Genomic DNA, 84,340 nt, shown 5'->3' with positions numbered 1-84,340 from the left:
AATACCCCAATCCCCTCTCAAAAACACCACACACACGCACTCCCACTCCAAAAATCACTCTTCCCGTGCTTAATACCGATGATTCACCAAATCTCTGAATAGTGAGATATTCCTAATTTGACAAATCCCAGGCCCAATTGATTCTGTGCTCGGGATTCACGCTAGAGCATTCTGACTGGTTCCACTATCTGATGAGCGCTCCTGACAAAGGTCTTTCCAACTACGCAACGACTATCTGGTTGTTCGCCGTTGTCGCGCTATTAACTCTAAGCCTTTCCGGAAATAACGTCTCTGGTTTCAGAAAGGACAAGTATCTGGATGGCTGTAGCCTCAATCAGATAGCCGGCGAATCTGCCATACTTGGCAATCCGACAACTCCCCAGATTTTACTGACTCTTGATCCAGCCGATAGCGCCAGACTGATCGGACCGACTGCCATCCGATTGAAAGTTAGTCGGTATGGAAGCCATTTTCCTTCCCACTGCAGGAATGAACGAGCCCAAGGCCGAGCTCCACCTATCGAGATACTTTGATGAAATCGCCTCGTGTGGATCTAAAAGCGGCGACCCCGTTAGTCCATATAGAGCACTTAATTTCTCGTCGCTATATTTGCGATTCCTCTCTCTTAACCTCAAGAGAGTTTTGATCCATGCGGTCGTAGCTCACCCCTCCTGCATGGATTGGTAAATACTGGCAGGTATGAGCCTGCACAAACGCTCGGGAATACGAGCACAAACACCCATCAAATCTTATCTCTTTATATGATCACTTGGTCCTTACCAAAAATTCTCGGCGGAAAAAATGAACGCGAACTTAAGAAGATTCGCCCAATCGTCCGCAGAATCAACGAAATCGAAATTTCGCTTCAGGGCGAGACTGCCGAAAAACTCACTATGCTCACACGAAAGTGGCAGGAACATCTCGCTCGCTATCATCCTCTCTCAGCACCCACCAAATCGGAACTGGAATCCTATGACACTCCTGCTCTTGAGAAGATTGCTAAAACCTTGGAGTCGCGATTTTTGGCTTTAGCCGATGAATTCCCGGCCATTCCCCGCAATCTATCTGCGACAGTCGACTCGATAGAAAAGGCAAAAGCATTTTTTCAAGAGATCGAGAGTCACTTCCCTTCCGCTCGTGCAAAATATTTACAAAAGATCCTCCCCGAAGCCTACGCCGTCGTCAAAAATGCCGCGCGACGTCTCTCCGGGAGCAAGATCGTGGTCAACGGACATGCCGAGACATGGCAAATGGTTCATTTTGATGTCCAGCTCATTGGAGGAGTAGCACTTCATCGTGGATTGATTGCAGAAATGCAGACCGGGGAGGGAAAAACCTTGGTCGCCACCCTACCCGTGTATCTGAATGCTCTTACTGGACTGGGAGTGCATGTGGTCACGGTAAATGACTACCTTGCGAAGCGGGATTCCGAATGGATGGGCGCCCTCTTCGGGTTTTTGGGCCTAACTGTCGGTTGCCTGGAAAATCAAATGCCGCCGACCAAACGGCGCACCGCGTATGCTTGTGATATCACTTACGGAACAAACTCGGAGTTCGGATTCGACTACCTCCGGGATAACGGCATGGCGACAACCAAAGACGAGCAAGTCCAGCGCGGGCACTACATGGCAATCATTGATGAAGTGGATTCCGTGTTAATTGATGACGCCCGCACTCCGCTCATCATAACTGGCGCATCAGAGCAAGGTCCGCACCCTTTTGACATTCACAAACCAAAGATCGAAAAGTTGGTGCGACTACAAACTGAACTGTGCAACCAACTGGCAGCGGATGCGAAACAGGCTTTGGAGAAGGGCGATACCTCCGCCGCCGGCTTGCTCTTGCTGAAGCTGAAGCTTGGGCAACCAAGACACCGTCAGTTCCTCCGCTTCATGGAAAAGCCAGAACTACGCCGTTTACTGGAGAAAACCGAGCTCCGCTATCAACAGCAAGCATTCAGGAAAGATATCTTCAAACTGAAAGAACAACTCTACTTCGCCATCGATGAGAAAGGCCGGGATGCTGATCTGATGGAAAAGGGCAGAATTTTCCTCGCGCCTGACGATCCGGATTCCTTCACGATACCGGATATTGGCCCCAATTTTGCCGCGATCGATGCGGACGCCAGCCTTTCCCGTGAGGAAAAGAAAATTGCCAAGCAAAAGCTTCATGAGCAACGCAATGCACGTGCCGGCACTGTCCACAGCATTTCCCAACTACTCAAAGCCTATTGTCTTCATGAGCGCGATGTTCATTACGTGGTCCGCGATGGAAAGGTCACAATTATCGACGAAAGCACTGGCAGGGAAATGGAAGGGCGACGTTGGTCCGATGGCCTCCATCAAGCCGTGGAGGCAAAAGAAAACGTGGCGGTGGAGGATGAAAACCACACTTTTGCCACGATAACGATTCAGAATTACTTCAGGCTTTATGAAAAACTCGCCGGCATGACAGGGACTGGTGAGACCGAAGCCGCGGAATTTCATGATATCTATCAGCTCGACGTGCTTCCTATTCCGACAAATGCGCCAAGCCTGCGGATCGATGAGAATGACCAGATCTTCAGAACGCGTAGAGAAAAATTCCAGGCCGTCATTTCGGCCGTGGAGAAAGCTCACTCCAGCGGGCAGCCGGTTCTGATTGGCACAGCATCGGTGGAAGCCTCGGAGACTCTGTCCAGAATGCTACAGAGGGCAAAAATCAGCCACACCGTTCTCAATGCGAAATATCATGAGCAGGAAGCAGCCATTGTCGCATTAGCAGGCGAGGCAGGGGCCGTTACCGTATCAACGAATATGGCAGGACGTGGCACCGATATCAAACTAGGAAAGGGCGTTGCCGAATTGGGCGGACTCTTCGTCATCGGCACTGAACGGCATTCTTCACGTAGAGTCGATCGTCAGCTTCGCGGACGTTGCTCCCGCCAAGGTGATCCGGGCAGATCGCAGTTTTTCATATCTCTGGAAGACGATTTGATGCGCAATCATTCGGCTCCGGGTCAGATCGCCTCCACAATGGAGCAATCTATCTCCGCGGCCAGAAAGGACGGGAAAGTGATTTCATTGGGAAAACTCGTCGAAACCGCACAACGCCAAGTCGAGCAACAGGACTATAAAAACCGGAAGCGTGTGCTCGACTTTGATGATGTGATGAATCTCCAACGGGAAATTGTCTACGGACAGCGCAATGAGATTCTCAACACTGAAGACACCCGCAAACTAGCTCACGAAACGATCGCGGAATGCATCACGTGTCGTATGCAGGGATATTTTTCGGAGATGGAACAGTTCGACCCAGATTTCGAGCCCCTCATCCAATGGGCCGAGAGTTCGCTGGGTATTATCTTGGATCCGGGACACCTGAAAACGGCCGATCCCCGGCAGCTTCTCGCAGAAGTGGTGGACGAAATAGCGGAATCATACGATCAGAGGCTCAAAAAAGCACCCCGGGTCCTTGTCGAGCAGGAAGAACGACGAGCTATGCTGGTAGCCATCGACAGCCTTTGGCAGGAGCATCTTGCCGACATGGATGAATTACGTGAAGGAGTCTATTTGCGCTCCCAAGGCCAAAAGGATCCGCTGGTGGAATACAAGAACGAGGGATTCAAACTTTTCCAGAAACTCATGGTTTCTGTCCAGGAGCAGGCAACCGGTTATTTACTTCAGCTGGCATCGGGGCTGGAAAACTATTTTTCATCGGCGAAAGCCAGCTAGGCATCCCCATACAAAACAGCCGAAGCACATTGGAGCTTCGGCTGCTTTTTCCAGTCCAGTGTAAGGCGATTACTTGAGCTCAGTTTCGAGCTCGATATCGATGAAGCGAAACGATCCGCACGGTATTTCGATTTCCACGGATTTCGGATCATCAGCCCGGAAGGACTCCCCACTCATCAGTTCCGTCATTAACTTCGGGACCACCGAGCCGAATTGAACTTTGGCTTTGCGGTCACCCGGGTTGATATAGCCGCCGTCCACAAGAGTGAGGCGGAGATGTTTCGGAGCAGTTTGCGCTACGACCCATGCCACATTTTCGCCAGATACAGTGAGGGGCAACTTTTCGGCACCTTTTTCTATATCAGCCGCGATCACCCGATAATACTCTTCCGCAGCAAAGGTTTCCGTGCCATCAGCTGAGTAGTAATTCCTCCCATCGGTAATGTATTCCTTGGTGATTGATTTATAAAGCGGGTGCAAATGATCTGTCAGCTTGCCGCGGGGCGCTTTCGGATCCGAAAACACGCCTTCCTGAGGCGGCGTGATGAGAACAGTGCCGTGTGGATACGGAGGTAGATAATTCAGACGACGCTCGCCCACACCAGACGCATATCTTGAGAAATCCCATTCCGTGATTCTTGCTCCCTTCCAGCTGCCATTCATCCGGCTGAAAACCATTTTGTTCTCTTCCTCGGATTTGGCATCGAAGAAAACTGTCCAGTGGGCGTTTCCACCCTCATTGAGGAAATGCTCATCGGGCGATTTCATTGAGAGATGCACAGGATTGATACTGACCAGCTCTTCCCGCTTAGGCACATAAAGAGCACCTTTTGCAATCAGTTCCCATAGCAGGCTCATATAATCCTGATCCACGGGGAAGTTGTCCAGATATTGGGCTCCGCTGGAGACATTGTAGATCATGTGGCGGAGAAAATGATTTGGCAGCATTTGGTGAGAGTGTTCACGCGTTTTGTCCCAGCTGGCATTATCACGGGCGCATCTTGCCCCCCAGCTATCCACCGCTCCGCTAGCCCAGATTCCCATTCTGGCACCCACACTCACATCCATTGTTTTGCTGTGCGATTCCTCCATGGCGGGGACAAATACATGGGGAAACTCCCCGGCGATCAACCGTGACCAACCCGGCAAATAAACATCGCCATGCCAGAATGTGTTTTTCGAGCGAATATAGAGGTTCGTATTACGGCTTTCACCGTATTCCGCGAGCGGATAGATCAGATAGTTCATCAGCCATGGAAAACTATCGGTTTGATCCTGGATCTCGGGAAAAATAAGCACGGTCTTCTTCCCGTTCGCCGCATCAATGATTTTCTTGGTGGTAGAGACCTGATAGTAGTTTGGATCGTTCCCGTGTCCCCCCCAATAGGCGATACCTGGCACACCTTGATATTCCGGAATGATCGTATCCAATACCTCCTGCTGGGTCAGATCGTATCTTTTCCGTTTATCACGGCGCTCGCGGTAACGTTCACTCTCCATGGATGAACGGTCGAATGACTCGACCCTTCCCTGGTGCCTTCCACCAAGAAAGACCGGACTCTTGTAATTCGCTATAATATCAGAGGCGACCTTTTCCGAATGTTCCGTAGGAAAGCCATCGCTCATCAGCCAGACAGGGAGCGGGTCACGCTCGTGCGAGGGCTTTTTGAAGCCGGCCAATTCCTCGCGGACCCTCGCCGTGTTATCCAGGATTGACTGGATTTTTCCGGGCGGCGCCAAATTCTCGTAAGAATTTTTCCACTCCGGATTCGCAGGATCGATAATGTGCACGCAGCTGCCACCGCTCTGTGCGCTCGCCAGAATAATTTTTCCTGAAACAGGATCCTTACACATATCATTGAAGGAATAGCGGGATGTCAGGACCTCGGCCTTTTTCATATCGGCATCCGGGCCGGCAAGAACGATTCTGGATCCGTATAGCACGAAATATTCCCAGCTATTTCCCTTCGCGATCACCTCCGGCTGGGCTACCCGGTAGCCGAAACCTTCGATCTGTTTGCGCAGAGAGGATAGCATCGTTTGCTTCTGCTCACCGTTTGAAATATCGATACTGACAAACGATACGCCACTCAAAGAGTCCGCCGTGCCAAGAAGAACTTCCTCGGTCCCATCACCATCGGTATCCGTGGTTGTGAAAGAACCGATCGGCCGTCGGCTTTCAATTTTGGAGATTTTGAAAGGCTTCTCTTCGAGCGGTTGGAACAGATAGAGTGAACCCGTGGAAGTCTGGGCGATCTGACCAATTACCGCCAAAATTTCAGTGCCATCCTTCTGCTTGATCGGCCTGATGAAATTCGCCGTATGTTCTCTTTCCTTCGGGCTCACCAAATCAGCCCACTGCCAGGGCTTTTCCTGGGAATAGGTGATCGAAGCGATTGCTTTCACTTTTTTCCCGGAGGCATCGAGATAATATAAATTCTTATCAAATCCGCCGCATACCACATACGGGACTCCTGCTTTCGAAATCACACAGACAGAATACATCGGTGCGTCGTTCTCCTTGAAGGTCCATTGAATTTCGCCCTTACTATTCAAGCAGTAGATAGATCCATCACCGTTCGCAGCTAATATTTCATCGATTCCATCGCCATTGATGTCCGCGCAGAACACATCATGATTCACCAATCCCGAGAGCTCTTTTTCCCACGCGATCTCACCGCAGTCATTCATTGATAGGATGCCACCTTCATACGTGCTGGCTACGACGAGTGATTTTTCACCGGCGCGAGCCGTGCGGACTTTCGTAATCGTAGATCCTGTATCGACACTCAGCAGGGCTTTCCCCTCTGGTGCGGCGATCGCAAAATGGGTGGATGCCGTCAGGACCACGGCAAGAAAAGGAGATATTTTATTCATTCGATAATTGGATATGACGGATTTGGATGGTAATCGGCCGCTTCAGCACTGCCGCAGCGGACGCGACAAAATACGCATAGCATCATAAATCCTTACAGATATTTTATATATACATAATTACGCAAAATATATTCACTTTATTGTCACCACGATTGGAATTCCGAGAAAGACGCTTTGATCAGCTACCGTAAAATGATGTCCTCAAAGATCTCGCGGAACTGAGAGCGTCCGTAAAAAAATCCTGCATCCATGAAAAACAACACTTCTACGTTTTACCATCGTCTAGCCGCGGCAATCACGCTACTTGCCTCCCCATTGCTAGCGGAAGTCCAGCCGGCAATGGTTTTCACCGATGGTGCGGTGCTCCAGAGAGAGGAGCCGGTCCGCATATGGGGTAAAGCGGCCGTAGGAGAAATCGTGACAGTCGATTTCACAGGGCAGAAATGCTCCGCCACCGCTGATGAAGCTGGAGAATGGATGGTCACCCTGGAGCCTCTCGCCACCAACGCCGTGGGGGAAAAGCTTACTTTTACTGGCACAGAGACCCCGGAACCCATCGTGCTCGAAGATGTGCTTGTAGGGGAAGTATGGCTCGCAGGCGGGCAATCAAACATGGCTTCCACCATGACCACCTACCGCAAAGTCACCCAGCCGGATATCGACTCTGCGAACGATCCCCTGCTCCGCTGCTTCACAGTGCCGAGGCTGTTTTTCCCAGAACAGAAACCTATGGCAGGAATCACGTGGAAGCCCAGCAATCCGCAGACTGTGGGGAACTTTACCGCCACGGGTTATTATTTCGCTAAAAATTTGCGGGAGAAGCTCAATGTCCCGATCGGGATCATTTCATGCAGCGTGGGCGGCACACCGGCGGAAGCATGGATGAGCCGTGAGACTCTCGCCAGCAAGCCGGACTTGAAAAGGATCATCGATAGCTACGATCAGCACGTCGCCAACGCATATAAAGACGAAGCGGATTATCTAAACCAGCTTCAAGAATTTGAAAATGCCGTCAAAGCAGCAGCAAAGGAGGGGAAAAAGAAGCCCAAGCCGCAGGAGCTGATGGGTCCGCGGAACTTCAAGCGTCCGGCCGGACTGCATGAGGGGATGCTCACCAAAGTCATCCCATCGACGATCCGCGGCGTCATCTGGTATCAAGGGGAAAATAATGCTAGCTCCAGCACAGGCTTCCACTACCGGAGGGTGTTTTCCACACTCATTGAAGAATGGCGGAAAGAGTTCCGGAATCCTCAGCTTCCATTTTTGTTCGTTCAACTTGCCACTTTGGATTTCAAAGATGGTCCCGAGTGGCCGGAGCTCCGGGACTCCCAACTGTGGGTCGAGGAGAACGTGGCGAATACGGGAATGGTCGTAGCAGCAGATGGCGGCGAAAGAAAAGACATACATCCACATTCAAAAAAACTCGTTGGCTCGCGCCTTTCCTTGCTCGCGCGGAATATGGTCTATGGAGAGGAAGATCTTGTGGCCCGTGGTCCTTACCTGAAGAGACACAGAGTCGTAGGATCAGCTATCGAGCTGGACTTCAAGAATACCGGCAGTGGCCTGGTATTGAAAAAATCTCCGGAAAATCCTTTTGAGATAGCAGGTGCCGATGGCGAATTTTTCCCGGCGCAGGCGCAGCTGATCGACGATAAAATCCGGGTCTCGGCGGAATCCGTCAGCGAGCCAAAATTTGTCCGCTACGGCTGGCATAAATGGTTCATACCTACGATTTACAACACGGAGGACCTCCCGGCATCGCCCTTCCAGACAGGTAATCTGCCTGCCGCCACAGAAGGCAGATTCCTCCTGGATTCGCTCAATAAATAAAATCCATCCAAATAAACCCAGATCCCATCCATGAAGATCCTTCATCTCAAAATCAGCCTATTGCTGACTGCCATTCTGCCATGGCAGCTGCTTTCCGCCAATGAAACTACAGACCCCGTAGATAAACCGAATATTTTGGTGATCATCGCAGATGATCTCGGCTGGGCAGACATCGGCTACAATAATCCGGAAAAAGTTTACTCGCCGAATTCGGACCGATTGGCCAGTGAGGGAGCCACCTTTGAAAACCACTATGTCATGCCTCAATGCACGCCCACCCGCGTCGCACTCATGACCGGCCGCTACCCGGGGCGCTTTGGAAAAGCCGCACTGAAGGCTACAAACGAAAGATGCTTTCCGGTCGGCACCCCAACCATCGCCACCATGTTGAAGCAACGCGGATACGAAACATTTCTTTGTGGGAAATGGCATCTCGGGGCGGAACCGGAAGACGGGCCGAACCATCATGGCTTCGATTACAGCTATGGCTCGCTGGCCGGAGCCGTCGGCATGTATGATCACCGCTACCGCAAAGGGAAGTATTTCGAGACCTGGCATCGTAATATGGAGTTCATTCCGGGCTCGGAAAACGGCCGTCATGCGACAGATCTCATCCAGGAAGATGCCGTCAGAATCATTTCGCAAAAACACGAGAACCCATTTTTGCTCGCACTGACATTCCACGCACCGCACACACCTCTCGATGAGCGCGGCCGGTTTACCGATCAACCAACCCGTCTGGATCCTGATAATCCCGGGCGCTGGCTCAATGAAGACGAGATAGAATGGTTCAACGATCCAAAAGGCATCATCCAGAAGGAAAAAGACCCGGAGAAGCGGCTCTTTCTTGCCGCAGTCCATCATCTGGATCATGCGATCGGAATGATCGTCCAGTCACTAGATGAACGCGGCCTTCGTGAAAACACGCTCATTCTATTCTCCTCGGACAACGGCCCACAGCACAGCTGGCCCGGAAATGCGTATCCGGATGATTTGAAACTAACGGATTTCAATCAGCGCATCCCCATGAGGGGACACAAGGTCGACGTGTGGGAAGGCGGGATACGCGTGCCCGGATTTGCAAACTGGAAAGGCAAGATCAAGCCTGGAGCTGTCACGGATCAGGTTCACATCATTGATTGGTTCCCTACGCTTGCCAAAATTTCCGGGAACGATCCGGTAGATGCAGGCGACTTGGACGGCATCGATATCTCTCCGGCGCTCTTGTCCGGAAACACCTTGGAAAAACGGGATCTTTATTGGATCTGGAATCCAAAAATCAACCGTTGGGCGCTTCGCTTTGGCGCGTGGAAGATCGTCTCCTACGGCACCAAACAACCGGCCGTTCCAGGCGATTGGCAACTTTTCAATATATCCGAAGATCCTATGGAGAGCAGAAACATCGCAGAACAAAATCCTGAGATACTCTCCGATTTACATTCAAAATTCCTAAAGCAGCGCGCTAAGGACAACCAGCAAAAGTCCCTCAATTAGACTCATGTTCCACACCAAAAAACTCGTTCTCTTCTTCGCGGCTACCGCCTGCCTCTACCAATTCTCCACAGCAGCCAATGAACAGCCCAATGTAGTTTACATCCTCGCGGACGACCTCGGCTCGGGAGACCTCAGTTGCTACGGACAGGTCAAATTTCAGACGCCCAATATCGATAAGATCGCAAAAAACGGGATGCTCTTCACCCAGCATTACTCCGGAAGCGCGGTTTGCGCACCGGCACGATGCACGCTGATGACCGGGCTTCACACGGGGCACGCTCCTATACGCGGCAATGCCCAGGATCCGGATGCCATCGAAGGGCAAATGCCGATGCCTGCGGATACCTACACCGTGGCACACCATTTCAAAGCAGCTGGCTATACGACCGGAATTTTTGGAAAATGGGGACTGGGTTCTCCTGAAAGCACCAGTGAGCCGCTCAAAATGGGCTTCGATTCCTTTTACGGGTATAACTGCCAATCGATCGCCCACTGCTACTATCCCTCCTTCCTTTGGCATAATGACAAAAGGGAATTGCTGTGGGGAAATGTGGGGACAGACCGGACCGATTATGCGCCGGATCTGATTCACGAGCAGGCTTTGACCTTTATCCGGGATAACAAGGACAAACCTTTTTTCTGCTATTATGCAGCCATTCAGCCGCATGCCGATATGATCGCACCGGAGGAATACATGCAGAAGTATCGCGGAAAATTCCTTCCGGAAGCCACCTACAGCGAAGACTATTACATCGATCAAGCCGAATGCCATGCGGCTTTCGCGGCTATGGTCAACGTCCTGGACGACTACGTGGGAGAAATTCTCGGCGAACTGGAGAAACAAGGACTCACCCAGAATACCATCGTCATCTTCAGCTCCGACAATGGTGCCCACACCGCTGGAGGTCACGATCCCGACTACTTCCAATCCAGCAGGAATCTCCGGGGCTATAAGCGCGACCTATACGAAGGCGGGATCCGCGTTCCATTCGTCGCCCAATGGCCGGGCCATGTAGAGCCCGGTTCGCGAAATGACCATGTTTCCACCTTCTGGGATTTTCTTCCTACCGTCGCGGAGCTTACCGGCCTACCTCTGACAGCCCACACTGATGGCATCTCGTTTCTACCATCCCTGCTTGGCAAAACCGGGCAAAAGGAACATGACCATCTTTACTGGGAATTTCACGACAAGGCTGGCCGGCTTGCGGTCCGCAAAGGAAAATGGAAAGGCGTGCGCTACGATGTTCAAAAAGCTCCAAACAGCCCTCTCGAACTATACGATCTTTCCGAGGATCCCGGTGAGAAGAACAATATCGCCAGCCGGCATCCCGAGCTAGTGCAGGAGCTTGATGCGATTCTGAAAAAATCCCACCAGCCTTCGCCCAATCCGAAATACAACCTTGTGCAACCTAAGAAGACCCACCGGGAAAAGCATAACTAAAGCCTGCCGCTCTCGTTCTCAAAAGTTTTCTGCACAATCGGATTTTGAAAGAACATGCATGTGCTCCCCGTTTCCATTGCACTTGGTTCCATGGGGACACACACCGTTTTTTTCCCAATATTCCTCTAAAGAACCCAACACTATTTTATGAAAAGATATTTGAAACCCACCTCCCTGCTACTGCTCGGGATAACATTTTACCTGCCTGTTGCTTCCGCTGCCGAGAAACAGGAAAAGCCCAACATCCTTTGGATCACCATTGAGGACTGGAGCCCGGATCTGGGCTGCTACGGCACACCCGGTATCGAGACTCCGCATGTGGACAAACTGGCCTCAGAAGGTATTCGCTACGAAACGGCTTTTACCACTTCGCCCGTTTGCTCGACTTCCCGCTCGGCGATGATGACCGGCTTCCACCAAAATTACATTGGTGCAAACCAACACCGCGAGGACAATAAGAAGCCTCTGCCATACGGCATCCGGCCCATCCCGCATATCCTTGCGGACGCCGGTTATTACACCTGCCTGATGAGTTGGAAGGTCGATTGCAATTTCCTCCCGGACAAAAAAGAAGAACTCTTCATGGGGGAGGACTGGAGTGGCCGTAAAGAAGGACAACCATTCTTTGCACGGATCACTTTTGGAGGAACCCACCGCTCCTGGAACCGGGATCCTATCGACCCGATCGATACCAAAGATGTTGTTCTACCGCCGACCTATGCGGACACCGAATTCCTCCGCCGGGACTGGGCAAACGGACTTGAGCAGATGCAGATCGTGGACCGCGAGGTCGGAGAACTTTTGAAACGACTTGAGGACGAGGGACTTGCCGAGAACACCATCGTCTTTTTCATCGCCGATCACGGCCGCTGCCATTTCCGCGGAAAACAATTTCTTTATGATGAAGGAACCCGGATCCCGATGATCATGCGCTGGCCCGGCAAGGTGAAGCCTGGTCAAGTCAGTGAGGATCTTGTCATGGCCATCGATATCAATGCGACGATTCTTGAAGCCGCCGATGTCGAGCCTCCGGTGCCCCTGCACGGCAAAAGCCTTTTCAGCGACGAGGTCAAGAACCGCAAATACACCTTCGCTGCAAGGGATAAAATGGATGCCACACATGACTCCATGCGCTCGATCCGCTCGAAGGATCACAAGCTCATTCTCAACCTCATGCCAGAGAGAGCTTACATGCAGTTCAGCCATTACAAGGAAGGCGCCTATCCCGATCTAGCGGAAATGGCCGTGCTCTACCTCGAAGGAAAACTAACACAGGAACAAGCGGCTATCATGGCTCCGAAGAAACCGGAGATCGAGCTCTACGACCTGAAAAAAGATCCGCATGAAGTTCATAACCTGGCGGAGGACCCTGCCTACGCTGAGATTAAAAAAGAACTGCTCGCCGCCCTCGAAGACTGGAGGACCAATGTTATCAAGGATCAAGGTGTGAGCGAAGATTTCCGCGCCACGGATGTTTTCCCGGAAAAATGCCCGACACCGACCGTGGGCGAATGGGTTTACGAAAATGCGGACAAATACGACTTCAACAAAAACGGGTTGCCGGGATGGTATCCCACGCGCACTCTGGAAGAATGGAGAAAAGTCCGCGATATGTGGAAACCGTATGTCTTCCGCGCTCCTGATGAGGATATTGCCCGGCCTTTGATTCCCGGCACCACAAAGCCGCAGGACAAAAACAAAGTTAAGAAGAAGAAAAAGAAATAAGCTTCCAATTCCCAGGCCACCTCATTGCACATCCGGCCGGAATCAAGCCAACTGAAAAGCCATTGGAAAAACACCCAATGGCTTTTCTATTGCCCCCATCTTACAAAACCAGCCTTGCAATTCATCTGTGAAAAATGAATATTTCTTACCTGCAAATTTTAAATCTATGAAAAAAATCAAACTGCTTCTTCTCACACTTGGCGCTATTGCATTCAGCCCCGTAATCCATGCGAAAAATCAGGCGGATAAAGACGGCTTTGTTCCGCTTTTCGATGGAAAATCGCTTGAGGGTTGGAAAAACCCCTACGAGTGGGGTGAATTCAAAGTCGTCGATGGAGAGTTCCATCTCACCAGTCCGAAAAAGTTTTTCCTGATCACTGAAAAGAAATACTCTGACTTCATTTTTGAGGGCGAAGTGCTTCTACCAGAGGGCAAAGCCAATAGTGGCTTTCTTTTCCGCGCACAGACGAAACCCGGCCAGGTCTATGGCTATCAGGCAGAAGTAGATGGAGATCCGAAACGCGGCTGGTCCGGTGGACTCTATGACGAAGGCCGCCGGATGTGGTTTATCAGCCCGATCAAGGGCGATAAGGCCAGCGAAGCAGCATTTAAAAAACGCGCCGGAGATGCCTTCAAACGCAACGACTGGAATACCTACCGGATCACATGCAAGGGAGATCATCTGACCATCGAGGTCAATGGGGTAGTCACCACAGATATCCACGACGCGAAGGACTCGGAAGGTCATATTGCCATTCAGCATCATGGGGAGAAAGGCCAGACCTACAAGTTCCGTAACCTGCGTATCAAAGTTCTCGATTGAACGCCCTTACTTCCGAGGATAGGGCTATTCACAGCCCGTTATGAAAAAATCGCCCGTCCACCTCTCCACCGTATTATGGTTAGCTATCGCCTCAGGCTCCGCCCACGGAGCCTTCCAATCCTTTGAAGGTGATGGTTACGGAGATTGGGCGGTATCGGGCGAGGCCTTCGGGGCCTCGCCGGTCCACGGCACAATCGATGGCCTGGACGGAAGTTTCAGCACATTTTCCGGGGATTCCTTTGCTGCATCCGTTTATGGCGATGAGTCAGCCACCGGGACCCTGACCTCTCCTGAGTTTAAGATCTCCAAGGACTACATCTGGTTTCTCGTCGCGGGTGGAGATTCGGCGGGTAAGACCGCCATCCAGCTACTTATCGATGGCAAAGTCGAATACGAGACCACCGGGAAACGCTCCCTGCGTTTTGAGGGAGTCCGCTGGGATGTCCGCAGATTCATGGGGAAAAAGGCGGTTATCCGCTTGGTGGACGATGCAACCGGGCCCTGGGGCTTCATCGCCGCCGATGAAATCACCATGACCAATGGCATGCGGTTGGACTTTCCCCCGCCCACCAGAAACGGTGAAGTATTCGTCGAAGGGCTTGTGCCAACTCCGGAGCTCCCCGGGGCGACCATTCCCGAGGGCAGCACGCTTAAAATCGAAGCAACCTCCGAAGAGCACGGAATTGCCTCTCCGACAGCTATATCGGTAGATGAAAAAGGCGGGGTCTTTGTCGCGGAAACCCACCGTCTGCGCCACGGTGTAGGCGATGATCGGGATAGCCTTTACTGGTATCTGGAAGACCTCCGTGCACAGACCACGGACGATCGCCGCGAGATGTATAAAAGACACGAGGACAAGTTTTCACACGAATTCATGACCGAGAAATCCGAGATCCTGCGCCACATCTCCGATACCAACGGAGATGGGAAGATGGATTCCAGCAAAGTGTTTGCTGACGGTTTCAATGACGAGCTGGATGGGGTGGCCTCCGGAGTCTTTGCCTTTGATGGAGCGGTTTATTTCGCTTGTATCCCGAAGGTCTATAACCTCCTGGACAAGGACTCGGACGGGGTGGCAGACGAAAGAAAAATCATCGCGGACGGTATGGGCGTGCGCGTGTCTTTCTCGGGTCACGATATGAACGGCTTCGCGCTCGGCCCCGATGGTAGAGTCTATGGAACCATTGGTGACCGTGGCTTCTCATTCACCACCAAAGAAGGCGAAAAGCTCCACCATCCCAACGAAGGAGCGGCTTTCCGCTTTGATCTGGACGGTTCCAACTTCGAGCTATTCCACATCGGCCTACGTAATCCAAAGGAAATCGCTTTTGATCGTTTCGGGAATGCCTTCTCCGTGGATAACAACTCGGACCAGGGCGACTCCGCCAGAGTCGTCTATCTGGTCGAAGGCGGTAACTCCGGATGGCAGATGGAAAACCAGACCATGCACTCATTCCACCGTCAGATTGGACTGGAAAACCGCCCTCCAAACCGCTGGATGGATGAGAAAATGTGGGAGTTGGAAAACGATTCCCAGCCAGCCTACATCGTCCCGCCGGTAGCTCTCCTTACCTCCGGCCCCAGCGGCCTGACTTACCATCCCGGCACAGGCTTTCTTGAATCTGAAAAGGATCGTTTCCTCGTTTGCGATTACCGGGGCAGCTCCGCGAAATCCAGCATCTGGTCCTTCGGAATGGAACCAAAAGGAGCGGGAATGCAGATCGCCCAACCACGCCAGTTCGCCCGTGGTATCGCAGCGACTGACCTCGAGTATTCCTTCGATGGTCGCCTCTTTATCTCCGATTACGTCACCGGCTGGACCTCTCATGATGATGGTCGTTTGCTTTCACTCAACGCCGGGGAAAACCTCTACCTCCCGGAAGAAACCGCGGACACGGCGAAAACTATTTCAGGAAATTTCGACGAACGGACTTCGGAAGCCCTCGCCGCGCTCCTCTCCCACCCAGACTCCCGCATCAGGCTACGCGCACAAATCGCTCTCACCCGCAAAGCGGACGCGGTCGCCACATTCGAGAAGGCACTCGCGTCCGAGGATCAGATGACCCGGATCCACTCGGTTTGGGGGCTGGGGATCATTGCCCGCCGTGGATTTGCTCCTTCCGCCACAGATGATTTCTCCCCCATTCCTCCGAAGGGGTTACGCGAAGAAGCAGCGGGAAAGCTAATCCCCCTGCTTGAAGATCCGGATCCCGAAATTCGCTTCCAAACTGCCCGCGCCATCAGCGAAGCTCCAATTTCCGGCGATTCCCTCCCTCTGGGAAAATTGCTGAACGATCAATCATCACGCGTCCGCTCTGCCGCGGCTATTGCTATCGGACGGATGAAAGCAATCGGGCAATACTCCGCTATTCTGGACCTTCTCCGAAAAAACAACGGTCGGGACGTTTACCTCCGCCACGCCGGTATCTATGCACTTGAGCATATAGTCTCCTCACCCCGGCAGATCAGCCCGCTATATACAGACCCTTCGCCCGCCGTTCGCGTGGCGGCGGTTGTCGCGCTCCGGCGGATGAAAAGCGAGGAAGTCGCCCGCTTTGTGAATGACGAGGATCCCAAAGTGCAGAATGAAGCAATCCGCGCCATCTACGATAATGATCACAAACAAATGCTGGGAATGGTCGCCGCTCTTCTGGACGATCTGGATTCGCGCGAGTGGTCGCCTTTCATGCTCCGTCGCTTGGTTCACAGTGCATATCGCTCCGGCGGTGAAGAGAATGCCAAGCGGTTGATGAACGTTCTCGCAAACGACAAACTTCCCGAAGAAGTCAGGGCCGAGGCATTGCGGCTTCTCCAGGAATGGGAAAAACCTTTCCCGGCAGATCAACTCACCGGCCACTGGCGCCCATTGGAGCCACGCTCAGCGGAGACAATCAAACCGGTCCTGGCAGAAGCAATGCCTGTATTGCTCAAAAATGATGGGATGGTTCTCGAAGGTGCGCTGGGCCTGATCGAGCAATACCACATAGATGTGGCCGCACTGGACGGAAAAACCCTGAAAGCGCTTTTCGAAAACCCGGAACTGCCTCCCGCAACGCGCGCCGGGGCATTGACGCTCTATATCGAGCGGGACGAAGCGGATCTTACGTCTGTCCTGAAAGAGCTCGCCATTTCCAAGGATGATGCAATCGCTCTCACCGCACTGAAAAGTCTCGCTGAGCGGTCACCCCAGGCAGCGATTCCCGCACTCCGGGCAGCAGTCAGTTCGGACTCAGCCTCCAGAGTGCAGAAAGCCTGGCCCGTGATCAGCTCGATTCCCGGCGATGAAACTGCCGGAATCATCGCTTCCGGTCTCAAATCGCTCATTGAGCTGGAAGGAATTTCCCCGGGAGCGATTGAGCTCCTGGAAGCGGCGAAAACACGGAAGGAACCAATGGTCGCGAAAGCTCTCGCTGAATTTGAAAAAGCGGTTTCCGAAAGTCAGGATCCTCTCGCAAAATTCAATATCGCTCTCGAAGGAGGCAATCCGGAAAATGGGGCTTCTCTCTTCAATTCCCATCCTTCGGGGCAGTGCCTGCGCTGTCACAAGGCCGATGACAAAGTCCACTCTGCCGGTGGAGATGCCGGCCCGAACCTCGCCGGCATCGCGACCCGTCACGAGCGCAGATATTTTCTGGAGTCCATGATCCTGCCGGCTGCAGTGGTCGCCCCGGGCTACGGGATCACCTCTGTAACGTTCAAAAACGGAGCATCGCTTGCGGGTAACTTCATTGAAGAAACTCCGGAGGAAATCACCATCTCCACGCCGGAGAAAACCTATCGAATCAAGCGCAGCGATATCGAAAGCTTCAGCCCGCCGGTCTCTGCCATGCCGCCGATGGACCAGCTTCTCTCACCGACTGAAATCCGCGATCTGGTCGCTTGGCTGGGCTCTCTGGACAAAGCTAAAAAAGCTACGAAAGGCCCTCAAGCGGAGCTTCTCGATCCGGCGACATTGCCGGGAGCCAAACCTCAATCCAGCAACGAAGCAAAGGATCAGACCCTGATCCCGATATCGACTGCCGGACAGGAAAATGGAGGCGAACCGGTCGTTAAGAGCAAGGAGAGTGAGGCGAAGGCCATCGATGATGAAAAGGCTAACGCGGAGGCATCCAGCGAAGAAATGAAGTTAGGCAAACAGCAGTTTGCAATCTGTGCCGCTTGCCACGGGCAATCAGGTGAAGGAACTGCGGCCGGGCCACCGCTGGCGGGCTCCGAGTGGGTCAATGGACCCGCGGAAAATCTCATCCTCATTCAGCTTCGCGGCCTTGTCGGGCCAATCACAGTCAAAGGCCAGAACTATAGTTTTCCAGCAGGCATGACTCCCCTAGCTTATCAAAACGATCAGCAGATCGCCGCGGTGCTGACCTATATTCGCAGCAGCTTCGGCAATAACGCGCCTCCCGTCAGCCCCGAGGAAGTCGCAGCCTTACGAAAGGAAAACGAAGGAAAGCCCCAGCTGCAGGCAAGCGATCTTATCGAGCCGGAGCCCTATGGAACCGCTCCCGCTCCTGAAGATATTGGCAAAGAAGCCCCGAGCAAATATGACGATCTCAAAACATCAAGCGGTTTGCCGGGCTGGATACTTGTTGCACTCCCGCTGTTTGTTATCGGCTGCTTGGTTGCCGGCCTCCGAAGAAAATAAGTTTTGGAAAGTCATCCTCCAGAGCGACTCTGAGATTGGTTCGCGCGATCGGTTACGCTAGAAGCTAATACATGAATCGCACGGATCGTCTCGTAGCTCTTGTCATGCTGCTGCAATCCAGGCGTGTGATCACTGCTGCGGAGATGGCGGATCACTTCGAGATTACCGAACGCACGATATATCGGGACATAGCTGCATTGTGTGAAGCGGGGGTGCCAATCATCGGGGAAGCCGGGGTTGGATACAGTCTAACGCGGGGTTATCAGCTTCCCCCGGTAATGTTTTCCCCGGAGGAGGCATTCGCGCTCGTCACTGGCGGATTGCTTGCGGAAAGGATGACGGATGACTCCGTGCGGAAGCCCATCATCACAGCCCTGGGAAAGCTCACTGCGGTATTACCCAACGAGTTACAAAATCGCGTGCATCGCTTGAAAAAATCCATGCACGTCGGTCACTTTCAGCAACACACCGGGCCTGTTTCCCTAAGTCAGGTGCAAGCCGCAATGGCAGGAAAGCAGGTAATGCACTTGCAGTATCTGGGCGCGTCCCGCGGTCTCGCAACAGACCGGGTCATTGAGCCTCTTGGGCTGGTCTATTACCTGGATCACTGGCACCTTATCGCCTGGTGTAGATTGCGCGGCGAAGTCAGGGATTTCAGGGTGGATCGCATTATCAAATGTGAAATCTTGCCAGAGCCCTCTCCTCCTCGCGGGGATTTTGATCTATCTGCTTATCTTTCAAGCTGCACTCAGCCCGCCCTGAAGGAAACAGCGATCCTTCACTTTCATCCACGACTTATAGAAACCGTGCGTCGTCATTGGGGACCAATGCTTATCAGGGAACAAACCCATGAAGGCGCAATCCGCGTCCATCTCTCCTATGCCCATCCTGATCACCTCGCTCGCTGGCTTTTGAGTTTTGGAAAAATGGTGACGATTATCTCGCCGGATTCACTCCGCAACGAACTCATCATTGCTGCCGAGGATGCAATTTCGCATCACTCCCGCGTCGAAAAGAAACAGGCAGAGCCAATCCTTACGTAGGGCATTATCGCATGCGAAATTTCAATGGCGGCCCCTATCGAATGAGATCCTCTTCGTACATCAACCTGAAACCGCTGCGGTTTAGGACACTCGTCGCAAAATCGTAATCCTCCACATGCATCGCAAGCAATGCCATCTCTTCGGGACACGGCAACAATGCATAGGCAAAATCGACGTTTGTTTCCGCGGTCATCAGAATATCGAGACACTGTAGAAGCCCCGGACCAGCCTCTTTCAACCCTACAATCACCAGCTGACAGATGGTGTATGGAATCCCCTTCTCGCAGAAAATTGCTTCCGCGCTATCTGTATCCGAGACCACAAGACGTGCCACTGTTGCATCCCGCGCGTCCTGCATACTGAGACCGATCACCTCGATCGAAGAGCTTCTCAGGAGCTTCACCAGTGACGCCAACGCACCGGCTCTATTTGGAAGCATCACGGAAAACTGCCTCACCGGCGTGCCATTTTCGGCGACCAGGCCGCCATCATTCGAAGGGTCAAAATCATTCATCATAATGGAAAACTGGTTCTTGCTATCCTTTGGGCCCACGCAGAGGGAGCGTGCGGACCTCGCCACTGGCCACTTCTTCGATGACCAACTGACTCGGGCGGACATCGTTCACAAGAAACTCGCGTCCGTCTTCCGAATAAAAACGCTGCCCTGGCCTGGCAAGGTATCGCTGCCCGGTAGCCGCATCTTCCACCATCGCGACCGGATCGTGACCTGCGGCCGGACGCCCGGCGATCCATTCACGGCGCTGCCCGCTAAGACTATCCTCCACTTCTACGATTCCAACTTCCAAAGGCTCGTTATTATTCAGCTTCCCTTGCTCGGTGCGGCTGAAAACACGGATCACCACCAGATTTGAGTCCGGGATTTTCTCACCAGCCTTCACATTCACCGTTCTCGGCTGCGGACCGATCAGATGCAGGGAGGCAACTCCTCCGGAAACTTCACGAACCTCCACAGGAAGCTCGCGCTGCCTGTAATGACGCATCACCAAAGGCAATTCGCCCTGCTCTTCTTCCCGGGCGATGCCACGTTGCCTAGAATTTTCCCTTGCTCCCACCTCCTCTGGCGAGCGCTCAGCATTTCCCATTGCAGGCTCTACAGCCGCTGACCGTGGCTTCGTAACACCTTGGCTGATTCTTGCACCCTCCAATGATACCACGGGACGCCCCACAGCGGATCGGGATCTACTTCCTGCTGCCTCAGAGCCCGCCTGACCGCCCGCTTCTCGTTGTCTACCGGGAGCCTCGGTGACTGGGTTCCCGGAAAAATCTCTTCTGGAATTTTCATGATCCACCACCGGCGAGCCATCGAGAGCGGCAAGCCCTCCTGCTTCGGCACTTCCATCAGATCCTTGTGATCCGCCGTTGGCAGGATCGTCTTTCTGATCATTTCCCTCCAAAGTATCTGCATCCAAGGCCAGCAGGCCATCCTCATCAACTCCATCGATCCCGGCTTCCGGCTGCATCTCATCCAGATACTCGTCCATGGCTTCCGCGACTTCCTCATCGGACTCCAGCGCCAACTTATCGCCAACGAACCCTGTCTCTATCATTTTCGCGATATCCCCATGCCCCGCGGCAACGGCAAGGCTCAGAGCGCTGTCTCCATTGTCAGTGGTCGCAAAACGGCTGGCTCCGATATCGATCAGCAATGCCACGGCATCACGGTGCCCATTCTGCGCGGCAAGCATCAGTGGAGTGCGGCCGTCTTCCATCCGTGCATAGACGGACGCGCCATAATTCGTGAGCGCGTCAATCACTTCCGCTTTCCCTACCAGGGCTGCCAACAAAAGTGCCGAATCCAAATCCTCCCGATGATAGGTCGCCAGCTCTTCGACTTCCGCCTTTCTGCCATTCGTCACTGCCAGCATCAGCGCCATAAAACCATTTTTGTCCTTCAGTTTAGGATCGGCTCCCTGTCTCAAGAGCCATTTCACCATCTCCGTTTTATCTGCCAGCACGGCCAACATCAGAGGTGTCTGGCCGGCTTCATCCACTTCATCCACTGAAAAGCCACGGTTCAAGAGATATTCAGCCGCTTCCCTGCTCCCGGATTCCGCTGCAATGTGCAGTCCGTTGCGTCCCTGTTCATCTTTGATTTTCTCATCGAAGCCCCCTCCCACCATCTTTTTAAGCACCGACACGTCATTATTCAGCACCGCTTCAAACCAGCCCTCCGCAGTCATCGCATATCCTGCCTCACGGACTTCCTTTGCGACTGATTCCGATTTCTTACGACAACCTCCAAGCACTGCCACGAATGCGCAAATGAGAAAGATTCTGAAAATGTCCATAGCGCTATTTACTTCAGAAATATTAAGCATTCAATCTTCAAAATCCTGCTGGTGGAAATGAAGACAAATGTGAGCGAAGGTAACGCTACTCTAATACCTCCTAAGAACATGTCCGCAATCGAAGCTCAGACCCAGAGCTCCCCGGCCACGACCGCCTGGCGCGCGTGGCTGGAAGAGCACGCACCCAAACTATTCCTTTTTGCAAGAAACCAAACCAGATCCCATGAAGATGCCCAAGACGTCCTCCAGGATGCGATTGTCAAACTTGTCGAAAAAATTCGGGCGGGTGAATTCGTGGGCGGCCAGGAAGCCTGGCAACCCTATCTTTATACAACAATCCGCAGGCTTGCCATCGACCTGTCGCGAAAAGACGACAGACGTAAGAAACGCGAAGACAATGTCTCGGCAGAGATCGAAGCGGAGCAGTTGGAAGCCTTCCACCCTTGGTTTGATTCCGACGGCGGCGACGAAGAAACAAAAAACCAACTCGAGGACGCTATCAAATCACTGCCTGAAAAATTCTCTGAGGTGATCGTCATGAAAATTTGGGGAGAACAGACATTTGCACAGATCGGGGAAGCTTTAGGCATTTCCCAAAACACAGCGGCCTCGCGGTATCGCTACGGACTGGACGCACTGAAGCGCGAGCTCGGCACTGCCCGTATCCGCGGCGACCTATCCATTTGACCAGATCCTTTATTATCATCAATTCACCTAATATTGAAGAACCTCCCACTAATACTTCACTAGAGTTAGCCAACGTTTATATATATGTCAAAAATTCCAACATCCACCGAACAAGAACTTGGCAAGCTCGTTCCTTGCTGTCTTGACGAGGATTTCCTTTCCAGACTGACCGCTTGTGCGGAAGGCACGCTCACCGAGCTGACAGCCGAGGAACTGGAGATGGAAAAACAATTACGGGCCGTCAAACCGCGCGCTATTCCATCTTCGCTGCAGGAAAAGCTCAGCAGCACCATCAGCGACACGCCCTTCGCAGTGGACGATAAAATTGTTCTATTCCACAAATCCAATCCCCACAAAACCCGGCACGACCCAGCCAAGCGATCGAACCTTCTACGGTTCAATATTGCCGCAGCTGCAGCAGTTGCAATACTGGGCTCCATCGCTGCTCTCATGACGCCAGGCCGTGAAGATCATGCAGGGCAAATCGTCCGGCAGGAAACGATCGCCCCGGTAGCTCCGGATCTTATGGTGCAGGCTCCGCAAGCAAGCCCGGTCTCGAATTTTTCTCCGGCAAGCTTCAATAGAAATCTCAGCAACACGCAAGACGAGGGAGTCATCTGGCAGAACAACAATCAGCCGCACCGTGTTTTGAGATTCACCTACACAGATCAAGTCACCATGACGAACGAAAATGGAGAGCAGGTCCAAGTCGAGCAGCCTCGTGTGGAATATGTAATTATTCCGGAAAAAATCGACTAATACATTTTAGACAAAAGGGCAATAACAATACGCTATAAGTATAAAATGAATCATATGAAAATTAAATTCACCATCATTTCCGCAAGCGGTATCATTGGCGGATTAAGCATCTGCCCTTTCAATGTGGTGCAAGCTATCGAGCCAGCACCGGAAAGCACGCAACCACCAGCCATTCTTCGCGAGAAATTCGAGGCGAAGGCAGTCCGTCCCAACGAGCAGGTCCCGTTTATCGGTCTCGCCACAGCCACTCTGCCAAGCATGGTGGCGGATCATTTGAACTTGGAAAGCGATGCCGGCGTAATCATCCGCACGATCTGCCCGAATAGTCCGGCTCAGAAAGCAGGACTTTTCATCAACGATATCATTCTCAACATCGACGGAGCGGAGATCAATAGTCCTGAAACACTCAGCTCAATCGTCCGCGGGCATAAAACCGGGGATCGTCTTTCCATAGATCTCATCCATAAAGGAAAACCGGCAAAAGTCGAAGTGACGATTGGCAACCGCCCTGCGGATCATGTCGCCCAGCTGAATCAGGAGCCCTTGCTTGAAGGACTTCCCAAAGCCCATGCAGATCGTCTCCGCGGTCTTATCGAGCAAAATCTGGAGGCCTTTGGAGCCGGTAACGCAAGTGCTTTCAGTGATCCCCAACTCCAGAATACCTTCCGGATGATGCGTGAGCAGATGAATCACTCGCTGGAAGAGGCAGTGCCTCCAATTCTACAGGACAAGAAAGGAGGGATCAGCTTCCAGCAGAGCTCCACCGTCCGGATGATGGACAACAATGGCTCGATCGAAATCAAATCCAATGGTGACGTTTCCGAGGTCACCGTCCGGGATACTGACAACAAAATCGTATGGTCAGGGCCATGGAATACGGAAGAGGATAAGCTGGCGGCGCCGGAAGATATCCGGAGCCGCATCGACAAAGTCAAATCCGGAACAGGTGGCGGCCTCAACCTCCGCTTCCGGAAGCTGGACTCAAAGCCTGATGTGCTCGAAAACTAATTTATAAAATTCCAGGGAGGCAAAGATACACCCGCGTATGGTTTCATTACCATCGCGGGTGTATCGATTTTGCGGGAGCCGAACCAACGAAAAATTTGAACTCAGCGATGACCTAGCTGGGTTTTCACAGCATTGATGATGACCTCCAGGTCCGAGGTCTTACTCACGAAGGGTAATCCGCCCTTCATCTGCAGTTCGCCCGGGTTGGTCGGATCCTCCTCGACCAATGCAGTCAGCATCAGGACCGGTATGGCTGCCAGTGCGGAATCACCTTTCAAGGCGCTCACCACGTCTCCCCCGTCCATCCGCGGCATCACCAGATCAATGATACAGATGTCTGGCTTAAAGGTCCGGGCGGTTTCCAACGCCTTTGTCGGATCGTTGATCTGGCGCACGACGTAGCCGGACTCTTCAAGGTTCGCGGCAAGTAGCTCGGTGAAGTCCACCTCATCATCTATCAGCAGGATTTTTGTAGAAATATTCATATACTCCATCTTTGTCATTTATGTGAATTCATCAAGGAATTAAGAGGGCTAATTCGCGACTCTCAGCGATAATACCGCCATCGCTCCCTTGCCATCCGGACGGTTCATCAAAACCAGATCTCCGCCGTGAAGCTCTGCGATTTTGCGCGATACAGTCAGGCCTAGTCCGGTTCCCTTTCCGGTAGCTTTCGTAGTGAAAAACGGATCAAAAAGTTTTCCCAAAACCTCTTCGGGAATTCCCTTCCCGGAATCCTCCACAATGATCTTAACGAAGCGGTCGCCTTTTCGCATTCTTTCCCTCAATCTGGATCCTTCATCATGGATCACATTGTCCATACTGATGAGTTCTGTGGTGATTTTCAGGTCTCCACCTTCGTCCATGGAGTGCATCGCGTTGATAAAAAGATTTACTAGGACTTGTTCAACTTTCGTCTGATCACCCTCCACATCCGGCAACGTTTCATCCGCCTCAAATGAAACGCTGATTCCGCTCTTGGTAAGCTGGTATTCGATGAGCTCCAGGGCATCCGTGACGAGCAAGTTCGGGCTGATCGGGTGCATTTCCAAACGTCGGTCGGATGAGTAATCCACCAGCCCGCGCACAATTTTCTTTGCGCGGTCGATACCCCGTTTCATCCGCTCAATGGTTTCGCGCGCTTTCTCATCATCCTCGGGCATCCTCCTTGCCAGCAGCTCCAGGCCCATCCCGATCATGGCCAAAGGATTTTTCACCTCGTGCGCTACCCCGGCCGCCAGCCTGCCCACCGATTCCATTTTCTCTGCCTGAATTAGCTGCTCGTGTGCGCGGGTGAGATTTTCATGGGTCTGCATCAGCTCCTGATTGAGCTCCTGCAATGCCTGCTCTGCCTTTTTCCGCTCTGTGATATCTGTGGAAATGCCACCGACGGCATAGATCTGACCATCAAGATCCCGCATTGGAAATTTCACGGAGACGTAGGCACGCTCGCCATCGGCAAGTTTGAGAACTTCGTCAAACTGAACCGGTTCACCCCGCTCGAAGACTAGAGCGTCATTTTTTTGCAAGCGCCTTACGATATCCTCGTTCCCGAGTATTTCGATATCGGTTTTGCCCACGACTTCTTCCGCTTTCAGGTTGAAAAGTTCCTCGTAGCGGCGATTCACCATCAGATAGTGACCGGTTTCCGATTTCGCATACATCGGCGAAGGGCTGTTATCAACGATCTCCTGCATCCTATGCTCCGTCTGTTTCACCGCCTCCCGCGCACGCTCCTGTTCAGTCACATCCCGATTTATTCCAAGTATCCCCGATACGTTTCCTGCGCGATCCCTCACCGGCACTTTTGTCGTGGAGAGATGGCGCACCTCGCCTTGGAGGTTTTTCACCATCCGGATGGGATTGACCACCGTGACGCCTTCTTTCATGAGCTGTAGATCCTCTTCCAGAAACCCTCTCGCTTCTTCCTCAGGGAAAAAATCATACGGTGTCATACCGGCTACTTTCTGCGGATCCTCCACGCCCACCATATCGGCCAGCGCACGATTGACCACAAGGTAGCGCCCCTCCGCATCCCGGATATAGATACTGTCCGGAATGCTATCCAGAAGCGTGCGCAAAGTGTTGCGCTCCATCTCCAAGCTTTGCTGGGTGCGGATCAGTTCCGTCACATCGCTGGATATCCCGAAAGTTCCAAGAATACGCCCGTCCTTATCGCGGAAAGGCAGTTTCGAGCTCAAGACCCAGCCTTCATCTCCATTGGGGAAAGTCTCTTTTTCGATGTATTTTTCGATCCCCTCCCCCCGCTCGATAATCCTGATCTCATCCTCCCTCGCCGCACCGGCGTGCTCGGGCCCAAAGTAGTCGGAATCCGTTTTGCCGATCATATCTTTCGCCGATTCCGCCCCAAGAGCCTCCACCATCGAATGGTTTACCTGAAGGAAGCGCGATTCCCGGTCCTTGAAGTAAATATTCGAGGGAACGTAATCCATCAGCGCTGTGAAATACCGATCCAGATCGTCCCGCTGTCTCAGCGCACGTCTGAGCTTTTGCCGACATTCAAATAATTCCAACCTCGTGGATCCGGAGCCGCCCACCATCAGCATCAAGACAATCAGACCCAGGGCCATTGAGATCCATTTTAGCCATTGGGGGACATCCTGCGCAACGGCGAGAACGACCAGAATAATGGCGATGGTCGCTCCCATCAGGGCAAAGGTGCGTTCTTTTGCGATAAACATCCCTCCATTAAATCAAAAGAATGCACGCTGGCTAGATCTTTCCCGGATGAGGCGTCCGGCTCCACGATAAAATAATTGTCATCAAACCACAAAAATAACGGCAGGATGTATCGAGCTACGAAATAGGGATAAACCCGGCGGGAAAATTCACGAAGGCTCCCAGGCTTTCGCAAAAAACCGGATGCTCCCGCTACCTCGTTCTGATTCTTGGAAACTATCTATGAAATTCAACAATACACCGTTAACCCCCGGCCGCATGGCGCTTCTATTTGCCAGCCTGACGTTTGGCGCAGCCATCGCTGCGGAAAGGCCAAACATCATTATGCTCTTCGCCGATGATATCAGCGCCCGGGAAATCCCCGCCTACGGCTCCTCCACATGGTCAAATCCCGATAGCGAGGACAGCAACGACCTCCAATACCGGGCGGTCACGCCAGCTCTCGACCAGCTCGCGAAAGAGGGCTGCCTGATCAAAAACGCCTGGGGCGCGACGGTATGCTCTCCCAGCCGCGCGATGATGATGACCGGGCGCTACGCCCATATCCACAAGTGGTGGCACAACGGAGACATCGGAAAGACGAAGACAAAGAACGGGAAATTCACCCAGTGGACGCTCTATGATAGCAGTCCGCTACAGATCGGCCACATTGCGCAACAAGCTGGGTATGGCACCTATTGGGCGGGGAAAACCCAAATGCCCGGCGATCTTACCAAATACGGCTTTGACGAAGGTTGTTTCACACCAGGCAATCTGGAAGACACGGACAACCCTTTCACTGATTTCAAAATGTATGAGAAAAAAGTGGATGGGAAAAAGCTCCTCTTCAACTCGGATACCGATAAGCAGATCGATAGCTACAAACAACATGGATGGTATTGGGCGCCACACGTCCGCCTGATGAACCGCGAGGGGAAAGAAACCTTCAGCTGGTGGCCGGACGACGAGGAATCGAAGAAAAACTTCGGTCTCAATACCTACGGCCCGGATGTCGAGCTGGACTTCATTTTCGAATACATGGAGCGCCAGCGGAAGGAAGACAAACCCTTTTTCATCTACCACACCAGCCACCTCGGACACGATGCCTTCGACTGGTTTTTCCCGGAAATCAATACCAAATGGCCCGGCGCACCTATCGTGAAATGGGACGGTGAAAAATACACCCGCACCGAGCCAAACGTCACTGGTGACAATGGCGTCTATGACACCCACGATAGCATCACGGGACCCGGCATTCATAACCATGTCAATTATCTGGACTATCAGGTATGGCTCTACCGCAATAAGCTACGCGAGTTAGGAATCGAGGATAATACCGTATTCATCTTCTGTGCGGACAACGGCACCAGCGGCTACGGAAAAGCAAGTCCGGAGAAACAAAAGGGCACCCATATCCCGATGATCATTTATGCTCCCGGGATGGTGAAACACGGCCCACAGGACGTATTGGCCAACCTTTCGGACTTTCTCCCGACGATCGCAGACCTCGTGGGGGTAAAAATCCCGGACGACTACGAAATCAATGGTGAGAGCCTCGTCCCTTTCCTTTTCACCGACAAGCCGACTCACCGCGATTGGATCTACGCATATCGTGGCGATCAGCAGCTGATCCGCGGCACAAAGGTCATGAAAGACGGCTACGACAAATGGTTCGATGTATCCAAGGAGCCGGCGGATCTCATCAGTTTCCCCGAGATCAAGGATTGGAACAGCGTGGGCGAAACCCACAGGGCGGAACGTGAAATGTTGGAAAAAATCCTCCCGAAATTCGATGTTTATGAGGAAGCCCATGACGCTCCGGGAGTGATCGTCCCGCCAGAACTAAATCTCACAAAAGCCCAGAAAAACGCCAAAAACAAAAAGCCAAACCAAAAGAAGAATAAGAAAAATGACTAATTTCCGAAAATCCATTCTCGCCCTAGCGCTCGCTTGCACCTCCCTGCATGCGGAAACGATCGACTACAAGATTGAGCTCGGAAAAGCCCCGATGACCGCAAAATTCGTCAGCGACGAAATGAGCATCTGGGGAGGTTCCCTGACCAAAGGGGAAGATGGAAAATACCATCTATTCTACTCACGCTGGCCGAAAAATTTAGGCTGGTCCTGGGTTACCGATTCCGAGATAGCGCACGCGGTTGCAGACAGTCCCTATGGTCCGTTCAAATTTCAGGACGTGGCACTCCCTCGTCGCGGGAAAGAATTCTGGGATGGCTGGTGCACCCACAACCCGACGATTCACAAATTCAACGGGAAATATTACCTCTACTACATGGGCAATACCGGCGATGGCGTTGTCACCGGAACCCCCGGCAAGGAGAAGCTGAATTTTGTCCACCGCAACAACCAACGCATCGGCGTGGCCGTGGCGGACAGCCCGAATGGACCATGGAAGCGTTTTGACAAACCTTTGATCGATGTGGATCCGGACAAAACTGGCGATGATTCGCTCGTTACTTCCAATCCCTCCATCACCCAACGTCCCGATGGCGGTTTTCTCATGGTTTACAAAGGCGTTGGCCAGGAGGATCCTCTGCCGAGCGGTGGCCCGGTCGTCCACTGCATCGCAGCCTCTGATAGCCCGACAGGACCTTTCGTAAAACACGACGAGCCCACCTTTTTGGTTCCCGGAGAACGTTTCCCCGCGGAGGATCCCTACATCTGGTATGCGGATGGGAAATACCGCGCCATTGTCAAACGCATCGAAACCCCGGACACCGGCGGCCGCTTTTTCTCACTCGTTCACTACGATTCCGAGGACGGCTACGAGTGGACCAAAGGGAAACACTTCGAGGTATCCGGCCTGAAGATCAACTGGGAAAACGGAGAGACACAGGAAGTCGCCCATCTCGAGCGGCCCCAGGTCTACATTGAAGACGGCGTGCCAATCACTCTTCTCTGCGCCTCTGATACACGCGATGAAAACAATGTCCGCCACTCCTTCAACGTTCAAATCCCGCTCAAGATCACAAAAGAAACCAACGAGGACTGATCCCCGCACTTCCCAGTGGGAATCCTGAAAAACACCCCCGAAATCCTCAACGGGCGAATTCAATGAATTCGCCCGTTTTTTCCCTCAAACCTTCGAAATTCGTCATGAAAAAGATTATCACACTTCTCCTTGCGGCCCATTGCGCGACCGCCCACGCGAAGCCACCCGAAAAACCCAATATCATCCTCATTTACGCAGATGATATAAGCGCCCGCGAGTTGCCCGTTTATGGGTCGTCCGTTTGGACAGATCCCTCGGGACACGATACTTCGGATCCAAAATATCGAGCTGAAACGCCGGTTCTTGATAAGCTTGCCGAGAAGGGCTGCTGGATCACCAATGCTTGGGCGGCAACCGTATGCTCCCCGAGTCGCGCCATGATGATGACAGGCCGCTACGCACATCTCCACAAATGGTGGCACAATGGCGATCTGGGAATGACGATGACAAAAAGCGGGAAGCTCAATACTTGGCCGCTTTACGAAAGCTCGCCCCTTCTCATCGGCCACGTTGCGCAAAATGCCGGATATAACACCTACTGGGCCGGGAAGACCCAGATGAAAAACAGCGATCTCACCAAGTTCGGATTCGACGAAGGAGTGTTCAGCCCCGGTGAAGAAGGCAACAAGGAAAGCCCGTATTCCGACTTCCAGATCATCGCCAAAAAAATCGACGGAAAGCAAGTCATGATCGATAGGTCCACTGGCAAGGAAGGTGGTCTCTATCCTGGCTCCAGCTACTTCTGGAAACCATTCGTCAGCCTGATGAATTTCCCGGGCGAGAAATCAGCGATGACATGGTGGCCGAATACTCCGGAAACCCGGAAAGACTTCGGGGTGAACACCTACGCTCCGGATGTGGAGCTCGATTATATCTTCGAGTTCATGGAGCGGAAAAAATCCACGGGCAAACCATTTTTCATCTACCACACCTCCCATTTGGGTCATGGATACTACGATTGGTTTAATCCTGATTTCAAGAGCTGGCCGGGAACTCCGAAGGTGAAATGGGATGGTAAAAAGTATATCCGCACGGAGCCCACAATCACAAAAACAGCTGATGGTTATGATACCAGCTCCATTACCGAGCAAGGCATTCACCACCACATCAACTACCTCGATTACCAAGTCTGGCTCTATCAGAACAAGCTGGAGGAAATGGGAATTGCAGAAAACACCGTCCTCATTTTCTGTGCGGACAATGGCACCAGTGGCTATGGTAAAAGCAGTAAAGACAGACAAAAGGGCTGCCACGTTCCCTTCATTATCTACGCGCCGGGGATGACAAAACACGGCAAACAGGACGTGCTTCTGAACCTGACCGATCTGCTCCCGACCATTGCAGACCTCGGCGGCTACAGCTTGCCGAAGGGTTACGAAATCAACGGAGAGAGCATGGTTCCTTTCCTCTACACAGATAAGCCGGACCTTCGGGATTGGGTCTACGCATACAATGGAGCATCCCAGCTCATCCGTGGAAAAAAGGTGCTTAAGGACGGGAACGAAAAATGGTGGGACGTGGACAACATACCCGAAGACCTCATTTCCTTTGATGAGATCAAAGACTGGAACAGCGTATCTGAGACACATCGCTCGGAGCGCGATAAACTCGAAAAAATCCTCCCGGACTTCGACCTACATGAGAAGGAGCATGATGATCCGAACCTGCCCGAAGCCGCGAAGAAGCCGTCCGACAAAAAGAAGAAAAAGCAACCGAAACCCAAAAAGCACAATTGAGCGGCTTCCCAGACGCGCTTTGGATATTTTTGTAGAATCAGGGATATTCGGGAAACAGAAAGAATTCGACGGTGCTTTTCTGAACGATTCGCCACCGTCATCGCGTATATATCGATCTTTTCCGAATCCTTGAAAAAATCCAAATGCTCCCAAGAAGATTGTCCTTTCTCACCTGCATTGCCTTTGCCGTCACCATGGGCAATGCGATCGCAGCCGAAACCACTCTTAAGCCAAATGTCATCTATATACTCGCGGATGATTTAGGCATTGGGGACCTCGGCTGCTACGGGCAGGAAAAGCTCAAAACACCGAATATCGATCGCATTGCCGCACAGGGCATGCGTTTTACGGATCACTATTCTGGAAATACTGTCTGCTCTCCATCGAGAGCAGTTCTGATGACAGGTCAGCACCCCGGACATGTTCACTGCCGGGGAAATGGAGTGGAGAATAACTTCGCGCTGGATCAGACAATGACCACTTTGCCGCGGCTTTTTAAAAATGCAGGTTACAACACTGGAGCTTTTGGAAAATGGGGACTGGGGCAGACGGATATGGAAGGTGCGCCCAATCCTCTCTCTCACGGCTTCGACCACTTTTCCGGGTGGAAAACCCAGTCGATAGCACACACCTATTACCCCACGAGTATCATCCGTGATGGCGAGGAAATCCCCTTGGAGCCTGGCACTTACATTCATGATTTACTCATGAATGATGCCACGGATTTCATCAAATCCAGCGTAGCATCCGGCGAGCCGTTTTTCTGTTATATTCCGACTGCCATCCCGCACGCAGCCATGCATGCACCGAAGGAACTGCACGAGAAGTGGAGAAAAATTTATCCAGAATTCGATAAAACAATCGGCACCTATGGAGCGGGCAAAGGAGAAACGACGCCCGATGTTCAAAACCCGATCGCCGGATTTGCAGCGATGATCGAGCACCTCGATAACCAGATCGGCGGGATACTCGATATGCTCGATGAAATAGGGATCGCCGGGAATACCATCGTCATGTTCTCAAGCGACAACGGAGCCCATCACGAAGGTGGACACAATCCGGAATTCTGGAACTCGAATGGAGATTTCCGTGGAATCAAGCGCGATCTATATGAAGGCGGGATACGCACTCCGTTTCTTATCACTTGGCCTGCAAGGATTCCGGCCGGAAGCCTTTCGGATCATCTCAGCGCGTTTCAGGATGTATTGCCAACCATGGCGGAAATCACCGGGGAACCGACACCTGATCAGACCGACGGTATTTCCTTTCTACCAACACTCACCGGGCGGCCGCACGCACAGAAGAAACACGAAGCGCTTTACTTCGAGTTTATCCATGGAAATGCCAGTCCATATAGCTCACGTGCTTTGCGGATGGGTGATTGGAAGGTCGTGGAACGCTCCAAAGGTCGTAAAGAGCCGCGCCAGATCCTACCTATCGAGCTATACAACCTGAAGGAAGATATTGGCGAAACCGATGATATCGCGGCGAAAAATCCGGAGCTCGTTGAGCGCATGAGAAAACTCATGGACGCAGCACACGTCGATATTAGGAACAAACCATAGGCTCCCGAGACGAAAATCCTCTGATATGGTGCTAAAAAAACTGACTACGTTCATTTTGCTTGCTGGCTCGCAGTTACTTCCTGCCGCTGACTGAACTCCACCACGGCTATTTACCGAACCTTAAATGATCGATATATATTTCTCACAATCCAATGAAAAGGCGCATACCGCCAAACCCAACTAAATCATTATGATCAAACGTCTTACAACATTACTTTTGCTGGCAGGTGCCCAGTTACTCTCCGCCGCTAGCGAGAAACCAAATATCGTGTTTCTCCTTGTTGATGATCTCGGCCGCGGTGACTTCGGCTGCTACGGTGCGCAATTCTATGAAACGCCGAATATCGATAAGCTCGCCGCAGAGGGCATGCTTTTCACAAATGCCTACGCTGCCTGCACAGTCTGCTCCCCAAGTCGCGCGGCGATTTTAACCGGCTGCTATCCGGCGCGGACACATCTTACAGACTGGATCACCGGGCATGACCACCCCTTCGCGAAACTGTCCGTTCCGGATTGGAACATGAGAATCGATCATGAGCGTGTTGTCCTACCTGAAGCCTTGAAAGCAGGCGGTTACGACACCGCATTCTTCGGAAAATGGCATCTCATGCCAAACGGCCAGGCTGATGAACAAGAACACTATCCTACCGATCACGGCTTCGATCTCAATATCGGCGGCCGTGAATGGGGCCAGCCGAAAGGGCCGGGAAAATACTTTTCTCCCTTCGATATGCCGAACCTCGATGATGGCAAACCTGGTGACTTTCTTACCGACAAACTTACCGACGCTGCCATTAAATTCCTCGATAACACCAAGCGGGATAATCCATTCCTGCTCTACTTTTCCTATTACACACTGCACGGCCCAATCATGGCTCCGCCCGCCTATGTGGAAAAATATAAGGAAAAGGCGAAAGGCTTCGATAACGCCAAAGATGAACTACTTGACCCCGCTCGTGCCGGGATGGTGGAAATTCTCGACAACAGTATCGGTCGCATCGTCTCTAAACTCGAGGAACTGGGCATTGCGGAGAACACGATCATCATCCTCACAGGAGACAATGGTGGCGATAACCCGAAAACCAGCGGCGGTTTCCGCGATTTCAAGGGATTCTCCCACGAAGGTGGTGTGCGCGAGCCATTTCTTGTGAAATGGCCTGCAAAAATCAAGTCCAGCTCCAAATCTGACGCGACTGTCATCGGAATGGATATTTACCCGACTTTGCTCGATGCCGCTGGAATGGATTTGCTCCCAGAGGAACACAAGGACGGCATCAGCATTCTGCCGGTATTGGAAGATGGCTCTGCCAAGCTAGAGCGCGATTCCGTCTTCTGGCACTATCCGCATTACCATCGCACCAAGCCCTACGGTGCCATCCGCCACGGAGATCTGAAACTCATCGAATTTTTTGAGACCGGCGAGCTAGAGCTCTACGATCTCAGCTCGGATCCTGCGGAGAAGAATAACCTGGCAAAGTCCCAACCGGAAAAGGCGGCAGCCCTCTTGGCCGAGCTCCGGGAATGGAGAAAATCTGTTGGTGCCCAGATGATGACAGAAAACCCGGATTACGATCCGGAACGGGAAGAGCACACAAGAAAAGGAGACAAGATCAGTCCCGGGCCCAGAAGAGGCGCAAAGAAATTCTAGGCCTTCTCATCGCCATGAGCTGCAAGGTGGTTCCGCTCACACCGGAATCACCTTTTTTTAGCAGGAAAATCCCATCCGCAATTTAACTGCAATTTCATCGCCAAAGCATACATTTCCTACCTGATATATGAGACATTCTAATTTTCTGCGACTGGCAGCGCTCTGCTCGCCATGGATGGTTTCTCTCTCCGCCAGAGCGGAAGATAATGCCGCCGGCAAAGCAGCGTATGAGATCAATTGTATGGCCTGCCACCAGCTGGACAGCATTCTGGTCGGTCCTTCGCTCGTTTACATTTCAAAACATTATCCTGAGGGCAAGCTCGCTGAGTTCCTCGCGTGGGCGAAAACGCCGGGGAAGAAAAACCCGAAGATGATCGAAATGCCGTCCATGAGCCATGTTCCCGATGAGACACTGGCACAGATCCACGAATACATATTGGAAGCCTCCAAAGGGAAAGTGGAGAAAAAGGGAAGAAACCAGTTCAAACGCTTCAAAGAACCGAAGCGCAAGCTCCCATATGTCTTCCATACCTACCTCCCGGATACCAGCCCCGCGTCGGTCTCCGTCGTCCTCCCGGGAAATATCTCCATTTGCTGGGATACCGAGATCTGCCATATCAGATATGCTTGGGAAGGCTCCCAAACAGGCACCGCAGCCGGCCGCTATGAGCGAAAGATCGAGGCCGAGCCGTTTTTCAAAATTTCATCGGATCGGCTTTTTTCCTTCGGTGAAGATCAGCCGATTGAATACCTCGGTTACCGGCTCATTGAGGGCTATCCGGAATTTCAATACAAACTGGGAGAGACGGAAGTCCACGAGTTGATCCGGAAAAGCGGCAAGGACAATGCCTGGACCAGCACGTTCACTCTGACGAAGGCTCCGCAGGATTTCACCTTGAATCTTTCCAATACCGGCTCTGCCAAAATTACATCGGATCAGGGCAAATTGGATGGAGACCGCCTAAGCCTATCCGGCACTGAAACATTCACTCTAACATTTTCCCAACCATGAGACTCGGACTCACCACATTTTTTCTATCCCTGCTTACCTCATCCCTGATCAGCCGTGCCGATGATTGGTCGAAATACTACACCATCGAGCCGGTCAAAGTTCCCGAAACCGTGGACGCGCAGTTGGGCGGACTCACGACACTTCCCGATGGCCGCCTTGCCGCGACCTTTGAAACAGGTGAAGTGAGTATTTATAATCCGAACACCAAAACCTGGAAACTCTTCGCTCAAGGGTTGCAATGTCCGCTCGGCCTATTGGGGGAAGAGGACGGCTCCATCCTCGTCATGCAATGGACAGAACTCACCCGGCTAACGGATACCGATGGAGATGGCGTAGCGGATCTTTATCGCACAGTCTTCAACAACTTCGGTGTCTCCGGGAACTACCATGAGTTCGCCTACGGACCGGCGCGCGACAAGGAGGGTAACCTCTATGTGTCTCTGAACGTCGCATCAAACAATGGCCCTATCGGAAAAAATATCCGTGGCCCCTTCACACCCATCGGGGTCTCCCGGGAGATCCTCACCAGACTCGGGGAAGAAGAAATCAAAGCGAAGTATAAAAACGATGCCGGACGGATGTACTCCAGAGTCGCCTACCGTGGCTGCGTCATAAAGATCACACCGGATGGAAAATCAGAACCTTTTGCCTACGGCTTCCGCTCACCGGACGGGATCGGCGTCGATGACCAAAACCGCCTTTGGGCGACCGATAATCAGGGCGACTGGCGTGGCACAAGCCCGCTCTATCATGTGGAAGAAGGAAAATTCTACGGACATCCGGCATCTTTGGTATGGAAAAAAGATTGGGATGGCCGCAATCCCCTCGATATTTCCGTCGAAGAGCTCGAGAGCATGAGAACTCCCGCAGCCGGACTTTTCCCGCACGGGGAACTTGCCAACTCCCCCACCGAACCCATCAGCACAATCGATCCCAGCCTGTTCGGCCTCCCGAAAGGCGAACTGCTCATTGGCGAAATGAACCAGCCAACGCTAATCCGTTTTCTCCCCGAAGAAGTCGATGGCACATTGCAAGGCACGATGATTCCGTTTCTGTTCACCACGGATCTTGGAATCGGCAACCACCGCCTTACCTTCACGGAAGACGGCTCGCTGTGGATCGGGAAAACGCATCTAGGCTGGGCTGGTGCGGAAGGCCTGGCGCGCGTGAAATGGAAGGGCGATCAGACCTTCCTAGCGGACAAAGTTCAGCTTCTTGAAAACGGTTTTGAAATCCACTTCAACCATCCGTTGGGCGAGGAGATGCCGACTCTTGCCGTCAGCCGCCATACCTACCTTTATCACAAGGACTATGGTTCACCGAAAATCGATCTCAAAGACGTCTCGATCGATAATGTGGAGATCTCCGGGGACCGCCGCACCATCCGCCTGACACTTCCGGAGATCGAGCCCCGTCATCTCTACACCATCGAGCTCGGTGGCGCGGCAGACTCGAAAGGCAACCCGCTCATGGGCAAAATCCTCCGTTACAATGTCGTCAAGAACATCCCTGGAGCCAAAGATTCTGCCGGGGAGGTATCCGCCGTGGTTCCGGAAGGATTCACAGACCTTTTGGCCAAAGGAGATCTTTCCGACTGGTATGCGGGCAATAAGAACAAATGGACGCTGAAGAATGGGGTAGTCTCCCGCGGCACGGAAAAAACCGGAAGCTTGCTCACCAAAAGGAAGTATAAACACTTCGAGCTACGTTTTGACTGGAGAATCTCGGAAGGGGGCAACAGCGGCGTCATTTACCGCGCACAGAAGGGCAGAGGCATCGAATACCAGGTGCTGGATGATGAGCGTCACGTGCGTGGCAAAGAGCCGCTTTCTTCATCCGCCGCGCTCTATGATATTATCCCGCCTGCCGCCGACAAACCCTACAATCCTGCCGGTGAGTGGAATTCCGGCCGCATTGTTTCCAACGGAAACCATATCGAGCACTGGCTCAATGGCATGAAAGTTTTGGAAATCGAAATTGGTAGTAATGAATGGGACGAGGCTTTCAGGAAAAGCAAATACAGCAAAATCGAAAATTATGCCGGAGAAGCCAGTTCCATCCAGTTCCAAGACCACGGCGCGGATGTTTCCTATCGTAATATCCTGATTCGTGAGTTTTAATTACTACGAAATCACGATATACAAAAATGCGTCACTCCAGATTTTCCCTGCTTAAGTTCCTTACTCCCGCTCTAGCTCTTTGTGTTTCGGCGGCTCCTGTCCTTGCCGGGACCCAGGAGCGCCCAAATGTGGTCTGGATCATCTCCGATGATCTGGGGCCAGAGCTTGGATGCTGGGGCTATCCCGGCGTTTCCACGCCAAATATCGACAGATTGGCCAGGGAAGGCACCCGCTACACACAAGCGTTCTCATCAGCTCCAGTATGTTCCGCGTCACGCACCGCGTTCCAGACCGGTCAGTATCAGACAACCGTGGGCGGTCACCATCATGAGACCCACGATAAGCCAGTGCTCACCGATGAAACGCCAACGGTTGTCGGACTAATGCGTGAGGCCGGCTACTTCACCAGCAACGGAGATGGCACAAAGGAATCCATCGGGAAAAAATGGGCCAAATCCCATTTCAATTTCGTCTACAAGGATGAAACCTTTTTCGATGGTCAGGATTGGTCACAGCGTGCGGAAGGTCAGCCATTTTTCGCACAGGTGCAGATCAAGGAACCTCACCGGGATTTCGTCGAAAATACGAAGAAGCGCCCATTGTCCCCAATTCCTCCCTACTACCCGGAACACCCGGTGACCCGTGCGGATTGGGATAACTATCTCGCCTCGATCGAGGTGCTGGACCGCCACGTTGGAGAGGTGCTGGACCGGCTCGATGCGGAAGGCCTTACGGATGATACCTTGGTCTTCTTCTTCGGGGATCATGGCCGCCCGCATGTCAGGGATAAACAATGGCTCTATGAAGGGGGATTACACACACCGATGATCGCCCGCTGGCCAGGAAAAGTTCCTGCCGGGGTGACGACGGATCATTTCGCATCTTTATTGGATCTCATGCCAACCACGCTTGTAGCTGCCGGAGCAAAACTCCCTGAGCTGCCCGGGAAAAATCTTTTTGCCCCGGATTGGAAGGGACATGAAAAGATATTTGCCGCCCGTGACCGCTGTGGTGACGCTGTGGATCGCATCCGCTCGGTAAGAAATTCGCGTTTCAAATACATCCGGAACTATCATCCCGAGAAGTCATACATGCAGCTCAGCAGTTACAAAAAACTCCAGTATCCGGTCGATACCCTCATGCGGATCCTGCATGCGGAGGGGAAATGGGATGGCCCGTTCATGGCGGAAACCCGTCCTGTCGATGAGCTCTACGATCTCAAAAATGATCCGTATGAACTGAACAACCTGGCAGCGAACCCTGACTACGCGAAACAGCTCAAAGAACTTAGCTCCGCTGTGGACGAGTGGATTGTCGATACGGGAGACAAAGGCGAAATTGAAGAAAGCCTGACGGTTGATCTACCCGCTTTATTCGAGAGCAAACGCATCAGCTACTACGAGGGCACCATGAAAAAACGCGGCTTGGATCCTGCGATTTCAGATAAAGACTATCTTGACTGGTGGCAGAAAGAACTTCACCTCGACCCGGCAAAAGCAAGGTAATCCAGCTTTCCACACGGCCCTGCGCCCTCGCGCAATCGCGGGCAGCACCCGCGATTCCAGCCATTTTTCACAAATTCCAGGACATGTTAAAACAAGGCATCACACTCACAATTCTGTTCTCCATGGTGATCTCCGCGTTAGCGGCGGATCCTCATGTGTTGTCCTTCAAAGGCACGGACGGACCGGGAAATGGAAAAAAAATCGTATTGCTCTCAGGTGATGAAGAATACCGCACGGAAGAGAGCCTTCCCATGCTCGCAAAGATTTTTTCCCGGCGTCACGGTTTCGATACCTCCGTGGTTTTTTCATGGGATGAGAGCGGACGATATATCGACCCGAACAATCAGCACGGCATACGGGGACTAGCCGCCTTGGGGGATGCGGATCTACTGATCGTCGGCACTCGTTTCCGCAATCTTTCCGAACACGAAGCCAAACAACTTAGTAACTATCTAAATGCCGGGAAGCCGGTGATAGGGATCCGCACATCCACCCACGCGTTCCGCGGCAAAGGAAAATTCGGCGAAAACCTTCCCTACGATGCGTTCGGCCTGAAAATCCTGGGAGAAAAATGGGCAGGTCATCATGGTGCACACAAGAAACAAGGAACCCGCAGCGTGGTGGAGACCGCAAATGCGGGCCATCCGATACTCAGCGGAGTGGAGGAAATCACCGGGCCGACGGACGTATATGGAGTAGCCAACCTTACCCCGGCCGACACCATTCTTCTCCGCGGAGCGGTCACCGAGACCCTGGAGCCGGATTCGAAACCCGTTTCCGGGAAAGCGAATGAGCCAATGATGCCTATCGCCTGGCTACATACCTACACCTCTCCGGACAACACGACAAAAGGCAATTCCTTCTGCACAACCATGGGCGCATCGATTGATTTTGCCGATCCGGACCTGCGGCGCTTGATCGTGAATGCCGCTTACCATCTTACCGGACTCAAGGTTCCGGCCGATGCAGCCGTGGAGCCAGTGGATCCCTACTATCCGGCCTTTTATGGATTTTTCAAAGGACAGGATCATTGGAAAAATCAAAACCTGACGACCGAGAGCTTTGCCCTAGGCAGCTCGCCCACAATTCCGGATCCGGAGCCTAGCCCGGCGCTGAAGCATCGGCCGCGCCCGGATCTCAAGGAATACAATTTCCAGTCTTTGTTGAGTCCGGTTCCACCAACCGCCAAATTTTATGATCCCGAATACGAGATCTGGGGAGGCTCCGCGGTCAAGGGAGACGACGGAAAATATCACATGTTTTACTCCCGCTGGCTGCGAAAACTCACCCACGAGGCATGGGTAACCCACTCGGAAATCGCCCATGCTGTCAGCGACACACCCTTTGGGCCATGGAAACATAGCGATGTATCACTCCCTCCCCGCGGCGGCAAATTCTGGGACGCAAATTGCACCCATAACCCGACAATCATGCGTGCGGAAGGAAGATACTACCTTTACTACATGGGAAACCGGGGTGACGGCACCTACTGGGATCACCGGAACAATCAATGCATTGGCGTGGCAGTGGCGGATTCCCCCTTCGGTCCGTGGACCCGATTTGACGAGCCTGTCATCAACATCAGTGAAGCCCCGGATGCGCTGATGATCGCCAATCCCACAGTTATCCCGCGCCCGGAAGGAGGCTATCTGATGATCTATAAGGCGGCATCCCTGAAAGGCGAGTTACCGAAGGGCGGCCCGGTCATTCACCTGGTTGCCACGGCCGACACCCCGGCTGGACCCTTCAAAAAGACCTACAAGGAAGTTTTCGGCAAGGAGGGCGTTCATTTCCCGGCGGAGGATCCATACATGTGGTATGCGGGGGATCGTTACTGGGCGATCGTCAAAGACTTCCAGGGAAACTTCACGAAAAAAGGCACGTCTCTGGCGTTGTTCGAATCAAAAGATGGTTTTACCTGGAAAACAGCAAAACATCCCTTCGTCAGCAGTTTGGAAATCCACTGGAAGGACCAAGGCGTGCAGAAGGTATCCGCCTTGGAGCGTCCCCAGCTGCTTGTCGAAAACGGGGTTCCAATCGCTCTATTCTGCGCTGCGGCAGAAAACAAGGAACGCGTCGGCACCTTCAACGTGCAGATACCTCTCAAGGCCTCCGGAACAGACAGATAGTTCCTGCAATCTTTCCCTACGATAACGGCGGGAACATCCGGGATCGGCACCGGAGAAGCCTGCGTTGCCATGGCGGACCGCGAGCTTATCCTTGTATTCTTTCCCAGTCCGCGGTTTCCAAACAGCATGGGTCCGCCGCGACCCAATGTCCGGGATCAATCTCGCGCAGCGAAAGGTCCATCCCGATGGTTTCCTTATAGCGTGGATGGTCGATACGATGCCCAAAGGCACTTCCTGCGGGAGGATCGATTGGGGAAGGAACATCCCCCTCCAGAAGAATTTTCTCTCGCTTTACCCTCGGATCCGCGATGGGAACGGCCGACAGCAATGCTTTTGTATAAGCGTGCTTGGGATTGCGATAAATCGTCTCGGAATCTGCAAGCTCCACGATCTTCCCCAGATACATGACTGCTACACGATCGCTCACATGCTTCACGACAGATAGATCGTGGGCAATGAAAAGATAGGAAAGCTGGAACTCCTTTTGAAGATCCACAAGTAGATTGAGAATTTGAGATTGGACGGAAACGTCCAATGCGGAGACGGGCTCGTCGCATACCAGCCACTTCGGCTTCAAAGCCAACGCGCGCGCGATCCCGATCCGTTGTCTTTGTCCTCCTGAAAATTCAAATGGATAGCGCTCCGCGGCTGTCTTGGAAAGCCCAACGGTATCGAGTAAATCATCCACCCACTTTTTTCTTTCCGTGCGATTACCCAGCTTGTGAATACGGAAAGGCTCCTCCACTAGCGAGCGCACATTCATCCTCGGATCCAGGGATTCTGCGGGATCCTGGAAAATCATTTGGAAATCCCGACGCAATGGCCGGAGCGAACGCTGGCCGATGTGCGTGATATCCCTGCCCTCGAAAGTGATTTTACCGGCCGTGGGCACGAGCAAACGGACCAAAGATTTCCCGAGGGTCGACTTTCCGCAGCCGGACTCTCCGACAAGACCCAGGGTCTCCCCCACACCCAGTTCGAGTGACACGCCATCCACAGCCTTCACCGCACCGGTCTGCCGCAGCAGCAAACCGCTCCGCACAGGAAAGTGCACCTGTAAATCTTCAGCTTTCAACATTGGTAAATCACTCACAGGTTGGAACATTCCTTACATATTTCCAGCCAGTGCCCCGGCTGCACTTCTTTGAACTTGGGGCGCTCTCGGCTGATGGCAGTCACCCTCCCCATACGTTGGCAGAAACGGCATCCGTGGGTGTATTCTCCCAATCCGGCAACGGTTCCGGGGATCGTCTGCAAGACTGACTTGGGAACGGTATCAAGAGTAGGAATCGACCTCAGAAGCGCACGCGTGTAGGCATGCAACGGATCGGCGAACAGTTCTTCCACCGGCGCACTTTCCACAACCCTGCCGCCATACATGACCACAACTTCGTCACAGGTCTCGGCAATGACGCCCAGATCGTGCGTGATCAGCATCAGAGACATTCCCATGTCACTTTGCAAATTGCCCAGAAGATCAAGAATCTGTGCCTGAACGGTGACATCGAGAGCGGTTGTCGGCTCATCGGCAATCACAAGATCCGGGCGACAAGCAAGAGCCAGCGCGATGACAATCCGCTGCCTCATCCCCCCGGAAAGATGGTGCGGATAATCCATCATGCGCTTTTCAGGCGCGGGGATTTTCAGCAGCTGAAGCATCTCCGTAGAGGCATCCCATGCATCCTTTTTGCTCATCTTTTTGTGTATCCGGAAAACCTCGGACACTTGTCGGCCGATCCGGTGCACGGGGTTGAGGGCAGCCATCGGCTCTTGGAAAATCACACCGATTTCTCCACCGCGGACCTGCCGCATCCGCTTTGCGGGAGCATGCAGGAGATCTTCTCCTTTGAAATGAATTTCGCCGCCGAGGACTTTTCCGGAAGGATGGGGCAAAAGACCCACGATCGACATCGCCGTCACACTTTTCCCGCAGCCGGACTCACCCACAATGCCGACAGTTTTGCCGTAGGGAATCTTGAAGGAGACCTGATCGACAGCCCGCAGCAATCCTCGCTCGGTTTCGAAGGAAGTGATCAACCGATCCACTTCCAGCACGTATTGGTCACTCATTGCTCCACCTCCTCTTGTATAGTTTCTCCGGGAGTCCCTTGTTCATCGGACTCTGGAACCGGCTGTCCGGAACTCGCACCATCCTCGGAATCACCTTCCTCCGCAGCCTCGATAAGTTCACTGGGATAGCGATAGTCATCAACAATCTTGTTCACCTCAGGGAAGGTTTTACCACTGCGTTTCGCATCCATGGTTTCTTGTTGGATCTCTTCGTCAATCCAATGAACAGAAGCCTCAAGAGGCTCATAGACCACTGGGGGGGCGAAGCGTGTTTCCTCACAGTCCGGCCAGCGGACCCAACGCCAACAACCCAGCCTCACAAAATCGACAGTGTAAGCGGGAACGAATATCGCCTCGTCATGCATGATATGCTGAAGCTTGAAGGCGGCATCCCGCAGTTCCTCCTCAGTTCTCGCAGCGCGAACTTTCTCCGATAAAACATCAGTATCCTCACGTCCCCAAACGAACAGATTGTTTGTCTGTGTTTTAAGATTCCCCCGTTCATCGCGTGCATTCGATGAATGCAGAAACTGATAAAAATCCGGGACGGGAGGAGTGATTACCCATGCGGCAAAAGTCATTTCGTGCTGCTTCTGCATGACTTTCTTATATTCCACAGTCGGCTCCAGTGAATCCAGACGGAGGTCCAACCCACATGCTTTCGCCTCCTCTCTGAGGATTGCCAGCATTCTCTCATAAATCGGAATTGCCGGATAAGTCAGCGATATAGAGAGCTTTGTGCCATTGGGGCGCTGCAGGATTCCGTTCCGATCCGTTTGCGTAAAACCCGCGTTTCTAAAAGCAGTCCGGGCTTTTGAAATCGAAAACTGGCGCGCCTTGATCGTAGGATCACTGAAAAGTAGGTAACCTTGATTGAAGGCATCCAGCCGCGTATAATCGCCGCGATAAATGACATCGATGATTTTCTGCCAATTCATCGCATGTTGGATACCAATGCGGATTTCTTTCTCATCCAACAACGGCTTGCTGACATTCAGATAAAGCCCACGTGGGAGGGCCGGGTATTGATTATAAAAGGTATAGCGCTCGATGTATCCTCTGAAGACAGGGTCAATCTCCGATTTCTCATACCAGTATTCCGGGCGTGTGATATAGAAGGTATCGAGCTCCCCGGCTCGAAATAACTCGAAGGATTTCGACTCATCTCGGACGACGATATGAACGATCTTATCCGGATTGAAACGATACTTGTAGTATTTCTTATCCTTCGCCCACCAGTTCTTCACCCGCGTCTGCGTGACGGAGACACCCTTCACGATATCCTCTTCCTTCACTTCATAGGCACCCGTTGTAGGAGGAAATTTCCACTGGTATCGCTCCACAAAATCCGGGCCGTAATCATTGTAGAAATCGGGCTCGGAGGGAGAAAAACCGCCTGCCTTGGCAGGAGCATAAATTTCCGCCTCCGGAATAGAGACAGATAGCGTTAACTCATCGTAAACCACCATCGCCGCAAGATTCTCACGGTAGTATTGCTTCGCGTAGGAATTGACGATGTCATCCGAGATACGGATATAGCTACCGAAGAGAAAATCCCTGGCCCGGACAGGTTTTCCGTTTGAGTAAGTCGCAGTCTCATCCAGGCGGAAATAGACCGTCCGCCCATCTTCGGAAACTGCCCATTCCTTGGCCAACCCAGGGATCATTTCCATCGATTTCGGATGCAGTGTGACGAGGGGCATATCGATATCGTCATAGATGGCACTGCGGAAGCTGTTGTTTGAATTGTCGCCGAAGGGTCGCAAAGTGGGCGGAAATGATGGAATAGATGTCCGGAAAACTCCTCCCTTTTTTGCTCGCGGATCACCTATTTCTTCTTTATCCGCACCGTTTTCCCATACCAGACCAGCAGGAATCTCCTCGGGAGTGCCGAACCGGAAGTAGTCTCCCAGCCCAAGCCGGAAATCCAATTTCTCCTGCTCACGTTTCAGATTGATCAAATGACGCTCAATCGCCTCGCTCTCCTCACCCTCGGTCGTCAGCATCTTCCGCTCAGCTTCCTGGACAGCAGCGGTGTTCTCCGCCTTTTCTTCCTCTAGCCAGTTTTTGATATAGCTGTTGTAACGGGGAATAAAATCCTCAAAGCCCGAGACTCGCAGCCCGGATTCTTCATCGCGATGGCAGGAACCGAGCGCGAGAAACGCCACGGCCAGTAGGAACATGGAAAGATAATTTCGCATCAACGGTAGTAACTGTATTTTTTCGGGTCAAACGCCTCACGCACAGCCTCACCGATAAAGGTGATAAGAACCAGCTGCCCAACCAGAACAAAGAAGGTGGAAGAAACCAGCCAAGGTGCTGAGAGATTTGAAAGTCCATCATTCAATAACCGCCCCCATGTCGCATATTCCGGGGGCAGCCCGAAGCCGAGATAGTCCAATGCGGTTAGCGACAAAATCAACGAGGAGATCGTGAACGGCACGAGCGTTACAATGATTGCCACGGTATTGGGCAGCAGATGCCGGAAAATAATGCGTGGCGTGCCTGCGCCCAACACCCGGGCTGCGGAAATATAATCACGCTCCTTGTCACGATAGGCCGCGGTTCGCATGAGATAGGTAATCCCCATCCACCCAAAGACAATTAGAATGCTAAGAATCACCGGTAGCCCTTTGAATTGCTCTGGCACCATGCTCGAAAAGATAATCACCACGAACAGGAAGGGCATATTCGAGAAAATTTCGATCAGTCGCTGCATCACAAGATCAAACCACCCCCCCAGATAACCCATCAGCATCCCGAGGGTGATGCCAATGGCATAAACAATCGGCAGGAAAATGAGCGCGGCTTTGAAATTGATCTGTAAGCCCCCATATAAATAAGCCAGCACATCGTAACCCTGCGAAGTCGTTCCCAAAAGATTTCGCTCCTCTGGAATCGGCGGGGCAGGATGATATTTTACCGCCCGCAACTCTCCGCTTGGGATGGCCAGGAAATCCTCCACCGCCCCCTCTCCCGTATACTTTTCCTTAACTTTCTTACCTTTGTAATATTCAGCACTGTAAACCCGCTCGCCTTCGGTATCCCAGCCATCCACAGGCCCGCTGAGCAAGCCATCCCGCAGGGTGTAACGCAGGTGGAATCTCGCATCCTCCAGATCATAATATTGCGCGGCCAGGCCGAAGTAGGCTTTCCGACTCCCGGACTCATGGTAGACCCCTTCACGCTTCACCAAGGACTTCGAGCGCGGCTTCAACGTGTCATTCGTGGCTCCAAACGGGATCAGCGGCATGATCACCCTCCCGTGGGTCAGATGTTTTTCCTTTTTCAGATCAATCTTCAGCTTGCGGTAATTGACGGGAGCATCCGCCCGCTCGCCTTCAATGCCAAAATCGGATCCCTTGAACGGTTTAGGAGTGAACGCCGGGAAGCTCCACTCGCCTTTATAGCGCACTGCCAGCGCTTCCTTACCGACAATCACCTGATCCAAAGCAGCCAGGCCGACGAGGCAATAGAGTATAATCAATGAATAATAGCCCCGTTTGATCTCTTTGAAACGTTGGATCCGGCGAACGCTGACAGGATCCGGCGGCCCACCAAAAAATGATTTTACAATCGTCACCAATCCAATGCCGATCAGAATTGCCGAGCTCAGCCAGCCGAACCAAAGGACCGTCCCACTTTCCCCTTTCCACCGTAGCAGCGGCACCTCGCGGCTCGTCTCGAAAAACCAACGGGCTGTTGGAAAATCGATACCACGCAGCTCCCCAAGGACCGCAAGCAGTCCGAGTATGAACATGACCAATCCTATCGTTCGTTTGCTCATTTAAACTTAATTCTTGGGTCGACCATTGCCACGATGATGTCGGAAATGAGATTCCCCATCAGCATCAGAAACGCTGCGATGGTAAGAGTCCCCATGATCACAGGGACATCGCGGGCAATGACAGCCTGGAACTGAAGCAGGCCAAAGCCCTGAATATCGAAAACCGTCTCCACCAGCATCGATCCACTGATGAAAATCTCCACAAGTGCACCAGCGCTGGTCGCCACGGGAATCATGGAGTTCCGGAATGCGTGGCCGAAAACCGCCTTCTTGAAGCCCACACCTTTTGCCACTGCCGTCCGGACATAATCGGCGGCCAGCTGATCCATCAGATTATTTTTGGTCAGCATGGTCAGCATCGCGAAAGAACCAACCAGGTAGCAGAGCAAAGGTAAAACCGTATGATGGGCCAGATCTTTCACCTGATCCCACGGGGCCATATCGCCGAAGTCCGGGCTAGTGAACCCAAACAGCGGAAACCAATTCATCCGCGCTCCCAGGTGCACCAGCAAGATCGCTCCGAGGGCGAAACCCGGAATGGAATACCCGACGAATATCAGCACCGAGCTGGCGCTATCTATGAAGGTGCGGTGCTTCAAAGCCTTCAAAACACCCAGCGGCAGACAGACGGAATACGTAAGGATCGCCGTAAGCAGCCCGAAGTAGACGGCCACCGGCACCCGCTCGACGATCATACTCCAGACAGGATCATTATAAACATTGGATCGCCCCAGATCGCCCTGAAGAAGCCCGCTGAAATGGGTGCGATAGGCAACCGCCCGAGCCGGATATGAGGGTAGATCCGCGCCATCGGCGTTCCGGCGCTGGAAACGTTTTTGCCGCATTTCCTCATTCTCGTATCGTAGCTTCCAGCCATCCGCGGCGATGTCCTTGCCACTGCTTTTATAGGATGCTGATACAATCTGATCTCCCTCTTTCTTCACCCGCACCACGCGGCCATCGCCCCGTAGCACCAAAATCGCCGTATTCTCCGGATCCGCCTCGCTTCCGCCAATGGCATCATCACCGCGCGCGCCGAATTCACCTTTGGAAATTCTGACCTCCCGCGGAGCAAGGCCGAGCCATTGCAAGTAGGCGACCGGCATTGATTTATCGAGCCCGTATTGCTCTTCCAGCTCTTCCATCTGCTCCTCACTGAGGCCGCCGCTCGCCTCATTGGAAGCCTTTTTTCCACCGCCTCCATCAGCACTTCCGGCCGCTTGCTGAAGCATCCGGTCCATCGGCCCACCCGGGACAAACCGGGTGATCGCGAAGACAAGGAAAGTAATCCCAAGCAATGTGGGAGGGATCAGCAGGAATCTTCTTAGGAAATAACTTTTCACGCGGCGGAGCCTAGAGTTTCACCCGTCTGGTCGAGTTGGCAAGCTTCACTCCCGCTTAATATTCCTGTCCTTTTTGCTTTTTCACGGCCACCACGTAGTCGAGCACGGCTGTTTCATCGGAGGAAGGCAGCCCGGCATGCCGGATCATATCCGGCATAGCGTCTTCCCAATCCATAATGTCAACCCGTTCAGGGAGCTGATACTCATGACATTCGCCGCATTTCAACATGTAAACCACGTGTCCGCGCTGGAGCTGGGAAAGCGAGGTTCCACTTGCTTTGGCCATCTCCGGGCTAGGGTTTGGCACTTCGGAAATTCCTCCTACAGCACCGTCATCGCCCGCGGCCATATCACCCATTTCCCCGCCGCCTGTGGCGCAGCTTGTCAGATGCCAGCAAACAAATCCAATCAGAGCCCATCCGTATTTCATGGCGCTATCCTTCTCCATTTCGCCAGTTGTATTCAATACTTAAGTTTCATTGACCTTTTCCGCATTTTTCTGAAACTCGTCAGTGATAAGGGCAGCCGTGGGATGAAACCTATTTCCTTAAATCCGATGAAATTTCTACTCTCACAATGTCTACTATTCCCGTCGATATTTGCGGGCATGGCTAGCGCGTTGGTGATCTATGGAGGGGACAATTCCACCAATCGCACCGATCCGGGCAGCGGCCTGCCCTTCGAATCCGTCGGTAGTCTGAGCAATTTGAGCGGAGATATCGGCGGGACCGGGATTTATCTGGGAAACGGCTATGTTCTCACGGCAGGCCATGTCGCCCCCTATGACAGGATCACCTTCGATGGGACAACGTTCTTCACACGTGACGCCTCTCCGGAAATACGGGTCGCACCGGGCGTGGATCTGAAAATAATTCATTTAAGCTCCGCCCCTCCGCTCTCCGGGGTCAGTATTTACACCGGCTCCGATGAGTCGTTGAGCCCCGCCACAATCGTCGCCTACGGAGTGGGCAGAAGTGATGATGGATCGTCGTTGGACACCGTTACATGGGGCGATACCTCCACCGTGGCCAAGCGTTGGGGCACCAATCAGATCGGAGGCTCGATCGATGATTTCAACTACTCCAGCTACGCCTTCGACGCGCTCCAGACCACGCTGGGACAAACCGCAGGTGAAGCGGGAGCAACAGTTTTTGACTCCGGCTCCGGACTATTCCAAAACATAGCCGGAAACTGGTATCTGACGGGCATCACCTCCGTCGTTACCCAGAAATCCGGCTCCGGCACATCCACTTTCGGCACGGACTCGCCCGCTCTCGTTCTGCCTGGTGCGCCCAGTAGCCTACTGCAGCCACCCGGCTCCGGCGACGTGAATCTCTTTGTTCGCCTCAGCAGCTACGCAACAGCGATCACAGGCCTGACCTCCGTGCCGGAGCCGTCCACGGCCCTCATTTTATCGCTACTTTCAGCTGCCACACTGCGCCGCAAACGCTCCTAACCCATTATAGGCATTTCCCGTCATTGACGCATCGCGCTCCATCGTTTCCCATCCGCACATGCCTTCCGCGGATAAAAAATCTCCCATTTCCTCAAACAGGTGGATCTTCTCCTACCTGCTGGGTGAGAAAAAAGTCTTCATCCCCTCTCTCATCGCTCTCTTTGTGACTGCCGGTCTGGCTCTCGCATTTCCTTATTTTCTAAAAGAACTCATCGGGAACCCGGCAGACGCACTCCAGAATGCAGTCCCACCCGAGCAAATTCTTGCCGGGATCAACAAGACGGTCTTGATGCTTCTCGGCGTTTTGTTTCTGCAGGCAAGCATCGCGTTTTTCCGCGTCCAAGGCTTCATCAAGTCCGGCGAATCCGCATTGAACAAGCTGCGCCAGGATATTTTCAAACATTTGTTGAACCTACCGATCTCCTATTTCCAGGATCAACGCGCCGGCTCTCTTAGCAATCGAGTTTCCTCGGATCTCAGCCTGGTCCGCGAGACCCTGCTTACCACGGTGCCCCAGGCAGTCCGTCAGCTTGTCATTTTAATCGGGGGCCTGACCTTCATTTTCATCGCCTCGTGGAAGCTGTCTCTGATCATGCTCGGCTGCATTCCTGTCGTGATTCTGCTGATCGCATTTTTCGGAATGAGGGTCAAAAAGCACTCGAAGGCCGCGCAACAATCATTGGCCGAGGCCTCAACGGTCATTGAGGAATCAGTCCAGAACATTGCGGATGTGAAAGCCTTCACTAACGAGAAATTCGAGCAGACCCGCTACGCGTCCTCCCTCTCGGATTTTCTTTCCGTCACTCTCAAAGGTGCCCGCGCAAGGGCGGCGTTCCTCTCATTCATTATCTTCGTGCTTTTTGGCACCATTGCCTTCGTGGTCTGGTATGGAGCCCGGATGTATGCCACCGATGGCATCTCGTGGACAAATTTCTCGTCCTTCATCCTTTTTTCCATTTTTGTCGGAGCGTCGCTTGGCTCATTCCCGGAAATCATTTCCCAATTCCAGCAAACCGCGGGAGCCACCGAGCGCTTGCGGGAAATACTCGATATGCCTACCGAGCGCGGGAGCGGTGCCTCGGATCTAACCATCTCCGGCCAGATCACACTGCAGGACATTTCCTTCACCTACCCCTCCCGGCCGGATGCTCCGGTTTTGAAAAATATTTCCACCGTGCTTCCGGCAGGGCAGCGCACGGCGATTGTCGGCCCCTCCGGAGCAGGAAAGTCGACTTTGTTTTCCCTCATTCTCGGCTTTAACGATCCTACCTCGGGCAACCTGCTGCTGGACCAAACCAACTCCAAGGAAATTTCGCTCAGCTCGCTGCGCTCCCAGATCGCGATCGTGCCCCAGGAGGTCATGCTCTTCGGCGGATCAATATTGGAAAACATCGCCTATGGAAAACCGGGTGCCACTCGCGAAGAGATCGAAAACGCAGCCATCCAGGCAAATGCCCACAGCTTCATCACAGAGCTTCCAGAGGCCTACGAGACGATTGTCGGTCCGCGGGGCACGAAGCTTTCGGGAGGTCAGCGCCAGCGGATTGCAATCGCCAGGGCTATTCTCGCGGATCCGAAAATCCTACTGCTCGATGAAGCGACATCCGCTCTTGATTCCGAATCCGAAAGACTCGTCAATGAGGCTTTGGAGCGCTTGATGCAGAACCGCACTTCGCTGGTTATCGCCCATCGTCTTTCGACCGTGCGGCACGCCGATCAAATTCTGGTCATTTCAAAGGGTGAATTGGTGGAACAAGGCACTCACGACAGCCTCTATGCGGCAAACGGAACCTACAAGTTCCTCGCGGAAACCCAGTTGAGCTGAAAACAAGCGTCGATCCAGCTAACCGCTCCGGCTCCAAATTTTCTCACAAAGCCTGGAGATAACCGCGAAGTCCGCCGAACCCATGGAGGAATGCGCCGCGGTAGCGAGACAATCCGCCGCCACGGCGGACTCCGCGACGACGGTCACACTGGAATTTTTGCGTAAGCCGGCGGGCTCCCTCCGATTCACCACGTGGCTTAGATGAAGCTCCTTATCCGAGATGGATTGGTAGAGATCGCCGGAGGTCGAAAGTGCCTGATTCACTAGAAACACCGATTCACCCGCCACCGCTCCATTTGGATCCAGAATGGCAATTTCCCAGCCGGATTTTCCAATTGGAGCATCCGAAGCAATGATCTCCCCACCGAGATCGAGCACTGCCGCGGTGATTCCGGCTTTACGAAAACAAGCCATCGCCCGATCCGCCGCGTAACCTTTTGCAATTCCTCCGTAATCCAGCAGAATTTCCCCGCTTTTGGGATGGAACGTGATGGTTTTTTCTCCAAGTTCCAGTTGTCCCCAACCGACCCGCTTCCTTAGAAGCTCGACGCGTTCCGGATCGGGAATTTTTTGCGATGCCGCACAAAATCTCCAATAGTTGGTCAGTGATCCAACGGTGAGATCGAAATGCCCACGGGTCATCTCCGAATATTCCAGGGCGCTCCCGGTGACCTTCATGAGATCGTTGCTTACAGCAATGGGTTTCCCCGGTTGTGCATTTGCCTTTCGGCAGAGCGCCAGGGCTTCACTGTCCGGCCGATGAACTGAAAATATCAGCTCCAGCCGCGATAACATTCCGGCCACTTCTTTTCTGAGGCTGTTGAACTCCGCCTCCGTCCGACCCGCAGGAAGCTGGAAATAAGCCTTGAAGTAGCTGCCCATACAGCCCCACTCCCACATACAATCATGCCCGAGCCGTCCCACGGCAAACGCCCGATTCTCCACGCCCATAAAGCCCAGGCCGGTTAAAGCCAGTCGATTGATGAACGCGCGGCGGTTCATGACGCGTCAGGAAGATGCCTATCAATCATACGCCACACCGGAATTCCAGTATTCATACATTTCCTCCACGCTGGGAATCACTTCGCTGCGCACCGGCCGGAAGCCAATCCACATAATATTGGTATGATACCAGATACTCTTCGGATTCTGGGGATCCGAGATTTTCCATTTGGGATCCGAGCCTTCACGTCCGTCGAACTTCAATTGTGCGTGATCGGAGTTCCAATGCCCCCCTTTGCAAACATGGGGGTAGGGACCGGTCGCTTTGATCCATGGCGCCTTCACAACATCTTTATCGCCCAAAGCCGCGCGCCGGTTTTCCACAAATCCATCCAGGGTCCATTCCATGACGTTACCGAGCATATCCTTCACTCCCCACGCGTTCGCTTCCTTTCTGCCAAGCCGTTGGTAGGATCCATTGCTGTTATCATTATACCATCCGTATTGATCCATCTTTCCTGCGTCGGCATCTTCTCCCCATGGATAGGAAGTAGCTACTCCGGCCCGGGCCGCATATTCCCATTCCGCCTCAGTAGGCAGCCGGTAAAAATGCCCGGTCTTCCAACTGAGCCACTGGCAGTATTTGTTCGCCGCATGCTGGGTCATCGCAATCGCCGGATGCCTGCGCACCCCCATGCCAAAGCTCATTGCATGATACGGCCGGGATGGCTGGGCCAGGATAACCTCATCTTCACCCACCAGCGACATATCCTGCGGGTAGCCATCCTTATTGCGGCCGATTTCCGGCTCCATGAAAGGAGAATAGAGATCCCACGGCAGCTCCGTTTCCGCGATCCAAAACCCATCAAGCTCCGCGGTAAATTCATCATCTTTCCCGGATCCTTTCATCTGGAATTTTCCGGCAGGAATCGGCAGCATTTTCAGCGGCACACTGATATTCTCCACTTTGTCAGAGTATGGCTCGCCGGGAGGTGTATCCGCTGAGTTTTCGAGAATTTTCGCATGGATCAGTTTTACAAGTTCCAGCTCCTTGGGATCAATTCGAGCTCCGTTGGCTTTTTCCTTTCTATAAACAATTGTCTCGCCCTCCGGCCAGTGCGCCCCGCGATTCACCCACTCCCGGATGAGGCTGATTTCAGATTCCGGAATACGGTCGAAACGATCCCGTGGAGGCATGGCAAATGGAGCCTCGTGGGCAATCAAGCTGGTATATAATAAACTGCCTTCCGCATCACCAGGGAGCAACGCAGCGCCGCGGTTTCCTCCTTTGATCAGATCCTGGCGTGTTTCCAATGAGAGATTTCCACCATTTGCCAGCTTGGATTCCCCGTTATGGCAGCTGATGCAGCGGCTGGAAAGAATCTCTCCCACCTTCGGGAAAAGCTCGTCATCCTTCGCCTCGGCGGCATCGAGCGGCACGACATACATACTGCGATAGTAAACGCCATCCGCATGCCCACCCAAGCAGAGATGTCCGGACAACCGCAATTTGCCGACTTGGGGATGGAATTCCGATTCCGCCTTTTCCAGATCAGCATCCAGAACCAGCGAGCCGTTCAGCCAGGCCCGGATCCTGTGCCCGCGGACTTCCACTGTCTGAAAATTAAGCTCACCGACGGGTTTTAAAAAACCTTTCTTCGCCGCTACCAACCCATAGGCGCTTGCATGGTATTGGCTCTCCTTCAGCTTGGAATACTTCTTCGCGCTGTTATCCAGCATCTGAAGCTCACACATGGAGTCATAGCCGGTTCCCTTGCCGGGATAGCGCAGAAATATTCCGCTATTGGCCTCCGGCTCCAGCATGAACTCGCAAGATAACACAAAGTCCCCGTAGGATTTTTTGGTATACGGCTGGCCATCTGGCACCTTGATCATTCCCGATTTCCTATCGGTGGATTTGAAGTGGCTCCATACACCCTCGACTGCCGCGCCCTCGGAAATGAGAGGCTCCGCCTCTGGATACTCAGCCAGAAACGCGTTCATCGATTTCTGCTCAAACGTTGCCCCGGAAAGATGGGCAATACCTGCCAGAAGGATGATGCAGGTGGCGCTAAAAAATTTTCGGAGAGACATTCGGTGGATCAGACTAGGAGTTTAGTGGCGAGGGATAGGGCATGGTCTCGAATGGAGTGTCGTAATCCCACTTTTTCTCACTGTCGAAATAGGCTTCATCAGACTCCAGCACATCTTCCGGATAAATTTCCTGCCCGGTCTGGGTGGCCATCCTTCCCATGAGAGCAAGGAGGTGGGTATTGTAGGAAGGCTTCAGATCGCTGTAAACCTTGCCAGCTCTGATGTGCTCAAGAAAAGTGACATGCTCTAGCTCGTAGCCGAGAGCTACCGTATCAGCCTCGAAAATACGCTTTCCTTCCTTTTCGATAAAGGAACGTCCGTTACTGAGCTTCGTCCGTCCCTTCGTCGCGAAAATTTCGTCATGAATTGTCCGGAACCGGCTCATGTGACTGCCATTCAGCAAAGCTCTTCTCCCATCCTGGTATTCGTAGGTGATGTTAATAAACTCCGTGGTATTTCCCGGAGAGCCATTCAAAGGGCGACCACCGTTTCCGTAGCAACGTTCCGGCACATCGTCATTCATGGCCCAGCCGAGCTTGTCCACCGAATGGATAAATTGCTCCATGATCCAGTCACCGCCCAACTCGCGGAAACTAAACCACCTCTTGAAACCATTATGCTCATGCAGCGTTTTCAACTTTGCCGGTTCCAGGGAATTCTTTTCCATTCCCTGCCACAGGCAGTAGTAGCCGGTTGCCGTTAGTATATCTCCGATTTCTCCGGAAAGAGCTGTTTCATAGATCTTTTTCGCCGCTTCCGTATGCCGCCAGACAAGACCGGTTAAGAAGGAAAAACCCTTTTCATTCCCCGCTTTCACAGCGCTTTCCACCATTCTCAGGCCCGGTGCGTCCACACACCATGGCTTTTCCGCGAACACGTGGACTCCTTTTTCGAAAGATTTTCTCACCTGAGCCGGGCGGAATGCCGGAGGCGTGGCGAGCATGATGATATCAATCCCGGAGTTAAGAACTTTTTCAAAGGAATCATACCCAATGAAAGTCCGCTCCTCACAATCGATCCGCTCACCGTAGGTTTGTTTCAGTTTGCTTTTGTTTTGCCCGGTCGTTTCTTCATTCACATCCCCGACGGACCAAATAACCACATTCGGGTCGGCCCCGAGAACATCTCTTACAGCACCCGAGCCGCGGTTCCCGAGCCCCACAATCCCGATCTTTAGTTTCTTTGTTTTCAAATCCCCCGCTGTATCGGCTCTCGCGGCAAGAGTTCCCAGACAGGCGCTCAACGCAACCGCCCCGGAAGCGGTGAGGAATTGTCTTCTCGAAGGATTTTCTGGAAGAAATGGCGAATCGGTCTCCCTGGCGGATAATTTATTTGAAGGCATGATTTTCAGCAGCTGGGTTTAGGAACAAAAAATGGACGAATTTTTCCCATCCTTTCGCAAACGGTTACGTTTAAGCGGGAAAAATTCTATCCACCGATTCATGAATTGATCATACCGATCCGACAAGCTCCCGTTTGTTATAGTTACTGGAATCGCATCCGCGAAGATCTCAGATTTGGAAACCCATACGCCGAAACCACCCATGACATTACTCCAATTCATCGCAAAGCGAACCGGTAAAGGAAGGCGGTTTGCAAAGGCGGCATTGGAGGCGGGGCAAGTCTTTCTCAATAAAATCCAGCAAAGCGAAGGCAGAGTAGAGGTGGGCAAGTTCGATCAGTTGGAACTCTCCGGGGAAATTCTCCAGCAGCGCACAGCACGCTATGTGATGCTCCACAAACCAGCAGGGGCCGTCAGCGCAACCCAGGACCGGGAGCACACGACAGTCATCGATCTGATAAAGACCGATTGGGCTCACGATCTCCACTTGGCCGGCCGTCTCGATCGGGCCACCACCGGCCTTGTCATCCTGACCAATGACAGCGCTTTCTCGGAATCCCTCACCCAGCCGGCCCAGAAGATCCCCAAAACCTATTTGATCCATACAGATCTTCCCATTCCGCCGGATGCTATTGCGAAATTCCGCAGCGGAATGTCATTCGATAAAGAAAAAATCCGCACCCAGCCCGCGCTAGTGGAAATGCTGTCCGAGACCAGCTGCCGCTTGACGATTTACGAAGGGAAACACCATCAGATCAAACGGATGTTCCTCCGTTACGGTATCCGCGTAACCCAGCTCCACCGGGAAACCATCGGCCCCTACCAACTACCGGATCATCTACTTCCGAGAAAGTGGATGGCGATAGATCCATCTCTGGTTTTCAATCCTTCACCCGGTCATTCGCAGCAAGCCAGGCCATAAACGTATCCGCTGCCGCTTGCGAGTTCATCACTGGGATACCACCCGCCTTTTTGATCTTCGCAGCATCCTCATCCTCGAAAACCCGTGCGATGACTGGAACTCCTTTCACGTATTTTAAAACAACCATCGCATCGCCCACTCTCCGCATAGAGGCGATGACGATCTTCGCGCGGGAAGCTCCCGCTTTCTCCAAAACTTCCTCCTCGGCCCCATCACCCCGTAAATAGGGGACATTTTTCTTCGCCAAAGCCCTGCAAACGACAGCGTCATCATCGACGACCAATACCTTTTCCCCCTGAGCCAGGAGCGGCTTCAGCGTCCACATACCTGCCGACCCAAAACCAAGAATCAACACATGTCCTTCCAACGCGGATTCCACCCGCTTCCGTTTCCGCAGCGGGTGGAATGGAAGCAGAAAGTTCGCCACCTCCTCACGGCCCAGGATAGGAGTCGCCACCATCGTGATCACAGTGGTCAGCGCCAGAATTGAAAAGGTATCCTGACTGACATGCCCCAAAACCACACCGCTCAGCCCCAGCAAAAGCGAATATTCGCTCGTCTGAGCCAATAGCAGTCCGGACTCGATTCCAGCCCGCGCATTGAGCCCGCGCCACTCAGCGACCAAGGCAACAAGTGGCGGGGTAACCGTGATCACCACGATCGAATAAAGCCCCGCCTGCAGCCAAAGATTGAGCTCCGGGATACCCAGTAGCGCCCCGAGCGCGACGAAAAACATCGCCTGGAAAAAATCGACCAAAGACGATAACTGCCCACGCACCAATCCATTGAGAGGAAATGCGGAAAAAACAAAGCCCGCCGTGAAGGCTCCGGCAATCAAAGGTAGCCCCAGCCATGCGGCAACCCCTACAAACCCGAGCAAAACAGCCACCAGCCAGAGCAGCAGGCTCTCTTCATCCGGCTTGAAACGGAGAACCATCCTGGGAATCACAAACCGCTGGGCCACCCAGGCAATTCCGCCCAGAATAAACGTTTCCAAAAGCCCTCTCCCAACATCCCAGCCCCCTCCGTCGACCCTCGACAACAGCACGATCAGCAGCACCAGCGCGACGTCCTGGAGCAGCAGAACTCCGGTCACTACCCTACCATAGGGCTCGAACATTGCCTTGCGGCTTTGCAGATGCCGTAGAACCACCAGGGTGGAACTCGCAGCCAAGCCCCCCCCCATGTAAACCGCTTCCAAAGTCCCGAGTCCCATCCACTTCGCACACAGAAATCCCGTGCCCATCGCCAGGCCGAACTGCACTCCGGCGACCCACGACACAGCCTTTCCGAGACGCATGAAACGGCTCGGATTCAGCTCCACCCCGGATGAGAACACTAGGAAAACCAAGCCCAGCTCCAGCATATCCATCGCGCCCTCGCCTCCGCCAAGCTGCAGCTCGTGCGGCACCAGACCAGCCAAGCCCAGACACATTCCGGCACCGATCAGAATGGGCACCGACGGCAATCGGAAAAATTTGGCGATGCCATAGGCAATCGCTGCCATCACTAATAACAAAGCGAATGTATTCATTTCAAAACCCCCATTTCCTGCAGAATCCGTAGCTGCGCCTTCACCCCGTCAACTTTGGAAACCATCAGGTAATCCGTCTCGAGCTCCAACAGGTTATCAATCACCGAGAAGTCCACCACATGGATGGCGCATGGCACTCCGGCAGCCCTGCATCGGTATGCGAGCAAATCATTTGTTTGCTCGATCTGAAGGGCGGAAACCAAAAGCTTTGCCCGCGAATAGCCGGCCTCCTCCAAAACGGAAAGATAGCCGACGCTGCCCAACAGGCTGCTACCCGGAAGATCTTCCATTTTTTGCGGATCTGTATCGACGGCCAACACATTTTCCCCCTTTGCGCAGAGGCGCCTCACAAGCTCTCTCCCCAGGGAATTCATACCCACCACAATTATATGTCGGTCCAAATGCTCCCCGGCATGAACGATGCGATCCGCCACCTCCGGCTTTCCATCAAGGAATTTGAATTTCAATAAACCCATCCGCAAAATCCATGCGTAGAGGCTGTGGCTGTAGATGATCGTATAGGATGAAACAGCGATCGTCACCACCCCGATCAAAGCGGAAATCAGGAGAATATTTCCTCCGATCAAGCCCTTGCTCATCGCCAACCCAGCCAAAATAAAAGCGAACTCACTGGTCTGCGCAAGCGTCACACCAGTCAGGAAAGCTGTCTTCCGTCCGTAACCCCTCCAACCTAAAATCGCGAGGAAGAGCAACGGCTTTCCCAGTAAAACAAAAGTCGAAAGTGCCAGAACGCTCCCGATGTGATCGGAGGCTCCACTGAAATCGATACGGATCCCGAGCGTCACGAAAAACACCGCTACAAAAAGGTTCATCAGCGGATGCACCCGCCGCCTCAAGTCCTCATTATACGGCAGCTGTGCGAGGCTCATTCCGGCAAGGAAAGCTCCAACCTCCAGCGACAACCCGAACTCGTGCGCTCCGAAAACCATCAGGAAACACCACGAGAGCGCCCAGATGAGAAGCACATCCGGGGAGCGTGCCGCCCATTTGAAAGGCTTTGGCAAAAGGTATTTTGAAGCGACCAGCGCCACAACCAGCAACACTGCCATTCCGCCAAAGGCCTTCAATAAACCTATCCCCACCGTGCCGGCATTCATCGCCTCGCCCGTCTCATCGGACATTCCGGCGAGGAAGGTCAACAGCATGATCACCGCCAGGTCCTGCACCAGAAGCACACCCAGACCTATACGCCCGTAGAGACTTTCGAGCTCTCCTTTCTCATCCAGCAGCTTCACCACCACCACGGTGCTGCTGAACGTCAGCGCGATCGCAAGAAAGACAGCCTCCGCCATCCCAAACCCCAAAAGCGAGCACAGCACATAACCGCTCAGCGCGGTGAAGCCAATTTGCAGCACCCCTGCCACCACCGCGACTTTGCCGACATCCTTCACCTTGCCAATGCTCAGCTCCAGCCCAACGAGAAAAAGCAGCAAGGCAATTCCGGTCTCGGATACAAGCTCCAGCCCCTCCCCCATTTTCACCCATCCAAACCAGGGCCCGATCACGATCCCACAAAGAAGATAAACGACGATCGCCGGCATTCTGACCATTCTGCCGATCGCAACCATCACCGCGGCGCAGACCGAGATGATTCCTAAACTTTCCAAAAACTCGGCCTCAGGCATTCGCAGCCGGACTGTAAGCCGATTCCGATTACCCGCTCAATGACCAATCAGAAAAACATCGCCCGCCAGATCGGATTTCCCTTCAATTTGGGGTTTGAAGTTTGACGCCGGGCGTTTAACCGTGCCGCCATGATTCGCCCTGACGCACGCGCAAACGACCAGCTCCGCCCGATCTCCTTCCACCCGAATGTCGCCCCCAATGCTACTGGATCGGTGCTCGTCGGTTTTGGCGATACCCGTGTCATCTGCTCCGCGACGATCGAGGAGGGTGTTCCCGGCTGGATGCGTCACCAGCGCGTGCCGGGCGGCTGGCTTACCGCCGAGTATTCGATGTTGCCCTACTCCACGCACGATCGCAAATCACGCGATATTTCCCGCGGAAAACTCGATGGCCGCTCCTCGGAAATCCAGCGCCTGATCGGCCGTGCAATGCGTGCCGTTGTCGACCTCCAGAAAATCGGCCAACGCACGTTATGGATCGACTGCGATGTCCTGCAGGCGGACGGAGGCACCCGCACAGCCTCCATCACCGGCGCATGCGTGGCTACAGCAATCGCCTTCAACCGCCTGCTAGCCGAAGGAAAGATCAAGGATTTCCCTCTCAAGAAACTCGTAGCCGCGGTCTCCGCTGGCATCTATGAGGACACCCCTGTCCTTGATCTCAATTACCTGGAGGACAAGGCTGCGACTGTCGACTGCAACATCGTCATGACAGAAGCTCTGGAACTCGTGGAAGTCCAGGGATCCGGCGAAGAGGCCGTCTTCACCCGCGCACAGATGGACTCCATGCTGGACCTTTCCACCAAGGGAATCTCTGAAATCTTCTCCCTTCAGAAAATGGCCATTCTCAATGCGGATAAGGCAGAGCCGGTTGATTTCGCGGCGCTGCTCGGGACCTTCGGAAAGCATTGACCTTTGTCCTCGCGGAGGACGCCGATCGCCTGACGTGTTCAGGCGGTCACTTTACAGAGCGCGGAAGTATCGTATGATATCATATGATCGATACTAATCTGAATACTTGTAATGTTGCTGCGGTAGCCCTCGGACTTTTGTCCGGAGTCATATTTATCGCACCGAAAACTGCAGACGCGGCGCCGGAGCCAAGCAGTGAAGCCGTCCGGGATTCCCATGCCGACAGGGAGGCGCTCGAGAAAGAGAAAGCCGTTCAGAAAGCACGCGAAAAAGAGGACAACGAAACGGGAGCAGCAGACACCGTTCCCGCGGGTAAAGACGCTCGCCCGGCCAAAGGCGACGCTCCGGCTGGCAAGAACACGGTTCCGGCGGGCAAAGGAGCCCAACCAACCCAAGGTGATGCTCCCGCCGGTAAGAATACCGTTCCGGCAGGAAAGGATGCGCAGCCTGCGAAGGGTGACGCTCCTGCAGGAAAAAATACCGTCCCTGCCGGGAAGGACGCCCAGCCAACTAAAGGCGACGCGCCTGCGGGCAAGGATACAGTTCTCGCAGGCAAAGATTCCAAACCGACCAAAGGAGATGCCCCCGCCGGTAAAAATACCGTTCCCGCTGGTAAGGATGCACGTCCCAACCATGGCGATGCACCTGCGGCGAAAGATACGGTGCCGGCTGGAAAAGACGCCAAACCCATCAAACGATAGCCGCTCGAAAATTCATCACCAGGCACCCATATCCCGCAGCTGCTTTTCAGCCGCTTCCGCCCAGCCACGATTCGCGGCTGGGGATGCGGGCGAGGGATGGAGAATTTTCCCGATCGTTCCTGCCACACCGAGCTCCGCCTTGGCCAAGGCCATTTGTTTTCCCGCATAAGCCCCCACTCCAATCAGAAACTCCGGTTTGGTAAGCTCGATCAACCGTCTCAGATGCTTTTGACAAGCTGCGTCTACCATGACCATTTCGCTGGCTTTGATTTTGTCGGGCGTGAGGTTCGCCCCTGTGTCTTTCATCCAAATCAATGGGCAGAAATTGATCACCAGATGCTCTGCAAAAAAATCTTCCGCCTGCGGGAATTTTTCCGAAAAAAGTCCCCATAACCTGCGCCCGCTTACCTCGGATTTCGGGCAGTCCATTCCCAGAACCCTCCGCTTTGGATGCTCGATCGCCGGCTTCCCGATTTCCGGGGAAAGCCGCATCCAGTCCCTCACCATCGCAATTTCGCCAAAAGGAACCCCTGTCTGCGCCATCCCATAAGGTCCGGGATTCATTCCCAGCATCAGCACCCTTTTTGTCGTGCCTGCAAACTTCTCCAGATACTTCTCATAACCGTCCCGAGCGTAGTCCACCGTCAGGTAGGTATGGGAAACCGGATCGGAAAACTCAAGCGGGCGAAGCTCGTCCGCCAAATCACGTCCGGCTGTTATCAGTTTTCGTGCTATCGTTTCCATGCGATGAGAAGCACCGTTAGGGCAACGGGAAGGTAAATAAGAGTCGAGAAGAATAACTGTCGGCAGGAAGTGCGTTCACCATGCTTTGTGAAACGCAGGCTGAGCGCCGCGATGGCCAAACCAAAAATCGGCCCGCCGATCAGCCACAAGAGATTCGTGAAACCCCAGATACCCGGCAATAATGAGAACGCGGCAAGCACGAGGGAAAACATCACGCAAAGAATTCCACTGCGTCTTCCGCTCAGATCACCATTGGACCACATTTTATATCCGGCATCCTCATACTCCTGGCGGCAAAGCCAATTGATCGCGACAAAATGGGGAAGCTGCCAGAAAAACAGTATCCCGAACAAAAACCACGCTTCCGGATCAATGATCCCGCCTCCGCCACCGACCCAGCCGATCACCGGGGGAATTGCTCCGGGGATTGCACCAATCAACGTATTGACCGAGCTCATACGCTTCATTGGCGTATAGATGAAAACGTAAATCGCAATGGTCGCGGCTGTCAGATAAGCAGCCCATTGCCCAACCATTACCGCGAGATGAATGATACCGATGGCAGAAAGTATCCAGCCGACCGCAAAGGCGGTGATCGGATTCATACGCCGAGAGGGAAGCGGCCTATCCGCGGTGCGCTTCATCAGCAGATCCAGATCGATTTCCATCAGCTGATTGAACGCAGCGGAGCCAAAAGCCGCGGCTGCCGTGCCAAGCAAGGTGTGAATCAGAATCCCCCACTCCATCGGCATTCCTTTCCTCGCCAGCAGATAACCGAAGAATGTTGTCACCAACACGAAAAAGTTCAGCCGGACTTTCATCAAAACAGTCAGGTCCTCCCGAAAGGTAGGAGGCTTGGTGATATTTTCTTCGTTCTCTGGCACGGCGGGAACTTGCCCGAACATTTCCGCCTAGTCTAGCAATGACGGCAACAAAAAATGCGCCACCGATGAGTGACGCATGAGCAACGGAAGAAAATTGTTCCGGCACTTTGCAGAACAAAATGCCGGAATAAAATGCGGATTTAGCGGACCACCCGAGCGCCGCCGCCGGAGATCTGCTTTTCGACTTCCTTGCGGGTCGCCATGGAGGTATCGCCCGGCGTTGTGGAAGCCAGTGCGCCGTGTGCGGCTCCGTATTCCACAGCTTTTTTCGGGTCGTTGAACTCCATGAATCCGAACTGGACGCCGGAAGCAAAGGAATCACCTCCACCGACACGGTCGAGGATTTCGAGATTGTCATACTTGCGGGATTCGTGGAACTCACCGTCGTGCCAGAGGATGGCGGACCAATCGTTGATTGTAGCGGTTTTCACCCCACGCAAAGTCGTTGCCGCTGCCTTGAAGTTCGGGAATTCCTTCACTGCGGTTTCAATCATTTTCTTGAACGCTTCTGTCTCGATTGTGGAAATATTGTGGTCCACTCCTTCGACCTCGAAGCCGAGTGAAGCTGTGAAATCTTCTTCATTCCCGATCATCACATCGACGTATTGGGCGATCTCACGATTCACCTCGCGGGCTTTTTCAATGCCGCCGATGGTTTTCCAGAGCGAAGGACGGTAGTTGAGATCGTAGGAAACGATCGTGCCGTATTTGTTAGCTGCTTTCACAGCCTCCAATGTAACTTCCGCGGCGCTCTCGGATAGAGCCGCGTAGATTCCGCCGGTGTGGAACCAGCGTGCGCCAAGCTTTCCGAAAATGTGATCCCAGTCGATATCGCCAGGCTTGAGGCTGGATGCGGCGGTGTTGCCACGGTCGGGATTGCCGACAGCACCACGGATGCCGAAGCCACGCTCGGTGAAGTTCAATCCGTTGCGGACGGAGCGGCCGATACCGTCATCCTCACGCCATTGAATGAAATCCGTAGCCACGCCACCTTGCATGATGAAATCTTCGATCAAATGGCCCACTTCATTGTCCACAAATGCGGTTACGACCGCAGTCTTGTAGCCGAAGCATTTGCGCAATCCACGTGACGTATTGTATTCGCCGCCGCCTTCCCAGGCTTGGAAACTACGGGCAGTGCGGATGCGGCCTTCGCCCGGATCGAGGCGGAGCATCACTTCTCCCAGTGAAATTTGATCAAAGGCGCATTCGGATTTCGGTTTGATAGTTAAAGGCATTGTGTCGTCTGGTTTAAGAAAATTGACTGCGCATTCAAATCAGAGCGTATCTGCATGTAAAGGGGATAGACCCGTTTACATGGTTCATTCTCTCCCAAAATAGGCGAATTCTCCGAAAACCGAGGATGCCGTCGTTATTTTCCAGAGCGAACCATCCACCTCTCCATGACGAAAAAAACAAGTAATCGAGTGAGCGGTCCTGCTGGATCCCGAAGGAAAACCGGAAAGATTTTCCGCTGGATGGACACTCTTGCTCAAGCGATATGGGTTAGTTCGTTCACTTTGAAATCGGCCACTGCTCCCTCGGTAGCAGTCTGGTAGGCGGCCAGGTGCGCATTTTCCATGTGAGCCTCCCAATGCGCCCGGGACTCCCAGTTTTCGTGAAAGAAAAAATGGGTTGGATCCACATTATCCTGATGAAGATCATACTGGAGGCAGCCATCTTCGGCCCGGGTGACTTCGACGAGTTTCAACAGCTCCGCCTTTACGAGATCAATGCGGTCGGGCTTGGCGTAAATATCTGCGGTGATCGTAAGTTTCTTGCTCATGGTTCTGAATTCTTTGAAATGTGATGATTGGTTTTCCCGCACTTACGCCCAGCCGGAAATGGTGAGCTTTCCAATGGATCTGCCGGATTCGATGCGGCGGTGTCCCTCAAGGATATTTTCCGCATTGATGGGGCTGAGGTTGTCATTGGCAGTGGCGAGGAGCTCACCGGATTCGATCAACTCTGCAATGCGGGTAAGGATATTGTGCTGCTCGATGATGTCTGCGGTCTTAAACATCGCGCGGGTGAACATGAACTCCCAACAGATTGCCACAGACTTAGCTTTGAAGGGACCGCCCATATCGAGATGAGTTTTGTGCTCCGTGATCAGGACCACACCACCCTGCGGTGCTATCATTTCTCCCATGGCTGCCCAAGAGCTATCGACATTGTTGTAGTTTGCGATGTAGCCAACATTTTCAAAGCCGAGTTCCCGGAGCTGGGAGGGCATGTCACCGCGGTGATTGATAATATGATCCGCGCCCAGTTTCCGGCACCACTCCGCGCTTTCGTCCCGCGATGCGGTGGCGATCACCGTAAGCCCCGCCCGTTTTGCCAACTGAATCGCCATCGATCCTACTCCGCCTGCTCCACCAATGATCAGGAGGGTTTTCCCGGCGTTTTTACCGGAAGCTTCCGGATCGATATGGAGGCGGTGGAACAAAGACTCCCAGGCAGTGAGCGCAGTCAAAGGGAGTGCCGCGCTGGTAGCCGCATCAAGGCCTTCCGGCCGCTTTGCGACGATACGTTCATCGACGAGCTGATACTCCGCATTCGATCCGGGACGCGTCACATCACCTGCGTAAAAAACCTTGTCGCCCTCATTGAAAAGAGAAGCTTTATCGCCTGTGGCCACAACCACACCAGCAGCATCGTAGCCCAGAGTCTTCGGTTCCCCACCTTCCGCGGGGCGGACTTTTGTATCCACGGGATTCAGCCCGATTGCCTCGATTTTAACAAGAATATCAAAGCCTTCGGGAGACGGAGTCGGAAGTTCGGTCTCAATAGCGGAGCCTGCCTCGCTGCTATTGCGGATGAATTGGATTGCTTTCATAGGTGCGGTAATTTCGGTTGATTCTGTCTGGTGGATTATTTTCGGCATACAGCCGGTCAACTGCCTCTTCCTGGCAAGTGATTCCCGGCAAGTGGTTTTCCCGGGCGGCACAATCATCGCGCGAAAAGCGATAATTGCCACCCAACACTTTGGAGATTCTACCGCACCATGGGTGCCACCTCAGGAAACCCGGCTGCATCGCATTCAGAAATATCGGATCCCTGCCTTTTTGCAGCAGAAGCGACCCCAAGAAAATCGCTGGACATAACGATAAATTACGTTATGACTATTTTCGTTATGAGCAACCCCGCAAAATTCTTCCGTGCTCTGGCGGATGAGACCCGCTGGCGTATCATCCATCTCGTGAAGGATCGCGCATTATGCGTGTGTGAGCTGGCCGATATCCTGGAAATGCCGCAGTCATCCGTTTCCAGCCACGTTCAGATTATCCGCAAAGCGGGATTGCTCGAAAGTGAGCGCTGCGGCAAGTGGACCTATTTCCGCATTGATCCGGAATACCTCCCGCTCCTTGGACAAATCATCTCTTCACTTCCCGACGATCTCGACCACCGGGCTGACTTCAAAAAGGCGGAAATCCGACTCGCCGACCGTGAAAACAGCTGCTGCCCGGGCCCGGTTAAACTTGCAAAACTACCATTATGAAACTCCTAGAACTAAAAGCATTACTCTCAGAATTCTCCAGCCGTTACTTCCGTATCAAACTTCCGGATGGCAATCAGGTTCCGCTTTCCTTCCACGTCACGGAAGTCGGCCACGTGCATAAAACCTTCCTCGATTGTGGGGGCACGCTTCGCGAAAACCGCTGCTGCCAGCTCCAGATCTGGGTGGGCGAGGATTTCGATCATCGCATCGAGACCGGAAAAATGGCTGCCATTATGGAAAAAGCAAAAAGCATCCTCCCCGATGAAGAGGTGCCGGTGGAGATCGAATACGAGGACAAGGTCATTTCCCAATACGTCATCGTCGGACATGAGCTAACCAACGATGCCGTCATCCTGATCCTCGAGAACAAGCATACGGAATGCCTCGCTCCGGAGCTCTGTGGCCTCCCTGCCATCGGCCGGCTCCCTGCAATCGGCGGGAAGTCATCCTGCTCCGGCCCGAATTGCTGCTAACCCATACCATTTACCCGTTATGTCTGACACCGTCGCAAAAAACATGTCATTTACGGACCGCTATCTGACGGTCTGGATCTTTGTCGCAATGGCGATCGGAGTTTTTCTCGGAAACTTCGTGATTGCCGATCCGGCGGCCTTCTTCGCGCCAATGACACTTGGCACGACCAATCTGCCGCTTGCGATCGGCTTGATCGTGATGATGTATCCGCCGCTGGCAAAGGTCCGCTATGGAGAGCTGCCGAAAGTTTTCTCAAACACAAGGATCCTCAGTCTGTCACTGGTGCAGAACTGGCTGATCGGTCCCGCATTGATGTGGATTCTTGCCGTCATCTTCCTACGGGATCAGCCGGATTACATGGTCGGATTGATCCTTGTCGGCATCGCCCGATGCATCGCCATGGTTCTCGTCTGGAATGATCTGGCCAAAGGCAGCAGCGAATATGCCGCAGGTCTCGTCGCGCTGAACAGCATCGCGCAGATCCTGTTTTACAGTGCCTACGCTTGGTTTTTTATCACTGTGCTTCCTCCGTATGTCGGGCTGGAAGGGATCGTGGTTCCGGTTTCCATGTCGGATATTTTCCATAGCGTTCTCATCTATCTGGGCATCCCTTTCGCAGCTGGAATCGCAAGCCGCCTGCTACTGGTGAAAGCCAAAGGCACGGAATGGTATGAAAATGTTTTCATCCCGAAGATTTCCCCGCTGACCTTGTTCGCCCTGCTTTTCACCATTGTCGTGATGTTTACTTATAAAGGTGATGCGATCGTCCGTCTGCCGATGGATGTCCTGAGAATCGCCGTTCCGCTGGTGATCTACTTCGCGATGATGTTCCTGATAAGCTTCTTCATGGCGGCAAAGCTAGGCTCCGACTATCCGCGCACCGCCAGCGTGGCCTTCACCTCTGCAGGCAATAATTTCGAATTGGCCATCGCGGTGGCCATCGCGGTCTTCGGGCTGGAATCCGGAGTCGCCTTCGCAGCTGTCGTTGGCCCTCTGATTGAAGTCCCCGCACTGATCGGGCTGGTCCACGTCTCCTTTTTCCTGAAACGAAAATTTTATCCAACAACCTGAAAACAATGAATCCACCAACCATTCTCATCCTCTGCACCGGTAATTCCTGCCGCTCACACCTTGCCGAAGGTATCCTGCGAAAAGCTCTCGGCAGTGACTTCAACGTCCGGAGCGCAGGCTCGAAACCCGCGGAATATGTTCATCCTCTCGCGATCAAGGCGATGGAGGAAATCGGTATCGATATCAGCTCGCATCGCTCCAAGCACATGGACGAGTTTCTGGAGCAAGATGTGGAAACCGTGATCACCGTATGCGGAAATGCCGATCAAGCCTGCCCGATGTTCCCGGGCCAGATGAATCGTCACCACTGGCCTTTCGATGATCCTGCACACGCGACTGGCACGGAAGAAGAGCAACTCGCCGTTTTCCGCCGTGTGCGCAATGAAATCCAGCAGGTCTTCGGCGCATATGCTGCCGGTCGTCTGGATGCCCTGAAAGCCCGCTAGAAAAATTCAACCGGCAGGGGCGGAGTCGTTTACCGCCCTTGCCAAAACCGCATCCTATCTCAGAATTTTGCCGCAGCGGCTGCCTTGATCTCATCAAGCTTGCCGCGATCCCCCGCAGCGCCACGTGCCTGATCCGGCTTACCACCGCCTTTCCCGCCGGCGATAGCTGCCAGCTCCCGGAGAATATCACCTGCTTTCAGACCTTTTGCCAGAGCATCCGGGCCGCAATGAACTGCGAGATGAAGCTTCTCACCATCGTCGACAACCAGTAGAGCCGGGCCGGCGAAAGCCTTTTTCTTCAGGCCATTCTGGAGCTCCTGAAGCAAGGAAGCATCCGAGTCAAAACTGACGATAATCGGCTCTCCTTTTGCGATGAGATCCGTGAGGGCTTCGTCAGCCAGAGCCGCGGCTTGGGAGGATTGAATTTTCCTGATGCGTTTCTCGGCTTCAATCGCAGCCGCCTGGGTTTCCTCCAGCGTGCGCTGACCGTGGGAGAAGGTTGCATTAATTTGGGCAATATCGGCACGCTCGGTCAGCATCGCCGTCATGATGTGCGGGAAGTCATTTACGGTGACTGCCTCTTCGCCTAGCTCGGTCAGTTTCTCATTGGCCACCTTGAGCTTCTCGCGGGCAGCCTTGAGATCCGTATCCCATTTACTGACCGCCTCATTGAGATAATCCCATGCGGAGTCACCGCAAACCGCCTCGATCCGCCGCACGCCGGAAGCGATCGCGCCCTCGGATTTGATTTTGAAAAGACCAATCTCGCGGGTGTTGCGGACGTGGGTTCCGCCGCAGAGCTCCATCGAAGGACCGTCAAGCTGGTTGGCATGACCGCCAATTTGAACCACCCGAACGGTTTCTCCATATTTATCGCCGAAGAACTGCATGATATCCTCGCGATCCTTGATGTCCGCGTGCTTCACCTCTGTCCAGGAGACGGTGAGCTCGCCTTGGATCGCACCGTTCACCAATTCTTCCATTTCAGCGATCTGCCCGGCGGTTAGGGCAGCGCTATTGAAGTCGAAGCGGAGGCGGTATTCGTCAACCGAGGAGCCTTGTTGGGTGGCATCTTTGGAAACCACTTCATGCAGCGCCCAATGAAGAAGGTGCGTGGCGGAGTGATGCGCCTCGATCGGACGGCGGCGTTTTTCATCGAGCTTGAGGGATATCTTATCGCCCACGCCAACCGCGGCGGCAGAATCAATCACGTGGGCACGGGCGCTGCCAATCTGCTGTGTGCCGGACACTTCGATCTCATTGCCGTTCACAATCATGACCCCGGTGTCGCCTGCCTGCCCACCCATCTCCGCATAGAAAACGGTTCTATCAGTGATCACGAAAAGCGAATCTTCCTGCGGATGGACTTCGAGGACCGTGGCTTCAGTTTCATCGTTTTCAAAACCGAGGAATTCAGTAATAGCATCCGTGGAAATATCCAGAGCTCTTACGACAGTTGATTTTTGCGCAGCACGAGCGCGCTCACGCTGCTGCTCCATAAGCTTCTCGAACTCGTTGGTGTCAACTGTCAGGCCACGCTCCGCACAGAGCAGCTCTGTGAGATCGAGTGGAAAGCCGAAGGTATCGTACAATTCGAAAGCGATCGACCCCGGGAACGTTGTGCCGAAGGAAACCGCCGGGGTGCCGGGATCAGCCGGAGCCACAGCATCCTCAAAGCGCTTCAAACCGCGATCCAGCGTCTGGTTGAAGCTCGCTTCTTCGTTCTCAAGAGTCTTGCGGACCACGTCCTGACGGGCCTTGAGCTCTGGAAAAACCTCGCCCAACTGCTCTACCAGAGCGACAACGAGGTTCCCGAAAAATGGTTTTTCACCGGAAAAACCGAGTTGACGGCCGTATCTGACGGCACGGCGCAAAATACGGCGGAGCACGTAGTTCCGGCCATTATTGCCCGGCATGATGCCATCGGCAATCGAGAAGCTCAGGGTGCGGAGATGATCTGCGATGACTCGGAAGGCGACCGCTGTTTTCATCTCCTCGGAAAATGCCGCCCGGTCAGCACCCGGCTCCGGATAGATATCCGAGTAGGTTTTTCCACTGAGTTCTTCGAGCTTGCGGAAGATCGGTTGGAAAACATCCGTCGCGTAATTCGTCGGTTTCCGGGAGAAATCTGTGAATTTGCGGGTATTCTGGATGAGTGAGCAGGCGCGCTCAAATCCCATCCCAGTATCGATATGCTTCGCCGGCAGCTCACGGAATGACCCGTCTGCCTCCGCATTGTATTGGATGAAAACGAGGTTCCAGATCTCGATGCATAGATCGGAGTCCTGGTTTACCAGCTTTCCTTCGGAATCCCCGTTTGGAGTGAGATCCACATGCAGCTCGGAACACGGTCCGCATGGACCCGTCTCACCCATCATCCAGAAATTATCCTTCACGTTGCCATTGACGATGTGCTTCGCCGGATCAAGCCCTTTGGTTTTGAAAAGTTCCGCCCAGAGATCATATGCCTCCTGGTCGAAGCTTGATGGATCCCCCTCCGATGGCGCGTAGACCGTCGCGTAGAGCCTTTCCGCAGGCACGCCCCACCGCTCCACAATAAGTTCCCAGCTCCACTCGATCGCTTCCTTTTTGAAATAATCCCCGAAGGACCAGTTCCCCAGCATTTCAAAGAATGTGTGGTGATAGGTGTCATAGCCGACATCCTCCAGATCATTGTGCTTTCCTCCCGCACGGATGCATTTCTGTGTGTCTGCTGCACGCGCCGGAGCATAGGGCGGCTTTTCAGTGCCCAAGAAATACGGGACGAACTGGTTCATCCCGGCATTGGTGAAAAGCAGGCCGGGAGACTGCGGCATCAGCGAAGCGGAAGGCACGATCGTGTGCTGCTTTTCGCGGAAAAAATCGAAGAAGGAATTGCGGATCTCGGAGGCAGTCATGGTGAGGGGCGGGAGATTGGAGGATGCGGGAAAAATTTAAACTCTAAACTTCGGATATGAAAAACTCCGCACACAGCCCGGAACATGGATGTTTTTTGAAATTCAGCCGCGCGATGGCACGTTTCACGCTTCCAAATCCGGTATTCCCGTGGTTAGCGGATTGGCTGCGGCGGACTTAAGCCCTCTAAGCTAGGGGACTGGGTTCGCCGCAGCATTCCGAGTGGGAGTATTTCCCGCGCCCTTCTCCGCCTTATTTTAGAAAGGATTTCCAGCCATTGCATGCAGGATGATTGATGTTGCCCCCCTCAACTGCGTGTGTTCTCATCCGCGCTCCCGAAAGCGGGATATTACGATATGGCAAACAAGGATGTAACAGACCCGGTGCGGATGGAGAAAATTGTCTCTCTCTGCAAACGCAGAGGCTTTATTTTTCAAGCGGGCGAGTTGTATGGAGGACTGAACGGCTGCTGGGACTACGGTCCACTCGGCACGGAGCTGAAACGCAATCTCAAGGACTACTGGTGGCGGAAAACCGTCCAAGAGCGTGATGACGTGCTCGGCATGGATGGCGCGATTCTCACGATGGAGGCAGTTCTCCAGTCATCCGGCCATATCGGCGGCTTCAGCGATCCTATGTGCGATTGCCTCCTTTCCAAAGCCCGCCTGCGTGCGGATCAGATCGAGCCCCAATCCGGCACGGTCTATCATTTCAGCGGTGCAACCCTTCCGGAAGCGGAATGGAAATCGGAAAAAGCCTACTCGGTGCTGCAAATCACCGGTTACGATGAGGCAAAGACCCGCAAGACCGCTCGTGAATATTACGCGCAGTTCATCAAGGAATCCACGATGAGCAAAAAGGAGGCGATCAAAGCCATCCAGCTCCAGGGCGAGACCACCGAGCAGGTTACCGGAACAACCCGTTATAACCCGGAAAACGGCTCACTTCTTACCGAGCCACGTGAGTTCAACCTCATGCTTCAGACAAACTTCGGAGCCACCGGCGAGCAAATCGCCTATCTCCGCCCGGAGACGGCACAATCGATTTTCTGCCAATACAAAAACATTCTCGATTCGAATCGCGTGAAGCTCCCGTTCGGCATCGCCCAAATCGGCAAATCCTTCCGTAACGAAATCAACCCGCGGAACTACACTTTCCGCTCCCGTGAGTTCGAGCAAATGGAAATCGAATACTTCTGCCATCCGGATGACGGCATGCGCCTGACCGAAGAATGGCTCGAGACCCGTCTGGAATTTTACGCGGAAATCGGCGTGCCGCGCAACAAGCTGCACATTCTGGATGTTCCCGATGGTGAGCGCGCTTTCTACTCCAAGAAAACCTACGATATTGAATACGAATTCCCATTCGGTATCCAGGAGCTCGAAGGTGTGGCATACCGCACGGATTACGATCTCGGCGTGCACCAGAAAGGCGCGAACAAGCCTCTCGAATACTACGATGAGGAAACAAAAGAACGCTTCCTCCCCCACGTTGTCGAGCCATCCGCTGGCTGCGATCGCACCGTCCTCGCCGTTATTTGCGAGGCATTCGACGAAGAGGATCTCGGAAAAGACGGCAAAAGCGACGTCCGCACCGTCATGCGCTTCGTTCCGGCCATCGCGCCGATCAAAGTCGGCATTTTCCCGCTGATGAAGAAGAACGAGGAGCAGGTCCGCATCGCACGCGAAATCCAAAAGATGCTCCAGCCATGGATGAACGTTTTCTATGATGATGGTGGAGCCGTTGGCCGCCGCTATCGCCGCCAGGACGAGGTGGGCACGCCATTCTGTGTCACTGTCGATTTTGAGACACTTGGTGAGGAAAAACCGGAATTCAAGGACACCATCACGATTCGCCACCGTGACTCCATGGAACAGGAGCGCCTCCCGATCGAGGACCTTCTTCCGTGGCTTTTGGCACGTGTGCGCTAAATTGAAGTTGCATCCCGCCCCTTCCCCATGCATCGAAGGGGCGGAAATCATCTACAGACCATGGCAGACAAAGAAGATAAAAACGAAGAGAACGTCGGCGGAACATTTTACGTCGATAGCCAATGCATCGATTGCGATCTCTGCCGTGAGACCGCACCGAACAACTTCACCCGTGCGGATGACGAAGGGTATTCCTACGTTTTCAAACAGCCCGAGAACGATGACGAGATCGAGCAATGCCGCGAAGCCATGGAAGGCTGCCCCGTCGAGGCGATCGGCGATGATGGCAACGAATAACTCCCATGGCCGCGCCTAGGAAAAAGAAACCGACGCGCAGGGAAGGCATACACGAGGATCTGATGCGCGAGTGGCTTGGCTGTGAAAAGCCAAGCGATCTCCGCGCGAACATCACCGAGGCCGGTGATTGGGTGGACCAGATCCTGAAAAAGCAATTTTTCGCTGAAAGCCTCAATGAAGAGGAGGTCAAAAGCGGCTGGAAGGAGATCGCCGGGGATTTTATCGGAGCCCACACAGAGCCGGTCTCCGTTAAGGAAGGCCACCTGGTGCTCCGCGTGACCCAGCCAGCCATGAGATTCCATCTTGAGCAAATGAAGCCGGAGCTACTGAGGAAGATCAAAGCCAGATTCGGCACAGGAAAGATCAAATCGGTTAAATTCACATTGGGCTGATAGGCCCGGGACACCCGCCGCATCCGCTTCCTTATCCGGCGCTCAATTAAAACTCATCATGTTCAAAAATCTTATCTTCGATTGGTCTGGAACCTTGGTGGACGATATGGGTCCCGTGATCGAAGCCACAAATGCCGTGCTCGGGAAATATGGTGTCGCTCCGTTCGACCGTGAAGGCTTCCGCCGTAATTTCCGCCTACCCTACCGGGAGTTTTATGAGGAACTTCTGCCGGGAGTCGCGCTGGAGGAATTGGAAGCGCATTTCCGTCCCGCCTTCGATGGAGCCACCAGCCTTGTCACCGTTCTGCCGCATGCCCGGGAGAAGCTGGAATGGGCAAAATCCCGCGGAATGAGAATGTTTGTCCTCACCTCGATGGATGCGGATGCCTTCGCGCGGCAATTGGAAGAATTCGGCATGAAGGAATTTTTCGAAGCCACGTATGCGGGAGTGCTGGATAAGCGGGACCTGATCGCTCACATCCTCGATGCCAATCAACTCTCAAAGGCGGAGACCGCCTTCGTCGGCGATATGACCCATGACATCGAGACGGCGCGCCACGGTGGCATTTCCTCCATCGCCGTTCTCACCGGCTACCATCACGCGGAGGTTCTGGCGGGTGTCCGCCCGGACATTACCGTGCCTGATCTGGGCGTGCTGGTGCAGATGCTGGAGAAACGGGAGCCACGCCGCCCGGTCGCCACGGTCGGTGCTTTGATTCATGACGGCCAGGGAAAGCTGCTGATGATTCGCACCCACAAGTGGAGCAACATGTGGGGAATCCCCGGTGGCAAGATCGAACGGGGTGAAACCTGCGAACAAGCCCTCGTCCGGGAGATCCGTGAGGAGACCGGGCTGGAGATCTCCCGGATCCGCTTTGTGATGGTCCAGGACTGCATCGACTCCCCGGAGTTTATTCGCAACGAGCATTTTTTGCTTCTGAATTACCTGGCTGAAGCATCCTCCCACGCAGTGGAACTCAACGAAGAAGCTGAGGAATTCCAGTGGCTCGATTTAGAAAACGCATTGCAGCTCAATCTCAATCAGGCGACAAAAACTCTTTTGCAACAGGTAACCGATGCAAACTTACTACCATGATTGCTGATGAAATTGAGATCCGCCGCCTTCAGGTGCTGACCCATATCGGCGTGCCGGATGAAGAAAGAGCCACGCCGCAGATGCTTTGGCTCAGTATCTGGATGCGCCCGGCAAAAAGCTTTTCCGAGGCTGCGGACGATGTGGCAAACACGATCGATTATTACGAGGTATCCCTCCGGCTTGTCGAGCTGGCTGCCGCCAAACCGCGGAAACTCATCGAAACCCTGGCCACCGATAGCGCGGATTTCCTGCTCAAAACTTACCCGCTCAAGTCCGTGGACGTGAAGGTGGAGAAGCGAATTTTAGAAAATGCGGATTTCGTCTCGGTAAAAATCACCCGGCAAGCTGCCATCTGAGACAAGTTGCCGGGCGGTTGCCCTGAATACCTTTCCGAGCGCGCTATTACTTATAGCTTGCGTAGCCGCGTGGGGAAACGTGCTGGAGCATTAGATTCACATTGTGCCGGAGCGCTGCTGCGAGATTCACACTCTTGGCATTCTTGCCGCCAAAGCGACTGAAAAGATCGCGTTTTTCCGCATCTTTTCCTTCGGTGATCTTCTTCATCTCGATATCGAACCGGCTGAAGAGATCCATAATCAGCTCTCCGGTGCCATCGAAAGCCGGGGCCGTAGGAGTCGGTTGTCCCTCCACAGCGATAGGCGCGGCGGGAGCTTCCGGGCGGCGCACCAGACCGGTATCGATCGACTTCCTGCCGATTGTAGACCGCAGTTGCGCACTGATCAGAACGCCACTGGCATCGAACGTCATATCGATGTGTGAAACAGCACCTTGCGAGCCGAAGGCGAGCATATCGACCTGGGTCGAGATATACATACCTCCACCGGGCGTGGCTGTTATGGTGGGAACGTAGGTGCGGTAAGTCGCGTCCGTGAACTCGTAGGTCGCGGTGCGGTTTTTCGCCCAGCCATTGAGCTGCTGGCCGAAGCCGTCCGCATCGAAGTTAACGGCAAAAGCCGGAGTGATGAGCGTGAGCGCGAGGAGGATTGCTTTCATATCTTGTTGGTTGTTGTGGGAGGTATGTTCGGTTTTTCAGAAGGAGAGTTTCGCACCGGAATGCCAGGTGAAGGCATCCGTATTGAAATCACTGCCTGACTCGTCATTGAGGATGGAATATTCCAAGCCGTTCTGGATGACGAAGCTGTCCTTGTAGAGGTGCAGATTCGCACCGAGGTAAAAGGAGTGGAGTTCGTCTCCTATGAAGAAGGGTGAATCGTCGTAGCGGAGGCTGCCGGAAGTCCCGAAGGTGGAAACGACCGCCCCCGCATCATCCGATCCGGCGTATTGGTAGCGACCTACCAGGTTTAACGTTCCCGGGATCGCCCAATAGGTCATCCCCGCAGTCATGCCCCAGACCGTTGTCTCACCACGGGCGAGTTGGAAATCACCGGTAAAGGTGTAGCGTGCGGATTCCAATGCGACTCCTGTAGAGAATAGATGACGGTAAGCCGGGTTCTGCACCACCAGCTGGTTACCGTTCGCCGAGCGCCGTCCCACAATATTATACCCGCCGCTTTCTGATTCGGCCGCATCGAAGTTGTGAATATAATCCGCATGCCAGCGAGTGCGTGTAAGCGTATCGCCTTTTTTCGAAACCGAGCTCTTCGCTATACCGAAATTCAGAAATCCGTCCCCTTTGAAACCGGGCAGATCCGGGCTGTAGTCTCCGGAAAACCAGCCCATATCGTAATCAAAAACCTTCCCGGCATGATGGATACTCACGCCGAGCGCAGGCGCCGGTGCAACCAAGCTCCCCATCACCGTGCCGTGCGGATAAGGCGACAGCTGCGGCTCCACTCTGGATTCCGTGCCGAAGTTCGGACGGAATTTTCCGTAGGTTACCCCCGTGGTATCAGTCACTTGCGTGTAGGCCTTCAGCCGCTCCACACCCGCGTATTGCGAATCTCCCGCGAACTCCCCCACTGCCTCGATTTCGGTGTTATTGAAGGCACGGATACGGGCGCCCAGCCGGGCACGCCGGGTGCGGGTCCCATCCAGGCTCTTACTCGTCGCGGGAGTTGGCCCCACCGCATCGGTATCCGCACTCCCGAAGCTTGATTGAAAGTCAAAATAGCCGGAAATCGCCACCTGTTGCACCCAGGGATTGGCTGCGTTGTCATAAAGCACCGAGCGCGCCCAAATGGGATCCAAAGGGCTAGCCGCCCACTCCGGCTCCAAATAGATAATATTTTCCACCCGCTCCTCCGCGCTTTCTCCACCGGTCTCAGCCTCGGAAAATTCGCGGGGCGGCAGGAGGATACTGTTTGCATCCACCCGACCCTCCAGCACATCGAGCGCCTCATTCGCCGATAAAAGCGAGGCGGATATGAGTAAAAAATGTAGCGGGGAAATTCTCATCATTATGGTTGTTTTGCGCGATCCTCCTGGCGATCCGCGGCCCGGCGCACGCGCGAGGTGTATTGCTCAAGACTCTCGCTTTTCTTGATTGCCAGAGCCGCCTGCAAGTTCGGCAGAGCTTCCAGATAACGGCGCTCACGGACAAGCATCTGTCCGAGAGAAAGATTTGCCGAATAAGCGACATCTTCATTGCGGGCGGCGAGCTGGTAATTTGTCCGCGCCTCGACGACGAGCTCCGCACGAAGATCTTCATCATCCTCTTCCCGCGAGAGCAAATCCTTATGCCGTGCCAGCTGGAGAAGCACTTCCCCATTGGCCGGTTGCAACTCCAGCAACTGGTTCAAAAGCGCGCCCACACGGTCCGGTTGTTGTTTAGCCTGCGCCACAGAAACTTCTGTGAGCATCAGGCTGAGCTTGTCTTCATCCGAAATCGAGTCTCCCACCTTGTTTCTGACCTGCGTGATGAAATCATCCGCTTTATCCGGATAACCATAGTCACTGAGAATTTTCGCTGATTTCAATGTGCGGGAAATATCGAGCTTCTCGGATTTCTCCATCGCCGCGAGATACGCATAAAGGGCAAGCTGCGGCTCATTGCGATCCATGTAAAGATTCCCGAGCAGGTTGAGGTTTGATTCATCGGCGAGTCCTTTCAATCGGAGAACTTCCAGGTTCACTGTAGCTTCTTCCTTGCGCTCCATGGCGAGGAGCGCGTTGGTCTGTTGCAGCCACAACTGCTTATCGTTAGGGTTTTCCTCGATCAAAGATCCGATCAGGCTCGAAGACTCCGCGAATTTATCCTGCGCCATGAGCGACTGCGCGAGACCAAGCTTCCAATCCCGGGAATTCGGATCCAGCAAGTAGGCTTGCCGGTAGGCATTCTCTGCGGCAAGAGCGTTTTTCTTGAGCAAATGACAGTAGCCCAAAAGGCCATAGGCACGGCTGGAATTTTCACCCAGCTCGATTGCCTTCTGCAGCATCGGCAGAGCCTCATCCGTCATATTTTTCGAAATATAAAGGTAGCCGAGATTGGTATACGCCCGGCGGAAACGTGGAAAGCGACGAATGGCCTCCAGAAACGCCCGGCGCGCATCATCAGTGCGATCGGCCTGGAAATATAGGTTCCCGAGAACGAACACCATCGCCGGGCTGATCTCGCCTTTCGCAATCTCCGGGTCGGTTGGATTCTCCACCACCTGGATAAAACGCACAATCTCCCGCTCAGCCTCGCGGAAGCGGCCAGCCTCAAACATTTCACGGACCGTCACCAGCAGTGCCTGTTCCTCATTGGACACCTTTGGCTCCACATCGGAAAGGAAGCCGTAACTACCCACGAAATCGCGGACAAAGGTCGGGTCCCGGAAAAGGTTCGAAGGAGGAGTGATGCGCTCGGCCTGTAAAGCCGGGACGCAGAATAATGTGATAGCAATGACGGAACGGAACATGTGGAAAAAATAGTTTTTAGCCTTTTTTGACTTCGAAATTGAATGGGACGATGGCGATGGATTTCACCTTCTTACCGCCGCGGGTGCCTGCCTTGAACTTCCAGCGGTTCACGGCATTGATTGCCGCCTTATCGAGATCCGGATGGCCGGATGACGATTTGATTGTGGTGGCGATAACTTTGCCATCGGTATCGATGGTGCATGAGATGAGCACTCTTCCGCCGACTCCTTTACTGAGGAGTGAGCTGGGATAGGTTGGCGGCACTTTGCTCGTTGGCTGGGGTGGTGAATCAAGATCTCCACCGAAGGCATCGTCGCCCCCTTTCATGGAAAACTGGGGAATCTCCATAACAAATCCGCCGCCAGTGCCGACGCTGAGATCACCCAGATCTATTCCGAGGTCCAGATCGCTGGCCTCCTCCACCATCTCCTCCGGTTCCGGCTCTTCCTCCGGTTCTTCAGGAGGTTCCTCGGTCTCGAAATCCTGTTCTTCCGGCGGCTCGACAACAATTTCCGGCGGCTCCGCATCATTCCCGTCAAACATCACACTGAGTTTCTGCGAGAGAGGAATGGCTATGAAAACCGCAATGGTCGCGATAAGCCCGCCGATTACCGCGAACAAGCCGGTAAACGTTCCTCTGGGCGGACGATAGACGTGACGTGACATTATTTCGTGGAAACTGAAACTCTGTCCTTCATCGCGCCTGCAAGTAATGCCTGGCCGTGAACCTGTTGGACCAATCCGTGCGTCGCAGCCTTGTCCCCCTGAATGATGACCGACATGTCGGGAGTCTCAGTCAGCAGTGGCTTGATCTTTCCAATGACACCCTGCACGCCAATGCTCTCACCACCGTAGTAAACCTTGTCCTCCGCAGTTACGGCCAGGAGGATGGAATTTTTTTCCAACGCACTTGCCCCGCCCACATCCGGCTTGTTTACGGTGACTCCGGTTTCCTCGACAAACACAGTCGAGACAATGAAGAAGATCAGAAGAATGAATACGCAATCAATCATCGAAGACAAATCAACGTGAACGGGCTCTTCGGAATCGTCGCTTAAATTTCGGCCAAACATACAGGTATAAAAAGGATCAGATTTTGGTCTCGCGCTTGAAGCGAGTCGTGAGGATCAGGCATTCCAGCCTGGCAAGAGTCGCGGCAATACGGTCGCGTTTTGATTTCACAATCAGCCCGAGGAAAAGGCCTGGAAGTGCGATGGTCAGCCCTGTCTGTGTCGTGATCAGTGCCTGCTGCATTCCATCTGCCACCTTTTCCATTCCGGCGGGACCCGTGCCTTGGGCAAGGCCGGTAAACATCGCCAGCATCCCCATGACCGTGCCGAGCAATCCGGCCAGTGGTGCAGCGGCAACCAGCGTATTGATCACCAGGATACGGCGGTCGATGTTCGAAACGATGCTCAGCCGGATCTCATCGAAGCGGCGTCCTACGGTTTTTATAGTAAGCTTGGGACCATGAAGAACGTAGACCAGCGCCTCACCCAGACGGCCTTTCGCCTGATCGGGATGTTCGATCCATTGCTCCCATTGGTCAGCATCCTTGTCATTGAGGTTCCCCCGGTTGACGTAGGCCAATGCGGCAAAACAGGATGCGTATAAAATGCACGCCACTCCGCCGAGCATATACATGATGGATCCCCCTTGCAGGAAAAGGTTCCACCCGTCGTTGAAAATGCCGCTCATAATTCGGAATCTTGAAACTTATCAAGCCAGCGTTGGTGTCAGCTCCGTGTCATCGTCATCCGCTTCTTCCTGGGAGTTGGATTCGATCGGCTGCGCACCCTTTTCACGCTCCGTGGTTCCATTGATCAGTGCGATGGCGGCGCCCTCGATCTCGCCGAATTTCGCCTTGGTCATACTTTTGAGCAGACCGTGAACCACGAGAACCGGAATAGCGACGACAAGACCCTCTGCAGTGGTGATAAGAGCCTCTGAAATACCGGTGGTGAAATTCTTGGTATTCCCGGAGCCGTAGAGCGCCATCGCCTGGAAGGTTTTGATAATACCGAGAACCGTGCCAAGTAGCCCCATCAATGGGCCCGCAGCTGCTGTGAGTGCAAGGAACGGAAGAAATCTATCGAGATGCGGTTTGATGATGACCAGCTTCTCGAAGAGGGATTCCTCTAGCACTTTGCGTTTCTCATAAAACTTATCCACACCCACGCGGACCATCTCACCCGCTTCTCCCGGAATTGCGGAGGCACGCTTCATAGCCGCATCCTTTTTACCGGAAAGCAAATCATCCAGTATCAGGTTCAGCTCACGCCGGGCAGGGACTTTGAAACGAGAAACCTCGTAGACCTTGAAACCAGCGATAAGGAATGAGATCGCGCCGAGGATAAGAATCGCGTGGCCGACGTAGCCGCCCTTTTCAGCGGTCTGCCAGAGAGTCTCTTTCGCCGCCTCCACTTCGATCGCTTTACCCATTGATCCGTCCAACGGCAGCGTCCCGCTCATTTTATTGATCGTCCCGGAAATCTTGTTTCCCGAGTTTCTGATAGCAACAACCGTCGGGAGTGCCGTGCCGGTTTCCGCAAAGGTGGCGACTCCTTCGAAGTCTCCGTTTTTCTCTGCAAAGAAAACCGATGGCCCCACTACCAGCAGCTGTCCTTCCACGGACTCGCTTCCGTTGCGCAGGGCCTTACCTTCAAAACGGTGACCTCCGGCGATCTTTCCCAGCCGATCAATACCGAGCTCAAGGACTTTGATGCGTTCCGTTAGCTCCATCTTAGGATCTTCGGCGGCGGAAGCCGCCTTCTGATCGAGCGTATTGACCTTCTCCAGATACTCCTGGTTTTCACCCGGATGCAAACGTGTCACGAAGGCCTTGGAGTATTGACTCAAAATTCCGGACGAATAGTTGAAATCGGTTTTCCGCGCTTCCACCTCGCGCTCCAGAGTCTTCACCGTCGCAGTGCGGCGTTCCTCCTCACGCTGAAGCCCGCGCAACTCTTTGCCGAGTTTCAGAGCCTCATCATCAAGTCGATTAATATCGCGATAAAGCGAGCGGCGGAGATCCGCATATTCCTTTTTCGTATCGCCGAGTTCGCTCACCGCCTTATCAAGATCGGACTTCGCCGTTTCGATAGGGGTTTGGGCGCCGGCGATGGCTGTGGAAGCGATTCCAAGAATCAATGTAAAACGTTTCAGGGGGCTCATGATTTAAGGCTGGGAAAATGGGAGAGTGACGAATGCGGCATCGGCGTCGCCCGTGGTTGCCGCGATGAGGTGTTTGATTTCAGCGGCGAGCTCCTTGCGCTCCTCGAACTTCCATCCCTCTTTTTCCGAGGGATGACCTACGAGCGCCAGGCTACCGTCGTCATTGACGGCATAGGCCACGGCAAGGCCAAAATAGATCACCTGCATGTTGTATTCGTGACCTTTGTCATCGCTGCGCAGCTCCTGACGAAGGACGACGGTTTGCTGGAATTTTTCGATTTCAGCGGTGAGATTGATAAGATTGAGAAGGCGTTTCGAAACCCCCTCATTGCGTTTGTCCTCGGGGAGCTTGATATCGTGCTGAAGATCCTCGATCGCTTGGGCCACTTTTGGCTCGGAACGAAGCGGAGCAGGAATGAGCGGCAGCTTGTCCATCATGTTCTCCTCAAGGGAGCGGACCAATACCGATAACTCATCCTTGGCGGCAACAAATCTGTCGCGCTCCTGGGTCTGTTTCAAAGACTCCGCATCGGCGCCCGCCTTACGCGTCTTCGCATCGGAAATCTTTTCTTTCAGATCGATGATTTCCTTCTCAAGGCCTTCACGATAATTCTGTAGAACCTCCTGATCGCGGGTCCATTCATTTTCCTCTTCCTGGATCTCACGCATGGTGTCAACCCACTCGTTGACAGTGACGCGAAGCTCATCGGTCGGAGAAATCTTTTGTTCTTGAGCGCTCAAATGGCAGACCGTGCCAAGGCAAATAATGGGGAGAAGGTGACGCATGGTTTGAAATTCGTGGGGAGTAAAAAGGGGTCGCCGGCATTTGCCGACGACCCCAGTGTGACATTTTCGTCAGACAACCTTATGGTTGAGGAATACGGAAACGGTAGAACTGCTTGTCGCTAGGAACATTGTTAAGTTGTAACGTTGCATTTCCAGCCGGTGTGAAAGGAGGAACCAGATTGTTCGAGCTTTCAACAGGGATGGACAGGGTCACTGAGCTACCGGACTTCTGAACCACGATATCATCAGCACTCAGATCCTGGATGGAATCGGAAGTATAGAGCTCTGAATTTCCAAGCAACTGGGCAACGAGCGCAGGCTGTGCCAGGTTTGGATTGAAGCCGTGAGCTGCAAGCTTGGTTTCGAGGAAATCCGAAAGGCCATCTCCATCTGTATCTACATACGCTGGAATCGGATCCACTCCGGAACTGATATCGCCGAAGAAGCCTGCCTCATCGAGGTAGGTCCACTGGGCTGCCCAGTTTTCTGTGCCGAAC

At 53.4% G+C, this 84,340-nt stretch carries 65 protein-coding genes; 34 read left to right on the top strand and 31 right to left on the bottom strand.

Translation table 11 applies throughout. The annotated features are described in order from the left end of the window. Window positions 1-761: 761 nt before the first annotated feature. Complete coding sequence (gene secA, locus ACFSSA_RS08210) at window positions 762-3,713, top strand: preprotein translocase subunit SecA (RefSeq protein ID WP_386819952.1); 2,952 nt, start codon at window positions 762-764, stop codon at window positions 3,711-3,713. A 69-nt stretch (window positions 3,714-3,782) separates the two neighbouring features. Here the strand turns inward: secA and ACFSSA_RS08205 are convergent, their stop codons facing one another. After that, window positions 3,783-6,590, bottom strand: a complete 2,808-nt coding sequence (locus tag ACFSSA_RS08205; RefSeq protein WP_386819951.1) for a PQQ-binding-like beta-propeller repeat protein — start codon at window positions 6,588-6,590, stop codon at window positions 3,783-3,785. A gap of 249 nt (window positions 6,591-6,839) precedes the next feature. Here ACFSSA_RS08205 and ACFSSA_RS08200 point away from each other — a divergent pair, with 249 nt between their 5' ends. The 7 genes from ACFSSA_RS08200 (at window position 6,840) to ACFSSA_RS08170 (ending at window position 19,588) form a co-directional block, all read left to right on the top strand. Further along, window positions 6,840-8,420, top strand: a complete 1,581-nt coding sequence (locus tag ACFSSA_RS08200) for a sialate O-acetylesterase (protein WP_386819950.1) — start codon at window positions 6,840-6,842, stop codon at window positions 8,418-8,420. Between the two features lie 30 nt (window positions 8,421-8,450). Continuing rightward, window positions 8,451-9,914, top strand: coding sequence for a sulfatase family protein (locus ACFSSA_RS08195; RefSeq protein WP_386819949.1), 1,464 nt, complete (start codon window positions 8,451-8,453; stop codon window positions 9,912-9,914). Window positions 9,915-9,918: 4 nt separating this feature from the next. Then, on the top strand, window positions 9,919-11,355 hold the full coding sequence (locus tag ACFSSA_RS08190; RefSeq protein WP_386819948.1) for an arylsulfatase: 1,437 nt from the start codon (window positions 9,919-9,921) through the stop codon (window positions 11,353-11,355). A gap of 147 nt (window positions 11,356-11,502) precedes the next feature. Further along, complete coding sequence (locus ACFSSA_RS08185; RefSeq protein ID WP_386819947.1) at window positions 11,503-13,080, top strand: sulfatase family protein; 1,578 nt, start codon at window positions 11,503-11,505, stop codon at window positions 13,078-13,080. A 166-nt stretch (window positions 13,081-13,246) separates the two neighbouring features. Further along, the gene (locus tag ACFSSA_RS08180) at window positions 13,247-13,903 is read left to right on the top strand and encodes a 3-keto-disaccharide hydrolase (RefSeq protein WP_386819946.1); all 657 of its coding nucleotides are present in this window, start codon (window positions 13,247-13,249) and stop codon (window positions 13,901-13,903) included. Between the two features lie 40 nt (window positions 13,904-13,943). Continuing rightward, on the top strand, window positions 13,944-18,545 hold the full coding sequence (locus ACFSSA_RS08175; RefSeq protein WP_386819945.1) for a DUF7133 domain-containing protein: 4,602 nt from the start codon (window positions 13,944-13,946) through the stop codon (window positions 18,543-18,545). A 71-nt stretch (window positions 18,546-18,616) separates the two neighbouring features. Next, complete coding sequence (locus ACFSSA_RS08170) at window positions 18,617-19,588, top strand: helix-turn-helix transcriptional regulator (protein WP_386819944.1); 972 nt, start codon at window positions 18,617-18,619, stop codon at window positions 19,586-19,588. 34 nt (window positions 19,589-19,622) lie between these two features. On the opposite strand, the gene ACFSSA_RS08165 is transcribed toward ACFSSA_RS08170, so the two are convergent. Next, window positions 19,623-20,105, bottom strand: a complete 483-nt coding sequence (locus ACFSSA_RS08165) for a hypothetical protein (RefSeq protein ID WP_386819943.1) — start codon at window positions 20,103-20,105, stop codon at window positions 19,623-19,625. A gap of 19 nt (window positions 20,106-20,124) precedes the next feature. Continuing rightward, window positions 20,125-21,897 (bottom strand): ankyrin repeat domain-containing protein, encoded by a 1,773-nt coding sequence (locus ACFSSA_RS08160; protein ID WP_386819942.1) that lies wholly within the window; start codon window positions 21,895-21,897, stop codon window positions 20,125-20,127. A gap of 108 nt (window positions 21,898-22,005) precedes the next feature. Here ACFSSA_RS08160 and ACFSSA_RS08155 point away from each other — a divergent pair, with 108 nt between their 5' ends. From ACFSSA_RS08155 to ACFSSA_RS08145, 3 genes are all read left to right on the top strand, one after another. Continuing rightward, on the top strand, window positions 22,006-22,584 hold the full coding sequence (locus ACFSSA_RS08155) for an RNA polymerase sigma factor (protein ID WP_386819941.1): 579 nt from the start codon (window positions 22,006-22,008) through the stop codon (window positions 22,582-22,584). An 84-nt stretch (window positions 22,585-22,668) separates the two neighbouring features. Then, on the top strand, window positions 22,669-23,343 hold the full coding sequence (locus ACFSSA_RS08150; protein ID WP_386819940.1) for a hypothetical protein: 675 nt from the start codon (window positions 22,669-22,671) through the stop codon (window positions 23,341-23,343). Between the two features lie 54 nt (window positions 23,344-23,397). Beyond that, entirely contained in the window at window positions 23,398-24,351 is a 954-nt protein-coding gene (locus tag ACFSSA_RS08145; protein ID WP_386819939.1) for a S1C family serine protease, read from the top strand. A gap of 101 nt (window positions 24,352-24,452) precedes the next feature. Here ACFSSA_RS08145 and ACFSSA_RS08140 read toward each other — a convergent pair whose 3' ends face one another. Both ACFSSA_RS08140 and ACFSSA_RS08135 read right to left on the bottom strand, forming a co-directional pair. Next, window positions 24,453-24,836, bottom strand: coding sequence for a response regulator (locus ACFSSA_RS08140; RefSeq protein WP_386819938.1), 384 nt, complete (start codon window positions 24,834-24,836; stop codon window positions 24,453-24,455). Between the two features lie 48 nt (window positions 24,837-24,884). Then, window positions 24,885-27,053, bottom strand: a complete 2,169-nt coding sequence (locus ACFSSA_RS08135; protein ID WP_386819937.1) for a PAS domain-containing protein — start codon at window positions 27,051-27,053, stop codon at window positions 24,885-24,887. A gap of 220 nt (window positions 27,054-27,273) precedes the next feature. On the opposite strand from ACFSSA_RS08135, the gene ACFSSA_RS08130 reads away from it, so the two are divergent. The 9 genes from ACFSSA_RS08130 (at window position 27,274) to ACFSSA_RS08090 (ending at window position 41,755) form a co-directional block, all read left to right on the top strand. Beyond that, complete coding sequence (locus ACFSSA_RS08130; protein WP_386819936.1) at window positions 27,274-28,947, top strand: sulfatase-like hydrolase/transferase; 1,674 nt, start codon at window positions 27,274-27,276, stop codon at window positions 28,945-28,947. Beyond that, window positions 28,940-30,040 carry a glycoside hydrolase family protein gene (locus ACFSSA_RS08125; protein WP_386819935.1) on the top strand — a complete coding sequence of 367 codons (1,101 nt, stop codon included), beginning with the start codon at window positions 28,940-28,942 and terminating at the stop codon, window positions 30,038-30,040. The genes ACFSSA_RS08130 and ACFSSA_RS08125 overlap by 8 nt, the downstream gene beginning before the upstream one ends. A 104-nt stretch (window positions 30,041-30,144) precedes the next feature. Next, window positions 30,145-31,776 carry a sulfatase-like hydrolase/transferase gene (locus ACFSSA_RS08120; protein WP_386819934.1) on the top strand — a complete coding sequence of 544 codons (1,632 nt, stop codon included), beginning with the start codon at window positions 30,145-30,147 and terminating at the stop codon, window positions 31,774-31,776. A gap of 143 nt (window positions 31,777-31,919) precedes the next feature. Further along, window positions 31,920-33,341: an arylsulfatase gene (locus tag ACFSSA_RS08115; RefSeq protein WP_386819933.1), complete on the top strand. Its 1,422-nt coding sequence runs from the start codon at window positions 31,920-31,922 to the stop codon at window positions 33,339-33,341. A 190-nt stretch (window positions 33,342-33,531) separates the two neighbouring features. Beyond that, on the top strand, window positions 33,532-34,989 hold the full coding sequence (locus ACFSSA_RS08110; protein ID WP_386819932.1) for a sulfatase: 1,458 nt from the start codon (window positions 33,532-33,534) through the stop codon (window positions 34,987-34,989). Window positions 34,990-35,116: 127 nt separating this feature from the next. Beyond that, the gene (locus tag ACFSSA_RS08105; RefSeq protein WP_386819931.1) at window positions 35,117-36,001 is read left to right on the top strand and encodes a c-type cytochrome; all 885 of its coding nucleotides are present in this window, start codon (window positions 35,117-35,119) and stop codon (window positions 35,999-36,001) included. After that, window positions 35,998-38,121 (top strand): 3-keto-alpha-glucoside-1,2-lyase-like domain-containing protein, encoded by a 2,124-nt coding sequence (locus ACFSSA_RS08100; RefSeq protein ID WP_386819930.1) that lies wholly within the window; start codon window positions 35,998-36,000, stop codon window positions 38,119-38,121. The genes ACFSSA_RS08105 and ACFSSA_RS08100 overlap by 4 nt, the downstream gene beginning before the upstream one ends. Before the next feature lie 26 nt (window positions 38,122-38,147). Beyond that, window positions 38,148-39,626: a sulfatase family protein gene (locus ACFSSA_RS08095; RefSeq protein ID WP_386819929.1), complete on the top strand. Its 1,479-nt coding sequence runs from the start codon at window positions 38,148-38,150 to the stop codon at window positions 39,624-39,626. An 83-nt stretch (window positions 39,627-39,709) separates the two neighbouring features. Next, window positions 39,710-41,755 carry a ThuA domain-containing protein gene (locus ACFSSA_RS08090; protein ID WP_386819928.1) on the top strand — a complete coding sequence of 682 codons (2,046 nt, stop codon included), beginning with the start codon at window positions 39,710-39,712 and terminating at the stop codon, window positions 41,753-41,755. Between the two features lie 85 nt (window positions 41,756-41,840). Here ACFSSA_RS08090 and ACFSSA_RS08085 read toward each other — a convergent pair whose 3' ends face one another. The 6 genes from ACFSSA_RS08085 to ACFSSA_RS08060 are packed head-to-tail and all read right to left on the bottom strand — an operon-like array spanning window position 41,841 to window position 49,403. Beyond that, window positions 41,841-42,860: an ABC transporter ATP-binding protein gene (locus ACFSSA_RS08085; RefSeq protein ID WP_386819927.1), complete on the bottom strand. Its 1,020-nt coding sequence runs from the start codon at window positions 42,858-42,860 to the stop codon at window positions 41,841-41,843. Continuing rightward, complete coding sequence (locus tag ACFSSA_RS08080; RefSeq protein ID WP_386819926.1) at window positions 42,845-43,825, bottom strand: ABC transporter ATP-binding protein; 981 nt, start codon at window positions 43,823-43,825, stop codon at window positions 42,845-42,847. Before ACFSSA_RS08080 ends, ACFSSA_RS08085 begins: the two co-directional genes overlap by 16 nt. After that, window positions 43,822-46,008 carry an ABC transporter substrate-binding protein gene (locus tag ACFSSA_RS08075; RefSeq protein WP_386819925.1) on the bottom strand — a complete coding sequence of 729 codons (2,187 nt, stop codon included), beginning with the start codon at window positions 46,006-46,008 and terminating at the stop codon, window positions 43,822-43,824. The genes ACFSSA_RS08080 and ACFSSA_RS08075 overlap by 4 nt, the downstream gene beginning before the upstream one ends. Window positions 46,009-46,025: 17 nt before the next feature. Then, on the bottom strand, window positions 46,026-47,612 hold the full coding sequence (locus tag ACFSSA_RS08070; protein WP_386819924.1) for an ABC transporter permease subunit: 1,587 nt from the start codon (window positions 47,610-47,612) through the stop codon (window positions 46,026-46,028). Continuing rightward, on the bottom strand, window positions 47,609-48,955 hold the full coding sequence (locus tag ACFSSA_RS08065; RefSeq protein WP_386819923.1) for an ABC transporter permease subunit: 1,347 nt from the start codon (window positions 48,953-48,955) through the stop codon (window positions 47,609-47,611). The genes ACFSSA_RS08070 and ACFSSA_RS08065 overlap by 4 nt, the downstream gene beginning before the upstream one ends. 55 nt (window positions 48,956-49,010) lie before the next feature. Then, window positions 49,011-49,403: a hypothetical protein gene (locus tag ACFSSA_RS08060; RefSeq protein ID WP_386819922.1), complete on the bottom strand. Its 393-nt coding sequence runs from the start codon at window positions 49,401-49,403 to the stop codon at window positions 49,011-49,013. A 159-nt stretch (window positions 49,404-49,562) separates the two neighbouring features. Here ACFSSA_RS08060 and ACFSSA_RS08055 point away from each other — a divergent pair, with 159 nt between their 5' ends. Together ACFSSA_RS08055 and ACFSSA_RS08050 are read left to right on the top strand one after the other, a co-directional pair. Further along, the gene (locus ACFSSA_RS08055; RefSeq protein ID WP_386819921.1) at window positions 49,563-50,411 is read left to right on the top strand and encodes a trypsin-like serine protease; all 849 of its coding nucleotides are present in this window, start codon (window positions 49,563-49,565) and stop codon (window positions 50,409-50,411) included. Window positions 50,412-50,469: 58 nt separating this feature from the next. Then, a complete protein-coding gene (locus ACFSSA_RS08050; protein WP_386819920.1) occupies window positions 50,470-52,236 on the top strand; it encodes an ABC transporter ATP-binding protein in 1,767 nt (588 codons plus the stop codon). Window positions 52,237-52,254: 18 nt separating this feature from the next. Here the strand turns inward: ACFSSA_RS08050 and ACFSSA_RS08045 are convergent, their stop codons facing one another. Genes ACFSSA_RS08045 through ACFSSA_RS08035 form a run of 3 tightly spaced genes read right to left on the bottom strand, consistent with a single transcriptional unit; the run spans window position 52,255 to window position 56,614 of the window. Next, window positions 52,255-53,238, bottom strand: coding sequence for an FAD:protein FMN transferase (locus ACFSSA_RS08045; protein WP_386819919.1), 984 nt, complete (start codon window positions 53,236-53,238; stop codon window positions 52,255-52,257). Between the two features lie 21 nt (window positions 53,239-53,259). Then, on the bottom strand, window positions 53,260-55,272 hold the full coding sequence (locus ACFSSA_RS08040; protein WP_386819918.1) for an SUMF1/EgtB/PvdO family nonheme iron enzyme: 2,013 nt from the start codon (window positions 55,270-55,272) through the stop codon (window positions 53,260-53,262). 13 nt (window positions 55,273-55,285) lie between these two features. Next, window positions 55,286-56,614 (bottom strand): Gfo/Idh/MocA family oxidoreductase, encoded by a 1,329-nt coding sequence (locus ACFSSA_RS08035; RefSeq protein ID WP_386819917.1) that lies wholly within the window; start codon window positions 56,612-56,614, stop codon window positions 55,286-55,288. Window positions 56,615-56,816: 202 nt separating this feature from the next. Here ACFSSA_RS08035 and ACFSSA_RS08030 point away from each other — a divergent pair, with 202 nt between their 5' ends. After that, a complete protein-coding gene (locus ACFSSA_RS08030; protein WP_386819916.1) occupies window positions 56,817-57,536 on the top strand; it encodes a pseudouridine synthase in 720 nt (239 codons plus the stop codon). On the opposite strand, the gene ACFSSA_RS08025 is transcribed toward ACFSSA_RS08030, so the two are convergent. After that, window positions 57,496-59,070, bottom strand: a complete 1,575-nt coding sequence (locus ACFSSA_RS08025) for a cation:proton antiporter domain-containing protein (RefSeq protein ID WP_386819915.1) — start codon at window positions 59,068-59,070, stop codon at window positions 57,496-57,498. The two genes, ACFSSA_RS08030 and ACFSSA_RS08025, sit on opposite strands and share 41 nt — an antisense overlap. Next, window positions 59,067-60,716 (bottom strand): cation:proton antiporter domain-containing protein, encoded by a 1,650-nt coding sequence (locus ACFSSA_RS08020; RefSeq protein WP_386819914.1) that lies wholly within the window; start codon window positions 60,714-60,716, stop codon window positions 59,067-59,069. Before ACFSSA_RS08020 ends, ACFSSA_RS08025 begins: the two co-directional genes overlap by 4 nt. A gap of 129 nt (window positions 60,717-60,845) precedes the next feature. On the opposite strand from ACFSSA_RS08020, the gene rph reads away from it, so the two are divergent. Together rph and ACFSSA_RS08010 are read left to right on the top strand one after the other, a co-directional pair. Then, window positions 60,846-61,628, top strand: coding sequence for a ribonuclease PH (gene rph / locus ACFSSA_RS08015; protein WP_386819913.1), 783 nt, complete (start codon window positions 60,846-60,848; stop codon window positions 61,626-61,628). Window positions 61,629-61,711: 83 nt separating this feature from the next. Then, window positions 61,712-62,329, top strand: coding sequence for a hypothetical protein (locus ACFSSA_RS08010; protein ID WP_386819912.1), 618 nt, complete (start codon window positions 61,712-61,714; stop codon window positions 62,327-62,329). Between the two features lie 15 nt (window positions 62,330-62,344). Here ACFSSA_RS08010 and ACFSSA_RS08005 read toward each other — a convergent pair whose 3' ends face one another. From ACFSSA_RS08005 to ACFSSA_RS07985, 5 genes are all read right to left on the bottom strand, one after another. Further along, the gene (locus tag ACFSSA_RS08005) at window positions 62,345-63,073 is read right to left on the bottom strand and encodes a uracil-DNA glycosylase family protein (protein WP_386819911.1); all 729 of its coding nucleotides are present in this window, start codon (window positions 63,071-63,073) and stop codon (window positions 62,345-62,347) included. After that, the gene (cyoE, locus tag ACFSSA_RS08000) at window positions 63,061-63,957 is read right to left on the bottom strand and encodes a heme o synthase (protein ID WP_386819910.1); all 897 of its coding nucleotides are present in this window, start codon (window positions 63,955-63,957) and stop codon (window positions 63,061-63,063) included. The genes ACFSSA_RS08005 and cyoE overlap by 13 nt, the downstream gene beginning before the upstream one ends. Before the next feature lie 140 nt (window positions 63,958-64,097). Further along, the gene (locus tag ACFSSA_RS07995) at window positions 64,098-65,195 is read right to left on the bottom strand and encodes a PfkB family carbohydrate kinase (RefSeq protein ID WP_386819909.1); all 1,098 of its coding nucleotides are present in this window, start codon (window positions 65,193-65,195) and stop codon (window positions 64,098-64,100) included. Window positions 65,196-65,449: 254 nt separating this feature from the next. Beyond that, a complete protein-coding gene (locus tag ACFSSA_RS07990) occupies window positions 65,450-65,743 on the bottom strand; it encodes a putative quinol monooxygenase (protein ID WP_386819908.1) in 294 nt (97 codons plus the stop codon). A gap of 42 nt (window positions 65,744-65,785) precedes the next feature. Continuing rightward, entirely contained in the window at window positions 65,786-66,796 is a 1,011-nt protein-coding gene (locus tag ACFSSA_RS07985) for a zinc-binding alcohol dehydrogenase family protein (RefSeq protein ID WP_386819907.1), read from the bottom strand. Between the two features lie 282 nt (window positions 66,797-67,078). Between ACFSSA_RS07985 and ACFSSA_RS07980 the strand changes: the two genes are divergently transcribed. From ACFSSA_RS07980 to ACFSSA_RS07965, 4 genes are read left to right on the top strand one after another with little or no spacing between them, the layout of a single operon-like run. Then, window positions 67,079-67,459, top strand: coding sequence for an ArsR/SmtB family transcription factor (locus ACFSSA_RS07980; protein ID WP_386819906.1), 381 nt, complete (start codon window positions 67,079-67,081; stop codon window positions 67,457-67,459). After that, complete coding sequence (locus ACFSSA_RS07975) at window positions 67,456-67,932, top strand: DUF6428 family protein (RefSeq protein ID WP_386819905.1); 477 nt, start codon at window positions 67,456-67,458, stop codon at window positions 67,930-67,932. Before ACFSSA_RS07980 ends, ACFSSA_RS07975 begins: the two co-directional genes overlap by 4 nt. 43 nt (window positions 67,933-67,975) lie before the next feature. Next, window positions 67,976-69,004, top strand: a complete 1,029-nt coding sequence (gene arsB / locus ACFSSA_RS07970; RefSeq protein WP_386819904.1) for an ACR3 family arsenite efflux transporter — start codon at window positions 67,976-67,978, stop codon at window positions 69,002-69,004. A 5-nt stretch (window positions 69,005-69,009) separates the two neighbouring features. After that, a complete protein-coding gene (locus tag ACFSSA_RS07965) occupies window positions 69,010-69,450 on the top strand; it encodes an arsenate reductase ArsC (protein ID WP_386819903.1) in 441 nt (146 codons plus the stop codon). Window positions 69,451-69,509: 59 nt separating this feature from the next. Here ACFSSA_RS07965 and alaS read toward each other — a convergent pair whose 3' ends face one another. Beyond that, window positions 69,510-72,347, bottom strand: a complete 2,838-nt coding sequence (gene alaS / locus ACFSSA_RS07960) for an alanine--tRNA ligase (protein WP_386819902.1) — start codon at window positions 72,345-72,347, stop codon at window positions 69,510-69,512. A 354-nt stretch (window positions 72,348-72,701) separates the two neighbouring features. On the opposite strand from alaS, the gene ACFSSA_RS07955 reads away from it, so the two are divergent. Genes ACFSSA_RS07955 through ACFSSA_RS07935 form a run of 5 tightly spaced genes read left to right on the top strand, consistent with a single transcriptional unit; the run spans window position 72,702 to window position 76,417 of the window. After that, on the top strand, window positions 72,702-74,276 hold the full coding sequence (locus ACFSSA_RS07955) for a glycine--tRNA ligase (protein WP_386819901.1): 1,575 nt from the start codon (window positions 72,702-72,704) through the stop codon (window positions 74,274-74,276). A gap of 60 nt (window positions 74,277-74,336) precedes the next feature. Continuing rightward, a complete protein-coding gene (locus ACFSSA_RS07950; protein ID WP_386819900.1) occupies window positions 74,337-74,573 on the top strand; it encodes a ferredoxin in 237 nt (78 codons plus the stop codon). A gap of 5 nt (window positions 74,574-74,578) precedes the next feature. Beyond that, window positions 74,579-74,965 (top strand): DciA family protein, encoded by a 387-nt coding sequence (locus ACFSSA_RS07945; RefSeq protein ID WP_386819899.1) that lies wholly within the window; start codon window positions 74,579-74,581, stop codon window positions 74,963-74,965. 58 nt (window positions 74,966-75,023) lie between these two features. Further along, window positions 75,024-76,061: an HAD hydrolase-like protein gene (locus ACFSSA_RS07940; RefSeq protein ID WP_386819898.1), complete on the top strand. Its 1,038-nt coding sequence runs from the start codon at window positions 75,024-75,026 to the stop codon at window positions 76,059-76,061. Continuing rightward, entirely contained in the window at window positions 76,058-76,417 is a 360-nt protein-coding gene (locus ACFSSA_RS07935) for a dihydroneopterin aldolase (RefSeq protein ID WP_386819897.1), read from the top strand. Before ACFSSA_RS07940 ends, ACFSSA_RS07935 begins: the two co-directional genes overlap by 4 nt. A 46-nt stretch (window positions 76,418-76,463) precedes the next feature. Here ACFSSA_RS07935 and ACFSSA_RS07930 read toward each other — a convergent pair whose 3' ends face one another. The 9 genes from ACFSSA_RS07930 to ACFSSA_RS07890 all read right to left on the bottom strand — a co-directional run. After that, entirely contained in the window at window positions 76,464-77,075 is a 612-nt protein-coding gene (locus ACFSSA_RS07930) for a hypothetical protein (RefSeq protein ID WP_386819896.1), read from the bottom strand. 36 nt (window positions 77,076-77,111) lie between these two features. Next, complete coding sequence (locus ACFSSA_RS07925; RefSeq protein ID WP_386819895.1) at window positions 77,112-78,440, bottom strand: hypothetical protein; 1,329 nt, start codon at window positions 78,438-78,440, stop codon at window positions 77,112-77,114. Then, entirely contained in the window at window positions 78,440-79,882 is a 1,443-nt protein-coding gene (locus ACFSSA_RS07920) for a tetratricopeptide repeat protein (protein ID WP_386819894.1), read from the bottom strand. Before ACFSSA_RS07920 ends, ACFSSA_RS07925 begins: the two co-directional genes overlap by 1 nt. 16 nt (window positions 79,883-79,898) lie before the next feature. After that, on the bottom strand, window positions 79,899-80,549 hold the full coding sequence (locus ACFSSA_RS07915) for an energy transducer TonB (RefSeq protein ID WP_386819893.1): 651 nt from the start codon (window positions 80,547-80,549) through the stop codon (window positions 79,899-79,901). Then, complete coding sequence (locus ACFSSA_RS07910) at window positions 80,549-80,956, bottom strand: ExbD/TolR family protein (protein WP_386819892.1); 408 nt, start codon at window positions 80,954-80,956, stop codon at window positions 80,549-80,551. The genes ACFSSA_RS07915 and ACFSSA_RS07910 overlap by 1 nt, the downstream gene beginning before the upstream one ends. Before the next feature lie 16 nt (window positions 80,957-80,972). Beyond that, window positions 80,973-81,581: a MotA/TolQ/ExbB proton channel family protein gene (locus ACFSSA_RS07905; RefSeq protein WP_386819891.1), complete on the bottom strand. Its 609-nt coding sequence runs from the start codon at window positions 81,579-81,581 to the stop codon at window positions 80,973-80,975. Between the two features lie 21 nt (window positions 81,582-81,602). Further along, a complete protein-coding gene (locus tag ACFSSA_RS07900; protein ID WP_386819890.1) occupies window positions 81,603-83,057 on the bottom strand; it encodes a MotA/TolQ/ExbB proton channel family protein in 1,455 nt (484 codons plus the stop codon). 3 nt (window positions 83,058-83,060) lie between these two features. Next, window positions 83,061-83,843, bottom strand: coding sequence for a DUF3450 family protein (locus tag ACFSSA_RS07895; RefSeq protein WP_386819889.1), 783 nt, complete (start codon window positions 83,841-83,843; stop codon window positions 83,061-83,063). A gap of 79 nt (window positions 83,844-83,922) precedes the next feature. Beyond that, window positions 83,923-84,340, bottom strand: a 418-nt coding sequence (locus ACFSSA_RS07890) for a hypothetical protein (RefSeq protein ID WP_386819888.1), incomplete at its 5' end; no start/stop codon positions are given.

Source organism: Luteolibacter algae (assembly GCF_042683045.1).
GTDB lineage: Bacteria > Verrucomicrobiota > Verrucomicrobiia > Verrucomicrobiales > Akkermansiaceae > Luteolibacter > Luteolibacter algae.
Note: the sequence above shows the minus strand (reverse complement) of the source record. Positions and strands in the feature narration are given on the sequence as shown.

Bases quoted from the DNA above. Each gene is read 5' to 3' on its own strand.
- ACFSSA_RS08070 (WP_386819924.1), bottom strand. From the start codon at position 47,612: ATGAGCAAACGAACGATAGGATTGGTCATGTTCATACTCGGACTGCTT.
- ACFSSA_RS08030 (WP_386819916.1), top strand. From the start codon at position 56,817: ATGACATTACTCCAATTCATCGCAAAGCGAACCGGTAAAGGAAGGCGG.
- ACFSSA_RS07905 (WP_386819891.1), bottom strand. From the start codon at position 81,581: ATGAGCGGCATTTTCAACGACGGGTGGAACCTTTTCCTGCAAGGGGGA.
- ACFSSA_RS07995 (WP_386819909.1), bottom strand. From the start codon at position 65,195: ATGCCTTTAACTATCAAACCGAAATCCGAATGCGCCTTTGATCAAATT.
- ACFSSA_RS07920 (WP_386819894.1), bottom strand. From the start codon at position 79,882: ATGTTCCGTTCCGTCATTGCTATCACATTATTCTGCGTCCCGGCTTTA.
- ACFSSA_RS07955 (WP_386819901.1), top strand. From the start codon at position 72,702: ATGGCAAACAAGGATGTAACAGACCCGGTGCGGATGGAGAAAATTGTC.
- ACFSSA_RS08135 (WP_386819937.1), bottom strand. From the start codon at position 27,053: ATGTTTATCGCAAAAGAACGCACCTTTGCCCTGATGGGAGCGACCATC.
- ACFSSA_RS07915 (WP_386819893.1), bottom strand. From the start codon at position 80,549: ATGTCACGTCACGTCTATCGTCCGCCCAGAGGAACGTTTACCGGCTTG.
- ACFSSA_RS08170 (WP_386819944.1), top strand. From the start codon at position 18,617: ATGAATCGCACGGATCGTCTCGTAGCTCTTGTCATGCTGCTGCAATCC.
- ACFSSA_RS08005 (WP_386819911.1), bottom strand. From the start codon at position 63,073: ATGGAAACGATAGCACGAAAACTGATAACAGCCGGACGTGATTTGGCG.
- secA (WP_386819952.1), top strand. From the start codon at position 762: ATGATCACTTGGTCCTTACCAAAAATTCTCGGCGGAAAAAATGAACGC.
- ACFSSA_RS08075 (WP_386819925.1), bottom strand. From the start codon at position 46,008: ATGTTCCTACTGGCCGTGGCGTTTCTCGCGCTCGGTTCCTGCCATCGC.
- ACFSSA_RS08090 (WP_386819928.1), top strand. From the start codon at position 39,710: ATGTTAAAACAAGGCATCACACTCACAATTCTGTTCTCCATGGTGATC.
- ACFSSA_RS07895 (WP_386819889.1), bottom strand. From the start codon at position 83,843: ATGCGTCACCTTCTCCCCATTATTTGCCTTGGCACGGTCTGCCATTTG.
- ACFSSA_RS08190 (WP_386819948.1), top strand. From the start codon at position 9,919: ATGTTCCACACCAAAAAACTCGTTCTCTTCTTCGCGGCTACCGCCTGC.
- ACFSSA_RS07950 (WP_386819900.1), top strand. From the start codon at position 74,337: ATGGCAGACAAAGAAGATAAAAACGAAGAGAACGTCGGCGGAACATTT.
- ACFSSA_RS08195 (WP_386819949.1), top strand. From the start codon at position 8,451: ATGAAGATCCTTCATCTCAAAATCAGCCTATTGCTGACTGCCATTCTG.
- ACFSSA_RS08145 (WP_386819939.1), top strand. From the start codon at position 23,398: ATGAAAATTAAATTCACCATCATTTCCGCAAGCGGTATCATTGGCGGA.
- arsB (WP_386819904.1), top strand. From the start codon at position 67,976: ATGTCATTTACGGACCGCTATCTGACGGTCTGGATCTTTGTCGCAATG.
- ACFSSA_RS08055 (WP_386819921.1), top strand. From the start codon at position 49,563: ATGGCTAGCGCGTTGGTGATCTATGGAGGGGACAATTCCACCAATCGC.
- ACFSSA_RS08080 (WP_386819926.1), bottom strand. From the start codon at position 43,825: ATGAGTGACCAATACGTGCTGGAAGTGGATCGGTTGATCACTTCCTTC.
- ACFSSA_RS08115 (WP_386819933.1), top strand. From the start codon at position 31,920: ATGCTCCCAAGAAGATTGTCCTTTCTCACCTGCATTGCCTTTGCCGTC.
- ACFSSA_RS08120 (WP_386819934.1), top strand. From the start codon at position 30,145: ATGAAAAAGATTATCACACTTCTCCTTGCGGCCCATTGCGCGACCGCC.
- ACFSSA_RS08035 (WP_386819917.1), bottom strand. From the start codon at position 56,614: ATGCCTTCAAATAAATTATCCGCCAGGGAGACCGATTCGCCATTTCTT.
- ACFSSA_RS08085 (WP_386819927.1), bottom strand. From the start codon at position 42,860: ATGTTCCAACCTGTGAGTGATTTACCAATGTTGAAAGCTGAAGATTTA.
- ACFSSA_RS07980 (WP_386819906.1), top strand. From the start codon at position 67,079: ATGACTATTTTCGTTATGAGCAACCCCGCAAAATTCTTCCGTGCTCTG.
- ACFSSA_RS07930 (WP_386819896.1), bottom strand. From the start codon at position 77,075: ATGAAAGCAATCCTCCTCGCGCTCACGCTCATCACTCCGGCTTTTGCC.
- ACFSSA_RS07925 (WP_386819895.1), bottom strand. From the start codon at position 78,440: ATGATGAGAATTTCCCCGCTACATTTTTTACTCATATCCGCCTCGCTT.
- ACFSSA_RS08205 (WP_386819951.1), bottom strand. From the start codon at position 6,590: ATGAATAAAATATCTCCTTTTCTTGCCGTGGTCCTGACGGCATCCACC.
- ACFSSA_RS08130 (WP_386819936.1), top strand. From the start codon at position 27,274: ATGAAATTCAACAATACACCGTTAACCCCCGGCCGCATGGCGCTTCTA.
- ACFSSA_RS08175 (WP_386819945.1), top strand. From the start codon at position 13,944: ATGAAAAAATCGCCCGTCCACCTCTCCACCGTATTATGGTTAGCTATC.
- ACFSSA_RS07975 (WP_386819905.1), top strand. From the start codon at position 67,456: ATGAAACTCCTAGAACTAAAAGCATTACTCTCAGAATTCTCCAGCCGT.
- ACFSSA_RS08200 (WP_386819950.1), top strand. From the start codon at position 6,840: ATGAAAAACAACACTTCTACGTTTTACCATCGTCTAGCCGCGGCAATC.
- ACFSSA_RS08140 (WP_386819938.1), bottom strand. From the start codon at position 24,836: ATGAATATTTCTACAAAAATCCTGCTGATAGATGATGAGGTGGACTTC.
- ACFSSA_RS07940 (WP_386819898.1), top strand. From the start codon at position 75,024: ATGTTCAAAAATCTTATCTTCGATTGGTCTGGAACCTTGGTGGACGAT.
- ACFSSA_RS08095 (WP_386819929.1), top strand. From the start codon at position 38,148: ATGCGTCACTCCAGATTTTCCCTGCTTAAGTTCCTTACTCCCGCTCTA.
- ACFSSA_RS08100 (WP_386819930.1), top strand. From the start codon at position 35,998: ATGAGACTCGGACTCACCACATTTTTTCTATCCCTGCTTACCTCATCC.
- ACFSSA_RS07945 (WP_386819899.1), top strand. From the start codon at position 74,579: ATGGCCGCGCCTAGGAAAAAGAAACCGACGCGCAGGGAAGGCATACAC.
- ACFSSA_RS07965 (WP_386819903.1), top strand. From the start codon at position 69,010: ATGAATCCACCAACCATTCTCATCCTCTGCACCGGTAATTCCTGCCGC.
- rph (WP_386819913.1), top strand. From the start codon at position 60,846: ATGATTCGCCCTGACGCACGCGCAAACGACCAGCTCCGCCCGATCTCC.
- ACFSSA_RS08040 (WP_386819918.1), bottom strand. From the start codon at position 55,272: ATGTCTCTCCGAAAATTTTTTAGCGCCACCTGCATCATCCTTCTGGCA.
- ACFSSA_RS08160 (WP_386819942.1), bottom strand. From the start codon at position 21,897: ATGGACATTTTCAGAATCTTTCTCATTTGCGCATTCGTGGCAGTGCTT.
- ACFSSA_RS08025 (WP_386819915.1), bottom strand. From the start codon at position 59,070: ATGAATACATTCGCTTTGTTATTAGTGATGGCAGCGATTGCCTATGGC.
- ACFSSA_RS08180 (WP_386819946.1), top strand. From the start codon at position 13,247: ATGAAAAAAATCAAACTGCTTCTTCTCACACTTGGCGCTATTGCATTC.
- ACFSSA_RS07990 (WP_386819908.1), bottom strand. From the start codon at position 65,743: ATGAGCAAGAAACTTACGATCACCGCAGATATTTACGCCAAGCCCGAC.
- ACFSSA_RS08010 (WP_386819912.1), top strand. From the start codon at position 61,712: ATGATCGATACTAATCTGAATACTTGTAATGTTGCTGCGGTAGCCCTC.
- ACFSSA_RS08060 (WP_386819922.1), bottom strand. From the start codon at position 49,403: ATGGAGAAGGATAGCGCCATGAAATACGGATGGGCTCTGATTGGATTT.
- ACFSSA_RS07935 (WP_386819897.1), top strand. From the start codon at position 76,058: ATGATTGCTGATGAAATTGAGATCCGCCGCCTTCAGGTGCTGACCCAT.
- ACFSSA_RS08105 (WP_386819931.1), top strand. From the start codon at position 35,117: ATGAGACATTCTAATTTTCTGCGACTGGCAGCGCTCTGCTCGCCATGG.
- ACFSSA_RS08155 (WP_386819941.1), top strand. From the start codon at position 22,006: ATGTCCGCAATCGAAGCTCAGACCCAGAGCTCCCCGGCCACGACCGCC.
- ACFSSA_RS08045 (WP_386819919.1), bottom strand. From the start codon at position 53,238: ATGAACCGCCGCGCGTTCATCAATCGACTGGCTTTAACCGGCCTGGGC.
- ACFSSA_RS08185 (WP_386819947.1), top strand. From the start codon at position 11,503: ATGAAAAGATATTTGAAACCCACCTCCCTGCTACTGCTCGGGATAACA.
- ACFSSA_RS08150 (WP_386819940.1), top strand. From the start codon at position 22,669: ATGTCAAAAATTCCAACATCCACCGAACAAGAACTTGGCAAGCTCGTT.
- ACFSSA_RS08165 (WP_386819943.1), bottom strand. From the start codon at position 20,105: ATGATGAATGATTTTGACCCTTCGAATGATGGCGGCCTGGTCGCCGAA.
- ACFSSA_RS07910 (WP_386819892.1), bottom strand. From the start codon at position 80,956: ATGTTTGGCCGAAATTTAAGCGACGATTCCGAAGAGCCCGTTCACGTT.
- ACFSSA_RS07985 (WP_386819907.1), bottom strand. From the start codon at position 66,796: ATGAAAGCAATCCAATTCATCCGCAATAGCAGCGAGGCAGGCTCCGCT.
- alaS (WP_386819902.1), bottom strand. From the start codon at position 72,347: ATGACTGCCTCCGAGATCCGCAATTCCTTCTTCGATTTTTTCCGCGAA.
- ACFSSA_RS08050 (WP_386819920.1), top strand. From the start codon at position 50,470: ATGCCTTCCGCGGATAAAAAATCTCCCATTTCCTCAAACAGGTGGATC.
- ACFSSA_RS08020 (WP_386819914.1), bottom strand. From the start codon at position 60,716: ATGCCTGAGGCCGAGTTTTTGGAAAGTTTAGGAATCATCTCGGTCTGC.
- ACFSSA_RS07900 (WP_386819890.1), bottom strand. From the start codon at position 83,057: ATGAGCCCCCTGAAACGTTTTACATTGATTCTTGGAATCGCTTCCACA.
- ACFSSA_RS08110 (WP_386819932.1), top strand. From the start codon at position 33,532: ATGATCAAACGTCTTACAACATTACTTTTGCTGGCAGGTGCCCAGTTA.
- ACFSSA_RS08125 (WP_386819935.1), top strand. From the start codon at position 28,940: ATGACTAATTTCCGAAAATCCATTCTCGCCCTAGCGCTCGCTTGCACC.